Here is a 115,343-nt window from a genome sequence, read left to right as displayed (position 1 = left end):
CTATTGTTAACGATTTTTTATCGTTCATCTAGTTTTTGCATGATGATATTTTTGATTTATGTGGAGTTAGACACGATTTGTAAATGATTTGCAATGCATCGTAAATTCAAACCAATAGCAGAGATTATTGGATTGATAATATCTCCTATCATACCTTTCAAGAAGTTTCTACCCATCCGACCATATTGCTTTAAGTGACCTATTATTGGTTCTATGGCACTGCGTCTCTTGATCATAGACTTGTCCTCTTGTAACAACTTCTTCCGCGTTTTTGGGGTATATACCTTACTCTTCTCCTTTACATTGCTACCACTATACCCAAGATCAACAAATGATTTCTTTATCTTGATTCCAGTGACACTCTCTACTGCTTCAAAGCTCTGATGCAATGTATGACCATCATAAGGATTATTATGAAACGATTTTGCGGATAAAACAAAATTTCTACGACCACTTACTACTACCGCTACTTTATTGCCAAACTCATATGGCTTGTTGCGTTTTCCCTTTCCTATACACTCTACTTCAGGGGCATGAAAACTATATAATACTTTGTTATCTTCTTTATATTGCTTTTTAGCTTCTCTTTTTAAAACAGATTGGTTATGTATTTGTTTTATTTTTTGCAATACTTCTTGATTTTTGAGAGACAAGTTTAATTGCTTATTTTTGATCTCACGCTCACATACTCTAATCAAACAACCCAGTAATATTTTTAAATGCTTCATTATTTTCCAACGCTTCTTGGCTTTACTATGTTCTTTATATTTCCATAGCTTTACTATATCGCGTTTATAGGTTCTAGCGTATGTTTCATTCAAATGTATACCCAAACTGTTGCAAAGCTTTACTATGCTAAGCCTAGCTTTATCCATTAAATAAACATCGTGTGGGTGTTTGATATTCTTAATTTGTACAGTCGTATCAGCGATGATTAATTCCAAATCTTTTTTTTTAATTGTGTTAGTTTTTATCCCAACCCTGATCAACTCCGATAATATCTCATTATATCCAGCTTCACCTAATACACTACGAAACCGTCGTATACTAGTTTCCGAGATAGCTATGTCTTTTTCTATATATTCCCACCCGCAGAAATACTGCCAATACATATTCTCTTTTAGCTCTTCCTCTGATAATGAATCTGAAAAATTATACATTGCTTGTAGCATCGTTATGCCAAGCATCACTCTATGACATTTTCTATTTCTACCAAATTTCTTAATACAAACATTTTTTGATAACCACTCTTCGAGCCTAGACCAATTTATTAATTCTCTTAATTTATATAGCTTATTATTTGGGTTTAATTCTTCTTTTAATTTATAACCAAACAGTTTCCCTTGTTCTTGCGATTTGATAATGTTGTCTATTGGCATTGACTGAAATCCATAAGGTTTATGACCATATTTTATCATTTTCTTACGGATTGTTGTATTACTTCTTGTCTTAAAACCATATTATCTATAAGGCTTGTAGAGTTTTGGCGGACGGACTATATAGTGAGCATGATTTTGATCAGTTTTGTACGAAATTTAAATTGATAACGAACTATGAGAATAGAGAAGAACTTAGTGATTCGTTGAAAAATGATATAAAACTTAATGAATTAGTACACCATGATGCAGAAATTGCGTACACGATGTATTACAATGCTCTCCATAAATGGTGTTCAGATAGAGTAGGGACTATTTATCAATACCAGGAGGCCAAGGCATTATTTAATACAATAAATGATACTATGCAATTACCTGTAATGTATGGTATTAGTCAAGCCTACTTTGCTAGTCCTTTTGTGCAGGAAGATCTAAATGTTGATGTACCTGTAATTACTGAATTTTTATCCACGGCGAATAACACAAAAATATTATATCTCAATTGTGACAATATCACTTTAGGTCATATTACTATAGTACAATACTTCCAGAAGTTAGTAAACAGTCAAGATAGTCAAATAACATACTATACGGCATCTGGATATATCTTTGCCCGTTTTGATCAATTTAGTTATATAGATTCTTATTTGAAAGTAGCTAATAGCTCGAGAAGTAAATGTCACTTAATAGTGGTTGAAGTTAATGCCACTGATAAAAATTGCGATAATATTAAAAATATTATCATACAACACTTAAAATTAGCCAAGAACAAAATAATAATTCTTTATAGTAAGAATACAAAGAATTGTGATAACCTATTTAAGGACCAGGAGGGCGTTGACTCAGATAATCAAAATCTTAAATTGAGCTTCAGTGCATTGGATTTAATCACAAAACAATCTTTGTTAAATAAGGAATTGATTACTTTACACGGCAGCAGCACACCAATAAGTTTGAATGATTTGATTCAAGTTGCTTTAAATACAGAACATCAGAATTGGTATGATGAGCTCATCGATAACAATATATTAGTGTCATTACTTACAAACCAGAATATTGAGATAGGACTGGATATCAATAGCTTGAGTAGTTTATATGCTGCATGCACAATAATCAGGAGAGATCATCTTACATCACAGGATATTGCAGTTTTAAATAAATCTTCAGAGTCAAAGATTTTAGTATTTAATTTTCACGATGCTCAAACAGAAGAGGAAAGAAGAAATGTACTAAACAGGAGTTTCGCACTTAGCAAAAAGTATGTTAATCTAGAGAAAAATAGTTTTAGATAAAAATGACAAGAACAAAATGTAGCAAGGACTTATATAAATCATTTTTACAAGCAAGTAGTGTCAGATATACTAGCAAGGCATTATCTGAAGTGAGTCCAGTAGATCTATCTCACGATAGTGCAAGTCGATGGTTAAAGAGTAAGGATTTTCGTCCTAGCGAAATCTATAAGGAAGTGTCAAAATATATAGATTGGGAAGCACCGTGTTTATTAGTGGGGGATGACACCTTATTATCAAAGCAATACAGTCAGAAGATTGAGCTTGTACGTTATCAATATTCTGGAGCTGTACATGATGTTATACCTGGTATAGGAATGGTAAACTTACTACATTACAATACTAAAATTGCTCAATCTACTCCCGTAGATTATAGAATATATGATAAAGACACTGATGGTAAAACAAAGAATGAGCATTTTTGTGATATGCTTACTTTAGCTAAAGAAAGAGGTCTCAATCCTGATGCCATAGTCATGGATGCTTGGTATAGCGGGTTGAAGAATTTAAAACATATACGTAATTTAGGCTGGCTATGGGTTACCACCCTAAGGAAAAATAGAAAAGTTAATCATAATGTTAGCTTGGAAAGTTTAGAGATACCCGATGAGGGGCTAAAAATTCGAGTCTTTTGCAATGATTGTGTAAATTTTTGTTGAGCCTATATTAGAAGTAATTAAAAATATAGGTAACAGAAATGCAAATAGAGAAGAATAAAAAAATAAATGAAGCAATAGATTTGCTGATAGAAGGCGGAGTAGATTTAAAAACAGTACTAAGTCAGAATGGATTAATTAAGGAGTTAACCAAGGGTATTTTAGAGCGAGCACTGCATGCTGAGATGTCAGAACATTTAGGTTATAGCAAGTATGATAGAGCTGAAACTGAGAATGCGAGGAATGGTAGTTTTAGTAAGAATCTGATTAGTGAGAATGGTACTATAGAGATAAATGTTCCAAGAGACAGACAAGGTAAATTTGAACCTATAATAGTCTCAAAGAAACAAACAAGAATAGATGGCTTAGACCAAAAGATAATATCCTTATATGCGAAGGGTATGAGTGTGTCTGATATTAAAACACAATTGCAAGAATTATATGGAGCTGAGATCAGTGAGAGCCTAATCAGCAGGATTACAGATGAAGTAATAGATGAGGTCAAGATTTGGCAGAGTAGACCTCTTGAGTCAGTATACCCTATAGTATATTTTGACTGTTTAGTAGTGAAAGTAAGACAAGATAAACTTATTATTAATAAATCAGTATATGTAGCTTTAGGAATAGATTTATCTGGCAGAAAGGATATTTTAGGCTTAGGCTCTGTCTCATCAATTGTGTAAATTTCGTGAACCATTAAATTCTACCATCAAATTTGATCATAAAATGAGCCATAGCTTCATTCCAATTGGGGATAGGCATAGACCATTTTTTGGTAATATAATCAATTGTCAGATATAAAACTTTAAATACTGCGTCATCATTTGGAAAGATGCGTTTATTCTTAGTAACTTTTCTCAATTGGCTATTCAGCGATTCTATCGCATTTGTAGTGTAAATAATCTTACGAATCTCCTTTGGATATTGCAAGAAAATTATCAAATTATCCCAATTATTATACCAAGATTTAGCTATATGCGGATATTGCTTACTCCATTTTTGATCAAATGACTCAAGAGCTAATTCTGCTTCTTTTTCAGTAGCAGAAGTATAGATTAGTTTCAAATCCGCTGCTAATTGCTTTCTATCTTTATATGATACATATTTGAGGCTATTCCTGATCTGATGGACAATACAAATTTGATGTTCAGTTTTCGGATATACTGATGCAATAGCATCAGACATACCAGTTAGATTATCACTACAAGCAATTAAGATATCTTTTACTCCTCGATTCTTCATTTCAGTAAAATTACCAAGCCAAAATTTAGCTCCTTCATTCTCACTTATCCATAAGCCTAAAATATCCTTTCTGCCAGATAAATCTATTCCTAAAGCTACATATACTGATTTATTAATAATAAGTTTATCTTGTCTTACTTTCACTACTAAACAGTCAAAATATACTATAGGGTATACTGATTCAAGAGGTCTACTCTGCCAAATCTTGACCTCATCTATTACTTCATCTGTAATCCTGCTGATTAGGCTCTCACTGATCTCAGCTCCATATAATTCTTGCAATTGTGTTTTAATATCAGACACACTCATACCCTTCGCATATAAGGATATTATCTTTTGGTCTAAGCCATCTATTCTTCAGGAGTTTCGCACTTAGCAAATAATATGCTAATCTAGAGAAAAATAGTTTTAGATAAAAATGACAAGATCAAAATGTAGCAAAGATTTATATAAATCATTCTTACAAGCAAGTAGTGTAAGATATACTAGCAAAGCATTATCTGAAGTAAGTCCATTAGATCTATCGCACGATAGTGCAAGTCGATGGTTAAAGAGTAAGGATTTTCGCCCTAGCGAAATCTATAGCAAAGTGTCAAAATATATTGATCTGGAAGATCCTTGTTTATTAGTGGGAGATGACACCTTATTGTCAAAGCAATACAGTAAGAGGATCGAGCTTGTAAATTATCAATATTCTGGGGCTGTACATGATGTTATACCTGGTATAGGAATGGTAAACTTACTGCATTACAATACTCAAATTGATCAATCTACTCCTGTAGATTATAGAATATATGATAAAGAAACTGATGGTAAAACAAAGAACGAGCATTTTTGTGATATGCTTACTTTAGCTAAAGAAAGAGGTATCAAGCCTGATGCTATAGTTATGGATGCTTGGTATAGTGGTTTGGATAATTTAAAACATATACGTAATTTAGGTTGGATATGGGTTACCAACCTAAGAAAAAATAGAAAAGTTAATCGTAATGTTAGCTTGGAAACTTTAGAGATTCCCGATGAAGGGCTAAAAATTCACCTACGTGGATACGGTTGGGTTACGGTATTTAAGTTTGTGGCAAAAAATGGTCGCATTGATTACATAACAACTAATTTAGAGAATCCTACACGTGAGCAAATAGAGAAAATTGTTAAGGCGCGTTGGTCTATAGAAGTTTATCATCGAGAATTGAAACAAACTTGTGGTATTGAATGCTGTCAGGCACGCACGGGTCGAGCTCAAAGAAATCATATTTGCCTTGCTGTATTGGCCTGGCTTGATATGAACAAAAGGAGGATAAATGAAAACATTACTTTATATCAACAAACTTGGGAAGTTATAAAAACATCAATTCAGAACAACATTAAATGGCTTCTAACTAATACACAATTTTGCTAAGTGCGAAACTCCTGTTCTTGTTTGTTTCTTTGAGACTATTATAGGTTCAAATTTACCTTGTCTGTCTCTTGGAACATTTATCTCTATAGTACCATTCTCACTAATCAGATTCTTACTAAAACTACCATTCCTCGCATTCTCAGTTTCAGCTCTATCATACTTGCTATAACCTAAATGTTCTGACATCTCAGCATGCAGTGCTCGCTCTAAAATACCCTTGGTTAATTCCTTAATTAATCCATTCTGACTTAGTACTGTTTTTAAATCTACTCCGCCTTCTATCAGCAAATCTATTGCTTCATTTATTTTTTTATTCTTCTCTATTTGCATTTCTGTTACCTATATTTTTAATTACTTCTAATATAGGCTCAACAAAAATTTACACAATCATTGCAAAAGACTCTAGGCTTATGGATAAGTGAGAATGAAGGAGCTAAATTTTGGCTTGGTAATTTTACTGAAATGAAGAATCGAGGAGTAAAAGATATCTTAATTGCTTGTAGTGATAATCTAACTGGTATGTCTGATGCTATTGCATCAGTATATCCGAAAACTGAACATCAAATTTGTATTGTCCATCAGATCAGGAATAGCCTCAAATATGTATCATATAAAGATAGAAAGCAATTAGCAGCGGATTTGAAACTAATCTATACTTCTGCTACTGAAAAAGAAGCAGAATTAGCTCTTGAGTCATTTGATCAAAAATGGAGTAAGCAATATCCGCATATAGCTAAATCTTGGTATAATAATTGGGATAATTTGATAATTTTCTTGCAATATCCAAAGGAGATTCGTAAGATTATTTACACTACAAATGCGATAGAATCGCTGAATAGCCAATTGAGAAAAGTTACTAAGAATAAACGCATCTTTCCAAATGATGACGCAGTATTTAAAGTTTTATATCTGACAATTGATTATATTACCAAAAAATGGTCTATGCCTATCCCCAATTGGAATGAAGCTATGGCTCATTTTATGATCAAATTTGATGGTAGAATTTAATGGTTCACGAAATTTACACAATTGATGAGACAGAGCCATCCAATAATCTCTGCTATTGGTTTGAATTTACGATGCATTGCAAATCATTTACAAATCGTGTCTAACTCCACATAAATCAAAAATATCATCATGCAAAAACTAGATGAACGATAAAAAATCGTTAACAATAGCTCCATATCAAAATTAGACCAACACAGAAATGTATCAGTAAAAATTAACATAACTTATTAATTTTTATTGAAAATCTTAGCAATTTGTTGTCAAAACTCTATCCCATTACAAATGATCAGGATTTGAAGTGTTTTTGGCGGATAGACTAAAATATCCTTTCTGCCAGATAAATCTATTCCTAAAGCTACATATACTGATTTATTAATAATAAGTTTATCTTGTCTTACTTTCACTACTAAACAGTCAAAATATACTATAGGGTATACTGATTCAAGAGGTCTACTCTGCCAAATCTTGACCTCACCTATTACTTCATCTGTAATCCTGCTGATTAGGCTCTCACTGATCTCAGCTCCATATAATTCTTGCAATTGTGTTTTAATATCAGACACACTCATACCCTTCGCATATAAGGATATTATCTTTTGGTCTAAGCCATCTATTCTTGTTTGTTGGTAAATTCCAGTATTAATTAAGCCAGATTTATATTTTCTTCCCATACCTCATTGGGTGTTTTATAACCGAGCACTTTTCTTGGTAAATTATTTAAAAAATCCTCAATTTCTTGTAATTGCTTTATTGTTAATTTTTTTATATCTAAAGATTTAGAGTATACTCTGTGCACCATTGAGTTAATCTTCTCTATCAATGGTTTTTGCCATGGAGAATAAGGATTGCAAAAATATACTTTTCGTTCAGATTTTGGCAATAGTTGTTCATGATTGGTAAATTCTTTGCCATTATCTAACGTTATGCTTTTGATTATATGCGACAATTGTTTAAGTTTTTTATTCATGTTACCAATCACATCTTGTGTTCTTTTTGAACGGTTTAAAGTGAGAAACACTTTTTGTGTTCTGATATCCACAAGAGCGCCTATATTACGACTTTGATTACCTTTGTTAAAAGTTAAATCACCTTCTAAATGACCTATTGCTGCTATCTTTCTATTTATCTCTGGTCTTTCAGTAATGGAAACTCGATTTGGTATTGTAATTCTTTTGTTTCTGATTCTTGTACCATGATGCAACCTATTTTTCCTTTTTCTTGCTAAAGATAAATATAATTTTTGCCTTTGTGCTATAGGAGATGTATAAATAAACTGGTATATACTCTCTGTAGAAATATTGACAGTATCTCGTGATAGTTTACGTCTACCTGAAATTATATCTGGTGAAATACCCTGTGTTAACTGCTTTATTATTTCTGCTCGTAAATTATTATCAATATCTAATTTTCTTTTTCTCTTACCTTGCCTTAAACTGCAAGCAAGTGTGTTAGCCCTATCTGGTCTATAATTATGCCTCATTCTCTTGAGTTCATAACATTCGTATATTTTAAATCTTTCATCTATCGTTAAATGAGCCATGATATATCTATATTTAAATGATGCTCCTCGCAGCAGAGCTACGAGGTATCTAAAAAAGTTTTAGTTGTTTCTTATGATATCACGAAGCAGAGCTTCGGGGAATTAAACCCTGAGAGATTAAAAATTGATTATATCTGGCTTAATTAATTATAGAACTTTCCTTTTGTCAAAACTTCAGAAATACTGTACTAACTTGCTAAGAGATATTTGCGGCTTATATGAGATAAACATATGTACGTGATCACATGATATTTTCCCTAAAATTATATGTACTTCATGTTCCATGCAAATCTGCCTCAGTAAATCTCTAGTCCTTTCCGATACTTTGCCTCTCAACGCTAATTTAGGATAAGGGATAGATAGAAAGCTTATAGATAAAGGGTTTAAAGGAGATTAATGTTGAGTTATGATAGATTTTTTTAATAAAAGATCAGTAACTCAACATGAAAAGATATATCATAACTGTATATTATTTAGTAGATAATTTTTGTAAAATATATGAAGAATGGATAGAACACCGTCTATTATCAACAAATCAGCAAAGGCATAGAATAGGAAAATTAAGTCTTGCAGAATTGATGACAATAGTCATATATTTTTATCTATCGCCTTGCAAGGACTTTAAAAACTATTATTTATACTACTTACCGCATAAATATAAGGGTTACTTTAATTTACCATGTTATAGTAGAATAGTACAATTATGGCCAAGGTTAATATTGCCATTGTCAATAATGTTGCAATTACTACGAGGTGAAGATACAGGAATATATTTTATTGATTCAACAAAACTATCTATTTGTCATGCTAAGCGCACTTCTAGTAATAGAGTTTTTGGTAAAATTGCCAAAGTTGGGATGAGTAGTTATGGTTGGTTTATGGGATTTAAATTACATTTAATCATTAATCATAAAGCAGAGATTATAGCTGTTAAAATAACAAAAGCAAATAGAGCTGATTTATCTGTTCTTGAATCTATAACTCAGAAGATAACAGGTAGTCCGTCCGCCAAAACTCTACAAGCCTTATAGATAATATGGTTTTAAGACAAGAAGTAATACAACAATCCGTAAGAAAATGATAAAATATGGTCATAAACCTTATGGATTTCAGTCAATGCCAATAGACAACATTATCAAATCGCAAGAACAAGGGAAACTGTTTGGTTATAAATTAAAAGAAGAATTAAACCCAAATAATAAGCTATATAAATTAAGAGAATTAATAAATTGGTCTAGGCTCGAAGAGTGGTTATCAAAAAATGTTTGTATTAAGAAATTTGGTAGAAATAGAAAATGTCATAGAGTGATGCTTGGCATAACGATGCTACAAGCAATGTATAATTTTTCAGATTCATTATCAGAGGAAGAGCTAAAAGAGAATATGTATTGGCAGTATTTCTGCGGGTGGGAATATATAGAAAAAGACATAGCTATCTCGGAAACTAGTATACGACGGTTTCGTAGTGTATTAGGTGAAGCTGGATATAATGAGATATTATCGGAGTTGATCAGGGTTGGGATAAAAACTAACACAATTAAAAAAAAAGATTTGGAATTAATCATCGCTGATACGACTGTACAAATTAAGAATATCAAACACCCACACGATGTTTATTTAATGGATAAAGCTAGGCTTAGCATAGTAAAGCTTTGCAACAGTTTGGGTATACATTTGAATGAAACATACGCTAGAACCTATAAACGCGATATAGTAAAGCTATGGAAATATAAAGAACATAGTAAAGCCAAGAAGCGTTGGAAAATAATGAAGCATTTAAAAATATTACTGGGTCGTTTGATTAGAGTATGTGAGCGTGAGATCAAAAATAAGCAATTAAACTTGTCTCTCAAAAATCAAGAAGTATTGCAAAAAATAAAACAAATACATAACCAATCTGTTTTAAAAAGAGAAGCTAAAAAGCAATATAAAGAAGATAACAAAGTATTATATAGTTTTCATGCCCCTGAAGTAGAGTGTATAGGAAAGGGAAAACGCAACAAGCCATATGAGTTTGGCAATAAAGTAGCGGTAGTAGTAAGTGGTCGTAGAAATTTTGTTTTATCCGCAAAATCGTTTCATAATAATCCTTATGATGGTCATACATTGCATCAGAGCTTTGAAGCAGTAGAGAGTGTCACTGGAATCAAGATAAAGAAATCATTTGTTGATCTTGGGTATAGTGGTAGCAATGTAAAGGAGAAGAGTAAGGTATATACCCCAAAAACGCGGAAGAAGTTGTTACAAGAGGACAAGTCTATGATCAAGAGACGCAGTGCCATAGAACCAATAATAGGTCACTTAAAGCAATATGGTCGGATGGGTAGAAACTTCTTGAAAGGTATGATAGGAGATATTATCAATCCAATAATCTCTGCTATTGGTTTGAATTTACGATGCATTGCAAATCATTTACAAATCGTGTCTAACTCCACATAAATCAAAAATATCATCATGCAAAAACTAGATGAACGATAAAAAATCGTTAACAATAGCTCCATATCAAAATTAGACCAACACAGAAATGTAGCAGTAAAAATTAACATAACTTATTAATTTTTATTGAAAATCTTAGCAATTTGTTGTCAAAACTCTATCCCATTACAAATGATCAGGATTTGAAGTGTTTTTGGCGGATAGACCAGGTAAGGTATTTGGTGATAAAGCATATATTTGTAAAGAGTTATGGTTTAAACTCTATTCTAGAAATTTAAGAATGATAACTAATATTCGCAAGGATATGAAGAATTATTTACTAGAATTAGAAGATAAAGCTATGTTACGTAAACGATCATTAATTGAATCAGTATTTAATCCCTCAGGGTTTAATTCCCCGAAGCTCTGCTTCGTGATATCATAAGAAACAACTAAAACTTTTTTAGATACCTCGTAGCTCTGCTGCGCGGAGCATCATTATACTAAAAAATAGAATGAACCTAGAGCATACAAGGCATAGATCTCCTGTTAATTTCTTGGTGCATATTCTAGCTTGTGTTACTTCTTATGCTATCACTAAATCTCGTATAAAACTTGATGCTTTAGCTCCAGAACAACTGCTCTTATCCTAAATTGGCGTTATCAATATTCTCTTCCTATATTTTGGTATCCATATAAGATGCACTTTTAAATCATACTGACTATGACTATTCTTTCTATAACTTCTCATATTTCTTGATATAAATTCATTGCTAAAGCAATTTCATTATATCTTCCCTTCGCCTAAAGGCGAGGGATTTTTGATCCCCGAAGGGGGACATTAAAAAACTCTCTATGTTGTATATGGCCTACCGTCACTGATGGCCTATATAGGCTTTTTATGCGTAGCATTACAACATAGTTCATATAAATAATCATCTAATTGACTGTGTTCTAAATATATGCACATGGATAAAAAACTTTTTAAAGTTTCCTCTATTATCTTATTAATCTTTTCCGGAGATTTTATACTAACAGTTTCTAAATTGTGAATTCGGTCAACAATTTTAATCAAAGCCACATCATATTTTTTTTGCTGAAATAGGAAATCTAGTGTTTCCGCCGAGCTAATCTTGCCATGAGGTTTAACCCTAGTCAAAGCTTCTACTTGACTAGCAACCTTATCCCCGAAAATATAAGCAATCATTTTTTCGGTAAGTTTTGTATCTTCGAGGGTATCATGCAGTATGCTGGTAACAATAATATCAGTTCTGAAATAGCTTGGAATCTTTGATGCTGTATATTCCGCTACCATACATGCTACTTCTATCGGATGAGAGTAATATGGCTCTCCTGATTGACGCATTTGACTTCCATGATATTTTCTAGCATAGTATATCGCTTTTTTTACTTCCAATACGTCTACCGGTGATAGTGCTTTTACTACACTATTCAAATATATTACTTTATCCAGTAATTTTTTAGCATAAATACATACCCCAAAATCTTTCTCCCAGTATCTCATCTTTTCTATAAACTCTCCTATAATCAACTACAATTTGTCAGATCAAAATCGGATAATTTAGAATGTAGAAGTCAAGATTTGATCTTACAGACACTATAAATATTAGTGTCTTTTGACCTGAAGTTTTGACAAAAATTCTAATTTTTCTGACCAAAATAAAAATTTATATTTAAAGTTAAATATTTAGTGCTTTTATCAGCTTAAAAGCGATATTTCTACAATTTAAAGTAAATTATTTGATATATAATACAAATGATAGATTGATACACTCGCCACTTTTTTTAATAAAATTTTTTTGTCAAAACTGCAGTTACCAGCATATTTTTTCCCAAGTGATACCTGCCCGTTAGCTCCAACTTGCTTTATTGTTTCTATGTGACTTTCTGCTATCATAATATTTTATCCTTTTATTTTAGTATATTTGTGTGTATAAAGCAATAGGAGCTATCACAAATCCATTATCAACTTAAATTTTTCACCATTACTGATAATTTTACTATCCGTGTTATAAATAATTGGATCATTGATTTTTTCATGACCGCATCTATCAGTTTTAAATACCGGTACTTTTAAATCATTTGCAAAATTACGCAGCACTAACATTGTGAGTTTAGAATCTTTATCAAACGTACCAAATATTATAGCCTTAATATTTTCAAGTAATCCAGCTTGTTTTAATTGGATTAAAGCACGATCTAACTGATAAGGAGCTACATTTATATCTTCTAAAAAAAGAATTTTACCAGCGGTTTTTATTTGCCATCTAGTCCCTATACTACTTAACACCATAGTTAGGTTACCGCCGGTTAGCTTGCCGCTAACAAGTTCGGTTGGTTTGGCTACATTGTTAAGAGCTGCTAAATTATTTATGACCGCTTGTTTTACTTTACCTTGCAATATTTCAGCAAGTTTTATGACATTACCTTGATCTTGTTCAGGTTTTAGCAAACCAGCTACATTAGTGCCATGTATTGTTTTCCATCCCCATTCTTGTGATAAGAAAAGGTGCAAAGCCGTTATATCACTATATCCTATAAAAAATTTTTTCTTATTTGGTTTTGAAAGTTTTAATAAATCAGGAATTAATCTTGCTGACCCATAACCACCTCTTAAACTCCATACTATATTGCTAGATTCATTATATAAGGCATCTTTCAAACAATTAAATCTTATCTCATCAGTACTTGCTAAAAATGGTAAATCACCTTTGCTAAAACATTTAGCCGGCATATTTAAGTTAAGAGTTTTGATACTTTTTAAATCAGATAAAGTTTTGCTATCAGCACCTGAAGCCGGTGCAACAACATTAATTGGAATATTTTTTAATAATTGAGGTATTGCAGCTTGCGAAAAAGCTGATAATGAAGAAAATAGTAATATTAATGAAATTAAATTTTTAAGTTTCATGATATTTATTATTAGAGTTTTACTATTATGTCATACCTAGCTAGGAGTGGCTTCGTTGCATGGCTCTTATGTCATTCTTAGCAACGGCGGGAATCCAGGAAAAAAAAGTATACATACAGCAAGTTTTTAAAGTTAAAAAACTCGATTTATGCTGGATTACCGCCATTGCTAAGAATGACATACAGGGCATTTTCGACCCATGCAACAACGCCAGTTTTTCCTCACAATGACAACGTAAGGCAAGCCTTATGATAGAATTTTAAGCTAAAAAATCTAAATAAGAATACTGATCACCACCCATAATATTCATTTCTTCACTTTTAAATCGATCAATATTAAACTGAAGTTTTGACAAAAATTCTAATTTTTCTGACTAAAGTAAAAATTTATATTTAAAGATGAAGAACTCGGCCGCAAGCGACCGAGTTTCAAAACAGGTTAAACTGCTTTGTTTCTTTTTCAATTTTATCCATTGTGTTTAGTTGATTTCGTACATATTCACGAATTACCTCATCATTAAAGTTACCTACAGTTTCTACAAAAAAACTTTGCGTCCAAAGTTTACCACCCCAAAAATATTTACGTTTTATTTGTGGATAAAGCTTAAAAAAATTTCTTGCAGATATGCTTTTTATTATTTGCATAATATACGACGGAGAAACTTTTGGCTTAGATTTTACTACCATATGAATATGATCAGTAGGTATCTCTAACTCCACTATTTCTATATTATAATCGTAACCAATCTTCTTTATTATTAACCTTAAGCTTTCTCTATAAGGTTCAATCAACACTTTATGACGATATTTTGGTATCCACACAAAGTGATACATGATTCTAAAAACATGATGACTATTACGCCTCAATTCCATTCTACTAAATTATAATATGCCAACGCTTATATTATAACGCTATCCATCTAGGGAGCAAGCTCCCTAGATTTTCGCTATGCGGTTAAATATTTAGTGCTTTTATCAGCTTAAAAGCGATATTTCTACAATTTAATAAAAATTTTTTGTCAAAACTTCAGTAATTATATACCCGCACCATACTCATATTTTATGATTATGTCAAACAAAACATTAACATAATTAACTTTTTGGTATATCACAAGCGTGTAAATCCTGTTTCAACTTGAATGTATTATTTTTATTCAAAATTGTACGATAAATCTGAATATTTTCAAGAACTCTTTGAACATAATCTCTTGTTTCTCGGTAAGGTATCAGTTCCATCCAATCAATAACTTTTCTCATATCCTTGATATTCCTTGGATCACCAAATCTATCTATCCATTTTGCAACATTGTGACTGCCAGCATTATAAGAGGCAATCGATAAAATGTAAGATCCACGATGATCACCCAGTAATTGTTTAAAATGATGAGTACCAAGTTTAATATTATATGCAGGATTTCTAGTTAAATCTGCTACACTACATTTAAGACTTATAGATTTAGCGGTTTCACAAGCAGTTTTATCAATAAGCTGCATTAAGCCCCTAGCATTTGCACTACTTACCGCTTTATGATCGAAAACAGATTCTTGCCTAATAATCCCATAAGCTAAATGAGGGTCAATAGGAAGCCCTGTTAGATTATAAGGAGTTGGGAAAGCACAATTTGGAATGAAAATATTATTTTGAACAGCAATTTTTGCTACATCAACCATATAGTTAGCATTATTAGTTGACTTAATAATATTTGTGATTACTAAAATTTCAGCAGGGTTTTTAGTCTCTTTAATAGCAGCTTTAGAATATATAACAGCTAATTTATTTTTATCATATTTAACTAATAATCTTATTGCTTTAATAATATCTTTATTTTCAATACTCTTTCTTTCTTCATTACTAACTATAGGTACAGGAGGCAATACTAAATTAGTTTTATTTAACTCAATATTTGCTACCTGACCATAAAAGGTAAAAGAGTATTTAGCAGCCTGCTCGTAAAATTGTTTAGCAGTTTGTTTATTACCTTTTGCTTCATAACTTCGTCCTAACCAATAATACCCACGTGCTAAACTAATCGGAGTTTTAACAATTTTGATAAATTTATTAAAATGTGCTAATGCCTGATCAGGCTTCTTTAAAAAGCTTAGAGATAACCATCCAGCCATCCACTCCTGCTCTCTTATCGTTTCAGGACAGGTAGCAAAAGGCAATGATGCTATTTTATAGCTATGAGCAAAATCTTTATAATCGATAAACTCACGAGCATAGTAAAGCTGCAAGCGACACCATTTAGCAAAATGCTTACGATTATTCTTTGCTTTCTTAAATAAAGTAATAATTTCGCCAGTTGGTTTTTGCTTTTTCTTAGAATCTAAATAACGATATAACAAACCAGAAGTATAATATTTTTCAGGGACTTGTCTGAAAAGCTTTTCAGCATTTGGCGATTTATTTATAATAGCAATTTGAGCTCTAAAGGAGTTGTGATAATTACGATCTACATATTTTAGTGATTGCTCAGCTGATCTAATATCAGACTTCCAAAGATGTTCTTCGATTCGTTCTAAATTATCATTGGTAGTTAAATATTTCTGCCATCTGCTATAATATGCACTTTCTGCTTCAGGGCTAAAATCAGCATATATCCAAGCATCTTTAATAATAGGTAATAATATTTTTTGATCATTAACTAAGCTACTTGCAACTAACGCATAATATTTATAACCTTTACCAGTAAGAGGCGGATGCTTACTAAACCATTTAAAAATTGTTTTTTTATTTGTATTACTATTTAAGTATCTTTCTGCTTTTTCTTCTAATAGCTTACCTTGAGGCCAATTTGGATTATCGCACAAAAACTTAATTACTTGCTCAAAGCTATTATTCGGATAATCGCTATCTAAAAATCTTTGCGAAACAACAATTTTTGTTAAAGCTTTGTTATTTAATTCCCTAGCTAACTGCTCTGCCTGTGACCAATTTTTTTGATCTACATATAAAAAAACTTGCTCAATATTATTGTCAGGTTCAGCAAATACTTTAAAATTTGCTGCTAATAAGAGCAAAATAATAATTGGTAATTTTTTTATTATTTTCATATTTTTTAAATATATTAAGTTTTTCCTATCATCCCGTGATTTATTCGGCATGGCCAGCGTGGATTGAAAAATGTCCTATATGTTATTCCTGCGAAAGCAGGAATCCAGTATAAAGCGAGCTAAATTGAGCTTTTAATTTTAAACTGAAGTTTTGACAAAAAATTTTTAATGATGCTCCTCGCAGCAGAGCTACGAGGTATCTAAAAAAGTTTTAGTTGTTTCTTATGATATCACGAAGCAGAGCTTCGGGGAATTAAACCCTGAGAGATTAAAAAAAGTGGCGAGTGTATCAATCTATAATTTGTATTATATATCAAATAATTTACTTTAAATTGTAGAAATATCGCTTTTAAGCTGATAAAAGCACTAAATATTTAACTTTAAATATAAATGTTTACTTTAGTCAGAAAAATTAGAATTTTTGTCAAAACTTCAGTTAAAAATTTGCTGTATTTATGCTTTTTTTCTGGATTCCTGCTTTCGGCAGGAATGATATCGGAACCACGCAACAATGCCCACTCGCAATGACGATTTGGTATAGCTTATTTCACTAAGGTCCTTACATGGTGGTAATGTTTAATATGTCATAAGGCATCCCACAAATTTAGTGTCAGTATCTTAATGGATTAAGCTATATCCACGCGCGGGGCAATCCTTAAGCGGGAATGATATTAGAGCCACAAGCAACTAGATGACAATTAAATATTGATAGTTCTTTTATCCACCCCAAGAGCTGCTTCTCTGATTGCCTCGCTTAAAGTTGGATGGGCGTGGCAAGTTCTTGCTATGTCTTCTGCAGCTGCACCAAATTCCATATAAGCCGTAAGCTCGGCTATTAGAGTTCCTGCATCAGCCCCGATAATATGAGCTCCTAGCACCTTATCAGTTTTACTATCGGCAAGAATCTTCACCATCCCTTCAGTTTTACCTACTGCTCTTGCCCTACTATTGGCTAAGAATGGGAACTTACCCACTTTGTAGCTAACGCCTTTTTCTTTTAATTGCTCTTCAGTTTCACCAACGCTTGCTACTTCGGGGGAAGTATATATTACGCTTGGGATCAGGTTGTAATTTACATGACCCGCCTGCCCTGCCATAATTTCGGCGGCAGCTATCGCCTCTTCTTCAGCCTTGTGTGCAAGCATAGCACCTTTTACAGCATCACCAACTGCGTAAATATTTGGTACAACAGTTTGAAAATGCTCATTAATCTCAATTCTACCTTGTTTATCTGTATTAATGCCAACAGCTTCAAGACCTAAATTTTGTGTGTAGGCTTTTCTGCCGACCGCCATAAGTACTACATCCGAAGTTATTACAGAGCTTTTACCACCCTCTTCTATTGTAAGGTTAACTTTACCGGATTTTACTTCTGCAGATAATACTTTAGTCTTTAGCTTAAACTCTATCCCTTGTTTCAGTTGAAGCTTCATAAATTGGCTAGCGACTTCTTTATCAAGCATTGGTACAATACTATCAGCATATTCTACTACTGTTACTTTAGAACCTAGACGCCTCCAAACCGAGCCAAGCTCTAAGCCAATATAACCACCACCAACTACTATTAAATTTTCAGGCACTTTTGAAAGCTTTAAAGCACCGGTCGAAGAGACGATAAATTCTTCATCAATTTTAATATTTGGGATTTCTATTACACTAGAACCGGTAGCAATTAGGATATTTTTAGCCGAAATCTGCTCGCCACCTACTTCAATAATATTATTAGATATAATTTTAGCTTCACCTTTTATTCTAGTCATTTTGTTCTTAGCAAATAAACTTTCTATACCTTTTGTAAGATCTGAAACCACTTTATCTTTATTAGCGAGCATTTTTTGTAAATCTAGCTTCACTTCCGCAGTAATACCAATATTCTCAAAATGCTTTAAAGCTTCTTCATATTTTTCAGAAGAATTAAGCAGTGCTTTAGAAGGTATACACCCTATATTTAGACATGTACCACCAAGTGTATTATTTTTTTCGATACACGCTACTTTCATACCAAGTTGTGCGGCTCTTATACTACCAGTATAACCAGCAGGACCGCTTCCTATTACTACTAAATCAAATTCTTGCATATATACCTTATAAATATTACAATAACTGTATGTCCTTTATGTCATTTCAACATCCACGTCATTGCGAGGAGCATAGCTTTGAGGCAATCTCAGGACGCTTGACGGCTCTGTCTCATCAATTGTGTAAATTTCGTGAACCATTAAATTCTACCATCAAATTTGATCATAAAATGAGCCATAGCTTCATTCCAATTGGGGATAGGCATAGACCATTTTTTGGTAATATAATCAATTGTCAGATATAAAACTTTAAATACTGCGTCATCATTTGGAAAGATGCGTTTATTCTTAGTAACTTTTCTCAATTGGCTATTCAGCGATTCTATCGCATTTGTAGTGTAAATAATCTTACGAATCTCCTTTGGATATTGCAAGAAAATTATCAAATTATCCCAATTATTATACCAAGATTTAGCTATATGCGGATATTGCTTACTCCATTTTTGATCAAATGACTCAAGAGCTAATTCTGCTTCTTTTTCAGTAGCAGAAGTATAGATTAGTTTCAAATCCGCTGCTAATTGCTTTCTATCTTTATATGATACATATTTGAGGCTATTCCTGATCTGATGGACAATACAAATTTGATGTTCACAGGAGTTTCGCACTTAGCAAAATTGTGTATTAGTTAGAAGCCATTTAATGTTGTTCTGAATTGATGTTTTTATAACTTCCCAAGTTTGTTGATATAAAGTAATGTTTTCATTTATCCTCCTTTTGTTCATATCAAGCCAGGCCAATACAGCAAGGCAAATATGATTTCTTTGAGCTCGACCCGTGCGTGCCTGACAGCATTCAATACCACAAGTTTGTTTCAATTCTCGATGATAAACTTCTATAGACCAACGCGCCTTAACAATTTTCTCTATTTGCTCACGTGTAGGATTCTCTAAATTAGTTGTTATGTAATCAATGCGACCATTTTTTGCCACAAACTTAAATACCGTAACCCAACCGTATCCACGTAGGTGAATTTTTAGCCCTTCATCGGGAATCTCTAAAGTTTCCAAGCTAACATTACGATTAACTTTTCTATTTTTTCTTAGGTTGGTAACCCATATCCAACCTAAATTACGTATATGTTTTAAATTATCCAAACCACTATACCAAGCATCCATAACTATAGCATCAGGCTTGATACCTCTTTCTTTAGCTAAAGTAAGCATATCACAAAAATGCTCGTTCTTTGTTTTACCATCAGTTTCTTTATCATATATTCTATAATCTACAGGAGTAGATTGATCAATTTGAGTATTGTAATGCAGTAAGTTTACCATTCCTATACCAGGTATAACATCATGTACAGCCCCAGAATATTGATAATTTACAAGCTCGATCCTCTTACTGTATTGCTTTGACAATAAGGTGTCATCTCCCACTAATAAACAAGGATCTTCCAGATCAATATATTTTGACACTTTGCTATAGATTTCGCTAGGGCGAAAATCCTTACTCTTTAACCATCGACTTGCACTATCGTGCGATAGATCTAATGGACTTACTTCAGATAATGCTTTGCTAGTATATCTTACACTACTTGCTTGTAAGAATGATTTATATAAATCTTTGCTACATTTTGATCTTGTCATTTTTATCTAAAACTATTTTTCTCTAGATTAGCATATTATTTGCTAAGTGCGAAACTCCTGTTATCCATAAGCCTAAAATATCCTTTCTGCCAGATAAATCTATTCCTAAAGCTACATAGTCCGTCCGCCAAAACTCTACAAGCCTTATAGATAATATGGTTTTAAGACAAGAAGTAATACAACAATCCGTAAGAAAATGATAAAATATGGTCATAAACCTTATGGATTTCAGTCAATGCCAATAGACAACATTATCAAATCGCAAGAACAAGGGAAACTGTTTGGTTATAAATTAAAAGAAGAATTAAACCCAAATAATAAGCTATATAAATTAAGAGAATGGTAAATTCCAGTATTAATTAAGCCAGATTTATATTTTCTTCCCATACCTCATTGGGTGTTTTATAACCGAGCACTTTTCTTGGTAAATTATTTAAAAAATCCTCAATTTCTTGTAATTGCTTTATTGTTAATTTTTTTATATCTAAAGATTTAGAGTATACTCTGTGCACCATTGAGTTAATCTTCTCTATCAATGGTTTTGGCCATGGAGAATAAGGATTGCAAAAATATACTTTTCGTTCAGATTTTGGCAATAGTTGTTCATGATTGGTAAATTCTTTGCCATTATCTAACGTTATGCTTTTGATTATATGCGACAATTGTTTAAGTTTTTTATTCATGTTACCAATCACATCTTGTGTTCTTTTTGAACGGTTTAAAGTGAGAAACACTTTTTGTGTTCTGATATCCACAAGAGCGCCTATATTACGACTTTGATTACCTTTGTTAAAAGTTAAATCACCTTCTAAATGACCTATTGCTGCTATCTTTCTATTTATCTCTGGTCTTTCAGTAATGGAAACTCGATTTGGTATTGTAATTCTTTTGTTTCTGACAGGAGTTTCGCACTTAGCAAAAAGTATGTTAATCTAGAGAAAAATAGTTTTAGATAAAAATGACAAGAACAAAATGTAGCAAGGACTTATATAAATCATTTTTACAAGCAAGTAGTGTCAGATATACTAGCAAGGCATTATCTGAAGTGAGTCCAGTAGATCTATCTCACGATAGTGCAAGTCGATGGTTAAAGAGTAAGGATTTTCGTCCTATAGCTAACGCGAAAAGGTTTTTACCATAGTTTTTGTATTTACTCACATATTCACCAGATCTAAATCCTATTAAACATTGCTGGACTAACTTTAAAAACTGTTTACATAAAATTATTGATCAATGCCTAAGTTTTTCCTAATCTGTGGTAGAAACATTTCCGTGTTAGCTATAGCGAAATCTATAAGGAAGTGTCAAAATATATAGATTGGGAAGCACCGTGTTTATTAGTGGGGGATGACACCTTATTATCAAAGCAATACAGTCAGAAGATTGAGCTTGTACGTTATCAATATTCTGGAGCTGTACATGATGTTATACCTGGTATAGGAATGGTAAACTTACTACATTACAATACTAAAATTGCTCAATCTACTCCCGTAGATTATAGAATATATGATAAAGACACTGATGGTAAAACAAAGAATGAGCATTTTTGTGATATGCTTACTTTAGCTAAAGAAAGAGGTCTCAATCCTGATGCCATAGTCATGGATGCTTGGTATAGCGGGTTGGAGAATTTAAAACATATACGTAATTTAGGCTGGCTATGGGTTACCACCCTAAGGAAAAATAGAAAAGTTAATCATAATGTTAGCTTGGAAAGTTTAGAGATACCCGATGAGGGGCTAAAAATTCACCTACGTGGATACGGTTGGGTTACGGTATTTAAGTTTGTGGCAAAGAATGGTCGCATTGATTACATAACAACGAACTTGGAAAATCCCACACGTGAGCAAATAGAGAAAATTGTTAAGGCACGTTGGTCTATAGAGGTTTATCATCGAGAATTAAAACAAACTTGTGGTATTGAACGCTGTCAGGCACGCACGGGCCGAGCTCAAAGAAATCATATTTGCCTTGCAGTATTTGCCTGACTTGATATGAATAAAAGGAGGATAAATGAAAACATTACTTTATATCAACAAACTTGGGAAGTTATAAAAACATCAATTCAAAACAATATCAGATGGCTTTTAACTGATTCGCAACTTTGCTAAGTGCGAAACTCCTGTCTGATTCTTGTACCATGATGCAACCTATTTTTCCTTTTTCTTGCTAAAGATAAATATAATTTTTGCCTTTGTGCTATAGGAGATGTATAAATAAACTGGTATATACTCTCTGTAGAAATATTGACAGTATCTCGTGATAGTTTACGTCTACCTGAAATTATATCTGGTGAAATACCCTGTGTTAACTGCTTTATTATTTCTGCTCGTAAATTATTATCAATATCTAATTTTCTTTTTCTCTTACCTTGCCTTAAACTGCAAGCAAGTGTGTTAGCCCTATCTGGTCTATAATTATGCCTCATTCTCTTGAGTTCATAACATATAGTGCTTTTATCACGGCCAATCTTTGTCCCTATATATCGCGAGCTATAACCACTCTTATTCATTTCGTATATTTTAAATCTTTCATCTATCGTTAAATGAGCCATGATATATCTATATTTAAATGATGCTCCTCGCAGCAGAGCTACGAGGTATCTAAAAAAGTTTTAGTTATTTCTTATGATATCACGAAGCAGAGCTTCGGGGAATTAAACCCTGAGAGATTAAATTCTACCATCAAATTTGATCATAAAATGAGCCATAGCTTCATTCCAATTGGGGATAGGCATAGACCATTTTTTGGTAATATAATCAATTGTCAGATATAAAACGGCTCTGTCTCATCAATTGTGTAAATTTCGTGAACCATTAAATTCTACCATCAAATTTGATCATAAAATGAGCCATAGCTTCATTCCAATTGGGGATAGGCATAGACCATTTTTTGGTAATATAATCAATTGTCAGATATAAAACCTTAAATACTGCGTCATCATTTGGAAAGATGCGTTTATTCTTAGTAACTTTTCTCAATTGGCTATTCAGCGATTCTATCGCATTTGTAGTGTAAATAATCTTACGAATCTCCTTTGGATATTGCAAGAAAATTATCAAATTATCCCAATTATTATACCAAGATTTAGCTATATGCGGATATTGCTTACTCCATTTTTGATCAAATGACTCAAGAGCTAATTCTGCTTCTTTTTCAGTAGCAGAAGTATAGATTAGTTTCAAATCCGCTGCTAATTGCTTTCTATCTTTATATGATACATATTTGAGGCTATTCCTGATCTGATGGACAATACAAATTTGATGTTCAGTTTTCGGATATACTGATGCAATAGCATCAGACATACCAGTTAGATTATCACTACAAGCAATTAAGATATCTTTTACTCCTCGATTCTTCATTTCAGTAAAATTACCGAGCCAAAATTTAGCTCCTTCATTCTCACTTATCCATAAGCCTAAAATATCCTTTCTGCCAGATAAATCTATTCCTAAAGCTACATATACTGATTTATTAATAATAAGTTTATCTTGTCTTACTTTCACTACTAAACAGTCAAAATATACTATAGGGTATACTGATTCAAGAGGTCTACTCTGCCAAATCTTGACCTCATCTATTACTTCATCTGTAATCCTGCTGATTAGGCTCTCACTGATCTCAGCTCCATATAATTCTTGCAATTGTGTTTTAATATCAGACACACTCATACCCTTCGCATATAAGGATATTATCTTTTGGTCTAAGCCATCTATTCTTGTTTGTTTCTTTGAGACTATTATAGGTTCAAATTTACCTTGTCTGTCTCTTGGAACATTTAGCTCTATAGTACCATTCTCACTAATCAGATTCTTACTAAAACTACCATTCCTCGCATTCTCAGTTTCAGCTCTATCATACTTGCTATAACCTAAATGTTCTGACATCTCAGCATGCAGTGCTCGCTCTAAAATACCCTTGGTTAATTCCTTAATTAATCCATTCTGACTTAGTACTGTTTTTAAATCTACTCCACCTTCTATCAGCAAATCTATTGCTTCATTTATTTTTTTATTCTTCTCTATTTGCATTTCTGTTACCTATATTTTTAATTACTTCTAATATAGGCTCAACAAAAATTTACACAATCATTGCAAAAGACTCAAAAATTAACATAACTTATTAATTTTTATTGAAAATCTTAGCAATTTGTTGTCAAAACTCTATCCCATTACAAATGATCAGGATTTGAAGTGTTTTTGGCGGATAGACTATCTAACGTTATGCTTTTGATTATATGCGACAATTGTTTAAGTTTTTTATTCATGTTACCAATCACATCTTGTGTTCTTTTTGAACGGTTTAAAGTGAGAAACACTTTTTGTGTTCTGATATCCACAAGAGCGCCTATATTACGACTTTGATTACCTTTGTTAAAAGTTAAATCACCTTCTAAATGACCTATTGCTGCTATCTTTCTATTTATCTCTGGTCTTTCAGTAATGGAAACTCGATTTGGTATTGTAATTCTTTTGTTTCTGATTCTTGTACCATGATGCAACCTATTTTTCCTTTTTCTTGCTAAAGATAAATATAATTTTTGCCTTTGTGCTATAGGAGATGTATAAATAAACTGGTATATACTCTCTGTAGAAATATTGACAGTATCTCGTGATAGTTTACGTCTACCTGAAATTATATCTGGTGAAATACCCTGTGTTAACTGCTTTATTATTTCTGCTCGTAAATTATTATCAATATCTAATTTTCTTTTTCTCTTACCTTGCCTTAAACTGCAAGCAAGTGTGTTAGCCCTATCTGGTCTATAATTATGCCTCATTCTCTTGAGTTCATAACATATAGTGCTTTTATCACGGCCAATCTTTGTCCCTATATATCGCGAGCTATAACCACTCTTATTCATTTCGTATATTTTAAATCTTTCATCTATCGTTAAATGAGCCATGATATATCTATATTTAAATGATGCTCCTCGCAGCAGAGCTACGAGGTATCTAAAAAAGTTTTAGTTGTTTCTTATGATATCACGAAGCAGAGCTTCGGGGAATTAAACCCTGAGAGATTAAAAATTGATTATATCTGGCTTAATTAATTATAGAACTTTCCGATATATTAGTACTGTGACATTATGACTCTTATGTATATAACTGCTTTCTTCCATTCAAGTAGTATATCACGAAGCAGAGCTTCGGGGAATTAAACCCTGAGAGATTAAAAATAACTATTTCGAGTCATGATTTACCACAAGTGATGCAAAATATCTCTATTGAAAAAAATATCCAGATACCTAATTTATATCACATTACAAGTTATACTGAAAATTCTATGCCTCTTGTTGAAACGTTAGGTATTAACGATGCGCATTGTTCTAAAGCAATATTGGTATGAAGAACTCGGCCGCAAGCGACCGAGTTTCAAAACAGGTTAAACTGCTTTGTTTCTTTTTCAATTTTATCCATTGCGTTTAGTTGATTTTGGTATCCACACAAAGTGATACATTATTCTAAAAACATGATGACTATTACGCCTCAATTCCATTCTACTAAATTATAATATGCCAACGCTTATATTATAACGCTATCCATCTAGGGAGCAAGCTCCCTAGATTTTCGCTATGCGGTTAAAGGTTTTAATATAAATAGTAAATTATTGCTATAATTTGCTATTTATGACGCTTATTTTAGCATCAGGTGGGAGGATATAAAGTGGTTCTATAGCACTATTTAATTCCGCCTTATTTATAAGCATACTTGCTACATATCTACAAATAATAAAAGCTTTAACTCTAGCAAAGCGTGGCAGAATTATTATATGCGGCAGATTTTTAACTTGAGTATATATAAATTCAAGACCACTACCGCAACAAACTATATTCCTTTTCTCATACTTAAGCAGACCTATAGCATAATCAAAATCTATTAATAACGGTTCTTCTGTTTTACCTGATTTATCCAAAATCTGTAAATAGAGCTGACTACGATAGGCGTTTAAGAATACATATATTTGATCGTAATCTTTAACCTGCCCTATAGCTCTAAAATAAGCATGCTCAAAATTACTAACCGCTACTCCTTTAATATTCTCTTTGGCAAATAATATACCTTTAGCCGCAGCAAGCCCTATCCTAATTCCTGTAAAACTACCAGGACCGTTTGTTACTGCTAGATAATCCAGCTCATCATACGAACACTGAGCAGCTTTCATTACTTGTTCTATCATCGGCATTAGATTTTCTGCCTGCATAGATGGACGTAATTCTTCCGCATACGCTAAGATATTGTCGTTATCTGAGAGTGCTACCGATGCCGTATTATTTGCCGTATCAAATGCTAGAATTTTCATGAGTTATAATGACTAAATTTATATACCGCAGATACTTCAAAAGTTGGTAAGTCAAATAAGTGGTGAGTCTGCGGAACGTAGATAAACTACGTGAGCAAAGACGAATCCCGAAATTTGACTTATACGAAGATCAACTTCAAAAAGAGCAAGGAGTTCATAAGACGAGGAGCGACAGCAGTTACTTAATACGTGAGCATCGCAGTACTTATAGAACGACGTAGCCAATTTTTGAAGTTCTATAGCTAACACGGAAATGTTTCTACCACAGATTAGGAAAAACTTAGGCATTAATCAATAATTGGTAAATTCCAGTATTAATTAAGCCAGATTTATATTTTCTTCCCATACCTCATTGGGTGTTTTATAACCGAGCACTTTTCTTGGTAAATTATTTAAAAAATCCTCAATTTCTTGTAATTGCTTTATTGTTAATTTTTTTATATCTAAAGATTTAGAGTATACTCTGTGCACCATTGAGTTAATCTTCTCTATCAATGGTTTTTGCCATGGAGAATAAGGATTGCAAAAATATACTTTTCGTTCAGATTTTGGCAATAGTTGTTCATGATTGGTAAATTCTTTGCCATTATCTAACGTTATGCTTTTGATTATATGCGACAATTGTTTAAGTTTTTTATTCATGTTACCAATCACATCTTGTGTTCTTTTTGAACGGTTTAAAGTGAGAAACACTTTTTGTGTTCTGATATCCACAAGAGCGCCTATATTACGACTTTGATTACCTTTGTTAAAAGTTAAATCACCTTCTAAATGACCTATTGCTGCTATCTTTCTATTTATCTCTGGTCTTTCAGTAATGGAAACTCGATTTGGTATTGTAATTCTTTTGTTTCTGATTCTTGTACCATGATGCAACCTATTTTTCCTTTTTCTTGCTAAAGATAAATATAATTTTTGCCTTTGTGCTATAGGAGATGTATAAATAAACTGGTATATACTCTCTGTAGAAATATTGACAGTATCTCGTGATAGTTTACGTCTACCTGAAATTATATCTGGTGAAATACCCTGTGTTAACTGCTTTATTATTTCTGCTCGTAAATTATTATCAATATCTAATTTTCTTTTTCTCTTACCTTGCCTTAAACTGCAAGCAAGTGTGTTAGCCCTATCTGGTCTATAATTATGCCTCATTCTCTTGAGTTCATAACATATAGTGCTTTTATCACGGCCAATCTTTGTCCCTATATATCGCGAGCTATAACCACTCTTATTCATTTCGTATATTTTAAATCTTTCATCTATCGTTAAATGAGCCATGATATATCTATATTTAAATGATGCTCCTCGCAGCAGAGCTACGAGGTATCTAAAAAAGTTTTAGTTGTTTCTTATGATATCACGAAGCAGAGCTTCGGGGAATTAAACCCTGAGAGATTAAAAATTGATTATATCTGGCTTAATTAATTATAGAACTTTCCATTTTATGTAAACAGTTTTTAAAGTTAGTCCAGCAATGTTTAATAGGATTTAGATCTGGTGAATATGTGAGTAAATACAAAAACTATGGTAAAAACCTTTTCGCGTTAGCTATATCTGAGTATTTACCAAATCTTGAAGTATCAAAGGTATACTCCTGTAGAACCGAAGCCGCCACTACCTCTTGCAGTCTCTTCAAGAGTTTCGCTTTCTTTCCATGATATACGCTCATATTTTGATATTACCATTTGAGCAATTCTCATACCTTTTTCTATAACAAAGTCATCTTTACCTAAATTAATAAGAATAACTTTTATCTCACCACGATAATCAGCATCAATAGTACCAGGGGAATTAGCAACTGTAATGCCATTTTTGGCGGCAAGCCCTGAACGTGGTCTTATTTGGGCTTCGAATAATTCCGGTAGTGCAATAGCTATACCAGTTGGAATTAGCTGTATCTCACCTGCTTTTATAGTTATAGGTTGCTCGTTTGCTGCCGTTAAATCCATACCAGCACTATGATCCGTAGCATATTCAGGCAATTTGCCGAAAAAATTATCTAATTTCTTAATTTTAACTTGTGTTATAGTCATGTTACTTTATATCAAATTTATCGTTAATAATCTTATTTTCAACTGCATTAATTAAGGAGTCAGCAAAATTATCAGTGAGTATTTTACTTGCCATACCGAGCTTTCTTTTAATCCATGGCTGTTTAGCACAAAGATACTGAAATTTAATATTATCACCAAATTTAGCTTTCATAGTACTATACATATCGCCAAGGTCATCAATTAAACCATAATCAAGAGCTGTTCGTCCTGCCCAGAATTCGCCATTAAATAAAATATCGTCTTGTTGAGTTAATTTACCGACTCTTCTTGTTTTTACATAATCAACAAAATGCTCATAAATTTGCTTTTGTAGATCTTTAATAATTTTTACATCCTCTTTGTTAATAGGTTTGAAAGGATCTAAAACTGCTTTATTTTTCCCCTCTGTATAAACTCTTCTTTCTATTCCAAGCTTATTAATTGCCTCATGGAAGCCAAAACCACTTGAGACTACACCGATACTACCTATAATCGAGCTATGCAAAGCATATATTTGATCACCAGCACAAGCTAGCCAATAACCACCTGAGGCGGCCATATCTTCTATAAAGCTATAAATTTTGATTTTATGCTCTTTAGCAAGCGTGCGGATACGTTTTGCAATAAGTTCCGATTGTACAGGCGATCCACCTGGGGAATTGATAATAAGACACAAAGCTTTTAGCTTTTTTATTTTAAAAGCTTTTTCTATTAGCTCATTTAGTGGCTCTAAAGTAAGCCCTGACTGCACAGTACTAACTTTACCTATAACGCCGTTTAAACGTAAAACGGCAACTACTTCTTTAGAATCACCAAAGATCGAAGCCAATAATTGCTCTAATTTACTTATCTGAGGTTTAGCTATTATTGGTTCAAACTCTGCATTCGCAATAGTTGATTTATTTACTTCGTTCATTATCTTGCTCATTGTTATCGTTTGGTGCTTCTTCATCCGGTGTTTCTAAAGGATTTATTAGGTCTTTTACTGTTCCTTTTTTTATAGGCTGCAAAGGTTTTGCTGGTTTATTCAAAGATTGCCCATTATAGCTATTTTTAGGTTCTGGATAATTTCCTGGTATAGCAGATAAAATAGTTTCCCTAATTTTTTCATCATACCAATTGGTATTACCAATAAAACTAGTTACTATTTTACCATTTGGATCTATTAATATGCTTGTAGGTAAACTAATTACTCCTAAAGCCTTAAATAGCTGATTTCTATAATCTTGATAAATTGGTAAATATCTTATCTGGTAACTTTTATAATACTCTATAATAACTTTTACGTCTTGATAATCTTCTGAAACTGGAATCACTGAGAAGGACAACTTTCTAAAATCTTTCTGTAATGTATCAAGATCGGGCATCTCTTTTACACAATTAGCACTCCAAGTAGCCCAAAATACTAATAATATAGTTTTTCCCTCAAACTGATCAAGAGAATATTGATTTTTTTCTTCATCAAAAAAAATTATATCATCAGGAATATTAGAGCCATTCTTAGGATTTGCATAAATTTTAGGAGTAAAAACTATTATTAATAATAACAATACTGTAATGGTCAAAAAATATTTATTATAATTACTTAAACCCATAAAATAATTTATTATTGTAATGAAAAAATTTGATTTCGTTGTACTTTTACTTTTATGCACTATGTTATGTAGCTGCGGCATAAAAAAACCTTTAGAACCACCGACTGATGTGTCATCCCGCGGCTCGATCTCGGGATCTTAGGATATATATTTGTAACACGAAATCCCGTGGAAAAGCGAATAGTACCGGATAGTTTTATTCCATGTCATTCCCGCGGAAGCGGGAATCCAGCATAAAACGAGATAAATCGAGCTTTTAGTTCTTAAAGCTTGCTGTATTTATGCTTTTTTTTCTGGATTCCCGCTTCCGCGGGAATGACATATAAGGTCACCTACACCTGAATAAAATATAACATTTTTTTAAAACTGTCCTGTATTATTGGTCAAGCCACGGGATGACATTATATCAATATCTCTTCAATGTTGTACCTTGTAATACTAAGTCAAAACAATATGATTGTAAATGTTGTTGAGGCTCAATCAAAGCGGGATTAATCTCACCACATTCATTGCTACATATATTTTTATTAGATAAATCTAAACGTGTGTCTAATGTTTTAAGATCTGCATGCTCTACTCTTATATTAACACTTTTTAGATTACCAGCCGATTTATAAGGTAACATGCTGACAAAGTAATATTCTCCTTTATTATTAGTGGTAGCAGTACCGCTACCAGTAAAGCTAGAATCTTTTTTACCGGTAAATCTGCTTTTATCAACACGTGTTTTTAAAGGTTCATAAGGATACTTACCACCGCTACCTGCTTGCCATAAATAAACTTTAGCATCTGCAACTGGCACACAATTCTGATCCAGTACTATTCCTTTAATTATGACTTTTTCACCATAAAATCTAGATATCTGCCCTGTCTTACGTAATAAATTATTGGTAGGCTCAAAAACTTTTGGTTCATAATCATTAAATATATTTCTTGTAATTTTACAACGATTAAGCTTATTAGGATAGCCTTTGGAAGCAGCAAATATATTTAATGTCCAGAAACATAAAAAACAAAATATAAATTTTTTCACTTTTCACCACTTTATTTTTTGTTATTTTTCGTCATTGCGAGGAGATGCGTAGCATCGACGCGGCAATCTTAGGAATTTTATATTTCTTTCATGAGATTGCTTCGTTGCTACGCTCCTCGCAATGACGACTCCCGATCTATACTATAATCAAATTAAAACAATTATTCATATTAATCAAATTATTTTTATTCTCATTTGATTATTAAATAATTGATTGTTATAGTAAATTTAATTGTAATACTAATATTATTAATATGCAAAAACTTCTATCTTTAATAATTGTAGCTTTAGTACTTTATAATATAGCAAAGTTAAAAATCTCCTCTGATGATAATAATGCTACGATTATAGAACAAGCAAGTATAAATAACTCAGCTAATAACGAAAATCAAGTTAGTATTAATAACGATCCTCCTGTCTCTCTAAATGGCAATTTATTTGAACGAACAATTTCCAAAATAGTAATTAATGCTCTTAAAACTGAGGAAGGTAAAGCATTCTTCGAAAATATTTTGCAGCCATTAAATAAACCTATAGATACTAAAGATTATACTATTCCTGTACATAAAGATTTAATAACCTCTCTGTTTAAAATTAATACAATTGGTACTGGGAACGTTGGTCCTGCTTCTTGTGGTCATGTAGTTACAGTATTTTATCAAATATCAGATATGAGTAATAATTTAATCTCAGAAGATACTAAAACTTTTACCATAGGTTCGGGTGCTGTAATGCTTGGTCTTGATAACGTAATAGTAGGAATGAATGTAGGGCAAGCAAGAGAGGCTATTATTCCTGCTAAATATGCTGCTAGTGTTGGTGCTAATAATGATAATGCCGATAGTGCATATAGAGTTAATGTAATGCTCAAATCTATATTGCCACAAAATTTTATTAACAGTAATGAAGTTAAAATTTATGATAATGAAATAGCTTATCGTATTCCTTTATTATGTGGTGAAAAGATAGCTTTTAATGCTAAAATTACTCGCCTTGCAAATGGTGAAGTGTTATACGACTCAAAAGCTAAAGGGCAAAAAGTCGATATGAAAATCGGTGATATTACCTATCCTTTAATTTTTTCTTATGCTTTGCAAGGTAAAGTACCGGTAGGTACTCGAACTGTTATTGCAAAAGGACAGACTTTTAAGGCCTTGGGCTCTAATATAAATAAGATAATTTCACAGGAATCATTACCTTTAAATGAATATCTAATGCTTGAAATTAATGATTTTAAATAATAAATATGAAACAACGTAAAATATCTGATATTAAGAAACAAAAAAATTATATTTTATTATCTGTGCTTGTCATTATGATAATTATTGTATATCTTGTAGCTTTAATAAAATTTGCAGGGTAAATTTTATAATTATTAAAGATATGAAATTTAATCCCTGTTGGGTTAAATTCCCCGTGGCTTGCCACGATTATTTGAATCAAAGCAGGACGGTCCGCAGGAAATTTTGCCGTAAATACCCCGTAGGCTTGCCTCGGGGATAGGCAAATTTAGTTCTGCGAATTTATTTAATATGTGAGACCGTTAAAAATTTTGTAAACAAAAATTTGTTTTAAACTTTATGTAAGCTGGGAGTTTAATATGCAAACGAATCAAAAGAATAAAAATATTATTATATTGGCAAGTTTAATATTTTTATTAATAGCAGGGATAAGTCTTTTTATTTCAGCAAATAAAAATTCTAATAATAATGAAGAGATACTAGAAATAAAAATAGTTATAAAGGATCATAAATTTGTTCCAGACATAGTAGAAGTGCCAAAATCTACTAAAATAAGATTAGTTATTCATAATGAAGATGATACTGTAGAAGAATTTGAAAGTCATGATTTACATCGAGAAAAAATCGTGATGCCACATGATTCTATAAAAATTATACTTGCTCCTTTAAAGCCGGGAAAATATGATTTTTTTGGAGATTTTCACCAAGATATAGCACAAGGTTTTTTAATTGTTAAGGATTAGGTAAAAATATGTTTAAAATTGCTTTAATAGTATTTCGTGAATGTTTAGAAATATCTTTGTTAGTTGGTATAATACTTGCAGTAACAAAGCATATAGAAAAATCACGTATTTATATTATTGCTGGTGGAATGCTTGGGGTAGTATCCGCTTCAATTTTTGCCTTTTTTACTCGTAAGTTATCTTTATCTTTCGGCGGCATGGGGGACGAATTATTTGACTCCGGAATTATGATATTGATCACTATTTTACTTAGCTGGACAATAATATGGATGCAAGGCTATGGGACGAAAGTAAAGCAGCATATAAACAATATCTCAACAAAAATCCATGAAGGTAATTCCAGCTATTTAATGTTGGTTTTTTTAGTCGCTAGCACTATATTGCGAGAAGGTGCAGAAATTATTATTTTGGTATATAGTATTTCTTCAGTTGAAACTATAACAAGTAGTAACTATATACAGGGCTTAATCATAGGTGCTACAAGCGGCTTTCTACTTGGTCTAATAATATATTTTGGTTTAATTAAAATAGCCAATCAAAAATATATTTTTAAAATTTCTACTATATTATTAATGTTGATCGCAGGTGGTTTTGCAGCGAGTGCAGCAGGAATTTTAACCTCATCTGGTTTAGTTATGTTTTTATCTGATCAAGTTTGGGATAGCTCTTGGTTAGTAGCAGATAGAAGTATGATAGGTAAAATTTTACATATTGTTACTGGTTATATTGCAAGACCTAATGGTTTACAAGTGCTTGCTTACTTTACCACTATATTATTAATAAATATTTTCATACAAGTGCGACTAAGATACTCTAAAAATATCTTAGCACCATTACCAAAAGAAAATACACAACAAATAAGTTAAGAAATATCAAAATATGTTTAAACTTTTATCAGAAATTGGTCCAGTAGTAGCATTCTTCGCAGGATTTTTTTATGGTGGCGGCATACAAAGTGCTACCCTTTATATGCTTATTACTTCTGTTATTTGTATTACCCTTTGTTATATTATAGATAAAAAAGTGTCGAAGCTTTCCATTATTTCTACAGCTGTATTACTTGTTTCAGGTATTATAACTTTAATTAGTGGTGATTCGATGTATATAAAAATCAAACCGACTATATTATATGTTATGTTTGGAATAATTTTCCTTACAAGCGGTATTAAGAAAAATCCTTTTATTAAATATGCTTTAGAAAGTATAATCCGCCTCAAAGAAGAAAGTTGGATTACTTTAAGCTACAGAACAGCAACTTTTTTCTTTTTCATGGCTATAGTTAACGAAATAGTTTGGCGTAATTTCCCAGATGAAACATGGGTTAAGTTTAAAGTATTCGGCGTAGTGCCGATTACTTTTGTATTCATTTTACTTCAATTGCCTCTACTATTGAAAAATAAGTTACCCGATAGTAAAATATAGTTATATATACCGCAAATACTTCAAAAGGTGGTAAGTCAAATAAGCGGTGAGTCTGCGGAACGTAGATAAACTACTGAGCAAATATGAATCCCGAAATTTGGCTTGCCAAATCTTGAAGTATTAAAGGTATACTTGTCTACCAACTTTTCATTTATTAATAATACTATGTTAAGAATTTTAGTTTTTATAGCTCTAGTCTTTAATCTTTCAGGTTGTTTACCGGCTATTTTTACCGCAGCAACTACTACTGGTATTGTTGCTTCAAAAGATCAGCCAATATCTGGAACATTAAATGATTCAAGAATTTCAGCCGGTATTAAAGCTGATTTAGTAAAAAATAATTTTAAAGAATTAGGTGCTAAAATCAAAGTTGAGGTATCTGAAGGAAGAGTGCTCTTAACAGGAAACATTCAGAAAGAAGAAGATGCGTTGAAAGCAGTAGAGATTGCTTGGAATCAAAAAGGCGTAACTGAAGTAATTAATGAGTTAAAGGTAAGTAAAAACAGCAATCATTTTGATTTAGCACAATATACTAGAGATAGTATGATAACAGCACAGATTAAAGCTAAGAATCTAGTCAGAAAGGATATTAAATTTGCTAATTATACTGTTTTAACAGTAGATAACGTGGTTTATTTATTCGGGGTTGCAAGGTCAGAAGAAGAGCTAGCAAACTTTGCTGATCTTGCCTCAAAAATAAAAGGTGTTGAAAAAGTTGTGTGTTATGCTAAAATAGCAGATCATTTTAATAGTAACACTGAGGGTGATGAATCATAAATTTGTTTTACTAATTTTATTAATCTTTTATTGTTTTTTCTTAAGTGGTTGTAATAATTCAAAAAAGCTACCATGTTCTCGTAAGCATTCACATAAAGAACTATCAAAAGACGATCCCCATAATTTAGTTTATAAAGGGTATTATAAGGTGGGTAGCCAATATAAAATAAAGGGGAAAACTTATAAACCTAATGCTCCAAAAAGCTTTACTGAAACAGGCTATGCTTCTTGGTATGGTGGAGGCGGCGACAAGTTCCATGGTAAAAAAACTGCTAATGGGGATATGTTTAATAAGAATTTATTAACAGCTGCTCACAAAACTCTTCCTCTTCCATGTTTAGTTAAAGTAACTAACAAAGCTAATAATAAATCAGTAATTTTAATGGTTAATGACCGTGGACCTTTTAAGCCAAACCGCATAATAGATGTATCTGCAAAAGCAGCCGAAGTTTTAGCTTTTAAAAAGCAAGGTTTAGCTAAAGTAAAAATAGAATATTTACATGCTGAAACCGAAAAGTTTTTGAAGAATATTAAAGTGAATAAATCCTTAAATAAAACCTTGGCTAAAAGTTCTAAAAACCCTTCTTCTACTAAGGTAGCAAACAATAAATGTAGTATCAACTGTCATATAAAACTAGTGAATTTAAAATATAAGCTAGCCGTAAATTAGATTATTTATTGCGTGACATCAGAATCATGAGCCTAAAAAAATAATAAAGTGCAGAGATTAGCTAAATTCATCAGTAATGCCGGAGTTTGTTCTAGACGAGATGCCGAAAAACTAATTCTTGACGGGCAAGTAAAAGTAGACGGCATGACAGTTACGTCGCCCGCTACAAATGTTAATATTGACAATCAAATTGAGGTATCAGGTTCATTAATTACCTCTTCTCAAAAATCAAGGCTATGGATTTACTACAAGCCTGTTGGTTTAATTACCACCCATAAAGATCCGCTATCCCGTAAAATCGTATTCGAACAATTAACAGGTTTACCTCGGGTAATTTCAATAGGTAGGTTAGATTTAAATAGTGAAGGTTTATTATTACTAACCAATAATGGTGATTTAGCTCGGCAGTTTGAGTTACCTTCAAGTAAGTTAAAACGAGTATATCATGTTAGAGCTTATGGAAATCCTGATCTTCTATTAAAAAGTAATTATAACAACTTAGAAATTGACGGAATATTTTATAATCCGCAATCAATAAAGTTGCTTAGGAAAAACTCCACTAACTCATGGCTTGAAGTCATTTTGTTTGAAGGCAAAAATCGGGAAATTAGAAGAATATTCGAGCATTTTGGATTAAAAGTTAATAAGCTAATTAGAACTGAGTATGGTGATTTTAAACTTGATAATCTTAAGCCGAATGAATACCGAGAAGTAACTAAAAAATTATATAAGTGTTAAAAATAATATCAGGTAAATTTCAAAATCAGAAAATACCTATTGCTAAAAATATTAAATATCGTCCCTCTACTGGTAAACTTAAGGAAGCAATATTTAGCATATTAACTTCCGGTGAGTTTATAGGTGATAAATTATTCAATGAAAATATTAAAGTACTAGATTTATTCGCTGGTAGCGGTAGTCTAGCTTTTGAGAGTCTATCAAGAGGAGCAGGCTTTGCTACTTTAATTGATATTGATCTATATTCATTAAAAATAGCCGAAGAATTTGCTAAAACATTAAATATTCATAATAAAGTTAATCTCGTTAATATTAATGCCTTAAATCTGCCAAAAGCAAACACAGCTTTTGATCTCGTCTTCGTTGACCCCCCTTATCATAATAAAATAGTGACGAAAGTAATGAAGCTGCTTATAAAGAATAACTGGCTCAATGCAGACGCTATAATAGTCGTTGAAATGGCTAAAACAGATGATTATGTTTTAGATGAAAATATTGAAATTATACGTGAAAAACTATATGGTAATACTAAATTATTGGTTTTGAAATATATCCATTATCTAGTTTCTTGATTAGTATTATTGCGGCTCTGTCTCATCAATTGTGTAAATTTCGTGGACCATTAAATTCTACCATCAAATTTGATCATAAAATGAGCCATAGCTTCATTCCAATTGGGGATAGGCATGGCTTTGTTGCATAAATAAGATTTGTAGAGCAAGAGTGGTGATAATCTGGTAAGATGTCCTGAATTAAAAATAATCCAGATTATATGAGATCTCGGAAGAAAGCCCCTTTTAGTAAATCACGCAAGTATTCTAAATATAAAATAACGAATTGGTCAGAATATAATAATTTTTTACGCAATAGGGGTCGCATAGATTTTATGATTGCCAGTGATTTGGCGATTGGCTGGTATGCTGATTACAGAGAGGAAATGAAACGAGGAAGACCTAGACGCTATAGTGATCACGCTATATTACAGTGTTTGAAGATCAGATGCTTATTCGGTCTTAAGTTACGCCAAACCCAAGGCTTTATAAACTGGCTCTTTGAAATATCGGGTTTATCTATTAGATGTCCAGACTATACAACATTAAGTAAGCGTATGAAGTCATTAGATCTTAGGTATTTACATGGAAATCAAGATAAAGAATTTAGTTGTATTTCAATGGATAGTACAGGGATACAAGCCTACACAGGGAACGAATGGCTAGAAAATAAGCATGGTAAGCAATATAAGCGTCGCATATGGAAAAAGCTACATATCGTTATAGAAGATCAAGGTATGATACTTGCCGATAGTACCACAGAGCATACTATAGATGATAGATCACAGATTGGACTACTAATAGCTAATGTCAGAGCCAAGGATTTTCTGGGAGATCGAGGGTATGACGGTGAATCTACATATCAATTGTTGAGAAAGAAGAAGATAAAACCAGTTATTAGACCCCCAAACTCTTCAGTAAAAGTTCAATCGCTTAGGGATAAAACTGAGAGAGATGCAGCTGTTATATATCAACAAAACAAAGGATACCAAGCATGGAGGGTAAAGAATAATTATGGTAGAAGGGAGCGTGTAGAGAACACGTTTTTTCGATTTAAAACTTCTTTTGGTAGTAAGTTTCTATCAAGACATGATCAAAATATGGGCTCTGTCTCATCAATTGTGTAAATTTCGTGAACCATTAAATTCTACCATCAAATTTGATCATAAAATGAGCCATAGCTTCATTCCAATTGGGGATAGGCATAGACCATTTTTTGGTAATATAATCAATTGTCAGATATAAAACCTTAAATAGTCCCTCCGCCAAAACTCTAAAAAATATCACTTGTGTCACTAATTTCCAAAAATAGTGCGATTTTAGAGCAAATTACTCTAATTTTGAGGGCTGATTTTAAATTTTTGTATTAAAAACCACACTATTTCCCAAAATGCATTCATTTTTTTATTGTCATTTTTTTGTATTTCCATAAGCTTTTGATATAAAACCTTTCATTTTCTTATGGATTTTACTATGCATTTTTGCCTTAAAACCCTATTGCCTATAAGGCTTTTAGAGTTTTGGCGGACGGACTAAATACTGCGTCATCATTTGGAAAGATGCGTTTATTCTTAGTAACTTTTCTCAATTGGCTATTCAGCGATTCTATCGCATTTGTAGTGTAAATAATCTTACGAATCTCCTTTGGATATTGCAAGAAAATTATCAAATTATCCCAATTATTATACCAAGATTTAGCTATATGCGGATATTGCTTACTCCATTTTTGATCAAATGACTCAAGAGCTAATTCTGCTTCTTTTTCAGTAGCAGAAGTATAGATTAGTTTCAAATCCGCTGCTAATTGCTTTCTATCTTTATATGATACATATTTGAGGCTATTCCTGATCTGATGGACAATACAAATTTGATGTTCAGTTTTCGGATATACTGATGCAATAGCATCAGACATACCAGTTAGATTATCACTACAAGCAATTAAGATATCTTTTACTCCTCGATTCTTCATTTCAGTAAAATTACCGAGCCAAAATTTAGCTCCTTCATTCTCACTTATCCATAAGCCTAAAATATCCTTTCTGCCAGATAAATCTATTCCTAAAGCTACATATACTGATTTATTAATAATAAGTTTATCTTGTCTTACTTTCACTACTAAACAGTCAAAATATACTATAGGGTATACTGATTCAAGAGGTCTACTCTGCCAAATCTTGACCTCATCTATTACTTCATCTGTAATCCTGCTGATTAGGCTCTCACTGATCTCAGCTCCATATAATTCTTGCAATTGTGTTTTAATATCAGACACACTCATACCCTTCGCATATAAGGATATTATCTTTTGGTCTAAGCCATCTATTCTTGTTTGTTTCTTTGAGACTATTATAGGTTCAAATTTACCTTGTCTGTCTCTTGGAACATTTAGCTCTATAGTACCATTCTCACTAATCAGATTCTTACTAAAACTACCATTCCTCGCATTCTCAGTTTCAGCTCTATCATACTTGCTATAACCTAAATGTTCTGACATCTCAGCATGCAGTGCTCGCTCTAAAATACCCTTGGTTAATTCCTTAATTAATCCATTCTGACTTAGTACTGTTTTTAAATCTACTCCACCTTCTATCAGCAAATCTATTGCTTCATTTATTTTTTTATTCTTCTCTATTTGCATTTCTGTTACCTATATTTTTAATTACTTCTAATATAGGCTCAACAAAAATTTACACAATCATTGCAAAAGACTCAAAATATGACAAAAGAAATGTCTATTAAATGCCACTTATTAAACAAAATGTTTGAAATTGGTAAACCTATCTCTGTGCCTGTTGGCTAGGCTAGCATTGCGGGGTTAGGGGCAGTATATTCAAAAGCTTATTTATGCAACAAAGCCATTCTGACTTAGTACTGTTTTTAAATCTACTCCGCCTTCTATCAGCAAATCTATTGCTTCATTTATTTTTTTATTCTTCTCTATTTGCATTTCTGTTACCTATATTTTTAATTACTTCTAATATAGGCTCAACAAAAATTTACACAATCATTGCAAAAGACTCGAAATATTGATAATTGATGATATATCATATGTACCATATAATCGTGAAGAAACTGATGTTTTATTTACCTTATTAGCTGAACGTTATGAAATGCGTAGTGTATTAATTACTAGCAATTTAGTTTTTGCAAAATGGAATACTATTTTTAAAGATGAAATGACTACGTCAGCAGTTATTGACAGATTGGTTCACCATTCTTCAATTCTTGAACTCAATACTGAAAGTTATAGAATCGCTACAGCTAAAGGCAAAAAATTAACTATAAAATCGGAGGATAATAATGTAACACTTTAGACAATATTTTTTACTCAAAAATGGGTAATTTTAATATTCGTCATGGGTAATTCTAATGTTCATTCATCAGAGACAGAGCCGTTTCGATAATTGAGCGTTTGCGTAATAATATTTTTTCAAATAATGGCATAAGTTTATTCTTCATTTTCTTCTTTATGCCAGTTACTAACTTGATTCCTTTGCTGTATAGATCATCAAAGAGCTCCTGTTTGATATAACCCTTATCGCCAAACAATAATCCCGTGATATGTTTGGTGATTATCGAAACCGGCGCTCTATCATCTACATTACCAGGCGTTAGTTTTAGACCTTGAATCTCACCTTTTTCATTAATAACCAAATGTAATTTTAGACCAAAAAACCAACTTTTTGTTGTTTTACCCAAAGCAGCAATACCGGCAAAGACTTGATTACGAGAGATTCTTTTTCGATGACAAACCCCTCAAGATGTGGCGTCAATATAAGAAATTCCCGTAGATTGAGCTGCCTGCATATACCATTCAAGTAATAAAACTAAATAACTCAGAACTCTTGGTTTTAGAGCTATAAAACGAGTATATGATGGAAGAGTTACAAAGTCTGATTTATATAATTGTAGATAGGACATATAAAAATATTTAAAGTTTTTACAAGGTGATTGATGGTATAAAAGCACTATTGTTATAGCTAACGCGGAAAGGTTTTTACCATAGTTTTTGTATTTACTCACATATTCACCAGATCTAAATCCTATTAAACATTGCTGGACTAACTTTAAAAACTGTTTACGTAAAATTATTGATCAATGCCTAAGTTTTTCCTAATCTGTGGTAGAAACATTTCCGTGTTAGCTATAACAGCTCAGAATAGCTTATTTCAGGCTTTCTTGTAGGGTTTTTATGAATTAATGGTAGAAATGATTTATTAATCCACTGCTCGCTAATTTTACAAAAATCATCGACAAAACAAAATAATGCAGTAATATCTTTCTTCATGGGGATACTCTTGTTTTTTTGCTAAAAATTATATAGAGTATCTTCTATCCCTTGTAAATACTTACTTCCAAACCTAGATTAATCCAGAATTCAGGTTATGAGTATGATTGCTGGGCTGTGTGTCAAAGATATGATTGCCCCGATAATATTTGATGGAACATGTAATAAGAACATTTTTGAAACTTATGTACAAGAGATATTGATCAAGGAATTAAAGCCTAGTCAGATAGTCGTAATGGATAATATTAATTTTCATAAAAGTACAAAAGTGAAAACGTTAATTGAATCTGTTGGTTGCAGTATTTTATTTTTACCAACTTATTCTCCTGATTTAAATCCTATTGAGCATTACTGGTTTAAAATCAAGAATGAAATTAGGAAAGTTGCAGGAAATTTTGAAACATTCTATGATGCTGTTTACTATGTTCTTAAAAAAGTCACTACCTTATCGCATTAAGCTATAGCCAATATACCAGTTATGACCACATAAATATTCTCAAGGAGCATGATATCCAAATTTCAATGAATGGCAAAGGTAGAAGTATTGATAATATAGTAATAGAAAGGGTTTTTAGAACTTTAAAATATAATTGTATCTTTATTAATGATTTTAACAATGTTAAAGAGTTAAAAGATGGGATTGATCATTATCTGAATAAATATAATTATCACAGATTTCATTCAAGTATTGGTTATAAAAAGCCTATGAATGTATATCTGAATTATATGCAAAATTATCAGCAAATTGCTGCCTGATAATCGAAAAATTAGGAAAACATACTACTCATTTTTTTGTCTTGATTTTTCATGTATGGACCTCCTGTAGAATGCAAGAAAAAAATAACATCAATAATAAAAACAAACAAATGCAGTCATGTATCCGGCTTATAGCTGATAAATCAACCTAATTTATTCTACAGCCCTGATGGAATTCGCTGGCTTACAAACTATATACTTATCAGTCCATCGGCTTCTAAAAGAGCCACTGAAAAACGCAGTTTTTTTGTAAGCTAAGGTTTGTCTTATTTACCATCAATATTAATTATCTCAAGCATATTTCGGGTTGGAATCTCTTACATATTGTTTTGCTTTTACCTATTCATTATATAAATCACCATTTATTTTACTTATAAGTGCTATGCTACACACTCTTTAGCTACAAACTTTACTCTCTACATAATCATCTCCTGATCTTAGTACAGCAAACACCACTCTTGCCAACTTATTAGCTATGGCAACTGTCGTTTTATTATGGCTACTTCGCTCAGATAAATTAAACATCCATTTCGTAAATTGGCTAAAATCTTTTTTAGATTTCTGTTCTTCCGATGTAAATCTTATCTTGGCATTTAGTACAGCTCTAGCCCCTTGAATTAATAAAGTGCGTAAGTATACATCACCTCGCTTGCTAATTCCCAGCAGCTTATCCTTCCCACCACTTGAATGTTGTCTTGGCACTAATCCTAGCCATGCCGATAATTGCCTGCCATTCTCAAAACTTGTAGCATTACCTATTGATGCTATTAAAGCAGTAGCAGTAATTAAACCAAGACCAGGTATAGCTCTTAATCGTTGATATTGAGTTAGGTTACTTGCTATCATTGTTAATCGTTTTTCTATCTCTTTTATTTTTCTGTTATTATCTAAGAATTCTTCTTTTAGTTCACTAAATGTTTGATAACTTAACTGGCTTAATTTCCCTGCATCTAAAATCTCAATTAATTTTGTGATAACCTTATTAATGCCTTGAGGAACAATAAAACCAAACTCATGTAGTAGCCCCCTAATTTCATTAGCAAGTGCTGTACGATTTTTTACCAATCTCTCTCTTACCCTATGTATTGATAAAATTTCTTGTTGCTCTATAGTTTTAATTGCAACAAATCTCATATTAGGTCTTGTCACGGCTTCACATATCGCTTCAGCATCTGCTTGATCATTTTTATTAGTTTTAACATATGGTTTGACAAATTGCGGTGCCATTAGTTTTACTTCATGCCCTAATTTAGTTATTTCTCTTGCCCAATAACTAGAACCACCACAAGCTTCCATCCCTACTAAACATTGTGGTAAATTAGCCATAAATGTCAAAACCTGATCTCTCATCAATTTTTTCTTTAATACTGTCTTGCCATTTTTATCTACACCATGAATTTGAAAAATTCTTTTTGCAATATCTATACCAATTGTAGTAACCTCCATATGGACCTCCTTAATTGTTGTTTTAATATGTTAAATATTAACCCTAGAAGATTAGCAACTGCTTTTCATTCTCTATATCAGGAGGTCCATACCATTAGTCCACTATCATCAGTAACTCAACATGAAAAGATGTATCATAACTGTATATTATTTAGTAGATAATTTTTGTAAAATATATGAAGAATGGATAGAACACCGTCTATTATCAACAAATCAGCAAAGGCATAGAATAGGAAAATTAAGTCTTGCAGAATTGATGACAATAGTCATATATTTTTATCTATCGCCTTGCAAGGACTTTAAAAACTATTATTTATACTACTTACCGCATAAATATAAGGGTTACTTTAATTTACCATGTTATAGTAGAATAGTACAATTATGGCCAAGGTTAATATTGCCATTGTCAATAATGTTGCAATTACTACGAGGTGAAGATACAGGAATATATTTTATTGATTCAACAAAACTATCTATTTGTCATGCTAAGCGCACTTCTAGTAATAGAGTTTTTGGTAAAATTGCCAAAGTTGGGATGAGTAGTTATGGTTGGTTTATGGGATTTAATCTCTCAGGGTTTAATTCCCCGAAGCTCTGCTTCGTGATATCATAAGAAACAACTAAAACTTTTTTAGATACCTCGTAGCTCTGCTGCGAGGAGCATCATTTAATCATAAAGCAGAGATTATAGCTGTTAAAATAACAAAAGCAAATAGAGCTGATTTATCTGTTCTTGAATCTATAACTCAGAAGATAACAGGTAAGGTATTTGGTGATAAAGCATATATTTGTAAAGAGTTATGGTTTAAACTCTATTCTAGAAATTTAAGAATGATAACTAATATTCGCAAGGATATGAAGAATTATTTACTAGAATTAGAAGATAAAGCTATGTTACGTAAACGATCATTAATTGAATCAGTATTTAATATACTAAAAAATAGAATGAACCTAGAGCATACAAGGCATAGATCTCCTGTTAATTTCTTGGTGCATATTCTAGCTTGTGTTACTTCTTATGCTATCACTAAATCTCGTATAAAACTTGATGCTTTAGCTCCAGAACAACTTCTCTTATCCTAAATTGGCGTTATGAGTAAATATGAGTGAATTATTAACTAAAAAAATCTCAGCTTTTATCATTACTAAAAATGAAGCTGCAAGGATAGAACGGGCTATAAATAGCGTAAAAAATATTGCTGATGAGGTGATAGTTGTAGATAGCGAAAGTACTGATGAGACTGTAGCAATCGCTGAAAGCTTAGGAGCTAAGGTAGTAGTAAAGCCATGGCTTGGTTATGTAGGGCAGAAATCTTTTGCTGAAACTATATGTAAAAATGATTGGATTCTTAATATTGATGCTGATGAAGAACTTTCTAAAGAGTTGCAAGACGAAATAGAATATATCTTTGCCTCTCAAAATCAAGATCGTTATTTGGCTTATCAGATAAAGCTTTTAATAATGCATCGTAATGATACACGCCCTAGAATTTTTGCCCCTTATAATAAATGCACTAGGCTATATAATAAAAAAACTGCTAGTTTTGCAAATACTATAAATAGCACCACTCATGATTCGGTAGTATTTAATAAGGAGGTTGATTTTGCAAATAAAATCTATACATTAAATGAAGCTGCTTATCACTATTCAGGTACTTCGATCGAGCAGCTAGTAGCTAAAGCAAATTTTTATTCCGGTGCACAAGCAAAAGATTTAATTAAGCAAGGTAAAAACCCATCAAATATTCGGATAGCAACCGAAATGATATGGTGGTTTTTCAAAGCATTTTTTATTAGAAGATATTTTGTGTTCGGCTTTGATGGTTTTGTAGATTCAATGATTTTTGCTTTTGCAAGATTTTTACGGCTTGCGAAGTTGAGAGAGTCAAAAAACGTCATTGCGAGGAGCGAAGCGACGAAGCAATCTCATGAAGCATCTTGAGATTGCACACGTACAAAACTTGCAGTTTCTCCTCACAATGACAATTTAGAAAATAAAAAAGTAATTAGTCCGTCCGCCAAAACTCTAAAAGCCTTATAGGCAATAGGGTTTTAAGGCAAAAATGCATAGTAAAATCCATAAGAAAATGAAAGGTTTTATATCAAAAGCTTATGGAAATACAAAAAAATGACAATAAAAAAATGAATGCATTTTGGGAAATAGTGTGGTTTTTAATACAAAAATTTAAAATCAGCCCTCAAAATTAGAGTAATTTGCTCTAAAATCGCACTATTTTTGGAAATTAGTGACACAAGTGATATTTTTTAGAGTTTTGGCGGAGGGACTAATTATGAAAGAAAATTTTAACGTTAGTAAAATGATGCTCCTCGCAGCAGAGCTACGAGGTATCTAAAAAAGTTTTAGTTGTTTCTTATGATATCACGAAGCAGAGCTTCGGGGAATTAAACCCTGAGAGATTAATTTTCGCTAAAAAGTCTATCCGCCAAAAACACTTCAAATCCTGATCATTTGTAATGGGATAGAGTTTTGACAACAAATTGCTAAGATTTTCAATAAAAATTAATAAGTTATGTTAATTTTTACTGATACATTTCTGTGTTGGTCTAATTTTGATATGGAGCTATTGTTAACGATTTTTTATCGTTCATCTAGTTTTTGCATGATGATATTTTTGATTTATGTGGAGTTAGACACGATTTGTAAATGATTTGCAATGCATCGTAAATTCAAACCAATAGCAGAGATTATTGGATTGATAATATCTCCTATCATACCTTTCAAGAAGTTTCTACCCATCCGACCATATTGCTTTAAGTGACCTATTATTGGTTCTATGGCACTGCGTCTCTTGATCATAGACTTGTCCTCTTGTAACAACTTCTTCCGCGTTTTTGGGGTATATACCTTACTCTTCTCCTTTACATTGCTACCACTATACCCAAGATCAACAAATGATTTCTTTATCTTGATTCCAGTGACACTCTCTACTGCTTCAAAGCTCTGATGCAATGTATGACCATCATAAGGATTATTATGAAACGATTTTGCGGATAAAACAAAATTTCTACGACCACTTACTACTACCGCTACTTTATTGCCAAACTCATATGGCTTGTTGCGTTTTCCCTTTCCTATACACTCTACTTCAGGGGCATGAAAACTATATAATACTTTGTTATCTTCTTTATATTGCTTTTTAGCTTCTCTTTTTAAAACAGATTGGTTATGTATTTGTTTTATTTTTTGCAATACTTCTTGATTTTTGAGAGACAAGTTTAATTGCTTATTTTTGATCTCACGCTCACATACTCTAATCAAACGACCCAGTAATATTTTTAAATGCTTCATTATTTTCCAACGCTTCTTGGCTTTACTATGTTCTTTATATTTCCATAGCTTTACTATATCGCGTTTATAGGTTCTAGCGTATGTTTCATTCAAATGTATACCCAAACTGTTGCAAAGCTTTACTATGCTAAGCCTAGCTTTATCCATTAAATAAACATCGTGTGGGTGTTTGATATTCTTAATTTGTACAGTCGTATCAGCGATGATTAATTCCAAATCTTTTTTTTTAATTGTGTTAGTTTTTATCCCAACCCTGATCAACTCCGATAATATCTCATTATATCCAGCTTCACCTAATACACTACGAAACCGTCGTATACTAGTTTCCGAGATAGCTATGCCTTTTTCTATATATTCCCACCCGCAGAAATACTGCCAATACATATTCTCTTTTAGCTCTTCCTCTGATAATGAATCTGAAAAATTATACATTGCTTGTAGCATCGTTATGCCAAGCATCACTCTATGACATTTTCTATTTCTACCAAATTTCTTAATACAAACATTTTTTGATAACCACTCTTCGAGCCTAGACCAATTTATTAATTCTCTTAATTTATATAGCTTATTATTTGGGTTTAATTCTTCTTTTAATTTATAACCAAACAGTTTCCCTTGTTCTTGCGATTTGATAATGTTGTCTATTGGCATTGACTGAAATCCATAAGGTTTATGACCATATTTTATCATTTTCTTACGGATTGTTGTATTACTTCTTGTCTTAAAACCATATTATCTATAAGGCTTGTAGAGTTTTGGCGGACGGACTAAAAAATAGCTCAAAATTGAAAATCAATTAGAAATGTTCACAGAACCTAGCGAATTATATCATTTATAAAAAATTACCAATCTAGTTTATCGCTACACTTTTCTATTGGTTCTTTTCGTCCTTCAACTTAGGTTTATGTATACCCCTAATAAATGAAGAGTTGGGTATACGAAGATCAACTTGGAAAAGAGCAAGGAGTATATAAGTCAAGGAGCGGAGCGTACAAATAGTACGTGAGCACCACAGATCTTATAAGACGACGTAGCCAATTTTTCAAGTTCATCGAGTATACTTATGTTTTCCTATTAAAAACCTAATTAGCTTTAATAGCATCGCTACTTAAAATAAATTTCTTTATCTTCTCAAAAGCAGTATTTTCAATTTGTCTAATACGTTCTTTAGAAATATTATATTCACTACTTAAAACATCAAGAGTTTTAGGAGTATCTTGCAATTTACGCTCTGTTAAAATACGTAACTCTCTGGCATTTAAAACTGTCATAGCACTGGATAATAAAGCTCTCTTATGAGTCATATCTTCTTTACTAATGGCTATAGCTTCAGGGTTTGGGCGTGTTTCAGGCAGTAATTCTATCAACTCGCCTGAACTTGCATCATCATTATTTATAGTATTGTTTAACGATAAATCAGAACCGGAAAGCCTTATATTCATATCAGAAACTTCACTAACTGAAACGCCTAATTCATCAGCGATTTGGACAAAATCATCGCTTGTAATAGCTCTTGAATATAAATTAGTAATTTTATTTTTAATTTTACTAAGGCTAAAAAATAATTTTTTTTGTGCAGCAGTCGTACCCATCTTTACTAATGACCAGGATTTTAATATATATTCTTGAATAGCTGCTTTAATCCACCACATAGCATAAGTTGATAAACGAAAACCAAGCTCAGGATTGAATTTTTTCACTGCTTGCATTAAACCTATATTACCTTCCGATACTAATTCGGTAACAGGAAGACCATAAGTTCTATAACCAGTTGCAATTTTTGCAACTAACTTAAGATGGCTAGTTACTAGCTTATGTGCAGCTTGCAGATCATTCTGCTCTAAATAAGATTTAGCCAGCAAAAATTCTTCTTCTTGCGTTAGCGAAGGAATTTTATTAATTTTCTGTAAGTAGCTATAAAAGCCAGATTCACTAGAGATTGCTAATGCATTAATATTACTAGTCATTACTAACCTTACTAATTAATTTTCTTTATAATATCATATATATGTTCTAAAATAAACTATTTCTAGAGTATTTTTAAATAAAATCAAATAATGTCTAAAAAATCTAATAAAAGCTTAGCGTTTTCCTTGCTAGGACTAATAGTTAGTATGGTACTACTTAGCTTTGCTGCCGTACCGCTTTATAACTTATTTTGTAAAGTTACGGGATATGGCGGCACGACTAATAGAGAAACAGTAAGTATCTACTCTAAAGTCAAAGGAACTAGACCTATAATTATTGAGTTTGATGCTAATGTCGATAAAAATTTACCTTGGCGTTTTATTCCAAGGCAGCAGCGAGTCCAGATTGTTCCAGGACAAAATACTCTAGTTTTTTATGAAACAGAAAATTTAAGTAATAACGATATTATAGGAACTTCAATTTATAACGTTACTCCTAATAAAGCAGGAAAATATTTTGTTAAGATTCATTGTTTTTGTTTCGAAGAACAATTATTAAAAGCCAGTGAGAAAATTTTAATGCCAGTCACGTTTTATATAGATAAGGATTTCGAAAACGATCCTGAAATGAGAGATGTAAAAGTACTTACCTTGTCTTATAGCTTCTTTAAAGTACGAGATGTGAAAAAATAAGGAATTATCAAACTGAAGTTTTGACAAAAAATTTTTAAAATGATGCTCCTCGCAGCAGAGCTACGAGGTATCTAAAAAAGTTTTAGTTGTTTCTTATGATATCACGAAGCAGAGCTTCGGGGAATTAAACCCTGAGAGATTAAAAATTGATTATATCTGGCTTAATTAATTATAGAACTTTCCTATTAATAATAAGTTTATCTTGTCTTACTTTCACTACTAAACAGTCAAAATATACTATAGGGTATACTGATTCAAGAGGTCTACTCTGCCAAATCTTGACCTCATCTATTACTTCATCTGTAATCCTGCTGATTAGGCTCTCACTGATCTCAGCTCCATATAATTCTTGCAATTGTGTTTTAATATCAGACACACTCATACCCTTCGCATATAAGGATATTATCTTTTGGTCTAAGCCATCTATTCTTGTTTGTTTCTTTGAGACTATTATAGGTTCAAATTTACCTTGTCTGTCTCTTGGAACATTTAGCTCTATAGTACCCATTCTCACTAATCAGATTCTTACTAAAACTACCATTCCTCGCATTCTCAGTTTCAGCTCTATCATACTTGCTATAACCTAAATGTTCTGACATCTCAGCATGCAGTGCTCGCTCTAAAATACCCTTGGTTAATTCCTTAATTAATCCATTCTGACTTAGTACTGTTTTTAAATCTACTCCGCCTTTTATCAGCAAATCTATTGCTTCATTTATTTTTTTATTCTTCTCTATTTGCATTTCTGTTACCTATATTTTTAATTACTTCTAATATAGGCTCAACAAAAATTTACACAATCATTGCAAAAGACTCGAATTAGCTCTTGAGTCATTTGATCAAAAATGGAGTAAGCAATATCCGCATATAGCTAAATCTTGGTATAATAATTGGGATAATTTGATAATTTTCTTGCAATATCCAAAGGAGATTCGTAAGATTATTTACACTACAAATGCGATAGAATCGCTGAATAGCCAATTGAGAAAAGTTACTAAGAATAAACGCATCTTTCCAAATGATGACGCAGTATTTAAGGTTTTATATCTGACAATTGATTATATTACCAAAAAATGGTCTATGCCTATCCCCAGTTGGAATGAAGCTATGGCTCATTTTATGATCAAATTTGATGGTAGAATTTAATGGTTCACGAAATTTACACAATTGATGAGACAGAGCCGCAAATCTATTGCTTCATTTATTTTTTTATTCTTCTCTATTTGCATTTCTGTTACCTATATTTTTAATTACTTCTAATATAGGCTCAACAAAAATTTACACAATCATTGCAAAAGACTCAAAACTTCTTTTGGTAGTAAGTTTCTATCAAGACATGATCAAAATATGACAAAAGAAATGTCTATTAAATGCCACTTATTAAACAAAATGTTTGAAATTGGTAAACCTATCTCTGTGCCTGTTGGCTAGGCTAGCATTGCGGGGTTAGGGGCAGTATATTCAAAAGCTTATTTATGCAACAAAGCCAAGCCGCTTCGCATCTCCTCGTAATTACAAAAAGACTATCCATGTTTAATTTTAGCTTGTGCGGCGGCGATTCGTGCGATTGGAATACGATAAGGGGAGCAGGAAACATAATCCAAATTCATTCTGTGAAAAAATTCTATAGAAGCAGGATGTCCAGCATGTTCGCCACAAGCACCAAGCTTTAAGCTAGGGTGGCTGCTTTTTCCTCGTTTTATGGCAATCTCAATTAATTCTCCTACTCCTTCTTCATCTAGCGTAATAAATGGATCGGACTCGAAGATTCTTTCTTCTAAGTAATAAGGTAAGAAAGAGGCTATATCATCTCTGGAAATTCCATATGTAGTTTGGGTTAAATCATTAGTACCGAAGCTAAAATAATCAACTTCCTCAGCTATCTTTTTACTGTTAAGTGCTGCTCTTGGTAACTCAATCATTGTACCTAAACTAAAAGAAAATTTATACTCATAACGCTCTTCTAGCTCATGGATCATTTCATAAATATCACCTTTAAGCTTCTTGATTTCGTTAACATTACTAATTAAAGGAATCATTAATTCTAATTTACATTCAATATTTTCTTCTTTATGGAGCTCAAAAATAGCTGTAAAGATTGCTTCAACTTGCATCTGATAAATTTCTGGTGAGCAGATACCAAGCCTACAACCACGATGACCAAGCATAGGATTTACCTCATGCATAGCGTGCAGACGTTGATTAATCATCGATAATGGCAAATTTAAATTACTTACTAGATTTTTCTTATCTTCCTCAGTTGTAGGTAAAAACTCATGCAATGGTGGATCAAGTAATCTAATATTTACCGGTTTATCGCCCATCACTCTAAATAAAGCCTTAAAGTCTTGTGTTTGAAGAGGTAGTAATTTCTGCACTGCAAGCTTTCTTCTATCTATATCAGGAGCAATAATCATTTCCCGTACTAGAGGAATTTTGTTTTTATCAAAGAACATATGTTCACTACGACATAAACCGATGCCTTTAGCACCAAATTTTACTGATACTAAAGCATCACTTACTGTTTCGGCATTGGTGCGAATTTTTAGTTTACTTGTCTCATCTGCCCATTCTAAAATTAGTTTTGATTCTTCACTAAAAGTAGGTTGAATTAATGGCACTGCGCCTAAAAAAACTTTACCTGTGCCACCGTCAATCGTGATAATATCACCTTGTTTAAGTATCAGATCGCCAGCTGTTAATGTTTGTTTTTTCTCATCTATTACTAAATTATTAGTTCCGCAAACGCAGGGCTTGCCCATACCTCTTGCTACAACTGCAGCGTGTGAAGTCATACCGCCTCGTATTGTTAAAATACCTGAGGAAACATGCATGCCATTAATATCTTCGGGGCTAGTATCGTGCCTCACTAAAATCACTTTATGGTGATGTGATAGTTTTTCAGCATCATAAGGTGAAAATACGATAATACCAGTTGCGGCTCCTGGGGAGGCAGGTAATCCATCTGCAATAGATGTAAGACCTTTGCTATAATCTATACGAGTGTGCAATAATTGGTTTAACGACTCAGGATCGATTCGCATTAAAGCCTGTTCTTTAGAAATCAGTTTTTCTTCCACCATTTGTACAGCAATTTTTATAGCAGCAATGGCAGTTCTTTTAGCTGTACGAGTTTGTAGTATATAAAGCTTGCTGTTTTCTATAGTAAACTCTATATCTTGCATATCTAGATAATGCTTTTCTAATGTTTCAGAAATTTTTGATAATTCATCAAACACTTTCGGCATTGTTGCTTTCATGGAATTTGAATCATCAGAAATAATAGGCCAAGGTGTTCTAGTGCCTGATACTATATCTTCGCCTTGAGCATTTATCAAAAATTCACCAAAAAGCTTTTTTTCACCTGTAGAGGGTGATCTAGTAAAAATAACTCCTGTTGCTGAAGTTTTACTTAAATTACCAAAAACCATAGATTGGATATTTATAGCCGTGCCAAAGCTTTCGGAAATATTATTGATTTTTCTATATATGACTGCTCTGTTACTCATCCAAGAATTAAGTACCGCTTTAATTGCCGATTCTAACTGTTCGTAAGGATCAGTTATTAACTTTTCTGCATATTTTACATGTAATTTTTTAAAGTCTTCAATGATTTTTTCTAATAGTTCTGGCGTAACATCGCTATCTCTATAAATATCGGCTTGAATCTTATGTCTTTCATAAATTTGTTCAAATAAATCACTGGGTATGGATAAAACAGTTGCTCCATACATTTCTAGAAATCTTTTATAGCTATCAAAGGCAAATCTTTTGTCCTTGCATACTTCTCCAAGAGCTGCACAAACTTCATCGTTCATTCCAAGGTTAAGTATGGTGTCCATCATACCAGGCATTGAAACAATAGAGCCTGATCTTACCGATAATAATAAAGGATTTTTGGTGCTTCCAAAAACTTTGCCAGTGGTGGCTTCAAGTTTTTCTACTGCTGTTTTTAACTCATCTCTAAAATTTTGAGGAAAGCTATTATCATGAGTATAAAAATAGTTACAAAGTTCAGTAGTGATAGTAAAGCCGTCAGGTATAGGTAATTTTAAGTTAGACATTTCAGCAAGCCCAGCCCCTTTATTACCAAGTATATCTTTCATACTAGTGTTTCCATCGCTACCGTTACTACCAAAATAGTAAATTAATTTTTTCATATATATATAAAATTTGCTAATAATTATTGATGGTATTTGGAACTTAAACCCTATTTATACATTATGCTAATAATAGTGGCAACGTTAAATTATTGTTAATAGTAAATATTGACTAATTTGTGAAAATTTAGCATAATCTAAATAGGTCGTGTAGTTGCGTGATTTTTAAAAATTACGAGGAAAGTCCGGACTCTATAGAGGTATGGTGCCGGGTAACGCCCGGCGGAGTAATATTACTTTAGGGAAAGTGCCGCAGAAAATAAACCGCCATAATATATTTTATATTACGGTAAGGGTGAAAAGGTGTGGTAAGAGCACACCGGTAAGTTGGTAACAAGTTACGCATGGTAAACCCCACCAAGAGCAAAATCAAATAGGCGTTACAGAGCTTTTATAAGCTCCCGGGTATCTCTAACCGGTTTGTAATGCGGGTAGATTGCTTGAGGTAAACGATAACGTTTATCCTAGATAAATAACTACAACGAGCTATTTATAGTTCGTACGGAATCCGGCTTATAGACCTTATTCTGTCATCTTGTGGCTTGTCCACGGGATCCAGTTAAAAATTATGAATTAAAAGCTCAATTTATCTCGCTTTATGCTGGATCCCGTGGTCAAGCCACGGGATGACACTAAGAACATAAATATATATGTTAAACCCATAATGAAGAAATTATATCATTATCCTATCTGTCCCATCTCAAGACAAGCTCGTGTCTTTTTAAAAGAATTAGATATACAATTTACTACAATTAAAGAAGATTATTGGCAGTTTAATAAAGAATTTCTGAAAATAAACCCTGCCGGAACATTGCCTGTTTTAGAGGCACAATACGGCTTATCTGTAGTTGGTATTTATCCTTTGGTAGAATATCTTCATAGCAAATATCCAAATTTTAATTTTTTAGATGAGGATGTAGATGTTTGTTGTGAAATCAGGCGATTATTCTTTTGGTTTAATGATAAATTTTATCGTGAAGTTACTAAAATTATTATCGATGAAAAAGTTATAAGATCAATCGCTAAAATGAGCAGTCCAAGAACTGAATTTTTACGTGCTGCAAAAAATAACCTAAATTATCACCTAGAATATATGACTAGCTTACTTGAGAAAAGAAGTTATATAGTTTCAGACTCCCTAACTATTGCTGATATTGCAGCAGCTTGTCATTTATCCGTACTTGATTATTTTAGTGAAATTTATTGGGATAAATGGATTGTTATTAAACATTGGTATTCGCTAATTAAATCAAGAACCGCTTTTAGATTATTATTGCAAGATAGAATCCCAGGCTTTACTCCACCAAGCTATTATACAGATTTAGATTTCTAAAAGCTCATACCAGCTATAAAAATACAGTAAAGATATCAAGAAACTAACTAAACAACCCTCAGCTATAAGCTGAGGGGTTATAAAGTGGAATCGATTAGAAAGTCCGTCCGCCAAAACTCTACAAGCCTTATAGATAATATGGTTTTAAGACAAGAAGTAATACAACAATCCGTAAGAAAATGATAAAATATGGTCATAAACCTTATGGATTTCAGTCAATGCCAATAGACAACATTATCAAATCGCAAGAACAAGGGAAACTGTTTGGTTATAAATTAAAAGAAGAATTAAACCCAAATAATAAGCTATATAAATTAAGAGAATTAATAAATTGGTCTAGGCTCGAAGAGTGGTTATCAAAAAATGTTTGTATTAAGAAATTTGGTAGAAATAGAAAATGTCATAGAGTGATGCTTGGCATAACGATGCTACAAGCAATGTATAATTTTTCAGATTCATTATCAGAGGAAGAGCTAAAAGAGAATATGTATTGGCAGTATTTCTGCGGGTGGGAATATATAGAAAAAGACATAGCTATCTCGGAAACTAGTATACGACGGTTTCGTAGTGTATTAGGTGAAGCTGGATATAATGAGATATTATCGGAGTTGATCAGGGTTGGGATAAAAACTAACACAATTAAAAAAAAAGATTTGGAATTAATCATCGCTGATACGACTGTACAAATTAAGAATATCAAACACCCACACGATGTTTATTTAATGGATAAAGCTAGGCTTAGCATAGTAAAGCTTTGCAACAGTTTGGGTATACATTTGAATGAAACATACGCTAGAACCTATAAACGCGATATAGTAAAGCTATGGAAATATAAAGAACATAGTAAAGCCAAGAAGCGTTGGAAAATAATGAAGCATTTAAAAATATTACTGGGTCGTTTGATTAGAGTATGTGAGCGTGAGATCAAAAATAAGCAATTAAACTTGTCTCTCAAAAATCAAGAAGTATTGCAAAAAATAAAACAAATACATAACCAATCTGTTTTAAAAAGAGAAGCTAAAAAGCAATATAAAGAAGATAACAAAGTATTATATAGTTTTCATGCCCCTGAAGTAGAGTGTATAGGAAAGGGAAAACGCAACAAGCCATATGAGTTTGGCAATAAAGTAGCGGTAGTAGTAAGTGGTCGTAGAAATTTTGTTTTATCCGCAAAATCGTTTCATAATAATCCTTATGATGGTCATACATTGCATCAGAGCTTTGAAGCAGTAGAGAGTGTCACTGGAATCAAGATAAAGAAATCATTTGTTGATCTTGGGTATAGTGGTAGCAATGTAAAGGAGAAGAGTAAGGTATATACCCCAAAAACGCGGAAGAAGTTGTTACAAGAGGACAAGTCTATGATCAAGAGACGCAGTGCCATAGAACCAATAATAGGTCACTTAAAGCAATATGGTCGGATGGGTAGAAACTTCTTGAAAGGTATGATAGGAGATATTATCAATCCAATAATCTCTGCTATTGGTTTGAATTTACGATGCATTGCAAATCATTTACAAATCGTGTCTAACTCCACATAAATCAAAAATATCATCATGCAAAAACTAGATGAACGATAAAAAATCGTTAACAATAGCTCCATATCAAAATTAGACCAACACAGAAATGTATCAGTAAAAATTAACATAACTTATTAATTTTTATTGAAAATCTTAGCAATTTGTTGTCAAAACTCTATCCCATTACAAATGATCAGGATTTGAAGTGTTTTTGGCGGATAGACTAGAAATCGATCATCATTTACTGGCTCACCTTCTTGTTCATCAATATACTGCTGTATCATTTCGTCAGTAATAGATAGTGGACTAATGGTATGGACCTCCTGATATAGAGAATGAAAAGCAGTTGCTAATCTTCTAGGGTTAATATTTAACATATTAAAACAACAATTAAGGAGGTCCATATGGAGGTTACTACAATTGGTATAGATATTGCAAAAAGAATTTTTCAAATTCATGGTGTAGATAAAAATGGCAAGACAGTATTAAAGAAAAAATTGATGAGAGATCAGGTTTTGACATTTATGGCTAATTTACCACAATGTTTAGTAGGGATGGAAGCTTGTGGTGGTTCTAGTTATTGGGCAAGAGAAATAACTAAATTAGGGCATGAAGTAAAACTAATGGCACCGCAATTTGTCAAACCATATGTTAAAACTAATAAAAATGATCAAGCAGATGCTGAAGCGATATGTGAAGCCGTGACAAGACCTAATATGAGATTTGTTGCAATTAAAACTATAGAGCAACAAGAAATTTTATCAATACATAGGGTAAGAGAGAGATTGGTAAAAAATCGTACAGCACTTGCTAATGAAATTAGGGGGCTACTACATGAGTTTGGTTTTATTGTTCCTCAAGGCATTAATAAGGTTATCACAAAATTAATTGAGATTTTAGATGCAGGGAAATTAAGCCAGTTAAGTTATCAAACATTTAGTGAACTAAAAGAAGAATTCTTAGATAATAACAGAAAAATAAAAGAGATAGAAAAACGATTAACAATGATAGCAAGTAACCTAACTCAATATCAACGATTAAGAGCTATACCTGGTCTTGGTTTAATTACTGCTACTGCTTTAATAGCATCAATAGGTAATGCTACAAGTTTTGAGAATGGCAGGCAATTATCGGCATGGCTAGGATTAGTGCCAAGACAACATTCAAGTGGTGGGAAGGATAAGCTGCTGGGAATTAGCAAGCGAGGTGATGTATACTTACGCACTTTATTAATTCAAGGGGCTAGAGCTGTACTAAATGCCAAGATAAGATTTACATCGGAAGAACAGAAATCTAAAAAAGATTTTAGCCAATTTACGAAATGGATGTTTAATTTATCTGAGCGAAGTAGCCATAATAAAACGACAGTTGCCATAGCTAATAAGTTGGCAAGAGTGGTGTTTGCTGTACTAAGATCAGGAGATGATTATGTAGAGAGTAAAGTTTGTAGCTAAAGAGTGTGTAGCATAGCACTTATAAGTAAAATAAATGGTGATTTATATGGCTTTGTTGCATAAATAAGCTTTTGAATATACTGCCCCTAACCCCGCAATGCTAGCCTAGCCAACAGGCACAGAGATAGGTTTACCAATTTCAAACATTTTGTTTAATAAGTGGCATTTAATAGACATTTCTTTTGTCATATTTTGATCATGTCTTGATAGAAACTTACTACCAAAAGAAGTTTTAAATCGAAAGAACGTGTTCTCTACACGCTCCCTTCTACCATAATTATTCTTTACCCTCCATGCTTGGTATCCTTTGTTTTGTTGATATATAACAGCTGCATCTCTCTCAGTTTTATCCCTAAGCGATTGAACTTTTACTGAAGAGTTTGGGGGTCTAATAACTGGTTTTATCTTCTTCTTTCTCAACAATTGATATGTAGATTCACCGTCATACCCTCGATCTCCCAGAAAATCCTTGGCTCTGACATTAGCTATTAGTAGTCCAATCTGTGATCTATCATCTATAGTATGCTCTGTGGTACTATCGGCAAGTATCATACCTTGATCTTCTATAACGATATGTAGCTTTTTCCATATGCGACGCTTATATTGCTTACCATGCTTATTTTCTAGCCATTCGTTCCCTGTGTAGGCTTGTATCCCTGTACTATCCATTGAAATACAACTAAATTCTTTATCTTGATTTCCATGTAAATACCTAAGATCTAATGACTTCATACGCTTACTTAATGTTGTATAGTCTGGACATCTAATAGATAAACCCGATATTTCAAAGAGCCAGTTTATAAAGCCTTGGGTTTGGCGTAACTTAAGACCGAATAAGCATCTGATCTTCAAACACTGTAATATAGCGTGATCACTATAGCGTCTAGGTCTTCCTCGTTTCATTTCCTCTCTGTAATCAGCATACCAGCCAATCGCCAAATCACTGGCAATCATAAAATCTATGCGACCCCTATTGCGTAAAAAATTATTATATTCTGACCAATTCGTTATTTTATATTTAGAATACTTGCGTGATTTACTAAAAGGGGCTTTCTTCCGAGATCTCATATAATCTGGATTATTTTTTAATTCAGGACATCTTACCAGATTATCACCACTCTTGCTCTACAAATTTTATTTATGCAACAAAGCCACACGGTGCTTCCCAATCTATATATTTTGACACTTCCTTATAGATTTCGCTAGGACGAAAATCCTTACTCTTTAACCATCGACTTGCACTATCGTGAGATAGATCTACTGGACTCACTTCAGATAATGCCTTGCTAGTATATCTGACACTACTTGCTTGTAAAAATGATTTATATAAGTCCTTGCTACATTTTGTTCTTGTCATTTTTATCTAAAACTATTTTTCTCTAGATTAACATACTTTTTGCTAAGTGCGAAACTCCTGGTTATAAAGAAAATGGAGACTACAGCTCAAGACAACATCTGCAAAGTGGACGTGATGCTAGGTTTACTAATAAGGAGAATATAATTGAATTTTTAGCAAATAATCCTGATAGCCGAGCTACAGATATAAGAAATGCAGTAGCGCCCGAGCTGCCAATGAGCACATTTTATGACACGCTTCATAGAATGAAAATTACATATAAAAAAAGAGCCAAAATACAAAGGCAGGGATGAAGAAGCTAGAAAACAATTTGTGGAATATATTGATCAAATAGCATCTGATAAACTTGTGTATTGTGACGAAATGGGGGTAAGTAATAATATAACCATGTTGTACGGATGATCAGAAAGAGGAACAAGAGCTTACTCAGAGCAAGCAGGTTTTGCTACTGAGCGAGTAAATATAGTTGCTGGTTATAATAGGGCACCAAAGGGCTCTGTCTCATCAATTGTGTAAATTTCGTGAACCATTAAATTCTACCATCAAATTTGATCATAAAATGAGCCATAGCTTCATTCCAATTGGGGATAGGCATAGACCATTTTTTGGTAATATAATCAATTGTCAGATATAAAACCTTAAATACTGCGTCATCATTTGTAGAAGTTAAGATTTGATCTTACAGACACTATAAATTTTGCCCCTGATTGTCAGTTAAATTTTGACTGTCAGATACATATTCAAGATACAAGATTTCATTATTCTTTTCAACAGCTAATTTCTTACTATCCTTAAAAGTTTGCATAGGAGTTTTTCCATAACAATATTTACCAGAATGAGGTCTTTCATTATTGAAATACTCTAGCCAGATATCAAGATCTAATTGTAGGTCATCAAGATCTGTATAAATCTTTTTCCGCATAGCTGTATCAAAGAATTCTTGTTTCATGGTTTTATTAAAACGCTCACACATACCGTTTGTTTGAGGAGAATATGCTTTAGTAGTAGTATGCTCTATACCTTCGATACTTAGAAATAATTCAAAAGCATGATGCTCTATATTCCCCTTATATTCTGACCCACGATCTGTCAGAATACGAAGTATTGGTATCCCTTGAGTCTCATACCATGGTAACACTCGGTCATTAAGCATATCAGCAGCAGTTAAAGCTGTTTTATCAGTATATAGTTTAACATCAGCTACTCTGCTGTAGCTATCAATAAATACCTGAGAATAAACCTTACCTATACCCTTAAAGTTGCCTACATAATATGTATCTTGGCATCCTAGATACCCTGGATGCTGTGTCTCAATTTCTCCATGAGCTTCTTTTTCATTACGACGCTTCTCTAGCACTTGTAATTGTGCCTCAGTAAGCACAATACCATCTTGAGCCATTTTTGCTTCTAATGCTTTAAGTCTTTTACTGATGTTGTTTAAATCATTACGTAACCAAATTGATCTTACTCCCCCAGGTGATACAAGTACACCTGTCTTTTTAAGCTCATTTGATACTCTTAGCTGACCATATGCTGGATATTCTATTGCCATATCTAGTACTGCTTTCTCTACAGCAGGATCAACTCTATTCGCTATTATTGGCTTTCTTCGACTAATTTCATACAACGCTTCTTCGCCACCAGTTTCATACAGTTCTTTAAATCTGTAATAACTATCTCTACTATATCCCATCGCTTTACATGCTGATGATATACTACCAAGGCTCTTAGCTAATTCAAGTAAACCTAATTTTGGTTTTATTATTTTTTGATTTAAGTTCATTCTTTATCTCCATTTAATAATTAATTTATTTTACTAAATGTAAGATATAATCTCAACTATTACACATCATTTGGAAAGATGCGTTTATTCTTAGTAACTTTTCTCAATTGGCTATTCAGCGATTCTATCGCATTTGTAGTGTAAATAATCTTACGAATCTCCTTTGGATATTGCAAGAAAATTATCAAATTATCCCAATTATTATACCAAGATTTAGCTATATGCGGATATTGCTTACTCCATTTTTGATCAAATGACTCAAGAGCTAATTCTGCTTCTTTTTCAGTAGCAGAAGTATAGATTAGTTTCAAATCCGCTGCTAATTGCTTTCTATCTTTATATGATACATATTTGAGGCTATTCCTGATCTGATGGACAATACAAATTTGATGTTCAGTTTTCGGATATACTGATGCAATAGCATCAGACATACCAGTTAGATTATCACTACAAGCAATTAAGATATCTTTTACTCCTCGATTCTTCATTTCAGTAAAATTACCAAGCCAAAATTTAGCTCCTTCATTCTCACTTATCCATAAGCCTAAAATATCCAGGAGTTTCGCACTTAGCAAAGTTGCGAATCAGTTAAAAGCCATCTGATATTGTTTTGAATTGATGTTTTTATAACTTCCCAAGTGTGTTGATATAAAGTAATGTTTTCATTTATCCTCCTTTTATTCATATCAAGCCAGGCAAATACTGCAAGGCAAATATGATTTCTTTGAGCTCGGCCCGTGCGTGCCTGACAGCGTTCAATACCACAAGTTTGTTTTAATTCTCGATGATAAACCTCTATAGACCAACGTGCCTTAACAATTTTCTCTATTTGCTCACGTGTGGGATTTTCCAAGTTCGTTGTTATGTAATCAATGCGACCATTCTTTGCCACAAACTTAAATACCGTAACCCAACCGTATCCACGTAGGTGAATTTTTAGCCCCTCATCGGGTATCTCTAAACTTTCCAAGCTAACATTATGATTAACTTTTCTATTTTTCCTTAGGGTGGTAACCCATAGCCAGCCTAAATTACGTATATGTTTTAAATTCTCCAACCCGCTATACCAAGCATCCATGACTATGGCATCAGGATTGAGACCTCTTTCTTTAGCTAAAGTAAGCATATCACAAAAATGCTCATTCTTTGTTTTACCATCAGTGTCTTTATCATATATTCTATAATCTACGGGAGTAGATTGAGCAATTTTAGTATTGTAATGTAGTAAGTTTACCATTCCTATACCAGGTATAACATCATGTACAGCTCCAGAATATTGATAACGTACAAGCTCAATCTTCTGACTGTATTGCTTTGATAATAAGGTGTCATCCCCCACTAATAAACACGGTGCTTCCCAATCTATATCAGGAGTTTCGCACTTAGCAAAGTTGCGAATCAGTTAAAAGCCATCTGATATTGTTTTGAATTGATGTTTTTATAACTTCCCAAGTTTGTTGATATAAAGTAATGTTTTCATTTATCCTCCTTTTATTCATATCAAGCCAGGCAAATACTGCAAGGCAAATATGATTTCTTTGAGCTCGGCCCGTGCGTGCCTGACAGCGTTCAATACCACAAGTTTGTTTTAATTCTCGATGATAAACCTCTATAGACCAACGTGCCTTAACAATTTTCTCTATTTGCTCACGTGTGGGATTTTCCAAGTTCGTTGTTATGTAATCAATGCGACCATTCTTTGCCACAAACTTAAATACCGTAACCCAACCGTATCCACGTAGGTGAATTTTTAGCCCCTCATCGGGTATCTCTAAACTTTCCAAGCTAACATTATGATTAACTTTTCTATTTTTCCTTAGGGTGGTAACCCATAGCCAGCCTAAATTACGTATATGTTTTAAATTCTCCAACCCGCTATACCAAGCATCCATGACTATGGCATCAGGATTGAGACCTCTTTCTTTAGCTAAAGTAAGCATATCACAAAAATGCTCATTCTTTGTTTTACCATCAGTGTCTTTATCATATATTCTATAATCTACGGGAGTAGATTGAGCAATTTTAGTATTGTAATGTAGTAAGTTTACCATTCCTATACCAGGTATAACATCATGTACAGCTCCAGAATATTGATAACGTACAAGCTCAATCTTCTGACTGTATTGCTTTGATAATAAGGTGTCATCCCCCACTAATAAACACGGTGCTTCCCAATCTATATATTTTGACACTTCCTTATAGATTTCGCTAGGACGAAAATCCTTACTCTTTAACCATCGACTTGCACTATCGTGAGATAGATCTACTGGACTCACTTCAGATAATGCCTTGCTAGTATATCTGACACTACTTGCTTGTAAAAATGATTTATATAAGTCCTTGCTACATTTTGTTCTTGTCATTTTTATCTAAAACTATTTTTCTCTAGATTAACATACTTTTTGCTAAGTGCGAAACTCCTGCTAAATTCTTTATCTTGATTTCCATGTAAATACCTAAGATCTAATGACTTCATACGCTTACTTAATGTTGTATAGTCTGGACATCTAATAGATAAACCCGATATTTCAAAGAGCCAGTTTATAAAGCCTTGGGTTTGGCGTAACTTAAGACCGAATAAGCATCTGATCTTCAAACACTGTAATATAGCGTGATCACTATAGCGTCTAGGTCTTCCTCGTTTCATTTCCTCTCTGTAATCAGCATACCAGCCAATCGCCAAATCACTGGCAATCATAAAATCTATGCGACCCCTATTGCGTAAAAAATTATTATATTCTGACCAATTCGTTATTTTATATTTAGAATACTTGCGTGATTTACTAAAAGGGGCTTGCTTCCGAGATCTCATATAATCTGGATTATTTTTTAATTCAGGACATCTTACCAGATTATCACCACTCTTGCTCTACAAATTTTATTTATGCAACAAAGCCTTTCTTCATGGGGATACTCTTGTTTTTTTGCTAAAAATTATATAGAGTATCTTCTATCCCTTGTAAATACTTACTTCCAAACCTAGATTAATCCAGAATTCAGGTTAGTAAGTCATTATTAATAGCTCACTTATTAACTTAATACTCCACCTCGATTAATATACTGCTCTATCTCTTTTGTAATATGGACCTCTATTTCTGCACTATTCTCTAAAGTCATTTCTTCTTCACTTTCGTTTATGGCTTTGTTGCATAAATAAAATTTGTAGAGCAAGAGTGGTGATAATCTGGTAAGATGTCCTGAATTAAAAAATAATCCAGATTATATGAGATCTCGGAAGAAAGCCCCTTTTAGTAAATCACGCAAGTATTCTAAATATAAAATAACGAATTGGTCAGAATATAATAATTTTTTACGCAATAGGGGTCGCATAGATTTTATGATTGCCAGTGATTTGGCGATTGGCTGGTATGCTGATTACAGAGAGGAAATGAAACGAGGAAGACCTAGACGCTATAGTGATCACGCTATATTACAGTGTTTGAAGATCAGATGCTTATTCGGTCTTAAGTTACGCCAAACCCAAGGCTTTATAAACTGGCTCTTTGAAATATCGGGTTTATCTATTAGATGTCCAGACTATACAACATTAAGTAAGCGTATGAAGTCATTAGATCTTAGGTATTTACATGGAAATCAAGATAAAGAATTTAGTTGTATTTCAATGGATAGTACAGGGATACAAGCCTACACAGGGAACGAATGGCTAGAAAATAAGCATGGTAAGCAATATAAGCGTCGCATATGGAAAAAGCTACATATCGTTATAGAAGATCAAGGTATGATACTTGCCGATAGTACCACAGAGCATACTATAGATGATAGATCACAGATTGGACTACTAATAGCTAATGTCAGAGCCAAGGATTTTCTGGGAGATCGAGGGTATGACGGTGAATCTACATATCAATTGTTGAGAAAGAAGAAGATAAAACCAGTTATTAGACCCCCAAACTCTTCAGTAAAAGTTCAATCGCTTAGGGATAAAACTGAGAGAGATGCAGCTGTTATATATCAACAAAACAAAGGATACCAAGCATGGAGGGTAAAGAATAATTATGGTAGAAGGGAGCGTGTAGAGAACACGTTCTTTCGATTTAAAACTTCTTTTGGTAGTAAGTTTCTATCAAGACATGATCAAAATATGACAAAAGAAATGTCTATTAAATGCCACTTATTAAACAAAATGTTTGAAATTGGTAAACCTATCTCTGTGCCTGTTGGCTAGGCTAGCATTGCGGGGTTAGGGGCAGTATATTCAAAAGCTTATTTATGCAACAAAGCCGCACCGTGTTTATTAGTGGGGGATGACACCTTATTATCAAAGCAATACAGTCAGAAGATTGAGCTTGTACGTTATCAATATTCTGGAGCTGTACATGATGTTATACCTGGTATAGGAATGGTAAACTTACTACATTACAATACTAAAATTGCTCAATCTACTCCCGTAGATTATAGAATATATGATAAAGACACTGATGGTAAAACAAAGAATGAGCATTTTTGTGATATGCTTACTTTAGCTAAAGAAAGAGGTCTCAATCCTGATGCCATAGTCATGGATGCTTGGTATAGCGGGTTGGAGAATTTAAAACATATACGTAATTTAGGCTGGCTATGGGTTACCACCCTAAGGAAAAATAGAAAAGTTAATCATAATGTTAGCTTGGAAAGTTTAGAGATACCCGATGAGGGGCTAAAAATTCACCTACGTGGATACGGTTGGGTTACGGTATTTAAGTTTGTGGCAAAGAATGGTCGCATTGATTACATAACAACGAACTTGGAAAATCCCACACGTGAGCAAATAGAGAAAATTGTTAAGGCACGTTGGTCTATAGAGGTTTATCATCGAGAATTAAAACAAACTTGTGGTATTGAACGCTGTCAGGCACGCACGGGCCGAGCTCAAAGAAATCATATTTGCCTTGCAGTATTTGCCTGGCTTGATATGAATAAAAGGAGGATAAATGAAAACATTACTTTATATCAACAAACTTGGGAAGTTATAAAAACATCAATTCAAAACAATATCAGATGGCTTTTAACTGATTCGCAACTTTGCTAAGTGCGAAACTCCTGATAACGTCTAATCCAATTTGATATCGTATGACGCTCTATACCTAATAAGTCTATCCGCCAAAAACACTTCAAATCCTGATCATTTGTAATGGGATAGAGTTTTGACAACAAATTGCTAAGATTTTCAATAAAAATTAATAAGTTATGTTAATTTTTACTGATACATTTCTGTGTTGGTCTAATTTTGATATGGAGCTATTGTTAACGATTTTTTATCGTTCATCTAGTTTTTGCATGATGATATTTTTGATTTATGTGGAGTTAGACACGATTTGTAAATGATTTGCAATGCATCGTAAATTCAAACCAATAGCAGAGATTATTGGATTGATAATATCTCCTATCATACCTTTCAAGAAGTTTCTACCCATCCGACCATATTGCTTTAAGTGACCTATTATTGGTTCTATGGCACTGCGTCTCTTGATCATAGACTTGTCCTCTTGTAACAACTTCTTCCGCGTTTTTGGGGTATATACCTTACTCTTCTCCTTTACATTGCTACCACTATACCCAAGATCAACAAATGATTTCTTTATCTTGATTCCAGTGACACTCTCTACTGCTTCAAAGCTCTGATGCAATGTATGACCATCATAAGGATTATTATGAAACGATTTTGCGGATAAAACAAAATTTCTACGACCACTTACTACTACCGCTACTTTATTGCCAAACTCATATGGCTTGTTGCGTTTTCCCTTTCCTATACACTCTACTTCAGGGGCATGAAAACTATATAATACTTTGTTATCTTCTTTATATTGCTTTTTAGCTTCTCTTTTTAAAACAGATTGGTCATGTATTTGTTTTATTTTTTGCAATACTTCTTGATTTTTGAGAGACAAGTTTAATTGCTTATTTTTGATCTCACGCTCACATACTCTAATCAAACGACCCAGTAATATTTTTAAATGCTTCATTATTTTCCAACGCTTCTTGGCTTTACTATGTTCTTTATATTTCCATAGCTTTACTATATCGCGTTTATAGGTTCTAGCGTATGTTTCATTCAAATGTATACCCAAACTGTTGCAAAGCTTTACTATGCTAAGCCTAGCTTTATCCATTAAATAAACATCGTGTGGGTGTTTGATATTCTTAATTTGTACAGTCGTATCAGCGATGATTAATTCCAAATCTTTTTTTTTAATTGTGTTAGTTTTTATCCCAACCCTGATCAACTCCGATAATATCTCATTATATCCAGCTTCACCTAATACACTACGAAACCGTCGTATACTAGTTTCCGAGATAGCTATGTCTTTTTCTATATATTCCCACCCGCAGAAATACTGCCAATACATATTCTCTTTTAGCTCTTCCTCTGATAATGAATCTGAAAAATTATACATTGCTTGTAGCATCGTTATGCCAAGCATCACTCTATGACATTTTCTATTTCTACCAAATTTCTTAATACAAACATTTTTTGATAACCACTCTTCGAGCCTAGACCAATTTATTAATTCTCTTAATTTATATAGCTTATTATTTGGGTTTAATTCTTCTTTTAATTTATAACCAAACAGTTTCCCTTGTTCTTGCGATTTGATAATGTTGTCTATTGGCATTGACTGAAATCCATAAGGTTTATGACCATATTTTATCATTTTCTTACGGATTGTTGTATTACTTCTTGTCTTAAAACCATATTATCTATAAGGCTTGTAGAGTTTTGGCGGACGGACTAATAAGTCTGATATTGCTTTTATTCTATATTTAGAGGTTTTGTGAAGACTGATTACCCTATCTCTTAAATCCTGACTGTATGCTTTCATCTCTACCGTAGTTGGAAAGTTCTATAATTAATTAAGCCAGATATAATCAATTTTTAATCTCTCAGGGTTTAATTCCCCGAAGCTCTGCTTCGTGATATCATAAGAAACAACTAAAACTTTTTTAGATACCTCGTAGCTCTGCTGCGAGGAGCATCATTAACCAAATGTAATTTTAGACCAAAAAACCAACTTTTTGTTGTTTTACCCAAAGCAGCAATACCGGCAAAGACTTTATTACGAGAGATTCTTTTTCGATGACAAACCTCTAAAGATGTGGCGTCAATATAAGAAACTCCCGTAGATTGAGCTGCCTGCATATACCATTCAAGTAATAAAACTAAATAACTCAGAACTCTTGGTTTTAGAGCTATAAAACGAGTATATGATGGAAGAGTTACAAAGTCTGATTTATATAATTGTAGATAGGACATATAAAAATATTTAAAGTTTTTACAAGGTGATTGATGGTATAAAAGCACTATTGTTAACAGCTCAGAATAGCTTATTTCAGGCTTTCTTGTAGGGTTTTTATTAATTAATGGTAGAAATGATTTATTAATCCACTGCTCGCTAATTTTACAAAAATCATCGACAAAACAAAATAATGCAGTAATATCTTTCTTCATGGGGATATTCTTGTTTTTTTGCTATAGCTAACGCGAAAAGGTTTTTACCATAGTTTTTGTATTTACTCACATATTCACCAGATCTAAATCCTATTAAACATTGCTGGACTAACTTTAAAAACTGTTTACATAAAATTATTGATCAATGCCTAAGTTTTTCCTAATATGTGGTAGAAACATTTCCGTGTTAGCTATATCAGATGGCTTTTAACTGATTCGCAACTTTGCTAAGTGCGAAACTCCTGATTATGTCTTGATGTCGACGGAACAATATTTTTCAAGAGTTTGCATAATTCTGAAGTTTTGACAAAAAATTTTTAAATGATGCTCCTCGCAGCAGAGCTACGAGGTATCTAAAAAAGTTTTAGTTGTTTCTTATGATATAGCTAACGCGACTAGAATTATTCCTTAGAATAATGTAAGATAATGATTTTAACTACGGTAGAGATGAAAGCATACAGTCAGGATTTAAGAGATAGGGTAATCAGTCTTCACAAAACCTCTAAATATAGAATAAAAGCAATATCAGACTTATTAGGTATAGAGCGTCATACGATATCAAATTGGATTAGACGTTATAAAGAAAATGGAGACTACAGCTCAAGACAACATCTGCAAAGTGGACGTGATGCTAGGTTTACTAATAAGGAGAATATAATTGAATTTTTAGCAAATAATCCTGATAGCCGAGCTATAGATATAAGAGATGCAGTAGCGCCCGAGCTGCCAATGAGCACATTTTATGACACGCTTCATAGAATGAAAATTACATATAAAAAAAGAGCCAAAATACAAAGGCAGGGATGAAGAAGCTAGAAAACAATTTGTGGAATATATTGATCAAATAGCATCTGATAAACTTGTGTATTGTGACGAAATGGGGGTAAGTAATAATATAACCATGTTGTACGGATGGTCAGAAAGAGGAACAAGAGCTTACTCAGAGCAAGCAGGTTTTGCTACTGAGCGAGTAAATATAGTTGCTGGTTATAATAAGGGCACCAAAGAATTAATTGCTCCGTTAGAGCATTCCGGTTATATTGATAAGCAATTATTTAATCAGTGGGTAGGTGAGCTATTATGCCCATCACTAAAACCTGGACAATGTGTAATAATGGATAATGCGAGTATTCATAAGTCACCGTTGGTAAAGGAATTAATAGAAAAAGCGGGTTGTACTCTTATTTATCTACCGGTCTATTCTCCAGATTTAAATTCTATTGAACACTGTTGGGCTAATTTTAAAAATTACTTGAGAAAAATTATTAAAAACTTTAAAGATTTTCGTGATGCAATAACGGCAGCAATGGTAAAAACCTTCCCGTGTTAGCTATAAAAATTATATAGAGTATCTTCTATCCCTTGTAAATACTTACTTCCAAACCTAGATTAATCCAGAATTCAGGTTTTTAATAAAAATTTTTTGTCAAAACTTCAGCTTGTATAATCATACACACTAAAACCCTTTTGTATTTGAGCGTATTTATATCATAACTTATAAGTTTGGCTATCTTTTGGTCAAAACTTCAGAATAACGAATTAGCGGTAAAATTGGCTTTAGAGAGTGGTGCTAGGTTGTCAGTACAAACTCATAAATTTATAGGCATAGAGTAATTACAAATATATCTTGAATTTTAGATTAATTAGTACTATCATAACCTCTTTATAAAGTTTAAAGTGTTGAAATAATGAGTGAAATATTAGAACTTGAAGCAAAGTCTCGCAATGAATTTGGTACAGGTGCAGCAAGAGCCTTAAGAAGAGAAGGGCGTGTTCCTGCTATTATTTATGGTGCACAGAAAACCCCAGTTAGTATTTCTTTAGAAGAAAAAGAAATAACCAAACACTATAGAAAGCCGGCTTTTATATCTCAGTTAATTAATTTAACAATTGATGGTAAGCAATATAAAGTGCTGCCGAAAGCTGTAGAATTACATCCTGTTACAGATATAGTACGCCACGTTGATTTTGTTTTTTTAGAAGATAAAACCCAAAAAATGGAAGTTCCTGTAGTATATGAAGGGAGAGAAAGAGCATTAGGTGTTAAAAGAGGCGGATATTTCAATATAGTAAAAAGAAGAGTTACTTTATTATGTGATGTTAATAATATCCCAAGAAACGTAACTATTGACGTTACTAATATGCCGATTGCTACTTCATTAAAATCTTCAAAAGTAAAATTACCAGAAGGTTGTAGCTTTACTACAAAAAAAGAATTTGTGCTTGCAACTATAATAGGACGTAGAGGTGCAAAAACCGAAGCAGAGGGCGAACAAACGGCTGAAGCAGCGAAGTAATTTGTCATACCGTGTTCCTATATCATTTCTGCGTAGGCTTGTTGTGTGGATAAAAAAGCACCTTCGGTGTCATACGGCTTGTCCACGGTATCCAGTTAAAAATACGTAGTATTTTTTTTTGAGAACTTTAGTTAGCAAATCGCTTTTATTGCATAGCTCTTAATTTCATCCTTGTGAAGTGTTATTGTGTGGATCAAGTCGTCTGAGCTACGCGAATGAAATGAGCGTGGCAATCCAGAAAAAATAATAAAAAATGCTATAAGTTAGCATTTTTTATACTTCCTTGCTTCGTCGATTACTTCGTAATTTCCTTAGCTCAGAAGGAAAAACTGATCCACGCGGGGCAAGCCTTAAGCGGAAATAACCACATAGGAGTAAGATTCGCACAAGAACAAAATACGCACCTCCTCATTCTATTTCAAATCATATATATCTTTAAAATTTTTCAAAATGATGCTCCTCGCAGCAGAGTTACGAGGTATCTAAAAAAGTTTTAGTTGTTTCTTATGATATCACGAAGCAGAGCTTCGGGGAATTAAACCCTGAGAGATTAAACGAGTATAATATTATGATGCTTATTATTGGTCTTGGTAATCCAGGTAAAGAGTATGAGCATACAAGGCATAATATTGGCTTTATTGCTTTAGAAAATATAGCAAAACAATATGATGCATCATTTAGTGTAAAGAAAAAATTTCATTGTGAAATTGCTGAAAGTACTAATAACGGGCAAAAGCTAATATTCATAAAACCTACTACTTACATGAATTTATCCGGTAAGTCGGTAATAGCAGTAAAAACATATTATAATATTCCTCTTGAAAAAATCTTTGTTATTCATGATGATATTGATTTAGAATTAGGTAAAATAAAGTTTAAAACTGGTGGTGGAAATGGTGGACATAACGGTTTAAAATCCGTTGATGGAATTATAGGAAATAATTATCACCGTATTAGAATTGGTGTTGGTAGACCGCAAAATAGTCAGGATGTAGCTGATTATGTGCTAAATAACTTTCCTAAATCTGAATATACTATAGCAGAACAAGCTATAAATAAAGTAATTGATAACTTTGATTTGATATTAGAGAATAAACTAGAAGAGTTTAAGAGTAAGATGGTTTAAGTATTTTGACTGTCATTGTGAGGAGAGGCAACGCATCGATGCAGCAATCTCATAAAATAGTGTTCGGTGTCATCCCGTGGCAGCGTTGTTGCATGGATCGATTTTCCAGTTGTCACCCCCCCCCCGCGACTTGATCGCGGGATCCAGTTAAAAATACTAATAAAATTAGTATTTTTTATTATTTTTGGGATCTAGTTCCCAAGCCACGGTATGACACCGAGGATGCTTTTCGATCCACGCAACAATGCCGCCACGGGATGACAATGTGAAGTTAAAAATATCCAATTAGCTAAAAATGAATAAAAAGATAAATTATGACCCAAGATTTTGAAATTATATATGCCGAAGAAATGGATAAACTGAAGTTTTGACAAAAATTCTAATTTTTCTGACTAAAGTAAAAATTTATATTTAAAGTTAAATATTTAGTGCTTTTATCAGCTTAAAAGCGATATTTCTACAATTTAAAGTAAATTATTTGATATATAATACAAATTATAGATTGATACACTCGCCACTTTTTTTAATCTCTCAGGGTTTAATTCCCCGAAGCTCTGCTTCGTGATATACTACTTGAATGGAAGAAAGCAGTTATATAGCTAACGCGGAAAGGTTTTTACCATAGTTTTTGTATTTACTCACATATTCACCAGATCTAAATCCTATTAAACATTGCTGGACTAACTTTAAAAACTGTTTACGTAAAATTATTGATCAATGCCTAAGTTTTTCCTAATCTGTGGTAGAAACATTTCCGTGTTAGCTATATACATAAGAGTCATAATGTCACAGTACTAATATATCATTTAGTAACGCCGGCAAAGTATAGAAGAGTAATATTCAATCAAGAACTAGATGATTATTTGTGTAAAATTTGTGAGCACATAGAAGATCGTTATGAAATTAGATTTTTAGAAATAGGAGTAGATAAAGATCACGTACATTTTTTATTACAGTCAATACCAATGTATAGCCCAACAAAAATAACTCAAATCATAAAAAGTATTACTTCTAAGAAAATGTTTGAGAAATATCCAAATCTTAAAGAAACATTATGGGGAAGTGAGTTTTGGAGTAAAGGATATTTTATGAGCACAGTAGGTAAACATGGTGATGAGCAGAAATTACGTAGTCTATCCGCCAAAAACACTTCAAATCCTGATCATTTGTAATGGGATAGAGTTTTGACAACAAATTGCTAAGATTTTCAATAAAAATTAATAAGTTATGTTAATTTTTACTGATACATTTCTGTGTTGGTCTAATTTTGATATGGAGCTATTGTTAACGATTTTTTATCGTTCATCTAGTTTTTGCATGATGATATTTTTGATTTATGTGGAGTTAGACACGATTTGTAAATGATTTGCAATGCATCGTAAATTCAAACCAATAGCAGAGATTATTGGATTGATAATATCTCCTATCATACCTTTCAAGAAGTTTCTACCCATCCGACCATATTGCTTTAAGTGACCTATTATTGGTTCTATGGCACTGCGTCTCTTGATCATAGACTTGTCCTCTTGTAACAACTTCTTCCGCGTTTTTGGGGTATATACCTTACTCTTCTCCTTTACATTGCTACCACTATACCCAAGATCAACAAATGATTTCTTTATCTTGATTCCAGTGACACTCTCTACTGCTTCAAAGCTCTGATGCAATGTATGACCATCATAAGGATTATTATGAAACGATTTTGCGGATAAAACAAAATTTCTACGACCACTTACTACTACCGCTACTTTATTGCCAAACTCATATGGCTTGTTGCGTTTTCCCTTTCCTATACACTCTACTTCAGGGGCATGAAAACTATATAATACTTTGTTATCTTCTTTATATTGCTTTTTAGCTTCTCTTTTTAAAACAGATTGGTTATGTATTTGTTTTATTTTTTGCAATACTTCTTGATTTTTGAGAGACAAGTTTAATTGCTTATTTTTGATCTCACGCTCACATACTCTAATCAAACGACCCAGTAATATTTTTAAATGCTTCATTATTTTCCAACGCTTCTTGGCTTTACTATGTTCTTTATATTTCCATAGCTTTACTATATCGCGTTTATAGGTTCTAGCGTATGTTTCATTCAAATGTATACCCAAACTGTTGCAAAGCTTTACTATGCTAAGCCTAGCTTTATCCATTAAATAAACATCGTGTGGGTGTTTGATATTCTTAATTTGTACAGTCGTATCAGCGATGATTAATTCCAAATCTTTTTTTTTAATTGTGTTAGTTTTTATCCCAACCCTGATCAACTCCGATAATATCTCATTATATCCAGCTTCACCTAATACACTACGAAACCGTCGTATACTAGTTTCCGAGATAGCTATGTCTTTTTCTATATATTCCCACCCGCAGAAATACTGCCAATACATATTCTCTTTTAGCTCTTCCTCTGATAATGAATCTGAAAAATTATACATTGCTTGTAGCATCGTTATGCCAAGCATCACTCTATGACATTTTCTATTTCTACCAAATTTCTTAATACAAACATTTTTTGATAACCACTCTTCGAGCCTAGACCAATTTATTAATTCTCTTAATTTATATAGCTTATTATTTGGGTTTAATTCTTCTTTTAATTTATAACCAAACAGTTTCCCTTGTTCTTGCGATTTGATAATGTTGTCTATTGGCATTGACTGAAATCCATAAGGTTTATGACCATATTTTATCATTTTCTTACGGATTGTTGTATTACTTCTTGTCTTAAAACCATATTATCTATAAGGCTTGTAGAGTTTTGGCGGACGGACTACGTAATTATGTACAGAATCAAGGTTCAGGCAAACCTTCTTATAAAGCATTTCAACAAAAACAGTTAAAGCTTTTTGGATAGATACCTCGTAGCTCTGCTGCGAGGAGCATCATTTATTCGTCATGGGTAATTCTAATGTTCGTTCATCAGACGTTATAAAGAAAATGGAGACTACAGCTCAAGACAACATCTGCAAAGTGGACGTGATGCTAGGTTTACTAATAAGGAGAATATAACAGGAGTTTCGCACTTAGCAAAAAGTATGTTAATCTAGAGAAAAATAGTTTTAGATAAAAATGACAAGAACAAAATGTAGCAAGGACTTATATAAATCATTTTTACAAGCAAGTAGTGTCAGATATACTAGCAAGGCATTATCTGAAGTGAGTCCAGTAGATCTATCTCACGATAGTGCAAGTCGATGGTTAAAGAGTAAGGATTTTCGTCCTAGCGAAATCTATAAGGAAGTGTCAAAATATATAGATTGGGAAGCACCGTGTTTATTAGTGGGGGATGACACCTTATTATCAAAGCAATACAGTCAGAAGATTGAGCTTGTACGTTATCAATATTCTGGAGCTGTACATGATGTTATACCTGGTATAGGAATGGTAAACTTACTACATTACAATACTAAAATTGCTCAATCTACTCCCGTAGATTATAGAATATATGATAAAGACACTGATGGTAAAACAAAGAATGAGCATTTTTGTGATATGCTTACTTTAGCTAAAGAAAGAGGTCTCAATCCTGATGCCATAGTCATGGATGCTTGGTATAGCGGGTTGAAGAATTTAAAACATATACGTAATTTAGGCTGGCTATGGGTTACCACCCTAAGGAAAAATAGAAAAGTTAATCATAATGTTAGCTTGGAAAGTTTAGAGATACCCGATGAGGGGCTAAAAATTCACCTACGTGGATACGGTTGGGTTACGGTATTTAAGTTTGTGGCAAAGAATGGTCGCATTGATTACATAACAACGAACTTGGACAATCCCACACGTGAGCAAATAGAGAAAATTGTTAAGGCACGTTGGTCTATAGAGGTTTATCATCGAGAATTAAAACAAACTTGTGGTATTGAACGCTGTCAGGCACGCACGGGCCGAGCTCAAAGAAATCATATTTGCCTTGCAGTATTTGCCTGGCTTGATATGAATAAAAGGAGGATAAATGAAAACATTACTTTATATCAACAAACTTGGGAAGTTATAAAAACATCAATTCAAAACAATATCAGATGGCTTTTAACTGATTCGCAACTTTGCTAAGTGCGAAACTCCTGTATAATTGAATTTTTAGCAAATAATCCTGATAGCCGAGCTATAGATATAAGAGATGCAGTAGCGCCCGAGCTGCCAATGAGCACATTTTATGACACGCTTCATAGAATGAAAATTACATATGGTAAATTCCAGTATTAATTAAGCCAGATTTATATTTTCTTCCCATACCTCGTCTATCCGCCAAAAACACTTCAAATCCTGATCATTTGTAATGGGATAGAGTTTTGACAACAAATTGCTAAGATTTTCAATAAAAATTAATAAGTTATGTTAATTTTTACTGATACATTTCTGTGTTGGTCTAATTTTGATATGGAGCTATTGTTAACGATTTTTTATCGTTCATCTAGTTTTTGCATGATGATATTTTTGATTTATGTGGAGTTAGACACGATTTGTAAATGATTTGCAATGCATCGTAAATTCAAACCAATAGCAGAGATTATTGGATTGATAATATCTCCTATCATACCTTTCAAGAAGTTTCTACCCATCCGACCATATTGCTTTAAGTGACCTATTATTGGTTCTATGGCACTGCGTCTCTTGATCATAGACTTGTCCTCTTGTAACAACTTCTTCCGCGTTTTTGGGGTATATACCTTACTCTTCTCCTTTACATTGCTACCACTATACCCAAGATCAACAAATGATTTCTTTATCTTGATTCCAGTGACACTCTCTACTGCTTCAAAGCTCTGATGCAATGTATGACCATCATAAGGATTATTATGAAACGATTTTGCGGATAAAACAAAATTTCTACGACCACTTACTACTACCGCTACTTTATTGCCAAACTCATATGGCTTGTTGCGTTTTCCCTTTCCTATACACTCTACTTCAGGGGCATGAAAACTATATAATACTTTGTTATCTTCTTTATATTGCTTTTTAGCTTCTCTTTTTAAAACAGATTGGTTATGTATTTGTTTTATTTTTTGCAATACTTCTTGATTTTTGAGAGACAAGTTTAATGGCTTTGTTGCATAAATAAAATTTGTAGAGCAAGAGTGGTGATAATCTGGTAAGATGTCCTGAATTAAAAAATAATCCAGATTATATGAGATCTCGGAAGAAAGCCCCTTTTAGTAAATCACGCAAGTATTCTAAATATAAAATAACGAATTGGTCAGAATATAATAATTTTTTACGCAATAGGGGTCGCATAGATTTTATGATTGCCAGTGATTTGGCGATTGGCTGGTATGCTGATTACAGAGAGGAAATGAAACGAGGAAGACCTAGACGCTATAGTGATCACGCTATATTACAGTGTTTGAAGATCAGATGCTTATTCGGTCTTAAGTTACGCCAAACCCAAGGCTTTATAAACTGGCTCTTTGAAATATCGGGTTTATCTATTAGATGTCCAGACTATACAACATTAAGTAAGCGTATGAAGTCATTAGATCTTAGGTATTTACATGGAAATCAAGATAAAGAATTTAGTTGTATTTCAATGGATAGTACAGGGATACAAGCCTACACAGGGAACGAATGGCTAGAAAATAAGCATGGTAAGCAATATAAGCGTCGCATATGGAAAAAGCTACATATCGTTATAGAAGATCAAGGTATGATACTTGCCGATAGTACCACAGAGCATACTATAGATGATAGATCACAGATTGGACTACTAATAGCTAATGTCAGAGCCAAGGATTTTCTGGGAGATCGAGGGTATGACGGTGAATCTACATATCAATTGTTGAGAAAGAAGAAGATAAAACCAGTTATTAGACCCCCAAACTCTTCAGTAAAAGTTCAATCGCTTAGGGATAAAACTGAGAGAGATGCAGCTGTTATATATCAACAAAACAAAGGATACCAAGCATGGAGGGTAAAGAATAATTATGGTAGAAGGGAGCGTGTAGAGAACACGTTCTTTCGATTTAAAACTTCTTTTGGTAGTAAGTTTCTATCAAGACATGATCAAAATATGACAAAAGAAATGTCTATTAAATGCCACTTATTAAACAAAATGTTTGAAATTGGTAAACCTATCTCTGTGCCTGTTGGCTAGGCTAGCATTGCGGGGTTAGGGGCAGTATATTCAAAAGCTTATTTATGCAACAAAGCCATGGAGAATAAGGATTGCAAAAATATACTTTTGAGTCTTTTGCAATGATTGTGTAAATTTTTGTTGAGCCTATATTAGAAGTAATTAAAAATATAGGTAACAGAAATGCAAATAGAGAAGAATAAAAAAATAAATGAAGCAATAGATTTGCTGATAGAAGGTGGAGTAGATTTAAAAACAGTACTAAGTCAGAATGGATTAATTAAGGAATTAACCAAGGGTATTTTAGAGCGAGCACTGCATGCTGAGATGTCAGAACATTTAGGTTATAGCAAGTATGATAGAGCTGAAACTGAGAATGCGAGGAATGGTAGTTTTAGTAAGAATCTGATTAGTGAGAATGGTACTATAGAGCTAAATGTTCCAAGAGACAGACAAGGTAAATTTGAACCTATAATAGTCTCAAAGAAACAAACAAGAATAGATGGCTTAGACCAAAAGATAATATCCTTATATGCGAAGGGTATGAGTGTGTCTGATATTAAAACACAATTGCAAGAATTATATGGAGCTGAGATCAGTGAGAGCCTAATCAGCAGGATTACAGATGAAGTAATAGATGAGGTCAAGATTTGGCAGAGTAGACCTCTTGAATCAGTATACCCTATAGTATATTTTGACTGTTTAGTAGTGAAAGTAAGACAAGATAAACTTATTATTAATAAATCAGTATATGTAGCTTTAGGAATAGATTTATCTGGCAGAAAGGATATTTTAGGCTTATGGATAAGTGAGAATGAAGGAGCTAAATTTTGGCTCGGTAATTTTACTGAAATGAAGAATCGAGGAGTAAAAGATATCTTAATTGCTTGTAGTGATAATCTAACTGGTATGTCTGATGCTATTGCATCAGTATATCCGAAAACTGAACATCAAATTTGTATTGTCCATCAGATCAGGAATAGCCTCAAATATGTATCATATAAAGATAGAAAGCAATTAGCAGCGGATTTGAAACTAATCTATACTTCTGCTACTGAAAAAGAAGCAGAATTAGCTCTTGAGTCATTTGATCAAAAATGGAGTAAGCAATATCCGCATATAGCTAAATCTTGGTATAATAATTGGGATAATTTGATAATTTTCTTGCAATATCCAAAGGAGATTCGTAAGATTATTTACACTACAAATGCGATAGAATCGCTGAATAGCCAATTGAGAAAAGTTACTAAGAATAAACGCATCTTTCCAAATGATGACGCAGTATTTAAGGTTTTATATCTGACAATTGATTATATTACCAAAAAATGGTCTATGCCTATCCCCAATTGGAATGAAGCTATGGCTCATTTTATGATCAAATTTGATGGTAGAATTTAATGGTTCACGAAATTTACACAATTGATGAGACAGAGCCATACTTTTCGTTCAGATTTTGGCAATAGTTGTTCATGATTGGTAAATTCTTTGCCATTATCTAACGTTATGCTTTTGATTATATGCGACAATTGTTTAAGTTTTTTATTCATGTTACCAATCACATCTTGTGTTCTTTTTGAACGGTTTAAAGTGAGAAACACTTTTTGTGTTCTGATATCCACAAGAGCGCCTATATTACGACTTTGATTACCTTTGTTAAAAGTTAAATCACCTTCTAAATGACCTATTGCTGCTATCTTTCTATTTATCTCTGGTCTTTCAGTAATGGAAACTCGATTTGGTATTGTAATTCTTTTGTTTCTGATTCTTGTACCATGATGCAACCTATTTTTCCTTTTTCTTGCTAAAGATAAATATAATTTTTGCCTTTGTGCTATAGGAGATGTATAAATAAACTGGTATATACTCTCTGTAGAAATATTGACAGTATCTCGTGATAGTTTACGTCTACCTGAAATTATATCTGGTGAAATACCCTGTGTTAACTGCTTTATTATTTCTGCTCGTAAATTATTATCAATATCTAATTTTCTTTTTCTCTTACCTTGCCTTAAACTGCAAGCAAGTGTGTTAGCCCTATCTGGTCTATAATTATGCCTCATTCTCTTGAGTTCATAACATATAGTGCCTTTTATCACGGCCAATCTTTGTCCCTATATATCGCGAGCTATAACCACTCTTATTCATTTCGTATATTTTAAATCTTTCATCTATCGTTAAATGAGCCATGATATATCTATATTTAAAATGATGCTCCTCGCAGCAGAGCTACGAGGTATCTAAAAAAGTTTTAGTTGTTTCTTATGATATCACGAAGCAGAGCTTCGGGGAATTAAACCCTGAGAGATTAAAAATTGATTATATCTGGCTTAATCTCTCAGGGTTTAATTCCCCGAAGCTCTGCTTCGTGATATACTACTTGAATGGAAGAAAGCAGTTATATACATAAGAGTCATAATGTCACAGTACGAATATATCATTTAGTAACGCCGGCAAAGTATAAAGTATAGAAGAGTAATATTCAATCAAGAACTAGATGATTATTTGTGTAAAATTTGTGAGCACATAGAAGATCGTTATGAAATGAGATTTTTAGAAATAGGAGTAGATAAAGATCACGTACATTTTTTATTACAGTCAATACCAATGTATAGCCCAACAAAAATAACTCAAATCATAAAAAGTATTACTTCTAAGAAAATGTTTGAGAAATATCCAAATCTTAAAGAAAAATTATGGGGAAGTGAGTTTTGGAGTAAAGGATATTTTATGAGCACAGTAGGTAAACATGGTGATGAGCAGAAATTACGTAATTATGTACAGAATCAAGGTTCAGGCAAACCTTCTTATAAAGCATTTCAACAAAAACAGTTAAAGCTTTTTGGATAGATACCTCGTAGCTCTGCTGCGAGGAGCATCATTTAATTATAGAACTTTCCTATGTTTTCTTTTCTTGCTCAAAGCTTTCTGCAACTGATTTATAGCACGATGCAAAAGTAGGTAAGCAAAGGTTCTTGAGTAAATTATTTAGCGGTTGCGGAGTTATTATCTGTTTACTCATGCAACCTCCATTGTTTTAAAGCAATGTAATTGATCATATTCAGACAGTATTGGTTGATTAATTTTTACTGAACAAACAGTTTGAGTCTGGCTATTTAGTAAATCTGTAATATGATCAATTATTGGCTCAATCTTCTTTTCTAATAGCACTTCTAATGCAGTAACTACATTCAATTCTCCATACATTTTTGCTAATTGTAATATTTTAAGATATATTTTATGCCCTTTATATGGATATATAGAGATAAGCTGGTCATATACCTGACGAAATATAGCACGTGGGAATAAAGCTTCATAATATTGATATTGAACAAATGCTCCAGGTTTACGTACTAAACTATCAATAATATGTCTATAATCAATAACATAGCCATTGCTGATTCTAGACATTTTTTGTAAACATTTGTTACCATAGTAAAGCTCTATTTCTTCAGAATAAATATAAGCTTTTAAAGTATAACCTATTAAGCGACTAGGCACAGAATAAGCTACAGATAAAATACTAACTGTACTGCTTGGATTAACACGTACTGATAATATTGTAGGTGCATTCCATTTCCTGATTGGTAACTCTTTTAAATGAACTAATTCTTCAGCTAATTTTTCTTTTCTACAGCTATTTCGCTTGGCTTTGTTGCATAAATAAGATTTGTAGAGCAAGAGTGGTGATAATCTGGTAAGATGTCCTGAATTAAAAATAATCCAGATTATATGAGATCTCGGAAGAAAGCCCCTTTTAGTAAATCACGCAAGTATTCTAAATATAAAATAACGAATTGGTCAGAATATAATAATTTTTTACGCAATAGGGGTCGCATAGATTTTATGATTGCCAGTGATTTGGCGATTGGCTGGTATGCTGATTACAGAGAGGAAATGAAACGAGGAAGACCTAGACGCTATAGTGATCACGCTATATTACAGTGTTTGAAGATCAGATGCTTATTCGGTCTTAAGTTACGCCAAACCCAAGGCTTTATAAACTGGCTCTTTGAAATATCGGGTTTATCTATTAGATGTCCAGACTATACAACATTAAGTAAGCGTATGAAGTCATTAGATCTTAGGTATTTACATGGAAATCAAGATAAAGAATTTAGTTGTATTTCAATGGATAGTACAGGGATACAAGCCTACACAGGGAACGAATGGCTAGAAAATAAGCATGGTAAGCAATATAAGCGTCGCATATGGAAAAAGCTACATATCGTTATAGAAGATCAAGGTATGATACTTGCCGATAGTACCACAGAGCATACTATAGATGATAGATCACAGATTGGACTACTAATAGCTAATGTCAGAGCCAAGGATTTTCTGGGAGATCGAGGGTATGACGGTGAATCTACATATCAATTGTTGAGAAAGAAGAAGATAAAACCAGTTATTAGACCCCCAAACTCTTCAGTAAAAGTTCAATCGCTTAGGGATAAAACTGAGAGAGATGCAGCTGTTATATATCAACAAAACAAAGGATACCAAGCATGGAGGGTAAAGAATAATTATGGTAGAAGGGAGCGTGTAGAGAACACGTTCTTTCGATTTAAAACTTCTTTTGGTTATAATGGACTAATGGTATGGACCTCCTGATATAGAGAATGAAAAGCAGTTGCTAATCTTCTAGGGTTAATATTTAACATATTAAAACAACAATTAAGGAGGTCCATATGGAGGTTACTACAATTGGTATAGATATTGCAAAAAGAATTTTTCAAATTCATGGTGTAGATAAAAATGGCAAGACAGTATTAAAGAAAAAATTGATGAGAGATCAGGTTTTGACATTTATGGCTAATTTACCACAATGTTTAGTAGGGATGGAAGCTTGTGGTGGTTCTAGTTATTGGGCAAGAGAAATAACTAAATTAGGGCATGAAGTAAAACTAATGGCACCGCAATTTGTCAAACCATATGTTAAAACTAATAAAAATGATCAAGCAGATGCTGAAGCGATATGTGAAGCCGTGACAAGACCTAATATGAGATTTGTTGCAATTAAAACTATAGAGCAACAAGAAATTTTATCAATACATAGGGTAAGAGAGAGATTGGTAAAAAATCGTACAGCACTTGCTAATGAAATTAGGGGGCTACTACATGAGTTTGGTTTTATTGTTCCTCAAGGCATTAATAAGGTTATCACAAAATTAATTGAGATTTTAGATGCAGGGAAATTAAGCCAGTTAAGTTATCAAACATTTAGTGAACTAAAAGAAGAATTCTTAGATAATAACAGAAAAATAAAAGAGATAGAAAAACGATTAACAATGATAGCAAGTAACCTAACTCAATATCAACGATTAAGAGCTATACCTGGTCTTGGTTTAATTACTGCTACTGCTTTAATAGCATCAATAGGTAATGCTACAAGTTTTGAGAATGGCAGGCAATTATCGGCATGGCTAGGATTAGTGCCAAGACAACATTCAAGTGGTGGGAAGGATAAGCTGCTGGGAATTAGCAAGCGAGGTGATGTATACTTACGCACTTTATTAATTCAAGGGGCTAGAGCTGTACTAAATGCCAAGATAAGATTTACATCGGAAGAACAGAAATCTAAAAAAGATTTTAGCCAATTTACGAAATGGATGTTTAATTTATCTGAGCGAAGTAGCCATAATAAAACGACAGTTGCCATAGCTAATAAGTTGGCAAGAGTGGTGTTTGCTGTACTAAGATCAGGAGATGATTATGTAGAGAGTAAAGTTTGTAGCTAAAGAGTGTGTAGCATAGCACTTATAAGTAAAATAAATGGTGATTTATATAATGAATAGGTAAAAGCAAAACAATATGTAAGAGATTCCAACCCGAAATATGCTTGAGATAATTAATATTGATGGTAAATAAGACAAACCTTAGCTTACAAAAAAACTGCGTTTTTCAGTGGCTCTTTTAGAAGCCGATGGACTGATAAGTATATAGTTTGTAAGCCAGCGAATTCCATCAGGGCTGTAGAATAAATTAGGTTGATTTATCAGCTATAAGCCGGATACATGACTGCATTTGTTTGTTTTTATTATTGATGTTATTTTTTTCTTGCATTCTACAGGAGGTCCATACATGAAAAAATTGGACAAAAAAATGAAGGAGTGTGTTTCCGCAATAAGTTAGAATAAATAGCAATAAACTTAAGAGGAAAGATGAAGAAAAATAAAGTAAAAATTTTCAGTGCTTCAGAAAAAACGGGGATAGTATTAGAATTAATAAAAGAGGAGTCGACACTTGGTCAGTTAGCTTCAAAATATGCAATAAGTGTTAAAACAATTCAAAATTGGAAAAAACAGTTTTTAGGTAATGCGGCATTAGCTTTTGAACCAGCTAAAGTTTTGAGTGAATATCAAGCACAAATAAATCATTTACAAGAGCAAAATGATGAACTTGCTAAAGCTCTTGGTAGAATCACAGTTGAGAGGGACTGGGCCGTGGGAAAGCTCAAAAGCTTGGATTTATCAAATAAAAAGAGTCTTGTACACTCCAAGCTAAATCAACTCTCAAAATCAAGACAGTGTGAACTATTAAAGATTAGTCGATCTACAGCCTACTATAAATCCAAGGAGATGAGTATAAATAAATTAAGTATTTTAAATAGAATAGATGAAATATATACAGATAATCCTGAATTTGGTTATCGCTATATTCATCAACAGTTACTAGAAGATGGTTTTATTGTCGGTAAAGATCGAGTACTGAAATATATGAGGATGATGGGTATAGAAGCTATTTACCCACATAAGAAAAAATCTACTTCTCGAAACGATAGTGAGCATAAGATCTATAGCTACTTACTTGATCAATATTGGACTAAATCTGGCTCAACAAAGCAAGTGTATGTGCCTAATGTGAATGAGGTTTGGAGTGGTGACATTACTTACATTAGAACTAATGGTGGCTTTATGTATATGGCAGCTATTATAGATTGGCATAGCAAGGCCATATTGAGCTATAAACTGTCAAATTCTATGGATGCATCTCTTGTAACTGATGTCTTGAAACAAGCTCTCAGTAAGTATAACGCTCCACAGATATTTAATAGTGATCAAGGTAGCCAATATACCAGTTATGACCACATAAATATTCTCAAGGAGCATGATATCCAAATTTCAATGAATGGCAAAGGTAGAAGTATTGATAATATAGTAATAGAAAGGTTTTTTAGAACTTTAAAATATAATTGTATCTTTATTAATGATTTTAACAATGTTAAAGAGTTAAAAGAGGGGATTGATCATTATCTGAATAAATATAATTATCACAGATTTCATTCAAGTATTGGTTATAAAAAGCCTATGAATGTATATCTGAATTATATGCAAAATTATCAGCAAATTGCTGCCTGATAATCGAAAAATTAGGAAAACATACTACTCATTTTTTTGTCTTGATTTTTCATGTATGGACCTCCTGTAGAATGCAAGAAAAAAATAACATCAATAATAAAAACAAACAAATGCAGTCATGTATCCGGCTTATAGCTGATAAATCAACCTAATTTATTCTACAGCCCTGATGGAATTCGCTGGCTTACAAACTATATACTTATCAGTCCATCGGCTTCTAAAAGAGCCACTGAAAAACGCAGTTTTTTTGTAAGCTAAGGTTTGTCTTATTTACCATCAATATTAATTATCTCAAGCATATTTCGGGTTGGAATCTCTTACATATTGTTTTGCTTTTACCTATTCATTATATAAATCACCATTTATTTTACTTATAAGTGCTATGCTACACACTCTTTAGCTACAAACTTTACTCTCTACATAATCATCTCCTGATCTTAGTACAGCAAACACCACTCTTGCCAACTTATTAGCTATGGCAACTGTCGTTTTATTATGGCTACTTCGCTCAGATAAATTAAACATCCATTTCGTAAATTGGCTAAAATCTTTTTTAGATTTCTGTTCTTCCGATGTAAATCTTATCTTGGCATTTAGTACAGCTCTAGCCCCTTGAATTAATAAAGTGCGTAAGTATACATCACCTCGCTTGCTAATTCCCAGCAGCTTATCCTTCCCACCACTTGAATGTTGTCTTGGCACTAATCCTAGCCATGCCGATAATTGCCTGCCATTCTCAAAACTTGTAGCATTACCTATTGATGCTATTAAAGCAGTAGCAGTAATTAAACCAAGACCAGGTATAGCTCTTAATCGTTGATATTGAGTTAGGTTACTTGCTATCATTGTTAATCGTTTTTCTATCTCTTTTATTTTTCTGTTATTATCTAAGAATTCTTCTTTTAGTTCACTAAATGTTTGATAACTTAACTGGCTTAATTTCCCTGCATCTAAAATCTCAATTAATTTTGTGATAACCTTATTAATGCCTTGAGGAACAATAAAACCAAACTCATGTAGTAGCCCCCTAATTTCATTAGCAAGTGCTGTACGATTTTTTACCAATCTCTCTCTTACCCTATGTATTGATAAAATTTCTTGTTGCTCTATAGTTTTAATTGCAACAAATCTCATATTAGGTCTTGTCACGGCTTCACATATCGCTTCAGCATCTGCTTGATCATTTTTATTAGTTTTAACATATGGTTTGACAAATTGCGGTGCCATTAGTTTTACTTCATGCCCTAATTTAGTTATTTCTCTTGCCCAATAACTAGAACCACCACAAGCTTCCATCCCTACTAAACATTGTGGTAAATTAGCCATAAATGTCAAAACCTGATCTCTCATCAATTTTTTCTTTAATACTGTCTTGCCATTTTTATCTACACCATGAATTTGAAAAATTCTTTTTGCAATATCTATACCAATTGTAGTAACCTCCATATGGACCTCCTTAATTGTTGTTTTAATATGTTAAATATTAACCCTAGAAGATTAGCAACTGCTTTTCATTCTCTATATCAGGAGGTCCATACCATTAGTCCACTATCGGTAGTAAGTTTCTATCAAGACATGATCAAAATATGACAAAAGAAATGTCTATTAAATGCCACTTATTAAACAAAATGTTTGAAATTGGTAAACCTATCTCTGTGCCTGTTGGCTAGGCTAGCATTGCGGGGTTAGGGGCAGTATATTCAAAAGCTTATTTATGCAACAAAGCCACAACGTATTGCCAGATTGCTGAAGCAAGCAAAACTCTCTCGAGATAAGTTATTAAGCAACTTTGATATTAAGCATATCCCAGGATTATCGCCAACTAAGATCCAATAAGACGTGTATTATATACAACAGCAGCTAATTTGGTTCAACAATTACTAGAAGCAAAGCTTAGTTTAAAACTTAAGCAAATTATTAAAAAATTCGATTATTTTGAAATATTGATAATTGATGATATATCATATGTACCATATAATCGTGAAGAAACTGATGTTTTATTTACCTTATTAGCTGAACGTTATGAAATGCGTAGTGTATTAATCTCTCAGGGTTTAATTCCCCGAAGCTCTGCTTCGTGATATCATAAGAAACAACTAAAACTTTTTTAGATAGTCCCTCCGCCAAAACTCTAAAAAATATCACTTGTGTCACTAATTTCCAAAAATAGTGCGATTTTAGAGCAAATTACTCTAATTTTGAGGGCTGATTTTAAATTTTTGTATTAAAAACCACACTATTTCCCAAAATGCATTCATTTTTTTATTGTCATTTTTTTGTATTTCCATAAGCTTTTGATATAAAACCTTTCATTTTCTTATGGATTTTACTATGCATTTTTGCCTTAAAACCCTATTGCCTATAAGGCTTTTAGAGTTTTGGCGGACGGACTAGATACCTCGTAGCTCTGCTGCGAGGAGCATCATTTAAAAATTTTTTGTCAAAACTTCAGTTTGAAGAATTCTATATTTTTAAAGAGGTTGATATGTGTGGTGAAGCCTTTGGATAGTAGAGGAATAATATAACAAATTCCAAAATTTTTCTTGATTTAATAATAAATATGTGGCAAAAAGAGTTTGGAATAAAATTCTAAGCTCTAAAAAGATTTATAGAGCTTAAGCTACTATAGCTCAGGGGTAGAGCACTTCATTGGTAATGAAGAGGTCGGGGGTTCAATTCCCCCTAGTAGCACCACAAAATCCTCTTAACTGATGAACGAACATTAGAATTACCCATGACGAATATTAAAATTACCCATTTTTGAGTAAAAAATATTGTCTAAAGTGTTACATTATTATCCTCCGATTTTATAGTCTATCCGCCAAAAACACTTCAAATCCTGATCATTTGTAATGGGATAGAGTTTTGACAACAAATTGCTAAGATTTTCAATAAAAATTAATAAGTTATGTTAATTTTTACTGATACATTTCTGTGTTGGTCTAATTTTGATATGGAGCTATTGTTAACGATTTTTTATCGTTCATCTAGTTTTTGCATGATGATATTTTTGATTTATGTGGAGTTAGACACGATTTGTAAATGATTTGCAATGCATCGTAAATTCAAACCAATAGCAGAGATTATTGGATTGATAATATCTCCTATCATACCTTTCAAGAAGTTTCTACCCATCCGACCATATTGCTTTAAGTGACCTATTATTGGTTCTATGGCACTGCGTCTCTTGATCATAGACTTGTCCTCTTGTAACAACTTCTTCCGCGTTTTTGGGGTATATACCTTACTCTTCTCCTTTACATTGCTACCACTATACCCAAGATCAACAAATGATTTCTTTATCTTGATTCCAGTGACACTCTCTACTGCTTCAAAGCTCTGATGCAATGTATGACCATCATAAGGATTATTATGAAACGATTTTGCGGATAAAACAAAATTTCTACGACCACTTACTACTACCGCTACTTTGTTGCCAAACTCATATGGCTTGTTGCGTTTTCCCTTTCCTATACACTCTACTTCAGGGGCATGAAAACTATATCAGGAGTTTCGCACTTAGCAAAATTGTGTATTAGTTAGAAGCCATTTAATGTTGTTCTGAATTGATGTTTTTATAACTTCCCAAGTTTGTTGATATAAAGTAATGTTTTCATTTATCCTCCTTTTGTTCATATCAAGCCAGGCCAATACAGCAAGGCAAATATGATTTCTTTGAGCTCGACCCGTGCGTGCCTGACAGCATTCAATACCACAAGTTTGTTTCAATTCTCGATGATAAACTTCTATAGACCAACGCGCCTTAACAATTTTCTCTATTTGCTCACGTGTAGGATTCTCTAAATTAGTTGTTATGTAATCAATGCGACCATTTTTTGCCACAAACTTAAATACCGTAACCCAACCGTATCCACGTAGGTGAATTTTTAGCCCTTCATCGGGAATCTCTAAAGTTTCCAAGCTAACATTACGATTAACTTTTCTATTTTTTCTTAGGTTGGTAACCCATATCCAACCTAAATTACGTATATGTTTTAAATTATCCAAACCACTATACCAAGCATCCATAACTATAGCATCAGGCTTGATACCTCTTTCTTTAGCTAAAGTAAGCATATCACGAAAATGCTCGTTCTTTGTTTTACCATCAGTTTCTTTATCATATATTCTATAATCTACAGGAGTAGATTGATCAATTTGAGTATTGTAATGCAGTAAGTTTACCATTCCTATACCAGGTATAACATCATGTACAGCCCCAGAATATTGATAATTTACAAGCTCGATCCTCTTACTGTATTGCTTTGACAATAAGGTGTCATCTCCCACTAATAAACAAGGATCTTCCAGATCAATATATTTTGACACTTTGCTATAGATTTCGCTAGGGCGAAAATCCTTACTCTTTAACCATCGACTTGCACTATCGTGCGATAGATCTAATGGACTTACTTCAGATAATGCTTTGCTAGTATATCTTACACTACTTGCTTGTAAGAATGATTTATATAAATCTTTGCTACATTTTGATCTTGTCATTTTTATCTAAAACTATTTTTCTCTAGATTAGCATATTATTTGCTAAGTGCGAAACTCCTGTATATAATACTTTGTTATCTTCTTTATATTGCTTTTTAGCTTCTCTTTTTAAAACAGATTGGTTATGTATTTGTTTTATTTTTTGCAATACTTCTTGATTTTTGAGAGACAAGTTTAATTGCTTATTTTTGATCTCACGCTCACATACTCTAATCAAACGACCCAGTAATATTTTTAAATGCTTCATTATTTTCCAACGCTTCTTGGCTTTACTATGTTCTTTATATTTCCATAGCTTTACTATATCGCGTTTATAGGTTCTAGCGTATGTTTCATTCAAATGTATACCCAAACTGTTGCAAAGCTTTACTATGCTAAGCCTAGCTTTATCCATTAAATAAACATCGTGTGGGTGTTTGATATTCTTAATTTGTACAGTCGTATCAGCGATGATTAATTCCAAATCTTTTTTTTTAATTGTGTTAGTTTTTATCCCAACCCTGATCAACTCCGATAATATCTCATTATATCCAGCTTCACCTAATACACTACGAAACCGTCGTATACTAGTTTCCGAGATAGCTATGTCTTTTTCTATATATTCCCACCCGCAGAAATACTGCCAATACATATTCTCTTTTAGCTCTTCCTCTGATAATGAATCTGAAAAATTATACATTGCTTGTAGCATCGTTATGCCAAGCATCACTCTATGACATTTTCTATTTCTACCAAATTTCTTAATACAAACATTTTTTGATAACCACTCTTCGAGCCTAGACCAATTTATTAATTCTCTTAATTTATATAGCTTATTATTTGGGTTTAATTCTTCTTTTAATTTATAACCAAACAGTTTCCCTTGTTCTTGCGATTTGATAATGTTGTCTATTGGCATTGACTGAAATCCATAAGGTTTATGACCATATTTTATCATTTTCTTACGGATTGTTGTATTACTTCTTGTCTTAAAACCATATTATCTATAAGGCTTGTAGAGTTTTGGCGGACGGACTTTATAGTTAATTTTTTGCCTTTAGCTGTAGCGATTCTATAACTTTCAGTATTGAGTTCAAGAATTGAAGAATGGTGAACCAATCTGTCAATAACTGCTGACGTAGTCATTTCATCTTTAAAAATAGTATTCCATTTTGCAAAAACTAAATTGCTAGTAAAATGATGCTCCTCGCAGCAGAGCTACGAGGTATCTAAAAAAGTTTTAGTTGTTTCTTATGATATCACGAAGCAGAGCTTCGGGGAATTAAACCCTGAGAGATTAATACTTTACAGATATTGTTCTACTTACTGAGCGCATAGCGTTTTGTGCCAACAAAACGCGAAAGTGCACTCTTACGAGAATTCTACTACTATACTATACTTCATGGTTTTTTCATACTACTTTTTTCTTGTTTGTTACACTAGGGGTTTTAAGGGGGCTGGCTGCCCCCTTAAATGATCCCCCGCTATATCTGTAAAAGAAATGGTATACTTTATTATACTCAGAACTTAAAATTACAGTAAATTTTATAGATTAGGTAACCATGATGACCACTAAAGCTATTGCTACAGCTATTAAACTTGCTAATTTACAGCAACTTAAAAAAGAACGTATTGCTAAAATAGAAGCACAGTTAGAGACTCAGCAAACTCAATTGCTTCAAAAATGTAAAGAAGAATTGTTTAACATCTTTAAAGTATGTAATGCTCTAACAATCGATGATAGATTGCTAATTGGATTTTTAAAGTTTATGAAAAATGTCGATAATAAAAATCATCCGATCTTAAATGAATTTAAAGCACTAGGTCAAAAAATAAGAATGCCCAGTAAACCAAAATCAGGCAACGTCAAAACTGATTAAATTAGTCACAAAAAAATTATGGTATACTCGTATGCAATTACAAAAAGCTATAAACTTTGATCGTAAAGCCGATAGCAGAAAAAAGATTATGCTCGGTGGATTATTTGTGAAGGCTGGGTTTGATTATTTGCACCCTGATAATGCTCATATTCTCTACGGCATGCTGCTTGATTGTAAAGAACCATTAATTATTAATCCGAAGATTATTGATAAATGGAAAAGCAAAGGACAATCTCTTCTATACAAAAATGTTTGAATTAAATTACCATATACAAATCATAGCACATTGATATCAAACAATCGCATTTAAATTATCAATAATACTATGGAACAAAACGGTAAATTCCAGTATTAATTAAGCCAGATTTATATTTTCTTCCCATACCTCATTGGGTGTTTTATAACCGAGCACTTTTCTTGGTAAATTATTTAAAAAATCCTCAATTTCTTGTAATTGCTTTATTGTTAATTTTTTTATATCTAAAGATTTAGAGTATACTCTGTGCACCATTGAGTTAATCTTCTCTATCAATGGTTTTTGCCATGGAGAATAAGGATTGCAAAAATATACTTTTCGTTCAGATTTTGGCAATAGTTGTTCATGATTGGTAAATTCTTTGCCATTATCTAACGTTATGCTTTTGATTATATGCGACAATTGTTTAAGTTTTTTATTCATGTTACCAATCACATCTTGTGTTCTTTTTGAACGGTTTAAAGTGAGAAACACTTTTTGTGTTCTGATATCCACAAGAGCGCCTATATTACGACTTTGATTACCTTTGTTAAAAGTTAAATCACCTTCTAAATGACCTATTGCTGCTATCTTTCTATTTATCTCTGGTCTTTCAGTAATGGAAACTCGATTTGGTATTGTAATTCTTTTGTTTCTGATTCTTGTACCATGATGCAACCTATTTTTCCTTTTTCTTGCTAAAGATAAATATAATTTTTGCCTTTGTGCTATAGGAGATGTATAAATAAACTGGTATATACTCTCTGTAGAAATATTGACAGTATCTCGTGATAGTTTACGTCTACCTGAAATTATATCTGGTGAAATACCCTGTGTTAACTGCTTTATTATTTCTGCTCGTAAATTATTATCAATATCTAATTTTCTTTTTCTCTTACCTTGCCTTAAACTGCAAGCAAGTGTGTTAGCCCTATCTGGTCTATAATTATGCCTCATTCTCTTGAGTTCATAACATATAGTGCTTTTATCACGGCCAATCTTTGTCCCTATATATCGCGAGCTATAACCACTCTTATTCATTTCGTATATTTTAAATCTTTCATCTATCGTTAAATGAGCCATGATATATCTATATTTAAATGATGCTCCTCGTAGCTCTGCTGCGAGGAGCATCATTTATAGAACTTTCCCCGACAATAAAACCATCTTCTAGTAACTGTTGATGAATATAGCGATGACCAAATTCAGGATTATCTGTATATATTTCATCTATTCTGTTTAAAATACTTAATTTATTTATACTCATCTCCTTGGATTTATAGTAGGCTGTAGATCGACTAATCTTTAATAGTTCACACTGTCTTGATTTTGAGAGTTGATTTAGCTTGGAGTGTACAAGACTCTTTTTATTTGATAAATCCAAGCTTTTGAGCTTTCCCACGGCCCAGTCCCTCTCAACTGTGATTCTACCAAGAGCTTTAGCCAGTTCATCATTTTGCTCTTGTAAATGATTTATTTGTTCTTGATATTCACTCAAAACTTTAGCTGGTTCAAAAGCTAATGCCGCATTCCCTAAAAACTGTTTTTGCCAATTTTGAATTGTTTTAACACTTATTGCATATTTTGAAGCTAACTGACCAAGTGTCGACTCCTCTTTATTAATTCTAATACTATCCTCGTTTTTTCTGAAGCACTGAAAATTTTTACTTTATTTTTCTTCGTCTTTCCTCTTAAGTTTATTGCTATTTATTCTAACTTATTGCGGCAACACACTCCTTCATTTTTTTGTCCAATTTTTTCATGTATGGACCTCCTGTAGAATGCAAGAAAAAAATAACATCAATAATAAAAACAAACAAATGCAGTCATGTATCCGGCTTATAGCTGATAAATCAACCTAATTTATTCTACAGCCCTGATGGAATTCGCTGGCTTACAAACTATATACTTATCAGTCCATCGGCTTCTAAAAGAGCCACTGAAAAACGCAGTTTTTTTGTAAGCTAAGGTTTGTCTTATTTACCATCAATATTAATTATCTCAAGCATATTTCGGGTTGGAATCTCTTACATATTGTTTTGCTTTTACCTATTCATTATATAAATCACCATTTATTTTACTTATAAGTGCTATGCTACACACTCTTTAGCTACAAACTTTACTCTCTACATAATCATCTCCTGATCTTAGTACAGCAAACACCACTCTTGCCAACTTATTAGCTATGGCAACTGTCGTTTTATTATGGCTACTTCGCTCAGATAAATTAAACATCCATTTCGTAAATTGGCTAAAATCTTTTTTAGATTTCTGTTCTTCCGATGTAAATCTTATCTTGGCATTTAGTACAGCTCTAGCCCCTTGAATTAATAAAGTGCGTAAGTATACATCACCTCGCTTGCTAATTCCCAGCAGCTTATCCTTCCCACCACTTGAATGTTGTCTTGGCACTAATCCTAGCCATGCCGATAATTGCCTGCCATTCTCAAAACTTGTAGCATTACCTATTGATGCTATTAAAGCAGTAGCAGTAATTAAACCAAGACCAGGTATAGCTCTTAATCGTTGATATTGAGTTAGGTTACTTGCTATCATTGTTAATCGTTTTTCTATCTCTTTTATTTTTCTGTTATTATCTAAGAATTCTTCTTTTAGTTCACTAAATGTTTGATAACTTAACTGGCTTAATTTCCCTGCATCTAAAATCTCAATTAATTTTGTGATAACCTTATTAATGCCTTGAGGAACAATAAAACCAAACTCATGTAGTAGCCCCCTAATTTCATTAGCAAGTGCTGTACGATTTTTTACCAATCTCTCTCTTACCCTATGTATTGATAAAATTTCTTGTTGCTCTATAGTTTTAATTGCAACAAATCTCATATTAGGTCTTGTCACGGCTTCACATATCGCTTCAGCATCTGCTTGATCATTTTTATTAGTTTTAACATATGGTTTGACAAATTGCGGTGCCATTAGTTTTACTTCATGCCCTAATTTAGTTATTTCTCTTGCCCAATAACTAGAACCACCACAAGCTTCCATCCCTACTAAACATTGTGGTAAATTAGCCATAAATGTCAAAACCTGATCTCTCATCAATTTTTTCTTTAATACTGTCTTGCCATTTTTATCTACACCATGAATTTGAAAAATTCTTTTTGCAATATCTATACCAATTGTAGTAACCTCCATATGGACCTCCTTAATTGTTGTTTTAATATGTTAAATATTAACCCTAGAAGATTAGCAACTGCTTTTCATTCTCTATATCAGGAGGTCCATACCATTAGTCCATTATAATACTCGTTTTATTTGAAAAATACCTAACTCAATTCTAATGCTGCTTCTTCAAGGGTTTTGAGTTGATCACGAAGCTTTGCTGCTTGTTCAAATTCAAGGTTGCTTGCAGCTTTAAGCATTTCTTTTCTTAGTTTATCAATATGAGCTTTTAGCTTAGCTGGATTTTCAAATAAATTATGGGTTTGTTTTTTATCAAGCTTGCTATCTACTTTCTCAAGCTCTGCTAAAGCATGGATAGTGCGGTTGATGGTTTTTGGAATTATGCCGTATTTTTCGTTATGTTCTTGCTGAATCGTTCGTCTACGCATCGTTTCGCTAATAGCTTTGTCAATGGACTTAGTCATTTTATCGGCATAGAGAATAACTCTTCCCTCACTATTTCTTGCAGCTCTACCAATTGTTTGTATCAGCGATACTTCCGAACGCAAAAACCCTTCTTTATCAGCATCAAGTATGGCAACTAAACCGCATTCGGGAATGTCTAAACCCTCACGCAGCAAGTTAATTCCGACTAAAATATCAATTGTTCCTTGCCTTAAATCCCTTAATATTTCGATACGCTCTAATGTATGAACGTTAGAATGCAAATAAGAGGTCTTATATTTAAGTTCCTGCAAATAATTGGTTAAATCTTCTGCCATTTTTTTGGTAAGAGTTGTAACTAATACTCGGAAGCCTTTGGCAATCGTGCTTTGAATTTCGCCCACTAAATCCTCAACCTGATTAGTAGCTAGCTTAATAATGCATTCAGGATCAAGCAGTCCTGTAGGTCTAATTATTAACTCTACAACTTCGCCGCCGGTTTCATTTAGTTCAAAAAGTGATGGCGTTGCTGATACGAAAACAGTTTGTGGTCTAAAATTATCCCATTCTTCAAATTTTAGCGGTCTATTATCAAGAGCTGACGGTAGACGAAATCCATGCTCTACCAGCACTTCTTTTCTTGCTCTATCACCGTTATACATAGCTCTAATTTGCGGTACGGATACGTGGCTTTCATCAACAAATAATAATGCATCTTTTGGGAGATATTCAAACAAGGTGGGCGGTGGTTCTCCGGCTTTACGACCTGTGAAAAACCGAGAGTAATTTTCCACACCTTTACAGCTGCCTGTTTCGGTTAGCATTTCCAGATCGTACTGAGTGCGTTGATTGATCCTGTGTGTTTCTAGTAATTTGTCTTGCGATTTTAAGAATGCGATACGTTTTTGCAATTCCTCTTCAATTTCTGATATTGCTTTATTTACTGTCTCTTTCGGCATTACGAAGTGAGAATTACCATATATTATAGCCTTATCAAGCTTGACAAGTTTTTCACCAGTTAGCGGATCGAATTCGTGAATATACTCAAGTTCATTACCGAAAAATGACAAACGCCAAGCCTTATCGCTGTAGTGTGATGGAAAAACATCAACATTATCCCCCTTAACCCGAAAGCAACCACGTTCAAAACCAATATCATTACGCTCATATTGCAAATTCACTAAATCATTAAGTAGCTTATCACGAGGGTAACTTTTACCAGGTTCTAAATTGACTGTCATTTGATAGTATAAATCAGGCGAGCCAAGACCATAAATGCAAGAAACAGAGGACACAACTATAACATCACGACGCTCTAATAACGATCTTGTAGCTGAGTGCCTCATTAAGTCAATCTGCTCGTTAATTGAGGAGTCTTTTTCTATAAAAACATCGGTTTTGGGTATATAAGCTTCCGGCTGGTAATAATCATAATATGAGACAAAATATTCAACTGCATTCTTGGGAAAAATTGATTTCATTTCAGAATAAATTTGTGCAGCTAGCGTTTTATTATGTGCCATAATAAGCGTCGGTCGGTTGGTCCTTTCTATGATATTTGCCATAGTAAAGGTTTTACCCGAGCCTGTAATACCAAGCAACATCTGAGAACGTTTTTTGTTGTTTAAGCCCTTGATAATTTTATCAATTGCTTTTGGCTGATCACCCGCTGGTTTATAATCTGATATAATAGAAAAGTTACTCATCGCTTTTTTCTTGCTTTAACATTTATAGTTTAAGATAATATATTAAAATTTAATAAAAGAGTACAACATTATGAATAAAGCTATATTACACGCTATTATTATTTATACCCTTGCTGGTTGTCCCTATTGCATGAAAGCTAAAGCACTACTTGATAAACAAGAAGTTTTTTATGAAGAAATCGAAGTTCAAAACTCTCAAGATCCAAACGTAGCAGTATTAAGAAAGAAGTTAAATAATCCTGATAGATTAACATTTCCGCAGATATTTATAGATAATATGCATATAGGTGGTTGTGATGATTTATACGATCTTGACAAAGAGGGAAGATTAGATAAGTTGCTGGAAGGACAGCCGAAGAAGGATTCAGCTGCTGTCGGTGCTTAAAACCTATCGTCATTGCGAGGAGAGGCGTAGCGTCGACTCTACTGCACCGATCATTTATGTCATTCCCGCGTAGGCGGGAATCCAGAAAAATAAACATAAAAGCAGCAAGTTTCTAAAGCTAAAAGCTCGCTTTGTCTCGCTTTATGCTGGATCCCCGCCTTTAGCTAGGGATGACATTGTACTTGCTTTTTAAGCCATGCAACAAAGCCTGTAGGCGGGAATCCAGAAAAAAATAAAACTATAGCAATAAAAATGTGGCTCTGTCTCATCAATTGTGTAAATTTCGTGAACCATTAAATTCTACCATCAAATTTGATCATAAAATGAGCCATAGCTTCATTCCAATTGGGGATAGGCATAGACCATTTTTTGGTAATATAATCAATTGTCAGATATAAAACCTTAAATACTGCGTCATCATTTGGAAAGATGCGTTTATTCTTAGTAACTTTTCTCAATTGGCTATTCAGCGATTCTATCGCATTTGTAGTGTAAATAATCTTACGAATCTCCTTTAGATATTGCAAGAAAATTATCAAATTATCCCAATTATTATACCAAGATTTAGCTATATGCGGATATTGCTTACTCCATTTTTGATCAAATGACTCAAGAGCTAATTCTGCTTCTTTTTCAGTAGCAGAAGTATAGATTAGTTTCAAATCCGCTGCTAATTGCTTTCTATCTTTATATGATACATATTTGAGGCTATTCCTGATCTGATGGACAATACAAATTTGATGTTGGTAAATTCCAGTATTAATTAAGCCAGATTTATATTTTCTTCCCATACCTCATTGGGTGTTTTATAACCGAGCACTTTTCTTGGTAAATTATTTAAAAAATCCTCAATTTCTTGTAATTGCTTTATTGTTAATTTTTTTATATCTAAAGATTTAGAGTATACTCTGTGCACCATTGAGTTAATCTTCTCTATCAATGGTTTTTGCCATGGAGAATAAGGATTGCAAAAATATACTTTTCGTTCAGATTTTGGCAATAGTTGTTCATGATTGGTAAATTCTTTGCCATTATCTAACGTTATGCTTTTGATTATATGCGACAATTGTTTAAGTTTTTTATTCATGTTACCAATCACATCTTGTGTTCTTTTTGAACGGTTTAAAGTGAGAAACACTTTTTGTGTTCTGATATCCACAAGAGCGCCTATATTACGACTTTGATTACCTTTGTTAAAAGTTAAATCACCTTCTAAATGACCTATTGCTGCTATCTTTCTATTTATCTCTGGTCTTTCAGTAATGGAAACTCGATTTGGTATTGTAATTCTTTTGTTTCTGATTCTTGTACCATGATGCAACCTATTTTTCCTTTTTCTTGCTAAAGATAAATATAATTTTTGCCTTTGTGCTATAGGAGATGTATAAATAAACTGGTATATACTCTCTGTAGAAATATTGACAGTATCTCGTGATAGTTTACGTCTACCTAAAATTATATCTGGTGAAATACCCTGTGTTAACTGCTTTATTATTTCTGCTCGTAAATTATTATCAATATCTAATTTTCTTTTTCTCTTACCTTGCCTTAAACTGCAAGCAAGTGTGTTAGCCCTATCTGGTCTATAATTATGCCTCATTCTCTTGAGTTCATAACATATAGTGCTTTTATCACGGCCAATCTTTGTCCCTATATATCGCGAGCTATAACCACTCTTATTCATTTCGTATATTTTAAATCTTTCATCTATCGTTAAATGAGCCATGATATATCTATATTTAAAGGGTAAATTCCAGTATTAATTAAGCCAGATTTATATTTTCTTCCCATACCTCATTGGGTGTTTTATAACCGAGCACTTTTCTTGGTAAATTATTTAAAAAATCCTCAATTTCTTGTAATTGCTTTATTGTTAATTTTTTTATATCTAAAGATTTAGAGTATACTCTGTGCACCATTGAGTTAATCTTCTCTATCAATGGTTTTTGCCATGGAGAATAAGGATTGCAAAAATATACTTTTCGTTCAGATTTTGGCAATAGTTGTTCATGATTGGTAAATTCTTTGCCATTATCTAACGTTATGCTTTTGATTATATGCGACAATTGTTTAAGTTTTTTATTCATGTTACCAATCACATCTTGTGTTCTTTTTGAACGGTTTAAAGTGAGAAACACTTGGAAAGTTCTATAATTAATTAAGCCAGATATAATCAATTTTTAATCTCTCAGGGTTTAATTCCCCGAAGCTCTGCTTCGTGATATCATAAGAAACAACTAAAACTTTTTTAGATACCTCGTAGCTCTGCTGCGAGGAGCATCATTTAAATATAGATATATCATGGCTCATTTAACGATAGATGAAAGATTTAAAATATACGAAATGAATAAGAGTGGTTATAGCTCGCGATATATAGGGACAAAGATTGGCCGTGATAAAAGCACTATATGTTATGAACTCAAGAGAATGAGGCATAATTATAGACCAGATAGGGCTAACACACTTGCTTGCAGTTTAAGGCAAGGTAAGAGAAAAAGAAAATTAGATATTGATAATAATTTACGAGCAGAAATAATAAAGCAGTTAACACAGGGTATTTCACCAGATATAATTTTAGGTAGACGTAAACTATCACGAGATACTGTCAATATTTCTACAGAGAGTATATACCAGTTTATTTATACATCTCCTATAGCACAAAGGCAAAAATTATATTTATCTTTAGCAAGAAAAAGGAAAAATAGGTTGCATCATGGTACAAGAATCAGAAACAAAAGAATTACAATACCAAATCGAGTTTCCATTACTGAAAGACCAGAGATAAATAGAAAGATAGCAGCAATAGGTCATTTAGAAGGTGATTTAACTTTTAACAAAGGTAATCAAAGTCGTAATATAGGCGCTCTTGTGGATATCAGAACACAAAAAGTGTTTCTCACTTTAAACCGTTCAAAAAGAACACAAGATGTGATTGGTAACATGAATAAAAAACTTAAACAATTGTCGCATATAATCAAAAGCATAACGTTAGATAATGGCAAAGAATTTACCAATCATGAACAACTATTGCCAAAATCTGAACGAAAAGTATATTTTTGCAATCCTTATTCTCCATGGCAAAAACCATTGATAGAGAAGATTAACTCAATGGTGCACAGAGTATACTCTAAATCTTTAGATATAAAAAAATTAACAATAAAGCAATTACAAGAAATTGAGGATTTTTTAAATAATTTACCAAGAAAAGTGCTCGGTTATAAAACACCCAATGAGGTATGGGAAGAAAATATAAATCTGGCTTAATTAATACTGGAATTTACCACTGAGAGAGATGCAGCTGTTATATATCAACAAAACAAAGGATACCAAGCATGGAGGGTAAAGAATAATTATGGTAGAAGGGAGCGTGTAGAGAACACGTTCTTTCGATTTAAAACTTCTTTTGGTAGTAAGTTTCTATCAAGACATGATCAAAATATGACAAAAGAAATGTCTATTAAATGCCACTTATTAAACAAAATGTTTGAAATTGGTAAACCTATCTCTGTGCCTGTTGGCTAGTCTATCCGCCAAAAACACTTCAAATCCTGATCATTTGTAATGGGATAGAGTTTTGACAACAAATTGCTAAGATTTTCAATAAAAATTAATAAGTTATGTTAATTTTTACTGATACATTTCTGTGTTGGTCTAATTTTGATAGTCCGTCCGCCAAAACTCTACAAGCCTTATAGATAATATGGTTTTAAGACAAGAAGTAATACAACAATCCGTAAGAAAATGATAAAATATGGTCATAAACCTTATGGATTTCAGTCAATGCCAATAGACAACATTATCAAATCGCAAGAACAAGGGAAACTGTTTGGTTATAAATTAAAAGAAGAATTAAACCCAAATAATAAGCTATATAAATTAAGAGAATTAATAAATTGGTCTAGGCTCGAAGAGTGGTTATCAAAAAATGTTTGTATTAAGAAATTTGGTAGAAATAGAAAATGTCATAGAGTGATGCTTGGCATAACGATGCTACAAGCAATGTATAATTTTTCAGATTCATTATCAGAGGAAGAGCTAAAAGAGAATATGTATTGGCAGTATTTCTGCGGGTGGGAATATATAGAAAAAGACATAGCTATCTCGGAAACTAGTATACGACGGTTTCGTAGTGTATTAGGTGAAGCTGGATATAATGAGATATTATCGGAGTTGATCAGGGTTGGGATAAAAACTAACACAATTAAAAAAAAAGATTTGGAATTAATCATCGCTGATACGACTGTACAAATTAAGAATATCAAACACCCACACGATGTTTATTTAATGGATAAAGCTAGGCTTAGCATAGTAAAGCTTTGCAACAGTTTGGGTATACATTTGAATGAAACATACGCTAGAACCTATAAACGCGATATAGTAAAGCTATGGAAATATAAAGAACATAGTAAAGCCAAGAAGCGTTGGAAAATAATGAAGCATTTAAAAATATTACTGGGTCGTTTGATTAGAGTATGTGAGCGTGAGATCAAAAATAAGCAATTAAACTTGTCTCTCAAAAATCAAGAAGTATTGCAAAAAATAAAACAAATACATAACCAATCTGTTTTAAAAAGAGAAGCTAAAAAGCAATATAAAGAAGATAACAAAGTATTATATAGTTTTCATGCCCCTGAAGTAGAGTGTATAGGAAAGGGAAAACGCAACAAGCCATATGAGTTTGGCAATAAAGTAGCGGTAGTAGTAAGTGGTCGTAGAAATTTTGTTTTATCCGCAAAATCGTTTCATAATAATCCTTATGATGGTCATACATTGCATCAGAGCTTTGAAGCAGTAGAGAGTGTCACTGGAATCAAGATAAAGAAATCATTTGTTGATCTTGGGTATAGTGGTAGCAATGTAAAGGAGAAGAGTAAGGTATATACCCCAAAAACGCGGAAGAAGTTGTTACAAGAGGACAAGTCTATGATCAAGAGACGCAGTGCCATAGAACCAATAATAGGTCACTTAAAGCAATATGGTCGGATGGGTAGAAACTTCTTGAAAGGTATGATAGGAGATATTATCAATCCAATAATCTCTGCTATTGGTTTGAATTTACGATGCATTGCAAATCATTTACAAATCGTGTCTAACTCCACATAAATCAAAAATATCATCATGCAAAAACTAGATGAACGATAAAAAATCGTTAACAATAGCTCCATATCAAAATTAGACCAACACAGAAATGTATCAGTAAAAATTAACATAACTTATTAATTTTTATTGAAAATCTTAGCAATTTGTTGTCAAAACTCTATCCCATTACAAATGATCAGGATTTGAAGTGTTTTTGGCGGATAGACTTGATATGGAGCTATTGTTAACGATTTTTTATCGTTCATCTAGTTTTTGCATGATGATATTTTTGATTTATGTGGAGTTAGACACGATTTGTAAATGATTTGCAATGCATCGTAAATTCAAACCAATAGCAGAGATTATTGGATTGATAATATCTCCTATCATACCTTTCAAGAAGTTTCTACCCATCCGACCATATTGCTTTAAGTGACCTATTATTGGTTCTATGGCACTGCGTCTCTTGATCATAGACTTGTCCTCTTGTAACAACTTCTTCCGCGTTTTTGGGGTATATACCTTACTCTTCTCCTTTACATTGCTACCACTATACCCAAGATCAACAAATGATTTCTTTATCTTGATTCCAGTGACACTCTCTACTGCTTCAAAGCTCTGATGCAATGTATGACCATCATAAGGATTATTATGAAACGATTTTGCGGATAAAACAAAATTTCTACGACCACTTACTACTACCGCTACTTTATTGCCAAACTCATATGGCTTGTTGCGTTTTCCCTTTCCTATACACTCTACTTCAGGGGCATGAAAACTATATAATACTTTGTTATCTTCTTTATATTGCTTTTTAGCTTCTCTTTTTAAAACAGATTGGTTATGTATTTGTTTTATTTTTTGCAATACTTCTTGATTTTTGAGAGACAAGTTTAATTGCTTATTTTTGATCTCACGCTCACATACTCTAATCAAACGACCCAGTAATATTTTTAAATGCTTCATTATTTTCCAACGCTTCTTGGCTTTACTATGTTCTTTATATTTCCATAGCTTTACTATATCGCGTTTATAGGTTCTAGCGTATGTTTCATTCAAATGTATACCCAAACTGTTGCAAAGCTTTACTATGCTAAGCCTAGCTTTATCCATTAAATAAACATCGTGTGGGTGTTTGATATTCTTAATTTGTACAGTCGTATCAGCGATGATTAATTCCAAATCTTTTTTTTTAATTGTGTTAGTTTTTATCCCAACCCTGATCAACTCCGATAATATCTCATTATATCCAGCTTCACCTAATACACTACGAAACCGTCGTATACTAGTTTCCGAGATAGCTATGTCTTTTTCTATATATTCCCACCCGCAGAAATACTGCCAATACATATTCTCTTTTAGCTCTTCCTCTGATAATGAATCTGAAAAATTATACATTGCTTGTAGCATCGTTATGCCAAGCATCACTCTATGACATTTTCTATTTCTACCAAATTTCTTAATACAAACATTTTTTGATAACCACTCTTCGAGCCTAGACCAATTTATTAATTCTCTTAATTTATATAGCTTATTATTTGGGTTTAATTCTTCTTTTAATTTATAACCAAACAGTTTCCCTTGTTCTTGCGATTTGATAATGTTGTCTATTGGCATTGACTGAAATCCATAAGGTTTATGACCATATTTTATCATTTTCTTACGGATTGTTGTATTACTTCTTGTCTTAAAACCATATTATCTATAAGGCTTGTAGAGTTTTGGCGGACGGACTGGCTAGGCTAGCATTGCGGGGTTAGGGGCAGTATATTCAAAAGCTTATTTATGCAACAAAGCCATAGCGTCTAGGTCTTCCTCGTTTCATTTCCTCTCTGTAATCAGCATACCAGCCAATCGCCAAATCACTGGCAATCATAAAATCTATGCGACCCCTATTGCGTAAAAAATTATTATATTCTGACCAATTCGTTATTTTATATTTAGAATACTTGCGTGATTTACTAAAAGGGGCTTTCTTCCGAGATCTCATATAATCTGGATTATTTTTAATTCAGGACATCTTACCAGATTATCACCACTCTTTCTCTACAAATCTTATTTATGCAACAAAGCCAAGTAGGACTCCTGAGATTGCCACGTCGATGCGTTGCATCTCCTCGCAATGACGGCAAAAACTACACTTTTTCTATATTGCTTAAAAACCAATCTACTTCCTTGGTATTAGCATTACGGGTAAATGTCCATTCTTCTTTTAATTCCTCTATTTTGTCAACTACGTTTTTACCTTGGAATAGTAATTTAATAAATATGTTGTTGCCAAATGTATAAATTTCAGAATATTTAGCGTTTAAAGCTGTTGAGTCGAAGAAATTACCATAAGAATCAGATATTTTTTCAAATTCTTCTAAAAATCTTTTATCAACTAATTCAGCAAGTTCTTCTGTTTGGTTTTTATAAGCGGCTTCTATAATCATTTGGAAAGCGATTTTAGCGTTGTTGATAAATTTAATAGGTTGAAATGCATTAAGACGTTTATGCACTGTTTCCATACCATCTACAACTGCCGTTATATTCTGTTCTACTATCAAATTTTTAAAAGTTTTAATATCTTGTGCGGTTAGTAGATCTTTTTCTTCGTCATATGATTTATTAGAACTATGTGTTACATCTTTAATAACTGGTTCACCAAAATAAGATTTTTGTTTCGCTGGATCATCATCCGAAGTAGCACCAAGCGTCGTAATTAGCTTATTAATAATAAAAAAAGCAATACCAGCAAAAATTAATAGCTCGATTATTTGAGGAGACATTCTACTTACTCTAAAAGATTATCTTTTCATTTTAATACAAAAAAACAATCTTTGAAAGTTATTTATAGAAATAAGGCTTTATTTTTTATAAAAATGATGCTCCTCGCAGCAGAGCTACGAGGTATCTATCCAAAAAGCTTTAACTGTTTTTGTTGAAATGCTTTATAAGAAGGTTTGCCTGAACCTTGATTCTGTACATAATTACGTAATTTCTGCTCATCACCATGTTTACCTACTGTGCTCATAAAATATCCTTTACTCCAAAACTCACTTCCCCATAATTTTTCTTTAAGATTTGGATATTTCTCAAACATTTTCTTAGAAGTAATACTTTTTATGATTTGAGTTATTTTTGTTGGGCTATACATTGGTATTGACTGTAATAAAAAATGTACGTGATCTTTATCTACTCCTATTTCTAAAAATCTAATTTCATAACGATCTTCTATGTGCTCACAAATTTTACACAAATAATCATCTAGTTCTTGATTGAATATTACTCTTCTATACTTTGCCGGCGTTACTAAATGATATATTAGTACTGTGACATTATGACTCTTATGTATATAACTGCTTTCTTCCATTCAAGTAGTATATCACGAAGCAGAGCTTCGGGGAATTAAACCCTGAGAGATTAATGCCGATGTGGGAGATATTTATATAGATTTTTGAAGAGCAGTGAGTTTATTTTCTATTTCCGCTTCACTTAAACCGGTAACGTTAATAGCCGTTTCTGTAGCTATGTTAATATAACTTCCTGTTACTTCGGTTACACCATTCGCAATAAGATAAGTAATTTTCGGCTTATGCATATCATCTATGTAAACTTGTACTAATCCAGCTTTTAGGCTAACAATCATCGGAGCATGACCCTGCAATACACCAAACTCACCCTCTTCACCTGGAAGCGTTACCATTTTAGCCTGCTCTTCAAAAACGATATTTAAAGGCGTAATAATTTTAACGTTAATTGTTTTACTCATATGATAATATAATTTTTCGTCATTGTGGGCGTTTTGTCATTGCAAGCGACTGTAAGGAGCGTGGCAATCTCAGGAGTATCATATTGTTTTATGAGATTGCCGCGTCGATGCTATGCATCTCCTCGCAATGACAAGAAATAGGAATGAAAATTTATTTCAGTGTCTTCGCCTTCTCCAACGCCTCCTCTATAGTCCCAACCATATAAAAAGCTGCTTCCGGTAAATCATCATATTTACCTTCTGTGAGTCCTTTAAAGCCTGCTATAGTATCGGCTAAATTAACAAACTTCCCCTCAGCTCCTGTAAATACCTCAGCTACATGGAAAGGTTGCGATAAGAAACGCTGTATTTTTCTTGCACGTGATACTGTTAGTTTATCTTCTTCAGATAACTCATCCATACCTAGGATAGCGATAATATCTTGTAGAGATTTATAAGTTTGCAATATTTGCTGCACCTTTCTTGCTACATTATAATGCTCTTCCCCAACAATCATCGGATCAAGTACCTGAGAAGTACTATCTAAAGGGTCAACTGCCGGATAAATTCCAAGCTCTGCTATCTGACGGCTAAGTACTGTTGTGGCATCTAAATGTGCGAAAGACGTTGCCGGAGCAGGATCGGTTAAGTCGTCTGCCGGTACGTATATAGCTTGCATGGAGGTTATTGAGCCATGTTTGGTAGAGGTGATACGCTCTTGTAATTCACCCATATCGGTTGCAAGGGTTGGCTGATAACCTACTGCTGACGGAAGTCTGCCAAGTAATGCTGATACTTCTGAACCTGCTTGTGTAAAACGGAATATATTATCGACGAAAAACAGAACATCTTGCCCCTCGTTCATATCTCTAAAACTCTCCGCAACAGTAAGCCCCGTTAATGCAACCCTTGCTCTTGCACCTGGGGGTTCGTTCATCTGCCCGTAAACTAAAGCTACTTTTGATTTTTTAGGCTCTTCAAGATTAATAACTCCTGAATCAATCATTTCATGATAAAGATCGTTACCCTCTCTAGTTCTCTCACCAACTCCAGCAAATACGGTATAGCCACCGTGTGCTTTCGCAACATTATTAATCAGTTCCATTATAAGCACGGTTTTACCAACCCCCGCACCACCAAATAGCCCTATCTTACCGCCTTTAGTATAAGGTGCAAGTAAATCAACAACTTTAATGCCAGTTACTAATATATTACGATCAGTTGACTGCTGAGTAAAGCTAGGTGCAGATTTATATATAGACGAAATGCTTGAACCTTTAATCTTTCCTTTGCCGTCAATCGGTTCGCCTACGACATTCATAATTCGTCCTAACGTTTCGATTCCTACCGGAATACTAATCGGGCTCCCGGTGTCTACTACTTCCATACCTCGCACTAACCCCTCTGTGGAGTCCATGGCAATACAACGAACAGCATCATCACCTATATGCTGAGCTATCTCTAACACTATTCTTTGCTTATCGTTATAGCACTCAAGAGCATTTAAAATCGGCGGTAATTTACCTTTATTGGTAAATTTTACGTCAACTACCGCTGAAATAATTTGAGTAATTTTCCCGATATTTTTTTTCATTATTTTTTCTTTTGTTAAGATAATGTTGTTACTTTGTCATCCCGTGGCTTGCTAACTAGATCCAGCATAAAGCGAGAGAAATCGAGCTTTTATATTTGTATTTTTACTGGATCCCGTGGACAAGCCACGGGATGACAGTTAGTCACACAGCCATCTCTATCAACTCCGTAGTAATAATTGCTTGTCTTGATCTATTTAATTTTAACACTAGCTTATTAATTATATCATGAGCGTTATTTGTGGCATTTGCCATAGCAGTCATTCTTGATCCTTCTTCACTTGCTCTATTTTGTAGTAGAGCATAATTTATTTGAGAATTAACATATAAATTAATTAGATTTTGAACTAAATTCTCTCCCTCATATTCATAGTTAGCTTCCTCTATCTTTGAATCATCATGATATTTTTCTACCGGCAAGACCTGCTGTTTTGTCATAATTTGAGTCATGGCATTTTTAAATTTATTGAAATAAATAGTGCAATTACTTACTTCTAAATTTGCTACTAGTGCCATAATCTTTTGTTTTATTTGCAACATCAGATTTTCATCATGATTTTTTGGCAACTCAAAATAACTATCAATATAACTTTCATAAGGCTTTTTTAATGCCTCATAACCTTTTTTCCCAATAATAATGAGCTTGATTCTTTCGCCTTTACTTTTTAAAGTCTCAATATCACTTTTTACTTGTTTAATTATCATATAATTAAACGTTCCGCATAAGCCACGCTCAGATGTCATAACTATTAGCAAGTTTGCTTTGTTGGTCTCTGTATTGAAAAATTTTTGTGCTTCTATAGGAAAGTCATAAATATCAGCGGATAATATAGTAGACATCATTTTACTAATAGCTTCAACATAAAAATTTGAATGAGCTATTTGATTTTTTATTTTTGTCAATTTAGAAGCCGAAACTAATTGCATTGCCTTAGTAATCTTTTGTGTAGATTTAACGCTTTTTATTCTAGTTCTTAGCTGTTTTAAATTTGACATATAAATCCTTGTTGTCATTCCGTGGCTTGTCCACGGAATCTAGTAATATACTAATCGTAAGCTGCTTTTCTGGATCCCGTGGACAAGCCACGGAATGACAACAACTCTAATCAATCTTGACAAAGTCCTTAACGAAATTCTCTAAAAATGTTTTTAATTTCTGTTCATTTTCTTCAGTGATACGCTTCTCACTTTTTATTGACTCTAAAATATCTTTTTGATTTTGCTTTATCTCACTAAGCATTTTTTCTTCAAATTCCTTAATTCTCTCTACAGGTATATTTACTAAATATTTTTTAGTTCCAGCATAAATGCTTATTATCTGCTCTTCGACTGAAAAAGGATGATATTGTGCTTGTTTTAATATCTCAACAAGCCTTTTACCATGCTCAATTTGTGCTTTAGTAGCAGAATCTAAGTCTGAACCAAATTGTGAAAAAGATTCAAGCTCTCTAAATTGGGCTAGTTCAAGCTTTATCGAGCCTGCAACCTGTTTCATAGCTTTTATTTGTGCAGCAGAACCAACACGGCTTACTGAAATCCCGACATTAACAGCCGGTCTTATGCCTTTATAAAACAGCTCGCTTTCTAAGAAAATTTGACCGTCAGTAATAGAAATAACGTTTGTTGGAATATAAGCAGATACGTCACCTGCTTGGGTTTCGATTATAGGAAGTGCCGTAAGTGAACCGCCGCCTTTCTCCTCAGACATCTTAGCGGCTCGCTCAAGCAATCTTGAATGCAAGTAAAATACGTCACCAGGATATGCTTCACGTCCGGACGGTCTTCTAAGTAACAATGAAATTTGTCTATATGCGACAGCATGTTTACTTAAATCATCATAAATAATAAGTGCTTGCTTGCCGTTATCACGGAAATACTCACCCATACTACATGCGGCATAAGGAGCAACAAATTGTAATGCAGCAGCTTCCGATGCAGTAGCCGAAACAATGATGGTATAATCCATTGCCCCAGCATCTTCCAGCTTTTTTACTATCTGGGCAACGCTTGATCTTTTTTGCCCTATTGCTACATAAATACAATAAATTTTATCTTTTTCATCATTTAGCGAATGAGCTTGCTTTTGGTTAATAATAGTATCGATAGCTATTGCTGTTTTGCCGGTTTGTCTATCGCCTATTATTAATTCTCTTTGTCCTCTTCCTATCGGAATTAATGAATCAATAGCCTTTATACCGGTTTGCACAGGCTCACTAACACTAGTTCTATCGATTATACCAGGAGCTTTCATTTCAATATGGCGATATTCTTTGCTCTTAATATCACCTTTACCATCAATAGGGTTACCAAGTGCATCAACGACTCTACCAAGCAAAGCAGTTCCTACCAGTACTTCTAGCACCTCTTTGGTTCTTTTAACCTTATCACCTTGCTGTACCTGATTATCACCCCCCATAATCACAGCACCAACGCTATCATTCTCTAAATTTAAAACCAGCCCTTTAACACCTGATTCAAATTCTACTACTTCACCAGATTGCACATTTGCAAGACCATAAATTTTTGCTATACCATCACCAACATTTATTACTTGCCCTACTTCTTCAAGCTCGCTTAAGCAATTGATATTTGCTATCTCTTTTTGTAATATGTCAGCTACTTCAATAGGTTTTAATTTCATATGGTTTAAGTTTTTTTAATTATTCCATTGTCATCCCATGACGGCATTGCCTGCGTTGATCGAAAAGCACCTTCGATGTCATCCCGTGGTCAAGCCACGGGATGACAATCAAAAACATTAACACTCTGCAAAGCCTTAGCTATCTTATCCAAACTACCTTTTATCGAATAATCTTGCAGGATACTATCATATTTAATTACGATCCCTCCCATAATGGTAGGGTCTATTTTAAAATTGATTTTTGTTTCTTGTTTTAGCTCTTTTTCGATATTTGTTTTAACCCATTCTTGTTCAGTAGGCTTTAATTTATTTGCAGAAATTACCTGCACTATTTTAATATTCTTGCTTTCATATAATAATTTACTATATGTGTTTGCTATATCTGCTAGGATAGAAGTACGGGAATTTTTTATCAACAATAATAAGAAATTTTGCATTATTTTGCTGATTTTAATATTTTTTACCAGCGAATTAATCACGCCAATTTTATCAATTTTATTTACTATAGGGGAAGATAACAGCTCTTTAACCTCTATATTATTTTCAATAATGCTAGTCACTAGATTAATTTCTTCAAGTATCTTATCTTGAGTATTATTAGATTTAGCATTATCAAATAACGCAACTGCATAATTCTGAGTTACAATATCTTTATTCATAGCTTAATACTTTGCACATTTTATATTTATATTATTATATATCGGATAATATTTTATATTGCATTGATATTTTTTAGAATTTTCTAAAACTGGAAGTTTTGACAAAAATTCTAATTTTTCTGACTAAAGTAAAAATTTATATTTAAAGTTAAATATTTAGTGCTTTTATCAGCTTAAAAGCGATATTTCTACAATTTAAAGTAAATTATTTGATATATAATACAAATTATAGATTAATCTCTCAGGGTTTAATTCCCCGAAGCTCTGCTTCGTGATATCATAAGAAACAACTAAAACTTTTTTAGATACCTCGTAGCTCTGCTGCGAGGAGCATCATTACGCTCGCCACTTTTTTTAATAAAAATTTTTTGTCAAAACTTCAGTAAAAGCTCTTGTATATCTACTGAAGTTTTGACAAAAATTCTAATTTTTCTGACTAAAGTAAAAATTTATATTTAAAGTTAAATATTTAGTGCTTTTATCAGCTTAAAAGCGATATTTCTACAATTTAAAGTAAATTATTTGATATATAATACAAATTATAGATTGATACACTCGCCACTTTTTTTAATAAAAATTTTTTGTCAAAACTTCAGATATCTATATTAGATTCTATTTGGTTCTTCTTAACCTCACTTACGTAATTCGCATCCGGCTTAGGCTGGCTAACACATTTTGAACGCATTTCATTGTTGAAATAAGGAGTAAGAAAATATGCTAACTTATAACATATAAAAGTCTTTTCTGTTGTAGAATAATTATTATCAAAGTCAAAATCAACTTGAAAATCTTTTAATAATAACTCATAAACAATCGGAGTTTGAGATTTTAATGATAATTGATTCTCAGATTGAGCACTTAGCTTAGATATTTCTTTTAAAGATAATGATGCTCCTCGCAGCAGAGCTACGAGGTATCTAAAAAAGTTTTAGTTGTTTCTTATGATATCACGAAGCAGAGCTTCGGGGAATTAAACCCTGAGAGATTAATCTAGGTTTGGAAGTAAGTATTTACAAGGGATAGAAGATACTCTATATAATTTTTAGCAAAAAACTGACTAACGAATATTAGAATTACCCTCAACGAACATTAAAATTACCTATAAAAAAGAAGTAACTATGGACAGTAAAATCGAATAAAAATTTATTTTTAAAGATTTAAATATTATTCGAGAATTACTGATGCCATGTACAAATAACCAAGTAGGTATTTTAATGCAAAAGATCAAAAAATATAATCAGATAATTTCTGCTGCAAAAGCAGGTATGAGTGTAAAAACGGCACGTAAGTATTTACGTATTAATAAGTATCCAAGCGAATTACGCACAATACGTAAATATAGGACACGTAAGGATCCATTTGTGAAGCACTGGGATGAAATAGAATCAATGCTAGAATCAGCACCGGAGTTGCAAGCAACTACCATATTAGCATATTTGACAGAAAAGTATCATGGGAATTATAATGGGAAGCAATTACGCTGTTTGCAGAAAAGGTTGAAACAATGGAGAGCTGCACATGGTAAGGATAAGACAGTAATCTTTTTACAAAATATTCTTCCTGGCAAACAGAGTCAGTCTGATTGGACCAATATGAATCAATTGGGTATTTGTATTGGTGGGCAACCATATCCTCACTTACTATTTCATTTTATGTTGCCTTATTCATGTTGGGAAACTTTTAGCATATGCCATAGTGAAAGTTTTGATACATTAGCATCAGGGTTTGAAAAAGCTGTATGGGAGTTAGGTGGAGTTTTACCAGAGCATCGTACAGATAATTTAAGTGCAGCTACCAAGCAATGTGGTAATAGTAGACAATTTACAGAAAGATGGCAAGAATTGCTTGGTTATTACAATGTTGCACGGCTTTGTTGCATAAATAAAATTTGTAGAGCAAGAGTGGTGATAATCTGGTAAGATGTCCTGAATTAAAAATAATCCAGATTATATGAGATCTCGGAAGAAAGCCCCTTTTAGTAAATCACGCAAGTATTCTAAATATAAAATAACGAATTGGTCAGAATATAATAATTTTTTACGCAATAGGGGTCGCATAGATTTTATGATTGCCAGTGATTTGGCGATTGGCTGGTATGCTGATTACAGAGAGGAAATGAAACGAGGAAGACCTAGACGCTATAGTGATCACGCTATATTACAGTGTTTGAAGATCAGATGCTTATTCGGTCTTAAGTTACGCCAAACCCAAGGCTTTATAAACTGGCTCTTTGAAATATCGGGTTTATCTATTAGATGTCCAGACTATACAACATTAAGTAAGCGTATGAAGTCATTAGATCTTAGGTATTTACATGGAAATCAAGATAAAGAATTTAGTTGTATTTCAATGGATAGTACAGGGATACAAGCCTACACAGGGAACGAATGGCTAGAAAATAAGCATGGTAAGCAATATAAGCGTCGCATATGGAAAAAGCTACATATCGTTATAGAAGATCAAGGTATGATACTTGCCGATAGTACCACAGAGCATACTATAGATGATAGATCACAGATTGGACTACTAATAGCTAATGTCAGAGCCAAGGATTTTCTGGGAGATCGAGGGTATGACGGTGAATCTACATATCAATTGTTGAGAAAGAAGAAGATAAAACCAGTTATTAGACCCCCAAACTCTTCAGTAAAAGTTCAATCGCTTAGGGATAAAACTGAGAGAGATGCAGCTGTTATATATCAACAAAACAAAGGATACCAAGCATGGAGGGTAAAGAATAATTATGGTAGAAGGGAGCGTGTAGAGAACACGTTCTTTCGATTTAAAACTTCTTTTGGTAGTAAGTTTCTATCAAGACATGATCAAAATATGACAAAAGAAATGTCTATTAAATGCCACTTATTAAACAAAATGTTTGAAATTGATAAACCTATCTCTGTGCCTGTTGGCTAGGCTAGCATTGCGGGGTTAGGGGCAGTATATTCAAAAGCTTATTTATGCAACAAAGCCATAGCGTCTAGGTCTTCCTCGTTTCATTGCCTCTCTGTAATCAGCATACCAGCCAATCGCCAAATCACTGGCAATCATAAAATCTATGCGACCCCTATTGCGTAAAAAATTATTATATTCTGACCAATTCGTTATTTTATATTTAGAATACTTGCGTGATTTACTAAAAGGGGCTTTCTTCCGAGATCTCATATAATCTGGATTATTTTTAATTCAGGACATCTTACCAGATTATCACCACTCTTTCTCTACAAATCTTATTTATGCAACAAAGCCAGAATTCTTTGATACGGCTATGCGAAAAAAGATTTATACAGATCTTGATGATTTACAATTAGATCTTGATATTTGGTTAGAGCATTTCAATAATGAAAGACCTCATTCTGGTAAATATTGTTATGGTAAAACTCCTATGCAAACTTT

The 115,343-nt window shown here is 32.9% G+C and carries 89 protein-coding genes, 1 tRNA gene, 1 other RNA gene and 37 pseudogenes (1 of these 128 only partly in view); 57 read left to right on the top strand and 71 right to left on the bottom strand.

Translation table 11 applies throughout. The annotated features are described in order from the left end of the window. Positions 1-56: 56 nt before the first annotated feature. Positions 57-1,418, bottom strand: coding sequence for an IS5 family transposase (locus AAHI98_RS08810; RefSeq protein ID WP_342225672.1), 1,362 nt, complete (start codon positions 1,416-1,418; stop codon positions 57-59). Between the two features lie 65 nt (positions 1,419-1,483). On the opposite strand from AAHI98_RS08810, the gene AAHI98_RS08805 reads away from it, so the two are divergent. From AAHI98_RS08805 to AAHI98_RS08795, 3 genes and pseudogenes are all read left to right on the top strand, one after another. Further along, positions 1,484-2,668, top strand: coding sequence for a hypothetical protein (locus AAHI98_RS08805; RefSeq protein WP_342225671.1), 1,185 nt, complete (start codon positions 1,484-1,486; stop codon positions 2,666-2,668). Between the two features lie 2 nt (positions 2,669-2,670). Next, positions 2,671-3,294: pseudogene (locus AAHI98_RS08800) on the top strand (transposase); the annotation flags it as partial. A gap of 68 nt (positions 3,295-3,362) precedes the next feature. Continuing rightward, positions 3,363-3,980: pseudogene (locus AAHI98_RS08795) on the top strand (IS256 family transposase); the annotation flags it as partial. A gap of 37 nt (positions 3,981-4,017) precedes the next feature. On the opposite strand, the pseudogene AAHI98_RS08790 reads toward AAHI98_RS08795, so the two are convergent. Further along, positions 4,018-4,905 (bottom strand): annotated as a pseudogene (locus AAHI98_RS08790) (IS256 family transposase); the annotation flags it as partial. A 76-nt stretch (positions 4,906-4,981) separates the two neighbouring features. Between AAHI98_RS08790 and AAHI98_RS08785 the strand changes: the two are divergent. Next, positions 4,982-5,962 carry an IS701 family transposase gene (locus AAHI98_RS08785; protein ID WP_342224656.1) on the top strand — a complete coding sequence of 327 codons (981 nt, stop codon included), beginning with the start codon at positions 4,982-4,984 and terminating at the stop codon, positions 5,960-5,962. A gap of 15 nt (positions 5,963-5,977) precedes the next feature. Here AAHI98_RS08785 and AAHI98_RS08780 read toward each other — a convergent pair. Further along, positions 5,978-6,286 (bottom strand): annotated as a pseudogene (locus AAHI98_RS08780) (transposase); the annotation flags it as partial. Between the two features lie 75 nt (positions 6,287-6,361). Here AAHI98_RS08780 and AAHI98_RS08775 point away from each other — a divergent pair. Then, positions 6,362-6,970 (top strand): annotated as a pseudogene (locus AAHI98_RS08775) (IS256 family transposase); the annotation flags it as partial. A 317-nt stretch (positions 6,971-7,287) separates the two neighbouring features. On the opposite strand, the pseudogene AAHI98_RS08770 reads toward AAHI98_RS08775, so the two are convergent. The 3 genes and pseudogenes from AAHI98_RS08770 to AAHI98_RS08760 all read right to left on the bottom strand — a co-directional run. Continuing rightward, positions 7,288-7,593 (bottom strand): annotated as a pseudogene (locus tag AAHI98_RS08770) (transposase); the annotation flags it as partial. 20 nt (positions 7,594-7,613) lie between these two features. Beyond that, positions 7,614-8,510, bottom strand: coding sequence for an IS30 family transposase (locus AAHI98_RS08765; protein ID WP_342225667.1), 897 nt, complete (start codon positions 8,508-8,510; stop codon positions 7,614-7,616). Between the two features lie 180 nt (positions 8,511-8,690). Continuing rightward, positions 8,691-8,882, bottom strand: a pseudogene (locus AAHI98_RS08760) (transposase); the annotation flags it as partial. 71 nt (positions 8,883-8,953) lie between these two features. Between AAHI98_RS08760 and AAHI98_RS08755 the strand changes: the two are divergent. The 3 genes and pseudogenes from AAHI98_RS08755 to AAHI98_RS18635 form a co-directional block, all read left to right on the top strand. Continuing rightward, positions 8,954-9,508, top strand: a pseudogene (locus AAHI98_RS08755) (transposase); the annotation flags it as partial. 79 nt (positions 9,509-9,587) lie between these two features. Then, a complete protein-coding gene (locus AAHI98_RS08750; protein ID WP_342224717.1) occupies positions 9,588-10,949 on the top strand; it encodes an IS5 family transposase in 1,362 nt (453 codons plus the stop codon). 205 nt (positions 10,950-11,154) lie between these two features. Further along, positions 11,155-11,578, top strand: a pseudogene (locus AAHI98_RS18635) (transposase); the annotation flags it as partial. A gap of 8 nt (positions 11,579-11,586) precedes the next feature. On the opposite strand, the pseudogene AAHI98_RS18630 reads toward AAHI98_RS18635, so the two are convergent. The 9 genes and pseudogenes from AAHI98_RS18630 to AAHI98_RS08705 all read right to left on the bottom strand — a co-directional run. After that, a pseudogene (locus AAHI98_RS18630) lies at positions 11,587-11,676 on the bottom strand (IS200/IS605 family transposase); the annotation flags it as partial. A 135-nt stretch (positions 11,677-11,811) separates the two neighbouring features. Then, complete coding sequence (locus AAHI98_RS08740; protein WP_342225664.1) at positions 11,812-12,450, bottom strand: HD domain-containing protein; 639 nt, start codon at positions 12,448-12,450, stop codon at positions 11,812-11,814. Between the two features lie 222 nt (positions 12,451-12,672). Then, on the bottom strand, positions 12,673-12,843 hold the full coding sequence (locus AAHI98_RS08735; protein WP_342225663.1) for a hypothetical protein: 171 nt from the start codon (positions 12,841-12,843) through the stop codon (positions 12,673-12,675). 54 nt (positions 12,844-12,897) lie between these two features. Further along, complete coding sequence (locus tag AAHI98_RS08730) at positions 12,898-13,857, bottom strand: LD-carboxypeptidase (RefSeq protein WP_342225662.1); 960 nt, start codon at positions 13,855-13,857, stop codon at positions 12,898-12,900. A gap of 428 nt (positions 13,858-14,285) precedes the next feature. Next, entirely contained in the window at positions 14,286-14,729 is a 444-nt protein-coding gene (gene tnpA, locus AAHI98_RS08725) for an IS200/IS605 family transposase (protein WP_342225661.1), read from the bottom strand. 219 nt (positions 14,730-14,948) lie between these two features. After that, the gene (locus AAHI98_RS08720; RefSeq protein WP_342226147.1) at positions 14,949-16,910 is read right to left on the bottom strand and encodes a lytic transglycosylase domain-containing protein; all 1,962 of its coding nucleotides are present in this window, start codon (positions 16,908-16,910) and stop codon (positions 14,949-14,951) included. Positions 16,911-17,608: 698 nt separating this feature from the next. Then, a complete protein-coding gene (lpdA, locus tag AAHI98_RS08715; protein WP_342225660.1) occupies positions 17,609-18,988 on the bottom strand; it encodes a dihydrolipoyl dehydrogenase in 1,380 nt (459 codons plus the stop codon). 140 nt (positions 18,989-19,128) lie between these two features. After that, positions 19,129-19,575 (bottom strand): annotated as a pseudogene (locus AAHI98_RS08710) (IS256 family transposase); the annotation flags it as partial. A 21-nt stretch (positions 19,576-19,596) separates the two neighbouring features. Continuing rightward, positions 19,597-20,577: an IS701 family transposase gene (locus AAHI98_RS08705; RefSeq protein WP_342224656.1), complete on the bottom strand. Its 981-nt coding sequence runs from the start codon at positions 20,575-20,577 to the stop codon at positions 19,597-19,599. 196 nt (positions 20,578-20,773) lie between these two features. Here AAHI98_RS08705 and AAHI98_RS08700 point away from each other — a divergent pair, with 196 nt between their 5' ends. Beyond that, entirely contained in the window at positions 20,774-20,923 is a 150-nt protein-coding gene (locus AAHI98_RS08700; RefSeq protein WP_342225659.1) for a hypothetical protein, read from the top strand. 13 nt (positions 20,924-20,936) lie between these two features. On the opposite strand, the pseudogene AAHI98_RS08695 reads toward AAHI98_RS08700, so the two are convergent. Next, a pseudogene (locus tag AAHI98_RS08695) lies at positions 20,937-21,482 on the bottom strand (IS30 family transposase); the annotation flags it as partial. 53 nt (positions 21,483-21,535) lie between these two features. Between AAHI98_RS08695 and AAHI98_RS08690 the strand changes: the two are divergent. Both AAHI98_RS08690 and AAHI98_RS08685 read left to right on the top strand, forming a co-directional pair. Next, on the top strand, positions 21,536-21,718 hold the full coding sequence (locus AAHI98_RS08690) for a hypothetical protein (protein ID WP_342225658.1): 183 nt from the start codon (positions 21,536-21,538) through the stop codon (positions 21,716-21,718). Positions 21,719-21,860: 142 nt separating this feature from the next. Continuing rightward, positions 21,861-22,688: pseudogene (locus AAHI98_RS08685) on the top strand (IS701 family transposase); the annotation flags it as partial. 8 nt (positions 22,689-22,696) lie between these two features. Here the strand turns inward: AAHI98_RS08685 and AAHI98_RS08680 are convergent. The 8 genes and pseudogenes from AAHI98_RS08680 to AAHI98_RS08645 form a co-directional block, all read right to left on the bottom strand. Beyond that, a pseudogene (locus AAHI98_RS08680) lies at positions 22,697-23,131 on the bottom strand (transposase); the annotation flags it as partial. Between the two features lie 262 nt (positions 23,132-23,393). Beyond that, the gene (locus AAHI98_RS08675) at positions 23,394-24,608 is read right to left on the bottom strand and encodes an IS256 family transposase (protein ID WP_342224662.1); all 1,215 of its coding nucleotides are present in this window, start codon (positions 24,606-24,608) and stop codon (positions 23,394-23,396) included. A 143-nt stretch (positions 24,609-24,751) separates the two neighbouring features. Beyond that, positions 24,752-25,483: pseudogene (locus AAHI98_RS08670) on the bottom strand (IS30 family transposase); the annotation flags it as partial. A gap of 707 nt (positions 25,484-26,190) precedes the next feature. Next, positions 26,191-26,880: a tRNA (adenosine(37)-N6)-threonylcarbamoyltransferase complex dimerization subunit type 1 TsaB gene (gene tsaB, locus AAHI98_RS08665; protein WP_342225655.1), complete on the bottom strand. Its 690-nt coding sequence runs from the start codon at positions 26,878-26,880 to the stop codon at positions 26,191-26,193. Between the two features lie 318 nt (positions 26,881-27,198). Then, the gene (locus AAHI98_RS08660) at positions 27,199-28,161 is read right to left on the bottom strand and encodes an IS30 family transposase (RefSeq protein ID WP_342224646.1); all 963 of its coding nucleotides are present in this window, start codon (positions 28,159-28,161) and stop codon (positions 27,199-27,201) included. 302 nt (positions 28,162-28,463) lie between these two features. Then, positions 28,464-28,916: a dUTP diphosphatase gene (dut, locus tag AAHI98_RS08655; RefSeq protein WP_341792335.1), complete on the bottom strand. Its 453-nt coding sequence runs from the start codon at positions 28,914-28,916 to the stop codon at positions 28,464-28,466. A 1-nt stretch (position 28,917) separates the two neighbouring features. Further along, positions 28,918-29,832 (bottom strand): S49 family peptidase, encoded by a 915-nt coding sequence (locus AAHI98_RS08650; protein ID WP_342225654.1) that lies wholly within the window; start codon positions 29,830-29,832, stop codon positions 28,918-28,920. After that, positions 29,816-30,511 carry a TlpA disulfide reductase family protein gene (locus AAHI98_RS08645; RefSeq protein ID WP_342225653.1) on the bottom strand — a complete coding sequence of 232 codons (696 nt, stop codon included), beginning with the start codon at positions 30,509-30,511 and terminating at the stop codon, positions 29,816-29,818. The genes AAHI98_RS08650 and AAHI98_RS08645 overlap by 17 nt, the downstream gene beginning before the upstream one ends. Before the next feature lie 19 nt (positions 30,512-30,530). Between AAHI98_RS08645 and lptM the strand changes: the two genes are divergently transcribed. Beyond that, positions 30,531-30,653: an LPS translocon maturation chaperone LptM gene (gene lptM, locus AAHI98_RS18140; RefSeq protein ID WP_410526224.1), complete on the top strand. Its 123-nt coding sequence runs from the start codon at positions 30,531-30,533 to the stop codon at positions 30,651-30,653. A 264-nt stretch (positions 30,654-30,917) separates the two neighbouring features. Here the strand turns inward: lptM and AAHI98_RS08640 are convergent, their stop codons facing one another. Beyond that, on the bottom strand, positions 30,918-31,544 hold the full coding sequence (locus AAHI98_RS08640) for a dioxygenase family protein (protein WP_342225652.1): 627 nt from the start codon (positions 31,542-31,544) through the stop codon (positions 30,918-30,920). 254 nt (positions 31,545-31,798) lie between these two features. Between AAHI98_RS08640 and AAHI98_RS08635 the strand changes: the two genes are divergently transcribed. The 9 genes from AAHI98_RS08635 to AAHI98_RS08595 all read left to right on the top strand — a co-directional run bounded on the left by AAHI98_RS08635 (position 31,799) and on the right by AAHI98_RS08595 (position 38,813). After that, positions 31,799-32,785 carry an FKBP-type peptidyl-prolyl cis-trans isomerase gene (locus tag AAHI98_RS08635; protein ID WP_342225651.1) on the top strand — a complete coding sequence of 329 codons (987 nt, stop codon included), beginning with the start codon at positions 31,799-31,801 and terminating at the stop codon, positions 32,783-32,785. A gap of 359 nt (positions 32,786-33,144) precedes the next feature. Beyond that, on the top strand, positions 33,145-33,528 hold the full coding sequence (locus AAHI98_RS08630; protein ID WP_342225650.1) for a cupredoxin domain-containing protein: 384 nt from the start codon (positions 33,145-33,147) through the stop codon (positions 33,526-33,528). Between the two features lie 8 nt (positions 33,529-33,536). Continuing rightward, positions 33,537-34,394 (top strand): FTR1 family iron permease, encoded by an 858-nt coding sequence (locus AAHI98_RS08625; protein WP_342225649.1) that lies wholly within the window; start codon positions 33,537-33,539, stop codon positions 34,392-34,394. Positions 34,395-34,407: 13 nt separating this feature from the next. Beyond that, a complete protein-coding gene (locus tag AAHI98_RS08620) occupies positions 34,408-34,950 on the top strand; it encodes a septation protein A (RefSeq protein ID WP_342225648.1) in 543 nt (180 codons plus the stop codon). Between the two features lie 165 nt (positions 34,951-35,115). Continuing rightward, positions 35,116-35,727: a BON domain-containing protein gene (locus tag AAHI98_RS08615; protein ID WP_342225647.1), complete on the top strand. Its 612-nt coding sequence runs from the start codon at positions 35,116-35,118 to the stop codon at positions 35,725-35,727. Further along, positions 35,717-36,397: a septal ring lytic transglycosylase RlpA family protein gene (locus tag AAHI98_RS08610; protein WP_342225646.1), complete on the top strand. Its 681-nt coding sequence runs from the start codon at positions 35,717-35,719 to the stop codon at positions 36,395-36,397. Before AAHI98_RS08615 ends, AAHI98_RS08610 begins: the two co-directional genes overlap by 11 nt. Positions 36,398-36,445: 48 nt before the next feature. Continuing rightward, complete coding sequence (locus tag AAHI98_RS08605) at positions 36,446-37,135, top strand: pseudouridine synthase (RefSeq protein WP_342225645.1); 690 nt, start codon at positions 36,446-36,448, stop codon at positions 37,133-37,135. Continuing rightward, positions 37,129-37,707, top strand: coding sequence for a 16S rRNA (guanine(966)-N(2))-methyltransferase RsmD (gene rsmD, locus AAHI98_RS08600; RefSeq protein ID WP_342225644.1), 579 nt, complete (start codon positions 37,129-37,131; stop codon positions 37,705-37,707). Before AAHI98_RS08605 ends, rsmD begins: the two co-directional genes overlap by 7 nt. A 200-nt stretch (positions 37,708-37,907) precedes the next feature. Further along, a complete protein-coding gene (locus tag AAHI98_RS08595; RefSeq protein WP_342225643.1) occupies positions 37,908-38,813 on the top strand; it encodes an IS5 family transposase in 906 nt (301 codons plus the stop codon). Between the two features lie 13 nt (positions 38,814-38,826). Here the strand turns inward: AAHI98_RS08595 and AAHI98_RS08590 are convergent, their stop codons facing one another. Together AAHI98_RS08590 and AAHI98_RS08585 are read right to left on the bottom strand one after the other, a co-directional pair. Next, positions 38,827-38,955 (bottom strand): hypothetical protein, encoded by a 129-nt coding sequence (locus AAHI98_RS08590; RefSeq protein WP_342225642.1) that lies wholly within the window; start codon positions 38,953-38,955, stop codon positions 38,827-38,829. A 265-nt stretch (positions 38,956-39,220) separates the two neighbouring features. Further along, a pseudogene (locus AAHI98_RS08585) lies at positions 39,221-40,324 on the bottom strand (IS256 family transposase); the annotation flags it as partial. A gap of 361 nt (positions 40,325-40,685) precedes the next feature. Between AAHI98_RS08585 and AAHI98_RS08580 the strand changes: the two are divergent. Continuing rightward, positions 40,686-41,000 (top strand): annotated as a pseudogene (locus AAHI98_RS08580) (ATP-binding protein); the annotation flags it as partial. Positions 41,001-41,064: 64 nt separating this feature from the next. Here AAHI98_RS08580 and AAHI98_RS08575 read toward each other — a convergent pair. Then, positions 41,065-41,664: pseudogene (locus AAHI98_RS08575) on the bottom strand (IS982 family transposase); the annotation flags it as partial. A gap of 169 nt (positions 41,665-41,833) precedes the next feature. Then, a pseudogene (locus AAHI98_RS08570) lies at positions 41,834-41,974 on the bottom strand (IS982 family transposase); the annotation flags it as partial. Positions 41,975-42,071: 97 nt separating this feature from the next. Between AAHI98_RS08570 and AAHI98_RS08565 the strand changes: the two are divergent. Both AAHI98_RS08565 and AAHI98_RS08560 read left to right on the top strand, forming a co-directional pair. Then, a pseudogene (locus AAHI98_RS08565) lies at positions 42,072-42,431 on the top strand (transposase); the annotation flags it as partial. Further along, complete coding sequence (locus tag AAHI98_RS08560; protein WP_342226145.1) at positions 42,422-42,730, top strand: integrase core domain-containing protein; 309 nt, start codon at positions 42,422-42,424, stop codon at positions 42,728-42,730. The pseudogene AAHI98_RS08565 and the gene AAHI98_RS08560, both read left to right, overlap by 10 nt. Before the next feature lie 396 nt (positions 42,731-43,126). Here AAHI98_RS08560 and AAHI98_RS08555 read toward each other — a convergent pair whose 3' ends face one another. Continuing rightward, positions 43,127-44,176, bottom strand: a complete 1,050-nt coding sequence (locus tag AAHI98_RS08555) for an IS110 family RNA-guided transposase (protein WP_342224642.1) — start codon at positions 44,174-44,176, stop codon at positions 43,127-43,129. A 121-nt stretch (positions 44,177-44,297) separates the two neighbouring features. On the opposite strand from AAHI98_RS08555, the pseudogene AAHI98_RS18625 reads away from it, so the two are divergent. Together AAHI98_RS18625 and AAHI98_RS08540 are read left to right on the top strand one after the other, a co-directional pair. After that, a pseudogene (locus AAHI98_RS18625) lies at positions 44,298-45,259 on the top strand (transposase). Between the two features lie 19 nt (positions 45,260-45,278). Next, positions 45,279-46,118, top strand: a complete 840-nt coding sequence (locus tag AAHI98_RS08540; RefSeq protein ID WP_342225638.1) for a glycosyltransferase family 2 protein — start codon at positions 45,279-45,281, stop codon at positions 46,116-46,118. A gap of 696 nt (positions 46,119-46,814) precedes the next feature. Here AAHI98_RS08540 and AAHI98_RS08535 read toward each other — a convergent pair. Then, positions 46,815-48,176: an IS5 family transposase gene (locus AAHI98_RS08535; RefSeq protein WP_342225637.1), complete on the bottom strand. Its 1,362-nt coding sequence runs from the start codon at positions 48,174-48,176 to the stop codon at positions 46,815-46,817. Positions 48,177-48,568: 392 nt separating this feature from the next. Further along, the gene (rpoH, locus tag AAHI98_RS08525) at positions 48,569-49,453 is read right to left on the bottom strand and encodes an RNA polymerase sigma factor RpoH (RefSeq protein WP_342225636.1); all 885 of its coding nucleotides are present in this window, start codon (positions 49,451-49,453) and stop codon (positions 48,569-48,571) included. A gap of 90 nt (positions 49,454-49,543) precedes the next feature. Here rpoH and AAHI98_RS08520 point away from each other — a divergent pair, with 90 nt between their 5' ends. Continuing rightward, positions 49,544-50,086 (top strand): cytochrome c oxidase assembly protein, encoded by a 543-nt coding sequence (locus AAHI98_RS08520; RefSeq protein ID WP_342225635.1) that lies wholly within the window; start codon positions 49,544-49,546, stop codon positions 50,084-50,086. Positions 50,087-50,261: 175 nt separating this feature from the next. Here AAHI98_RS08520 and AAHI98_RS18620 read toward each other — a convergent pair. Then, positions 50,262-50,823, bottom strand: a pseudogene (locus AAHI98_RS18620) (IS256 family transposase); the annotation flags it as partial. An 82-nt stretch (positions 50,824-50,905) separates the two neighbouring features. Between AAHI98_RS18620 and AAHI98_RS08505 the strand changes: the two are divergent. Further along, positions 50,906-51,232: pseudogene (locus AAHI98_RS08505) on the top strand (transposase); the annotation flags it as partial. A gap of 377 nt (positions 51,233-51,609) precedes the next feature. On the opposite strand, the gene ppdK reads toward AAHI98_RS08505, so the two are convergent. After that, a complete protein-coding gene (ppdK, locus tag AAHI98_RS08500; RefSeq protein WP_342225633.1) occupies positions 51,610-54,246 on the bottom strand; it encodes a pyruvate, phosphate dikinase in 2,637 nt (878 codons plus the stop codon). A 138-nt stretch (positions 54,247-54,384) separates the two neighbouring features. On the opposite strand from ppdK, the gene rnpB reads away from it, so the two are divergent. The 4 genes from rnpB (at position 54,385) to AAHI98_RS08480 (ending at position 58,553) form a co-directional block, all read left to right on the top strand. Continuing rightward, positions 54,385-54,778, top strand: an RNA gene (gene rnpB / locus AAHI98_RS08495) — RNase P RNA component class A. 132 nt (positions 54,779-54,910) lie between these two features. Beyond that, positions 54,911-55,579 carry a glutathione S-transferase family protein gene (locus AAHI98_RS08490; protein WP_342225632.1) on the top strand — a complete coding sequence of 223 codons (669 nt, stop codon included), beginning with the start codon at positions 54,911-54,913 and terminating at the stop codon, positions 55,577-55,579. Between the two features lie 179 nt (positions 55,580-55,758). Continuing rightward, positions 55,759-57,120 (top strand): IS5 family transposase, encoded by a 1,362-nt coding sequence (locus AAHI98_RS08485; protein ID WP_342224717.1) that lies wholly within the window; start codon positions 55,759-55,761, stop codon positions 57,118-57,120. A 383-nt stretch (positions 57,121-57,503) separates the two neighbouring features. After that, positions 57,504-58,553, top strand: a complete 1,050-nt coding sequence (locus AAHI98_RS08480) for an IS110 family RNA-guided transposase (protein WP_342224642.1) — start codon at positions 57,504-57,506, stop codon at positions 58,551-58,553. Positions 58,554-58,658: 105 nt separating this feature from the next. Here the strand turns inward: AAHI98_RS08480 and AAHI98_RS08475 are convergent, their stop codons facing one another. From AAHI98_RS08475 to AAHI98_RS08445, 8 genes and pseudogenes are all read right to left on the bottom strand, one after another. After that, the gene (locus tag AAHI98_RS08475) at positions 58,659-59,621 is read right to left on the bottom strand and encodes an IS5 family transposase (protein ID WP_342224734.1); all 963 of its coding nucleotides are present in this window, start codon (positions 59,619-59,621) and stop codon (positions 58,659-58,661) included. Between the two features lie 85 nt (positions 59,622-59,706). Beyond that, positions 59,707-59,910, bottom strand: a pseudogene (locus AAHI98_RS08470) (IS701 family transposase); the annotation flags it as partial. Positions 59,911-60,439: 529 nt separating this feature from the next. After that, positions 60,440-60,568: pseudogene (locus AAHI98_RS18615) on the bottom strand (IS256 family transposase); the annotation flags it as partial. 30 nt (positions 60,569-60,598) lie between these two features. Further along, a complete protein-coding gene (locus AAHI98_RS08465) occupies positions 60,599-61,693 on the bottom strand; it encodes an IS481 family transposase (protein ID WP_342225135.1) in 1,095 nt (364 codons plus the stop codon). A 65-nt stretch (positions 61,694-61,758) separates the two neighbouring features. Then, positions 61,759-62,247 (bottom strand): annotated as a pseudogene (locus AAHI98_RS08460) (IS256 family transposase); the annotation flags it as partial. Between the two features lie 14 nt (positions 62,248-62,261). Then, positions 62,262-63,059: pseudogene (locus AAHI98_RS08455) on the bottom strand (IS701 family transposase); the annotation flags it as partial. Positions 63,060-63,075: 16 nt separating this feature from the next. After that, positions 63,076-64,056 carry an IS701 family transposase gene (locus AAHI98_RS08450; protein WP_342224659.1) on the bottom strand — a complete coding sequence of 327 codons (981 nt, stop codon included), beginning with the start codon at positions 64,054-64,056 and terminating at the stop codon, positions 63,076-63,078. 2 nt (positions 64,057-64,058) lie between these two features. After that, on the bottom strand, positions 64,059-64,505 hold the full coding sequence (locus tag AAHI98_RS08445) for a transposase (protein ID WP_342225630.1): 447 nt from the start codon (positions 64,503-64,505) through the stop codon (positions 64,059-64,061). 411 nt (positions 64,506-64,916) lie between these two features. Here AAHI98_RS08445 and AAHI98_RS08440 point away from each other — a divergent pair, with 411 nt between their 5' ends. Together AAHI98_RS08440 and AAHI98_RS08435 are read left to right on the top strand one after the other, a co-directional pair. Continuing rightward, entirely contained in the window at positions 64,917-65,879 is a 963-nt protein-coding gene (locus tag AAHI98_RS08440) for an IS5 family transposase (protein ID WP_342224734.1), read from the top strand. 57 nt (positions 65,880-65,936) lie between these two features. Further along, positions 65,937-66,722 (top strand): annotated as a pseudogene (locus AAHI98_RS08435) (IS701 family transposase); the annotation flags it as partial. Between the two features lie 265 nt (positions 66,723-66,987). On the opposite strand, the gene AAHI98_RS08430 reads toward AAHI98_RS08435, so the two are convergent. Both AAHI98_RS08430 and AAHI98_RS08425 read right to left on the bottom strand, forming a co-directional pair. Then, a complete protein-coding gene (locus tag AAHI98_RS08430; protein ID WP_342225629.1) occupies positions 66,988-68,349 on the bottom strand; it encodes an IS5 family transposase in 1,362 nt (453 codons plus the stop codon). A gap of 326 nt (positions 68,350-68,675) precedes the next feature. Then, positions 68,676-69,143: pseudogene (locus tag AAHI98_RS08425) on the bottom strand (transposase); the annotation flags it as partial. Between the two features lie 426 nt (positions 69,144-69,569). On the opposite strand from AAHI98_RS08425, the gene AAHI98_RS08420 reads away from it, so the two are divergent. From AAHI98_RS08420 to tnpA (AAHI98_RS08395), 6 genes and pseudogenes are all read left to right on the top strand, one after another. Further along, positions 69,570-69,950, top strand: coding sequence for an IS630 transposase-related protein (locus tag AAHI98_RS08420; RefSeq protein WP_342224696.1), 381 nt, complete (start codon positions 69,570-69,572; stop codon positions 69,948-69,950). A gap of 19 nt (positions 69,951-69,969) precedes the next feature. Beyond that, complete coding sequence (locus AAHI98_RS08415; RefSeq protein ID WP_342224695.1) at positions 69,970-70,473, top strand: IS630 family transposase; 504 nt, start codon at positions 69,970-69,972, stop codon at positions 70,471-70,473. Between the two features lie 197 nt (positions 70,474-70,670). Continuing rightward, positions 70,671-70,757 (top strand): annotated as a pseudogene (locus AAHI98_RS08410) (7-carboxy-7-deazaguanine synthase QueE); the annotation flags it as partial. Positions 70,758-70,831: 74 nt separating this feature from the next. Next, positions 70,832-71,440 carry a 50S ribosomal protein L25/general stress protein Ctc gene (locus tag AAHI98_RS08405; RefSeq protein ID WP_342225628.1) on the top strand — a complete coding sequence of 203 codons (609 nt, stop codon included), beginning with the start codon at positions 70,832-70,834 and terminating at the stop codon, positions 71,438-71,440. A gap of 568 nt (positions 71,441-72,008) precedes the next feature. Continuing rightward, positions 72,009-72,566: an aminoacyl-tRNA hydrolase gene (pth, locus tag AAHI98_RS08400; RefSeq protein ID WP_342225627.1), complete on the top strand. Its 558-nt coding sequence runs from the start codon at positions 72,009-72,011 to the stop codon at positions 72,564-72,566. Positions 72,567-73,333: 767 nt separating this feature from the next. Next, positions 73,334-73,693: pseudogene (gene tnpA / locus AAHI98_RS08395) on the top strand (IS200/IS605 family transposase); the annotation flags it as partial. 207 nt (positions 73,694-73,900) lie between these two features. On the opposite strand, the gene AAHI98_RS08390 reads toward tnpA (AAHI98_RS08395), so the two are convergent. After that, entirely contained in the window at positions 73,901-75,262 is a 1,362-nt protein-coding gene (locus tag AAHI98_RS08390; protein WP_342224717.1) for an IS5 family transposase, read from the bottom strand. Between the two features lie 376 nt (positions 75,263-75,638). Between AAHI98_RS08390 and AAHI98_RS08385 the strand changes: the two genes are divergently transcribed. Beyond that, complete coding sequence (locus tag AAHI98_RS08385) at positions 75,639-76,619, top strand: IS701 family transposase (protein ID WP_342224818.1); 981 nt, start codon at positions 75,639-75,641, stop codon at positions 76,617-76,619. Between the two features lie 389 nt (positions 76,620-77,008). Here the strand turns inward: AAHI98_RS08385 and AAHI98_RS08380 are convergent, their stop codons facing one another. Further along, on the bottom strand, positions 77,009-77,581 hold the full coding sequence (locus AAHI98_RS08380) for a transposase (RefSeq protein WP_342225410.1): 573 nt from the start codon (positions 77,579-77,581) through the stop codon (positions 77,009-77,011). Between the two features lie 116 nt (positions 77,582-77,697). Here AAHI98_RS08380 and AAHI98_RS08375 point away from each other — a divergent pair, with 116 nt between their 5' ends. Both AAHI98_RS08375 and AAHI98_RS08370 read left to right on the top strand, forming a co-directional pair. Next, positions 77,698-78,660: an IS5 family transposase gene (locus tag AAHI98_RS08375; protein ID WP_342224734.1), complete on the top strand. Its 963-nt coding sequence runs from the start codon at positions 77,698-77,700 to the stop codon at positions 78,658-78,660. Positions 78,661-78,822: 162 nt separating this feature from the next. Beyond that, complete coding sequence (locus AAHI98_RS08370; protein WP_342224662.1) at positions 78,823-80,037, top strand: IS256 family transposase; 1,215 nt, start codon at positions 78,823-78,825, stop codon at positions 80,035-80,037. A 29-nt stretch (positions 80,038-80,066) separates the two neighbouring features. On the opposite strand, the pseudogene AAHI98_RS08365 reads toward AAHI98_RS08370, so the two are convergent. Further along, positions 80,067-80,826, bottom strand: a pseudogene (locus tag AAHI98_RS08365) (IS30 family transposase); the annotation flags it as partial. Between the two features lie 194 nt (positions 80,827-81,020). On the opposite strand from AAHI98_RS08365, the pseudogene tnpA (AAHI98_RS08355) reads away from it, so the two are divergent. Then, positions 81,021-81,486 (top strand): annotated as a pseudogene (gene tnpA / locus AAHI98_RS08355) (IS200/IS605 family transposase). 49 nt (positions 81,487-81,535) lie between these two features. Here tnpA (AAHI98_RS08355) and AAHI98_RS08350 read toward each other — a convergent pair. Both AAHI98_RS08350 and AAHI98_RS08345 read right to left on the bottom strand, forming a co-directional pair. Beyond that, positions 81,536-81,658 (bottom strand): hypothetical protein, encoded by a 123-nt coding sequence (locus tag AAHI98_RS08350; protein WP_342225626.1) that lies wholly within the window; start codon positions 81,656-81,658, stop codon positions 81,536-81,538. Continuing rightward, entirely contained in the window at positions 81,655-82,317 is a 663-nt protein-coding gene (locus AAHI98_RS08345; RefSeq protein ID WP_342225625.1) for a Mu transposase domain-containing protein, read from the bottom strand. The genes AAHI98_RS08350 and AAHI98_RS08345 overlap by 4 nt, the downstream gene beginning before the upstream one ends. Before the next feature lie 51 nt (positions 82,318-82,368). Here AAHI98_RS08345 and AAHI98_RS08340 point away from each other — a divergent pair, with 51 nt between their 5' ends. From AAHI98_RS08340 to AAHI98_RS08330, 3 genes are all read left to right on the top strand, one after another. Then, positions 82,369-83,247 carry an IS5 family transposase gene (locus AAHI98_RS08340; protein WP_342225624.1) on the top strand — a complete coding sequence of 293 codons (879 nt, stop codon included), beginning with the start codon at positions 82,369-82,371 and terminating at the stop codon, positions 83,245-83,247. Between the two features lie 77 nt (positions 83,248-83,324). Beyond that, positions 83,325-84,374: an IS110 family RNA-guided transposase gene (locus AAHI98_RS08335; protein WP_342224642.1), complete on the top strand. Its 1,050-nt coding sequence runs from the start codon at positions 83,325-83,327 to the stop codon at positions 84,372-84,374. Positions 84,375-84,797: 423 nt separating this feature from the next. Next, positions 84,798-85,994: an IS3 family transposase gene (locus AAHI98_RS08330; RefSeq protein WP_342224870.1), complete on the top strand. Its 1,197-nt coding sequence runs from the start codon at positions 84,798-84,800 to the stop codon at positions 85,992-85,994. 396 nt (positions 85,995-86,390) lie between these two features. On the opposite strand, the gene AAHI98_RS08325 is transcribed toward AAHI98_RS08330, so the two are convergent. After that, a complete protein-coding gene (locus tag AAHI98_RS08325) occupies positions 86,391-87,440 on the bottom strand; it encodes an IS110 family RNA-guided transposase (protein ID WP_342224642.1) in 1,050 nt (349 codons plus the stop codon). A 419-nt stretch (positions 87,441-87,859) separates the two neighbouring features. Between AAHI98_RS08325 and AAHI98_RS08320 the strand changes: the two genes are divergently transcribed. Together AAHI98_RS08320 and AAHI98_RS08315 are read left to right on the top strand one after the other, a co-directional pair. Continuing rightward, positions 87,860-88,075: an ATP-binding protein gene (locus AAHI98_RS08320; protein ID WP_342225623.1), complete on the top strand. Its 216-nt coding sequence runs from the start codon at positions 87,860-87,862 to the stop codon at positions 88,073-88,075. A gap of 538 nt (positions 88,076-88,613) precedes the next feature. Next, positions 88,614-88,688 (top strand) — tRNA-Thr (locus tag AAHI98_RS08315). Between the two features lie 321 nt (positions 88,689-89,009). Here AAHI98_RS08315 and AAHI98_RS08310 read toward each other — a convergent pair. From AAHI98_RS08310 to AAHI98_RS08295, 4 genes and pseudogenes are all read right to left on the bottom strand, one after another. After that, a complete protein-coding gene (locus AAHI98_RS08310) occupies positions 89,010-89,468 on the bottom strand; it encodes a transposase (protein WP_342224960.1) in 459 nt (152 codons plus the stop codon). A gap of 45 nt (positions 89,469-89,513) precedes the next feature. Beyond that, positions 89,514-90,494 carry an IS701 family transposase gene (locus tag AAHI98_RS08305; RefSeq protein WP_342224689.1) on the bottom strand — a complete coding sequence of 327 codons (981 nt, stop codon included), beginning with the start codon at positions 90,492-90,494 and terminating at the stop codon, positions 89,514-89,516. 22 nt (positions 90,495-90,516) lie between these two features. Next, positions 90,517-91,431 (bottom strand): transposase, encoded by a 915-nt coding sequence (locus AAHI98_RS08300; protein WP_342225622.1) that lies wholly within the window; start codon positions 91,429-91,431, stop codon positions 90,517-90,519. Beyond that, a pseudogene (locus AAHI98_RS08295) lies at positions 91,428-91,658 on the bottom strand (ATP-binding protein); the annotation flags it as partial. The pseudogene AAHI98_RS08295 and the gene AAHI98_RS08300, both read right to left, overlap by 4 nt. A 377-nt stretch (positions 91,659-92,035) precedes the next feature. Here AAHI98_RS08295 and AAHI98_RS08290 point away from each other — a divergent pair. Further along, a complete protein-coding gene (locus AAHI98_RS08290; RefSeq protein WP_342225621.1) occupies positions 92,036-92,353 on the top strand; it encodes a hypothetical protein in 318 nt (105 codons plus the stop codon). 31 nt (positions 92,354-92,384) lie between these two features. Beyond that, positions 92,385-92,609, top strand: coding sequence for a conjugal transfer protein TraD (locus AAHI98_RS08285; RefSeq protein WP_342225620.1), 225 nt, complete (start codon positions 92,385-92,387; stop codon positions 92,607-92,609). Between the two features lie 99 nt (positions 92,610-92,708). On the opposite strand, the gene AAHI98_RS08280 is transcribed toward AAHI98_RS08285, so the two are convergent. The 4 genes from AAHI98_RS08280 to uvrB form a co-directional block, all read right to left on the bottom strand. Beyond that, positions 92,709-93,671, bottom strand: a complete 963-nt coding sequence (locus tag AAHI98_RS08280; RefSeq protein WP_342224646.1) for an IS30 family transposase — start codon at positions 93,669-93,671, stop codon at positions 92,709-92,711. Between the two features lie 13 nt (positions 93,672-93,684). Further along, positions 93,685-94,086 (bottom strand): hypothetical protein, encoded by a 402-nt coding sequence (locus AAHI98_RS08275; RefSeq protein ID WP_342225619.1) that lies wholly within the window; start codon positions 94,084-94,086, stop codon positions 93,685-93,687. 608 nt (positions 94,087-94,694) lie between these two features. Beyond that, a complete protein-coding gene (locus tag AAHI98_RS08270; protein ID WP_342224642.1) occupies positions 94,695-95,744 on the bottom strand; it encodes an IS110 family RNA-guided transposase in 1,050 nt (349 codons plus the stop codon). A gap of 131 nt (positions 95,745-95,875) precedes the next feature. Beyond that, positions 95,876-97,861: an excinuclease ABC subunit UvrB gene (gene uvrB, locus AAHI98_RS08265; RefSeq protein ID WP_342225618.1), complete on the bottom strand. Its 1,986-nt coding sequence runs from the start codon at positions 97,859-97,861 to the stop codon at positions 95,876-95,878. Positions 97,862-97,931: 70 nt separating this feature from the next. Here uvrB and grxC point away from each other — a divergent pair, with 70 nt between their 5' ends. After that, complete coding sequence (grxC, locus tag AAHI98_RS08260) at positions 97,932-98,246, top strand: glutaredoxin 3 (RefSeq protein WP_342225617.1); 315 nt, start codon at positions 97,932-97,934, stop codon at positions 98,244-98,246. Between the two features lie 293 nt (positions 98,247-98,539). On the opposite strand, the pseudogene AAHI98_RS08255 reads toward grxC, so the two are convergent. The 3 genes and pseudogenes from AAHI98_RS08255 to AAHI98_RS08245 form a co-directional block, all read right to left on the bottom strand. Continuing rightward, a pseudogene (locus AAHI98_RS08255) lies at positions 98,540-98,992 on the bottom strand (IS256 family transposase); the annotation flags it as partial. 17 nt (positions 98,993-99,009) lie between these two features. Then, a complete protein-coding gene (locus AAHI98_RS08250) occupies positions 99,010-99,972 on the bottom strand; it encodes an IS30 family transposase (protein ID WP_342225615.1) in 963 nt (320 codons plus the stop codon). 37 nt (positions 99,973-100,009) lie between these two features. Continuing rightward, positions 100,010-100,396 (bottom strand): annotated as a pseudogene (locus AAHI98_RS08245) (IS30 family transposase); the annotation flags it as partial. Between the two features lie 151 nt (positions 100,397-100,547). Here AAHI98_RS08245 and AAHI98_RS08240 point away from each other — a divergent pair. Both AAHI98_RS08240 and AAHI98_RS08235 read left to right on the top strand, forming a co-directional pair. Continuing rightward, positions 100,548-101,510: an IS30 family transposase gene (locus tag AAHI98_RS08240; protein WP_342225615.1), complete on the top strand. Its 963-nt coding sequence runs from the start codon at positions 100,548-100,550 to the stop codon at positions 101,508-101,510. Positions 101,511-101,987: 477 nt separating this feature from the next. Next, entirely contained in the window at positions 101,988-103,349 is a 1,362-nt protein-coding gene (locus tag AAHI98_RS08235; RefSeq protein WP_342224717.1) for an IS5 family transposase, read from the top strand. A 270-nt stretch (positions 103,350-103,619) separates the two neighbouring features. Here the strand turns inward: AAHI98_RS08235 and AAHI98_RS08230 are convergent, their stop codons facing one another. The 9 genes from AAHI98_RS08230 to atpH all read right to left on the bottom strand — a co-directional run bounded on the left by AAHI98_RS08230 (position 103,620) and on the right by atpH (position 111,950). After that, entirely contained in the window at positions 103,620-104,981 is a 1,362-nt protein-coding gene (locus AAHI98_RS08230; protein ID WP_342224717.1) for an IS5 family transposase, read from the bottom strand. 127 nt (positions 104,982-105,108) lie between these two features. Further along, positions 105,109-105,315 carry a hypothetical protein gene (locus AAHI98_RS08225; RefSeq protein ID WP_342225614.1) on the bottom strand — a complete coding sequence of 69 codons (207 nt, stop codon included), beginning with the start codon at positions 105,313-105,315 and terminating at the stop codon, positions 105,109-105,111. Positions 105,316-105,460: 145 nt separating this feature from the next. Continuing rightward, positions 105,461-106,096 (bottom strand): Tim44 domain-containing protein, encoded by a 636-nt coding sequence (locus AAHI98_RS08220; protein ID WP_342225613.1) that lies wholly within the window; start codon positions 106,094-106,096, stop codon positions 105,461-105,463. A gap of 125 nt (positions 106,097-106,221) precedes the next feature. After that, positions 106,222-106,680: an IS200/IS605 family transposase gene (gene tnpA / locus AAHI98_RS08215; protein ID WP_342224823.1), complete on the bottom strand. Its 459-nt coding sequence runs from the start codon at positions 106,678-106,680 to the stop codon at positions 106,222-106,224. 72 nt (positions 106,681-106,752) lie between these two features. After that, positions 106,753-107,079: a F0F1 ATP synthase subunit epsilon gene (locus AAHI98_RS08210; RefSeq protein ID WP_342225612.1), complete on the bottom strand. Its 327-nt coding sequence runs from the start codon at positions 107,077-107,079 to the stop codon at positions 106,753-106,755. 151 nt (positions 107,080-107,230) lie between these two features. After that, positions 107,231-108,652 carry a F0F1 ATP synthase subunit beta gene (gene atpD, locus AAHI98_RS08205; protein ID WP_342225611.1) on the bottom strand — a complete coding sequence of 474 codons (1,422 nt, stop codon included), beginning with the start codon at positions 108,650-108,652 and terminating at the stop codon, positions 107,231-107,233. Between the two features lie 142 nt (positions 108,653-108,794). After that, positions 108,795-109,646 (bottom strand): ATP synthase F1 subunit gamma, encoded by an 852-nt coding sequence (atpG, locus tag AAHI98_RS08200; RefSeq protein WP_342225610.1) that lies wholly within the window; start codon positions 109,644-109,646, stop codon positions 108,795-108,797. 106 nt (positions 109,647-109,752) lie between these two features. Beyond that, on the bottom strand, positions 109,753-111,291 hold the full coding sequence (gene atpA, locus AAHI98_RS08195; protein ID WP_342225609.1) for a F0F1 ATP synthase subunit alpha: 1,539 nt from the start codon (positions 111,289-111,291) through the stop codon (positions 109,753-109,755). 89 nt (positions 111,292-111,380) lie between these two features. Then, positions 111,381-111,950: an ATP synthase F1 subunit delta gene (gene atpH, locus AAHI98_RS08190; protein ID WP_342225608.1), complete on the bottom strand. Its 570-nt coding sequence runs from the start codon at positions 111,948-111,950 to the stop codon at positions 111,381-111,383. Between the two features lie 1,181 nt (positions 111,951-113,131). Between atpH and AAHI98_RS08185 the strand changes: the two genes are divergently transcribed. Both AAHI98_RS08185 and AAHI98_RS08180 read left to right on the top strand, forming a co-directional pair. Then, entirely contained in the window at positions 113,132-113,869 is a 738-nt protein-coding gene (locus AAHI98_RS08185) for a hypothetical protein (protein ID WP_342225607.1), read from the top strand. Positions 113,870-113,900: 31 nt separating this feature from the next. Then, the gene (locus AAHI98_RS08180; RefSeq protein ID WP_342225606.1) at positions 113,901-114,863 is read left to right on the top strand and encodes an IS5 family transposase; all 963 of its coding nucleotides are present in this window, start codon (positions 113,901-113,903) and stop codon (positions 114,861-114,863) included. A gap of 42 nt (positions 114,864-114,905) precedes the next feature. Here AAHI98_RS08180 and AAHI98_RS08175 read toward each other — a convergent pair whose 3' ends face one another. Further along, positions 114,906-115,112 (bottom strand): hypothetical protein, encoded by a 207-nt coding sequence (locus tag AAHI98_RS08175; protein ID WP_342225605.1) that lies wholly within the window; start codon positions 115,110-115,112, stop codon positions 114,906-114,908. Between the two features lie 79 nt (positions 115,113-115,191). Here AAHI98_RS08175 and AAHI98_RS08170 point away from each other — a divergent pair. Continuing rightward, positions 115,192-115,343, top strand: a pseudogene (locus AAHI98_RS08170) (IS481 family transposase); its annotated part runs 106 nt beyond the window's last position; the annotation flags it as partial.

It is taken from the genome of Rickettsia endosymbiont of Urophora cardui (assembly GCF_964030725.1).
Taxonomy (GTDB): Bacteria; Pseudomonadota; Alphaproteobacteria; order Rickettsiales; family Rickettsiaceae; genus Rickettsia.
The sequence above is the reverse complement of the archived record's forward strand: the minus strand, read 5'-3'. Positions and strand labels throughout refer to the sequence as shown.

Coding starts and splice junctions, on each gene's coding strand:
- AAHI98_RS08540 (WP_342225638.1), top strand. CDS start 45,279: ATGAGTGAATTATTAACTAAAAAAATCTCAGCTTTTATCATTACTAAA.
- AAHI98_RS08730 (WP_342225662.1), bottom strand. CDS start 13,857: ATGAAACTTAAAAATTTAATTTCATTAATATTACTATTTTCTTCATTA.
- AAHI98_RS08635 (WP_342225651.1), top strand. CDS start 31,799: ATGCAAAAACTTCTATCTTTAATAATTGTAGCTTTAGTACTTTATAAT.
- AAHI98_RS08485 (WP_342224717.1), top strand. CDS start 55,759: ATGATAAAATATGGTCATAAACCTTATGGATTTCAGTCAATGCCAATA.
- AAHI98_RS08810 (WP_342225672.1), bottom strand. CDS start 1,418: ATGATAAAATATGGTCATAAACCTTATGGATTTCAGTCAATGCCAATA.
- AAHI98_RS08370 (WP_342224662.1), top strand. CDS start 78,823: ATGCAAATAGAGAAGAATAAAAAAATAAATGAAGCAATAGATTTGCTG.
- AAHI98_RS08490 (WP_342225632.1), top strand. CDS start 54,911: ATGAAGAAATTATATCATTATCCTATCTGTCCCATCTCAAGACAAGCT.
- AAHI98_RS08225 (WP_342225614.1), bottom strand. CDS start 105,315: ATGAGATCTCGGAAGAAAGCCCCTTTTAGTAAATCACGCAAGTATTCT.
- tnpA (WP_342224823.1), bottom strand. CDS start 106,680: ATGGAAGAAAGCAGTTATATACATAAGAGTCATAATGTCACAGTACTA.
- AAHI98_RS08250 (WP_342225615.1), bottom strand. CDS start 99,972: ATGGCTCATTTAACGATAGATGAAAGATTTAAAATATACGAAATGAAT.
- AAHI98_RS08220 (WP_342225613.1), bottom strand. CDS start 106,096: ATGTCTCCTCAAATAATCGAGCTATTAATTTTTGCTGGTATTGCTTTT.
- AAHI98_RS08675 (WP_342224662.1), bottom strand. CDS start 24,608: ATGCAAATAGAGAAGAATAAAAAAATAAATGAAGCAATAGATTTGCTG.
- AAHI98_RS08450 (WP_342224659.1), bottom strand. CDS start 64,056: ATGACAAGAACAAAATGTAGCAAGGACTTATATAAATCATTTTTACAA.
- AAHI98_RS08595 (WP_342225643.1), top strand. CDS start 37,908: ATGAGATCTCGGAAGAAAGCCCCTTTTAGTAAATCACGCAAGTATTCT.
- AAHI98_RS08445 (WP_342225630.1), bottom strand. CDS start 64,505: ATGAGATCTCGGAAGCAAGCCCCTTTTAGTAAATCACGCAAGTATTCT.
- AAHI98_RS08785 (WP_342224656.1), top strand. CDS start 4,982: ATGACAAGATCAAAATGTAGCAAAGATTTATATAAATCATTCTTACAA.
- AAHI98_RS08185 (WP_342225607.1), top strand. CDS start 113,132: ATGCCATGTACAAATAACCAAGTAGGTATTTTAATGCAAAAGATCAAA.
- atpD (WP_342225611.1), bottom strand. CDS start 108,652: ATGAAAAAAAATATCGGGAAAATTACTCAAATTATTTCAGCGGTAGTT.
- AAHI98_RS08735 (WP_342225663.1), bottom strand. CDS start 12,843: ATGATAGCAGAAAGTCACATAGAAACAATAAAGCAAGTTGGAGCTAAC.
- atpH (WP_342225608.1), bottom strand. CDS start 111,950: ATGAATAAAGATATTGTAACTCAGAATTATGCAGTTGCGTTATTTGAT.
- AAHI98_RS08340 (WP_342225624.1), top strand. CDS start 82,369: ATGAGATCTCGGAAGAAAGCCCCTTTTAGTAAATCACGCAAGTATTCT.
- AAHI98_RS08690 (WP_342225658.1), top strand. CDS start 21,536: ATGACAAGAACAAAATGTAGCAAGGACTTATATAAATCATTTTTACAA.
- AAHI98_RS08270 (WP_342224642.1), bottom strand. CDS start 95,744: ATGGAGGTTACTACAATTGGTATAGATATTGCAAAAAGAATTTTTCAA.
- AAHI98_RS08235 (WP_342224717.1), top strand. CDS start 101,988: ATGATAAAATATGGTCATAAACCTTATGGATTTCAGTCAATGCCAATA.
- AAHI98_RS08630 (WP_342225650.1), top strand. CDS start 33,145: ATGCAAACGAATCAAAAGAATAAAAATATTATTATATTGGCAAGTTTA.
- AAHI98_RS08180 (WP_342225606.1), top strand. CDS start 113,901: ATGAGATCTCGGAAGAAAGCCCCTTTTAGTAAATCACGCAAGTATTCT.
- AAHI98_RS08480 (WP_342224642.1), top strand. CDS start 57,504: ATGGAGGTTACTACAATTGGTATAGATATTGCAAAAAGAATTTTTCAA.
- AAHI98_RS08175 (WP_342225605.1), bottom strand. CDS start 115,112: ATGAGATCTCGGAAGAAAGCCCCTTTTAGTAAATCACGCAAGTATTCT.
- AAHI98_RS08290 (WP_342225621.1), top strand. CDS start 92,036: ATGATGACCACTAAAGCTATTGCTACAGCTATTAAACTTGCTAATTTA.
- AAHI98_RS08660 (WP_342224646.1), bottom strand. CDS start 28,161: ATGGCTCATTTAACGATAGATGAAAGATTTAAAATATACGAAATGAAT.
- atpA (WP_342225609.1), bottom strand. CDS start 111,291: ATGAAATTAAAACCTATTGAAGTAGCTGACATATTACAAAAAGAGATA.
- uvrB (WP_342225618.1), bottom strand. CDS start 97,861: ATGAGTAACTTTTCTATTATATCAGATTATAAACCAGCGGGTGATCAG.
- AAHI98_RS08430 (WP_342225629.1), bottom strand. CDS start 68,349: ATGATAAAATATGGTCATAAACCTTATGGATTTCAGTCAATGCCAATA.
- pth (WP_342225627.1), top strand. CDS start 72,009: ATGATGCTTATTATTGGTCTTGGTAATCCAGGTAAAGAGTATGAGCAT.
- AAHI98_RS08285 (WP_342225620.1), top strand. CDS start 92,385: ATGCAATTACAAAAAGCTATAAACTTTGATCGTAAAGCCGATAGCAGA.
- AAHI98_RS08740 (WP_342225664.1), bottom strand. CDS start 12,450: ATGAGATACTGGGAGAAAGATTTTGGGGTATGTATTTATGCTAAAAAA.
- AAHI98_RS08350 (WP_342225626.1), bottom strand. CDS start 81,658: ATGAGTAAACAGATAATAACTCCGCAACCGCTAAATAATTTACTCAAG.
- AAHI98_RS08750 (WP_342224717.1), top strand. CDS start 9,588: ATGATAAAATATGGTCATAAACCTTATGGATTTCAGTCAATGCCAATA.
- ppdK (WP_342225633.1), bottom strand. CDS start 54,246: ATGAAAAAATTAATTTACTATTTTGGTAGTAACGGTAGCGATGGAAAC.
- AAHI98_RS08210 (WP_342225612.1), bottom strand. CDS start 107,079: ATGAGTAAAACAATTAACGTTAAAATTATTACGCCTTTAAATATCGTT.
- AAHI98_RS08705 (WP_342224656.1), bottom strand. CDS start 20,577: ATGACAAGATCAAAATGTAGCAAAGATTTATATAAATCATTCTTACAA.
- AAHI98_RS08645 (WP_342225653.1), bottom strand. CDS start 30,511: ATGGGTTTAAGTAATTATAATAAATATTTTTTGACCATTACAGTATTG.
- AAHI98_RS08620 (WP_342225648.1), top strand. CDS start 34,408: ATGTTTAAACTTTTATCAGAAATTGGTCCAGTAGTAGCATTCTTCGCA.
- AAHI98_RS08230 (WP_342224717.1), bottom strand. CDS start 104,981: ATGATAAAATATGGTCATAAACCTTATGGATTTCAGTCAATGCCAATA.
- AAHI98_RS08335 (WP_342224642.1), top strand. CDS start 83,325: ATGGAGGTTACTACAATTGGTATAGATATTGCAAAAAGAATTTTTCAA.
- AAHI98_RS08305 (WP_342224689.1), bottom strand. CDS start 90,494: ATGACAAGATCAAAATGTAGCAAAGATTTATATAAATCATTCTTACAA.
- AAHI98_RS08625 (WP_342225649.1), top strand. CDS start 33,537: ATGTTTAAAATTGCTTTAATAGTATTTCGTGAATGTTTAGAAATATCT.
- AAHI98_RS08765 (WP_342225667.1), bottom strand. CDS start 8,510: ATGGCTCATTTAACGATAGATGAAAGATTTAAAATATACGAATGTTAT.
- AAHI98_RS08405 (WP_342225628.1), top strand. CDS start 70,832: ATGAGTGAAATATTAGAACTTGAAGCAAAGTCTCGCAATGAATTTGGT.
- AAHI98_RS08330 (WP_342224870.1), top strand. CDS start 84,798: ATGAAGAAAAATAAAGTAAAAATTTTCAGTGCTTCAGAAAAAACGGGG.
- AAHI98_RS08390 (WP_342224717.1), bottom strand. CDS start 75,262: ATGATAAAATATGGTCATAAACCTTATGGATTTCAGTCAATGCCAATA.
- dut (WP_341792335.1), bottom strand. CDS start 28,916: ATGACTATAACACAAGTTAAAATTAAGAAATTAGATAATTTTTTCGGC.
- AAHI98_RS08465 (WP_342225135.1), bottom strand. CDS start 61,693: ATGAACTTAAATCAAAAAATAATAAAACCAAAATTAGGTTTACTTGAA.
- AAHI98_RS08535 (WP_342225637.1), bottom strand. CDS start 48,176: ATGATAAAATATGGTCATAAACCTTATGGATTTCAGTCAATGCCAATA.
- AAHI98_RS08475 (WP_342224734.1), bottom strand. CDS start 59,621: ATGAGATCTCGGAAGAAAGCCCCTTTTAGTAAATCACGCAAGTATTCT.
- AAHI98_RS08720 (WP_342226147.1), bottom strand. CDS start 16,910: ATGAAAATAATAAAAAAATTACCAATTATTATTTTGCTCTTATTAGCA.
- tsaB (WP_342225655.1), bottom strand. CDS start 26,880: ATGAAAATTCTAGCATTTGATACGGCAAATAATACGGCATCGGTAGCA.
- AAHI98_RS08520 (WP_342225635.1), top strand. CDS start 49,544: ATGTCTAAAAAATCTAATAAAAGCTTAGCGTTTTCCTTGCTAGGACTA.
- AAHI98_RS08555 (WP_342224642.1), bottom strand. CDS start 44,176: ATGGAGGTTACTACAATTGGTATAGATATTGCAAAAAGAATTTTTCAA.
- AAHI98_RS08385 (WP_342224818.1), top strand. CDS start 75,639: ATGACAAGAACAAAATGTAGCAAGGACTTATATAAATCATTTTTACAA.
- AAHI98_RS08440 (WP_342224734.1), top strand. CDS start 64,917: ATGAGATCTCGGAAGAAAGCCCCTTTTAGTAAATCACGCAAGTATTCT.
- atpG (WP_342225610.1), bottom strand. CDS start 109,646: ATGTCAAATTTAAAACAGCTAAGAACTAGAATAAAAAGCGTTAAATCT.
- AAHI98_RS08240 (WP_342225615.1), top strand. CDS start 100,548: ATGGCTCATTTAACGATAGATGAAAGATTTAAAATATACGAAATGAAT.
- AAHI98_RS08300 (WP_342225622.1), bottom strand. CDS start 91,431: ATGATAAAATATGGTCATAAACCTTATGGATTTCAGTCAATGCCAATA.
- AAHI98_RS08420 (WP_342224696.1), top strand. CDS start 69,570: ATGATTTTAACTACGGTAGAGATGAAAGCATACAGTCAGGATTTAAGA.
- AAHI98_RS08610 (WP_342225646.1), top strand. CDS start 35,717: ATGAATCATAAATTTGTTTTACTAATTTTATTAATCTTTTATTGTTTT.
- AAHI98_RS08615 (WP_342225647.1), top strand. CDS start 35,116: ATGTTAAGAATTTTAGTTTTTATAGCTCTAGTCTTTAATCTTTCAGGT.
- AAHI98_RS08375 (WP_342224734.1), top strand. CDS start 77,698: ATGAGATCTCGGAAGAAAGCCCCTTTTAGTAAATCACGCAAGTATTCT.
- tnpA (WP_342225661.1), bottom strand. CDS start 14,729: ATGGAATTGAGGCGTAATAGTCATCATGTTTTTAGAATCATGTATCAC.
- grxC (WP_342225617.1), top strand. CDS start 97,932: ATGAATAAAGCTATATTACACGCTATTATTATTTATACCCTTGCTGGT.
- AAHI98_RS08325 (WP_342224642.1), bottom strand. CDS start 87,440: ATGGAGGTTACTACAATTGGTATAGATATTGCAAAAAGAATTTTTCAA.
- lpdA (WP_342225660.1), bottom strand. CDS start 18,988: ATGCAAGAATTTGATTTAGTAGTAATAGGAAGCGGTCCTGCTGGTTAT.
- AAHI98_RS08280 (WP_342224646.1), bottom strand. CDS start 93,671: ATGGCTCATTTAACGATAGATGAAAGATTTAAAATATACGAAATGAAT.
- rpoH (WP_342225636.1), bottom strand. CDS start 49,453: ATGACTAGTAATATTAATGCATTAGCAATCTCTAGTGAATCTGGCTTT.
- AAHI98_RS08700 (WP_342225659.1), top strand. CDS start 20,774: ATGATAAAATATGGTCATAAACCTTATGGATTTCAGTCAATGCCAATA.
- lptM (WP_410526224.1), top strand. CDS start 30,531: ATGAAAAAATTTGATTTCGTTGTACTTTTACTTTTATGCACTATGTTA.
- AAHI98_RS08650 (WP_342225654.1), bottom strand. CDS start 29,832: ATGAACGAAGTAAATAAATCAACTATTGCGAATGCAGAGTTTGAACCA.